Here is a 115,343-nt window from a genome sequence, read left to right as displayed (position 1 = left end):
ATTCAGAAAGCTGCTTCTGCCACACATTCTTCGATTCTGCCGGCATATGTTTGCCCTTTACCATCCCTGAAGACTCGGGGCTCGACCGCAATGGCAGCAGTGCCCCTGAATGCTGTCGTTTTTGAATTCTACAAAAATGCGCTCGGACGGTCTCAAGAAAGGAGATCGAAACGCTGGCTCAATCGCTGCCAGACCGTCAACGCAGTCAGATCCCGCAGGCATGGCACCCCGTCAAAACGACACCCTTCTTCATTGCACGGCTGGCAGGACAGGCCCGAGGCGATATCCTCGTGTTCGGGCGAGGGAAAGGTCCAGGCCGTGCTCGAGGCGCCTAAGACGGCCAACGACGGCGTATCCAGCGCCACAGCCATATGCCGCGGCGCCGAGCAATTGCCGAGGAAAAAGTCAGCCCGGTCCACCAGGGCGGCGATCCGGCGCAGATCAAAGATATCCTCGAACGGGAGCAGGACCGGGGCGTTGTCGGCCGCAGCGCGAACTGCCTCGGCTGTGGCCCGCTCTCCGGGGCCGTAAACGAGCAGCCATTTCCAGTCCGGTCGCTCCTGCCCGGCCAACCGGATAACTTCGCCGTAATTCGCTGCCGGCCACCGCCGATTGGCGGCCTTGTGCGAGGGCGCCGCCACGATCAACCGCTCACCCGCCTTAAGCCCTTTGTCCCGAACAAAATGCTCGGCCCAGGACCGCTCTTCCCTGGTGAGGGCCATCCGGGGCCGCTCATCATTCCAGGTGATCCCGAGTGGTGCCAGGAAGCTCGCCTTGAATCGCGCGGCGTAGCCGTGCTGGGGCTGGGCCCAATGGGTGTACAAGGGGCGGTTGTACCACGGCGGGGGATAAGACAAACGGACCGGAGCCTTGGACAAGGCGACGACATATTTGCACCGCGGCAATTGCTGGAGGTCGACGATCAGATCAAAGCCTTGCCCAGCCACGCGCCGATAATAGGCCAGCGCCTTCCAGAACGGGCGCAGAGCGGCTTTATCGATGGGCCAGATGGTGTGCAGAGCCGGATGGTGTTCCAGGACCGGAGCGCATTTGCTCTCGGTCAGGACGTGGATCTCCGCCTCCGGCCACCGTTTTTTGAGCAGTTGAATCGTCGGCGTGGCCAGGATGACGTCGCCGATCTGCTTGAGCTGACAGACGAGGATGCGCCGAGGTTGCAAATCGGCAAGAGGGGTGTTTTTGGGCATGAGGAAAATTGAGGGATTGAGAAATTGAGAAATTGAGGGATTGAAGAATTGGGGGATTGAAAAACTCCAAAGGCATCAGGCCCCCTCAACACAGCCCCGTAAGCCAAGTGCCACCTAAAAGATACCGATCGGGATCAAGAAAATACAGAACAGAGAACCCTGGGAAACAGGGGCCTGAGAGGCATCAACCCGAACCGCGGCCAACCGATACCGGCTCTCGCCAGCGCTCAAACAATCCTCCATGCAGGGGCGTGTGGTGCACGCCATGCGCCCCTACAATGATGGTCCGAACGCATCATTCCCGATCGAGCACACGGCGAACGGCCCGAATGACATCGTCCGCGTCCGCGTCGCTCAGCCGGGCCGAAAGGGGCAGACTCACGGTCTGCCTCCCAATCCGCATGGCATTGGGCCAATCTTCGGGCGTCCACCCAAGACGCTCCTGGTAATACGGGTGCTCGGGGAGGCTGAGATAATGCACCCCGGTCCCGATATTCTGCGCATGCATGGCCGAGAGAAATCCATCCCGGGAGATGCCGGCCCGGTCGGTGTCAATCAGGAGAGGAAACAAATGCCTGGCATGGCGGGTTTGCGGCTCGGGTGCTGTAGGCAACGTGAGGGGCAAATCGGCGAAGGCCTTCACGTAGCGGTCCCAAATAGCGCAGCGGCGTTGCCAGTTGGCTTCTACCCGGTCCAGTTGGTGGATCCCGATAGCGGCCTGAATATCCATCATATTGTATTTGAAACCAGCCTCAGCAACGAAATAATGCTTGTAGCCCTCGTCAGAGAACCGTTTCCAGGCATCGGCGCTCATGCCGTGCAGGGCGAGCATCTTGATCCGTTTGATGGCCTCCTCGTCACGGGCCGTGACCATTCCGCCTTCACCGGTGACGACATTCTTGGTCACATAAAAACTGAAACAACCGAAGTCGCCGAAGGTTCCGGCCTTTTGCCCGTGGTACTCGGTTTCAATGGCATGGGCGCAGTCTTCGATTAATTGCAGATTGTGTTGCCGGGCCAAGTCCACCAGGCTGTCCATGTCGCAGGGGCGACCGGCAAAATGGACAGGGAGAAGCGCCTTCGTCCGGGGAGTGATCCGTCCAGCAACGCGCACCGGATCAATATTCATAGTCTTCGGATCCACGTCCGCAAGGACAGGGGTCGCTCCGGCATGGAGGATGGCGTTAACTGTCGCGCAGAAGGTCAGCGGCGTGGTGACCACCTCGTCACCCGGCCCCACGCCGGCGGCGATCAGGGCGAGATGCAGCGCCGCCGTGCACGAATTGACCGCGGCGGCATAAGGGGCCCCGACATATTCCCGCAAGGCTTGCTCAAACCGGGCCACCTTGGGACCGGTTCCCAGCCAACCGCTTTTGAGACTGTCCACGACCTCATCGATCTCTGCCTGCTTGATCTGCGGCGCCCCAAAGACGAGGAAACGGTCCTTGGGCCGGACCGGGGGCTTAACGTCTGAAGCCATCTCTATACCCAACTCTTGATGTTCAAATATACGAATCAGGGAATTGCGGCACAAGGCGAGACAGGGGCTTTGCCGCAATTCCCTGATTGCTTATTTACAGCAATACTAAAATCCCCAGGCCGACGGCACGGGGCGCACGTAGCCCTTTTCCTGGGCCAACATATCCATGACCAGCGATTCCAGATCATCCAGGACCGGCACGGAGGTCCGATCGAGTTCTCTGAAATCGACATCCTTGAAATACATCTTGCAACTCTCACAAACATGGACCTGGAAGCCGGGTTCCTCGTCGGCATAGAAATAGCTCAACTTGGTGTGGTCCTGTTCACCGCAAAAGGGACACATGAGCCGCTTGCTGCGATACGCGGTGCGACAAAAAGCGCACGTGAAATGCTGCTGCCCTTCTTTGCCTTCCAAATGGCCAATCAGGGGCAAGGACCCGCAAACAGGGCAATGTCCGTGGATCCAGGTCCCTTTTTCCCGCTGTTCATCAACCCCCATAGCCACAGCCTGGAGGCTGGGGGTGATGGAGGCCTGGATCACAAAACGCAAGGCGTCCGGGGCGTCCGGCGTCTGTTCGGCCCACGTCTGAAAAAAACTGTCATCGGCCATGATGAGCTTATTCACGGCCTCGGCCCAGTCCAGTTCCCCGCTTTCCAGTGCGCGGCGCAGCGTGGCCGCAGCATCGGCATTCCGTTCTCCGGTTTCGGCTAAAAGATCCAGCACCTTTCCCGCCAGTTCCCGGCTTTGTTTCAAATCAACGGCGAACGATTCCCGCGGCCACAGAGGCGCCCCTTGCAGGACCATCTCTGCTGAAGCCATGTCCTGCTTGGACGGGACCTCGGCCTCGGCCGTGCTGATCGCCTCAAGCTGGAGGCGGGCCAACGCAGCCACCAAATCGACCACCGGCTCGGGCAGATCCTCTCTGCCGCGCAACGCCTCTATTTTCCGTTCCAGTCGCCGTTGTTCACGTTCCAGTTGGAAAGCCATACCGTCCCCTTTTGCCGTCGTTTGAATTTCAATCGGTGCAATGTCCAAAGCAAAAGGCCATCAGACTCGCCATCCCAGACACGCTGCGATGGCGCCGAAGGCCCTTGTCGCTTGTCGCGCCGCCTTTTTCAGGAGGTCTCCTCTTCCTCTTTTGCCCGGAGGTACTCCTGCAAGGCATCCTTGCCATGTTGCTCGTAAAACCTGAGCAGCGCCAGATCCGCCGGATAATTGACATTGAAAAATGGCAAGGCATCAACCTGACTATAGGGAATATGGAGCCGTTTTTCAAAAGGAATGGCCCGGCTCAATTTATAAATTCCATTGGCCCGGGCGGCTTCAAGAAGCGGTTCGGCTTCAGGCTCATAGACGGCGACGAGCGCCTCGATAAAGCCGGTCTCCTTCTGCCAAAACGTGGTCATCGCCTGATCGGTCAGCTGCTCGCGGCGGGTCGACAGGAGTTGGTCCAAAGTCGCCGGCCCCAACAACGGCAGGTCACAGGAAATGACCAGAAGCGGCTTTCGGATAGCCCGCAAGGCGGTCAGAATCCCTCCCAACGGCCCAAGGCCCGGCTGTTCATCCTGCAACCACGGCCCGACCCAACCCAGGGGACACCGCCCGGCGATCCAGACCTCGCTGGCCACATTCTGGACCACAGCCACAGCGCGGTCTAACAGGTTCACCCCGCGAAACTGGACTTCCGCTTTATCCAGGCCAAGGCGAGAACTCTTCCCCCCGGCCAACACCACTCCCGCTACAGGGGGCACGGCATCTGCCATCCTCCCTCCTCGTCCCGCTTCGCGCAGGCGTTTTTCCGGGACCTGTGGCCGAACTCAGGCCAGCTCTTCGGCGGGGCCCTTAGCAACAGCCCCCTGCACCTTTGGCTCGTGTTCGGCCATGGAAAACCGGTTCGTGAGATACACTCCCACCCCGACACACAAGGCGCCCACGATCAGGCTCGCCCCAATTGTCTCATCCAAAAAGACAAACCCCGCCAGGATGGCCGTCACCGGCACAAAATTGATGAACACGCTGGCCCGCGCCGGGCCGATGGCTTTGATGCCCTGATAGTACCAGCTGAATCCTAGGCCGGTGCCGCAGATGCCCAGGTAGGCCAAACAGCCCCATTGCAGTCCGGAAAATTGCCAGATATGCCCCCAGAGCCCTTCCCCGCTGGCCGGGATCGCCAGGAAGAGCGTGCCAGCCAGGCAACTGTAGGTTACCGCCGCAAACGGGGACAAACGGTGCATGGCCACCTTGCCCACTAAAGAGTAGGCCACCCAACTGGCCACGCAACCAAGGATAAAGAGTTCGCCGACACCGACTCCACCGCGCCACAGCTGCCAGGGCGCCCCATCGGAAATCACTACCGCGGCCCCGGCCAGGCAGAGTCCCACCCCAACTGCCTGCAAAGCGCGCAACCGCTGTTTGAGGACCAGGGCGCCGACCAGGGCAATGCAGGCGGGATTGCTGGCGATGATCAACGCGGCCCGACCGGCGGGTACGGTCTGCAGCCCCGCGAAAAAACACGCGTTATAGGCAAAGACGCCTGTTGCCCCCAGGATCATGACCACGAAGACATCCCGCCATGGCAAACGGGGCAGACCTTTTTCAACACGCAAGGTCAGGCCGACCAGGAACACAGAAGCGATCAAAAATCGCAGAAAGGCGGCCTCGAACGGCCCCAGGTCCTGGGACAAAACGCGGCCGGCCACAAAGGTGCCGCCCCAAAAGCTCACCGTGGCCAAGAGTTTCACATACACCAAGGGAGTATTCATTGCCGATTCGTCGCACCTTGAAAGAGAGCACATGAAAAACGTCCCGCGCCGGGGCAACGGGAATACAGGCCGGCCAGCACAGCACCGTGCCTCCCTGGACATTGCTCTGGTCGGTCAGACAACCTGGATCAGGAAGCCTCCTCGGGACCGGCAAAGCGGCCACTTTCATAGATGAGCACAGTCGAGCCGTCTTTGAGTCTGGCCGTGACCCGCTTGTCCTCCGTGTTCACCAGATCCCAGTGTAGCGCGGAATCATTGAATCCGAAGGCTTCTTTTTTCGCCTTGTCCAGGGCCCCGGCGCCCAGGGCATAGGTGTCGGCGTACGACGCCCCGACGGCCACATGGCAATTGCCGTAGGGGCCTCCAAAATTTTCGTCAAACAAGGTGTGGGCCATGAACTTGTCGATTCTGGAGAACCGGGTGTCGGTCAGAGAAAACTCGCCAAGGCGTCTGGCTCCGACGTCCATGTCCAGCTGGTCCTTGGTGAAGGCCTCCCCTTCCTCGGCCTGAACGTCGACCACCTCGCCGTCCTTGAATTCCAGGCGTACCCCTTGAACCAGGTTGCCGCTCCGATACGAGGGCTGATCGGCGTAATAGATCCCTTGGGTCCCGCGCCAATCCGGCGAGAGAAAGAGTTCAAAGCTGGGGATATTGTGTCCGGAAATACCAACCCACTGCCGGTCCTGCCCCGGCGTCACTGTCAGATCGCAATGCGCGGACTGCACATGAAATGAATCCACGTCCAGACTGTTCAACCAGGACTTGATCCGTCCGGCCTGCTCGTAAATCCGCTCCCACTCGGCCACCGGGTCCGGACTGTCCAGATAACAGGCTTTGATGATCTGCGCTGTGTATTCCTCAATGGACAATCCAGCGTTGGCGGCCAACTCCTCTGTGGGCAACAGACACAGGGTCCAACCGAATTGGCCCTCGGCCTCCCGCTCGTCAAGGATGTCGCGCAATTGTTTCCGGGCAATGGCTGTCTTCCCGATCCGTTTTGAATCCACATCCTTGAGATGGGTCAGGGATTCCGGGGCCAGCAAAGCGATGTTGGCGTTCAGGCGGCGCATGAACTCTTTGTCGCCCGGGGCAATAAACTCCAGCTGCTGGTCGCCGCCAACCGTAAAAAGAGATTTCTCCATCTGCGGCGACAACCCCATGCGGGGCACCGGATGCCATCCGCGTTCCAGCGATTTATGAAAAAGGAGGTCGGCCAGAGGCCGCGCGTCCAGATCATAGCGCAGCAAAACAACATCACCGGCGGCGTACTCCCCGGCCCGGGCCTTGGTCAGCCCCCAGAGCAGGACATCAGCGTATTTTTCCAATTGGTCCTGGGTCAAATAGTGCATATATTCTCCTTTCATCCCCCGGTCCGGTCCTTGAGCAAGGACGACCGGATATCGTGTCGGCATACCCTTGTCTTCCTACAGCATGAGTCGCTAAAGGCCAAGGGGCGGCCGCTGCCTCGTTGCGCGGGGCACCGCCGGCTTGACAAATCGTTTCACCCAATCAAAAGTCGATCAATATGGATTCCAGGCTGCAGTCGCCGCACTGCGCCTCATGGAAGGAAACTCCGGCACGTATCGCATACGAACTGCTCTCCAAACCTGATCAAGGTCTTTGTTATGCGCAATACCGTTCTCGGCATGGCCGTGGCCGTTGTCGTGTTTGCCGCGCTTGCCTTGTCTCGCGGCGGCTGGCCTCTGCTCATGCACGGCCTCGTCCTCGGCGGCACTATGGCCGTCCAGGTCCTGCCTCTGCTTATTGCCGCTTTTGCCGTAGCCGGACTCATCACCGTTTTGATTTCGCAGGACCAGGTCTCCCGCTGGCTGGGGCGTGAATCCGGGCTCAAAGGCATCCTCCTCGCTGCTCTGGCCGGGGCTTTGGTGCCGGGCGGTCCGTACGTCTATTTTCCCCTGGCCGCCACCTTTTTGCTCGCTGGGGCTGAACTCGGCACGGTCGTTGCCTTCGTGACCGCGAAAAATCTGTGGACTTTGAGCCGCCTGCCCATGGAAATGGCCCTGCTCAACCCGGAAATCACGCTTATCCGGTATGCAGTGACATTTGTCTTTCCGCCCCTGCTCGGGGTGTTGGCCAACGCGCTTTTCGCCAAACGCACCCCGGCCATCCGAGACGGGATCAGGCAACTGCAGCACGCCGGTGACTCGGACTCCCAATCCCCATGAAGGACACGATATGCCTGTAGCTTTTGCCATCCTGGCCCTGATGGCGCTCGCTTTATACCTCCTTGCCCGGCGCCGCCACGACGACTCTCATCGCCGGGGGCTGCGGATAGGATGGCGTATGGGGAAAGGCTTGCTCCCCTTGCTCGTCTGCGCCTTTGCCCTGGCCGGGCTCATCCAGGTCGCCCTGCCGCCGGAACTCATTCGTGCCTGGCTGGGCGAGGAAGCCGGGCTGCGCGGGATCTGCATCGGCACGGTAGCCGGAGCCCTGATTGCCGGAGGGCCTTACGTCTCCTTCCCTATTATAGCCGGTATTTATCAGGCCGGAGCCGGTATCGGGACCATTGTGGCCCTGATCACCGGCTGGGCCATGCTCGGTGTAGGGCAACTCCCGTTCGAGATCACCCTTGTCGGGCCGCGATTTACCCTCGTCCGTCTGGCCACGGTCTTTTTGACCCCGGTGGCGGCGGGGCTACTTGCCCAAGCGATTTTCGGGGCCGGATGAGGCGGGCGAAGGGAACACCACGAGACGAAGAAAAAGCGTGTCTCTGCCCGGGCGGGCACAAGCCCGCCTCTCCGGTGGCTGTGGAGGTTACTAAAAAAGGCCGACTCCTTTTGGAGCCGGCCTTTGCAAACGTATCCTTGCCCAAACGCAGCTAGCTATTGAGCTGTCGTTCCTGAGGGAAAATGGGCAGATAACGGTAGGTCAAGCTGACCACCACAGCCCCGTAGGCCAGAATCATGATCGAAGTCGCCCACTCGGTCCAATTGGGGATGTAGGTGTACCAATTGTCAAAGGGCATGACCGGGATGGCCAGGGCCTGCACAGTGAACACGAAACGGTTGATGACAATGCCGGTGCAGGTCAAAAGCGCGGCGATATACAGCAGCCAAGCCTGATTGCGCAACGAAGGCACGATCAGCAAGACCGCCGGCAGGACGCCGCAGACACCGAGTTCGGCCCACAGCAACCATTTGCCGTACACGGAATTGAACATCTCGTCGAAGGTCAGCCCCATGCCCGGCAGGATGCCGGCAGCCCAGGCCCAGGTGTCCAGGAGTTTGAAGAACAGATAAATGACCAGCATGAACCCGGAGATCTTGCCCATCAACGACTTGACCTTGAAAGACACCAGCTTCTTGCCCCCGAGCTTTTCCATCAGGGTGGCGATGAGCATGGTGAACACCGGTCCCGAGGCAACAGCCGAAAGGATGAACAGGAAGAAGGTCCAGGGCCAGATAAAAAAGCCGTCACGGAAAACAAACGGCCGGCCGAACAAGACACCGTACATGCCGCCCAGAGAGCCCTGGTGGAAGGTGGACAGAAACGTCCCGATCCCGGCGAAAAGGGGCATGTGGATGTGGAAGTTGTGGGCCAGATGGTGCAGAAAAGGCACTTTGTCCAGCTGCCGGTTCTCCAGAATAATCGGGATAAACTCGATGACCAGGACCGTCAGATAACAGGTGATGCAAAAGATCACTTCTGTGAGCATGGAGTGCACGTTGGGGTGCCAATAGCCGAACCAGGCCCGGGTCGGCTGCCCCACATCCAGGGCCAGAATGCACATCGCCCCGGAATAGCATAAGAACCCGACGATGACCGCCAGATTGATAATGTTTTCCAGTTCATCGATACGCAGGATATACTTGAGGAACCCGCTGAAAAAAGCGCCGGCGCCAAGAGCGATTACGGCCAGATCAAAGGTAATCCAGAGTCCGAATCCGAAATAGTTGTCCAGACCGGTGACCCCCAGGCCGTTCCACAGGATCTGAAAGGCGGCGTAGGCGCCCCAGGCCAAGAAGAGTCCGAGAAACGCCAGCCAGATCAGGAAGCGGCCTCCGGAGCACCGCTCGACCCCTTCCGGGATGAATTTCGCGTCACGCATTGCCTACTCCCCCCTCTCCTTTTCGTTTTCCAGGTAATTGTCTCCCTGGCGACGGACCCATTCCCGCCGACTGAGGTAGTACACTTGCGGTTCAGTGCCCAAACGCTCCAAAAGCCGGAAGGCGTGTTTGCTGTGGGCCAATTTGGAGACTTCATGTTCGGGATTGTTCAGGTCGCCGAAAGTGATCGCCCCGGTCGGGCAAGCCTCCAGGCAAGCCGGTTTGTAGTCCCCTTCCTTGAGATGCAGGGGATCGCGCCCCTCAGCCCGGGCCTTGTCCTTGGCCGCCGCAAAACGGTGGTGGCAAAAGGTGCATTTTTCGACCACCCCGCGCGGTCGAACCGAGACATTCTGGGTCAGGGTCTTTTCCATGCCCTCGGGCCAGACCGGATCATACCAGTTGAAGACCCGGGAGTGGTAAGGACAGGCCGCCATGCAGTACCGGCAGCCGATACACCGGGGGTAGATCTGACTGACGATGCCGCCTTCTTCGTCCTTGGTCGTGGCAATGACCGGGCAGACCGTGGAACACGACGGGTTGCCGCATTGCATGCACGGCCGCGGCAGATAGGCGGTATCGTGGTTCGGATAGGATTTGCCGTTGGACAGTTCGTATACAATGAGCCAGTGCAGGGTCCGCAGCCGGTCGAAGGAGTCCTTGGAGGGTGGAATATTATTCTCGGCCTCGCAGGCAACCATACAGGCACCGCATCCGGTGCACTTGTCAATATCTATGACCATGCCCCATCTGACTTCAAAATGGTGGTGTACATCTCGTGACATGACGCAGTCCTCTTATATTTTGGCGATGCCGACTCGGGAATCATTCCACGTGGCCAGCCCCGTCACCGGTTCCCGGCGCACCGTAAATACCTTGAACACATTATCGCCTTTGCCCTTGTTGAAGGCGTCCCAGGCGGTATGGCCCAGCCCCTGGGGCACGGCGACGGTTTTCGGCATAACTCCCTCGAAGATTTTCACCTGGGCTCGGATCGAGCCATAGGCGCCAGTAATTTCCACGGCATCGCCGTCAGCAAGCTTGTACCGTCGTGCGGTCTCGCCATTGAGACGGACGTACATGCCATTGCCGTCCAATTCGTCGGCCCGCAGCGTTTTCAACGCCAGAGGAGCCGCCCCGCTCGACGCGGTTCCGGCCCGCAAATCGTCTTGCGCGGCCAATGCCAGGGGGAAATTCCCGTTGGAATTGCTCTCCTGGTCTGCTGAAGCCGGAAGCAGTTCGTGCCAGATACGCAGCGCTGGCTGACTGCTGCGCTTAGTCGACCGCCATGCCTCTCCGCGGGTCAGGGAGCGCCATTTGGCTCCCAGGGCCTTGGCCTTGGCCTTGAGCGCCTCTTCATAGGAGCCGGCGCCAAGGTCGATATCCAGGGCAGCCGCTGCGGCGAGGACGACGTCCCCGGCTGGTTTGACATCGGCCTGGGGTTCGACCACCGGCGTGCACAGACTGTACAGTCCCTCTGTGGCGCCAAACGGACTGTAACTGTCGTCTTGGCGCTCCAGGTACAGCGGCGCGGGCAAAATGAGATCCGCCATGGCCGCGGTCTCGTCCATAAAGGGCGAAAAGGAAACGACAAAAGGAATTTTCTCCAGCGCCTTGCGCCCTTCTTCAGCCTGCGGCAGGCCGTAGGCCGGATTGGCTTCATGCACCAGCAGGACATCGGGGACAGCACCGCGCCCCTTGGCCAGGTCCTGCAGGGTGCTCACCACATCCTTGCGCCGCAAAGCGGCCATTTTGGGCGCTCCGGGAATCACTTGTGGCGCTTCAGGCACGGCCTGCATGCCGCCCTTGGCATTCAGATTGCCAAGGAGGAGATTGAGGGCCATGCCGGCCATCAATTCGAAGCTCCCAGCGCCTTCGCCAGCCATGGTGCCTGGCACGGCCAGAGGCCGCTTGGCAGCGAGCATCTTCTCAGCCAACAAGGCCAGGACATTGCGCCCGACGCCGCTTTTGAACTCTGCCTTGGCCGGCAGATATTCCCGTTCGACAAAGGCCTTGAAGGCGTTAAACCCTTCGCCTTTAAACGTGGCGCCGGCCTGGATGCAATAATAGGCCAGCCCCAATGCCAAATGGCCCATGGCCTTGGATTCCACCGGGATCCAGCCCTGGGCCACGGATGCGGTCTTCGTCTGCGCCGGTCCGCAATAAAAAAGGAACGCATCTTCTTGACCAAACGCTTTCTGATTTTTGATCACCGCGCCCCAATTGGCCATCAGGTCGGCACCAAGACTGAGCACGAAATCGGCGTTTTCAATATCGTAGCCAACCCGGCCTTCGCCGTTCATGAATCCGGTCCAGGTCCGCTGCGTACTCAGCCCGTCGCTGGGCATGAAGTAAAATTCGTCCGATCCCACTGCCGCGAGCAATCCGGCCAGGATTTCATTGGACGTGCTGGTCTCGTCGCCGCTGATCGCAGCCACCTTGTCACCAGCCCCCTTGAGCTTTTCGGCCAAAAGCGCTTCCGCGTCTTTCCAGCTGATCGCGGACCAGCTGCCGTCCTCGGCCTTGTGCATCGGGCCTTTGACCCGGGCCGGGCTGTAAAGCAGCTGCAGCGAGCCGGCGGCCAGGGGATCGATCCCGCCCTGGCTCAAGGGATGGTCCGGATCGCCCTGAGCGGTTACCGGCCGCCCGTCCACTGTGTTCACAGCGATCCCGTATTCCGGGCCGCCAAGTTTGACCGTTGTCTTGACCGTTCCTTCAGCCCCATACTTGAGCTTGGGGATCCAAGGCCAATTCTGGGTCCATATCGAACTATCGTCGATGAGCTTCCACGGCACGGGCGTAGCCAGCGTACCTACGGCGCCACCGATGACAAATTGCAGGAATCCTCTACGATCCAGTCCCATCTTAGTGCACCCCTTGCTTATTTATGACACACGTAACAGGCGTTGCTGGCACCATTTTCGGCGTGACACCGTTCACACTGCCACATCTTCATCGTATCCTTGCTGTATCCCGTGATACGATTTTCCTTGTAGGTCGGCATGTCATCGCGCCCGGCCATGTCCGGATGGCAACGGCTGCAATCATAGTCGTCGTGCGCGATGTGCGAGAAGTAAACGTTGTCCGGCTGCTTCTGGTAAACCTTCCAGTCGATCTCTTTCTCGGGATAGACGTACTCTTCGATAAACGTCTTTTCCGCTGGATCGCCGGTCATGACGTCAAAGTGGCATTGGGTGCAATCGCTCAAGCTCGGCAAGCCGGCGAATGAACCATCTTCCCGGTAATAGTGGCAGTCGCTGCAGGCCATGCCTTGCATTTCATGCACCTCGTGACTGAACCGAAACGGCTGGTCCTTCTGACTGTAAAGAATCTGGGGGAAGCCCCACCAGCCGAAGATCAGCGCGGCCGCCAATCCAAGTAAAAACGGGAGAGCGCCTCCTCTCTTCCTCTTTGCCATGTCGTCTCCTCCATTCCCCTGATACATCGTTAGAACACCCATAAAGGGCGGGCCCGCCTGCCCAGCGGCCACCCCCTTTGACCCTGTGCACAATTTCACGAGGCCGCCCAAAAAATTTGTGGTAGCCTATGCAACGGAGTTCCAGTGTGTCAAGATCTCATGAAAAATTTCACGATAGCCTGTGACCTTCTCAGCCCTTGCCCCTCAAGGGCTGAACCTTTGAGCCACAATATCCTCCCTTTTTAAGAGGCTTTTCGTGTTTCGGGAAATTTCTGCCCAAAAACCGCTTTGGCAATGGCGTCCACACGCGTTTCCCGCTGCCGGGGCACGCTGCGAAGCGGGCCGCAAGAGTTGACCGAGTCCAGCCCACTCCTTGCTCCCATGACCCGTTACCGGCCGTAGACATCCTCCAGGCGCACGATGTCGTCTTCTTCCAGATAGGGCCCGTTTTGGATTTCAATGATTTCCACCGGGACCTTGCCTGGATTGGCCAAGCGGTGGACTGCTGTCTTGGGGATGTCCACGGATTGATTTTCCGTCAACAGCTTGTCCTCTCCACCGACATGGACCTCGGCCGTGCCCGAGACCACCACCCAGTGCTCGCTGCGGTGGTGGTGCATCTGCAGACTGAGTGTCGCCCCCGGATTCACCGTGATCCGCTTGATTTTGTAGAACGGACTTTCCTCAAGCACCGTATAGCTGCCCCATGGCCGGTAGACGGTCACGTGGGCTTCAACCAGGGAACTGCCTTCCGCCTTGAGATCCTGGACCACATTTTTGACCTTTTGGACCGCGTCCATGGAGCAGACCAGGGTGGCGTCCCGGGTCTGAACCACGATCATGTCCTCCAGGCCGATGGCCGCCAGCTTGCCGCCCTGGGAGTAGAGCATACTGTCCCGGCAATCCAGCGCGGAGACATCCCCCTGGACGACGCACCCGGAACTGTCCTGCTCGCCGAGGCGGTACAGGGCCTCCCAACTGCCGAGATCGTCCCAGTCAAAATCGGCCTGGACCACGGCCTGATTTCCGACCTTCTCCATGATGCCGTAATCCACGGAAACATCCGGCAGGGACGCGTACCCAGCAGTCAGCGAACGCTCATCGCGCCCTGTCCACCACTGCCATAGCGTGGGCTGGTATTCCTGGACCGCTTCGAGAAACGGCTGGACACCGAAAACGAACATGCCGCTATTCCAATAATAGCGGCCGCTGTCCACGAATTCCCGGGCCGTAGCCACGTCCGGTTTTTCCACAAATCGATCCACCGCATAACACCCGTCCGAAAGGGCACGGTCCCGGGCGATATAGCCGTAGCCGGTTTCCGGGGTATTCGGTTCGATGCCAAACGTGACGAACCAACCGTCCCGGGCCAGTCCCTGGGCTCGTCCGAACGCGGCCTCCCAGCCGTCCTGATCTCCGATCATATGATCCGAGGGAAAGACCCCGACAATCGCCCCCGGGGTGTCCCGCACGATGGGCTCCAGCCCCAGCAAAATCGCAGGCAGGGTATTGCGTCCCTGGGGTTCGCTGAGGACCTGGCGATCCAGAAGGGGATCCAGGGTCCGCAATTGATTGCGGACTTCAAAGACATGCTCTTCGTTGGTGACCACCCAGACATGCTCCGGGGGCAGGACCCCGAGGGTGCGCCGGACAGTCTGCTGGAGCAAGGACTCGCCACCGTTGAGGGGAAGCAGTTGCTTGGGCAGGAGGGTCCTGGAAAGCGGCCACAGTCGCGTCCCGGATCCGCCGGCAAGAATAAGGGCCCGGCAATCGGCAAAAGCGGATATGGAATCAGGCGAAGGGGTATCCATGGGGTATCCGAACAAAAAATACATGGTATTGAACCGGGTCAATCCGGGCCGCCAAAGCGCGCCTCAGCCGACCCGAATGGTTCCGGGGCAAGGCCTGCCCGGGACTAGACGACCTGTCCCACCTGGGCCATTTCTCGCAGAATCTGCAAGCTCTCCTGGGCTTCCTGGGGATCCAGGATGCGCAACGCGAATCCGGCGTGGACGATGACATAATCGCCTATCTGCGGTTCCTCCTCCAAAAGCATCAGCGATGCCTTGAGCGTTGTGCCGCTTTCCCCCACGCTACACACAGCCATCTCATTCTCAATGGATTCAATGCGGACCGGCACTGCCAAACACATATCCCTCTCCTTGGCTTATTGGCTCACGGGTTCAGCGGTCGCTCCGGCCTTCCGGATCTCCTCGGCCACCCGCTGCATCATATGCGGCAATGCCGCCTGGGCGGGCTCTGAAAGGCCCACTGCCATCGTTTCATAATCGGCTGGTTCCATACCGATGACCACCGCTTCAGGACAATGCCCGGCCAGATCACAATAGACCAGGGTGTCCACCAGGTCGGTCTGGTGCATGGAATTCTTGAAGGCCAGACTCTGGCGCAGGTCCTCTCCGGTCAAACGGTAGACCGAGCCTGGGTCGCTGTCGCCCAGCACGGCGTCGACAACAATGAGGTAGTCGCTTTCCATAATGTAGTCCATGAGTCGCGTCCCCAGCGTCCCGCCGTCCATAAGGGTCACGTTCTCGGAAAACTGATATCCGGACTGCATTTCCTCGATGGCCCGGACTCCGATACCCTCGTCCGTAAACAAAATATTGCCGACCCCAAGAACCAGGATCCGCTGTGTCTCGATGCTCATAGCTGTTGTTCACCATTCCCGGTTTGTTATGCGTCACTGCGTTTGCAGGAACGCGTTTCGGCGCCGCTCGTGCTCCTGCTTGCAAACAAGGTTCCCCGATTGCGTGGCGCTATGAAGGTCATATCTGGTCCCAGGGGCAGAAAGCAAGGACAACCGGAACCTTAGCCTTGCCCGTTTCAGCTGAACCGGACCATACGCATTGCTGTCGCCGGCGGTAACCCCTTTGAACCAGCAAACAGCGGGCCTGGCCCGTGCCATTGCAGCCCTGATTGCCCCGCTTTGCCCCATTTTCGGCGCAAAAAACGGGAACCCGGACCGCACGGCCCGGATTCCCGTTTTTTTGTCGTGTATCGCAAGCACCTTACAAGACGCGGAACTTGTGCACCTTGTTGGTCTTGGAGTCGATAACGTGGACACCGCAGGCAATGCAGGGGTCGAAGGCGTGAACGGTCCGCAGGATTTCCACCGGCCGCTCAGGATCGACCACCGGCGTGCCCATGAGGGCCTCTTCCACCGGACCGAGCTTGTTCGCGCCGCACCGGGGGCCAAGGTTCCAGGTCGAGGGCACCACCAGCTGGAAGTTCTCGATCTTTTTGTTCTTGATCCGGACCCAGTGGCTCAGACCGCCGCGGGGAGCATTGACAAACCCGACACCTTCCGCCTCGTTGGGCATTTCCCACGGGGTGTAGAGATCGTTGTTGCCCGAGGAGACATTTTCGGCCAATTGATTGATCCAGGTCTCCATTTTCCGGGCGGTGACCAGGGTCTCGATACCACGGGCGGCTGTGCGGCCCAGGGTCGAAAACAGGGCTTCCTTACCCACGCCGAGTTGGCCGCAGACATAGTCAACGGCTTCGACGGTGTCCTTGTGACCGCGGGCATAGGCGACCAGGACATGGGCCAGAGGACCGACTTCCATGGCTTCGCCCTGATAGCGCGGGGCCTTCATCCAGGAATAGCGATCCTTGTCTTCCAGGCTGGTGTATTGCGGCTCGGTCACGCCCTCGTAGGGGTGCTTAGCCGGGCCGTCTTTGTACCAGCTGTGCTTGACGTGTTCGGCGATGGCATTGGGATCGAAATCCGTTACCTGCCCGAGGTTGCGATTCATGATCACGCCCTGCGGGATGTAGTTGTCGGCCATGCTGTAGTCATCGTTGCCGAACTCGCCGAAACTCAGGAAATTGGTGCAGCCGCCAATGCTGCCCCAGTCCTTGTAGTAGCCGGCCACGGCCAGCAGGTCCGGGATATAGCATTCTTCGACGAACTTGCGGGTTTCTTCGTACAACGACTTGAATTCGCTGATCCGTTCCGGGGTCAGGCTGTTGTAGCAGGTCACTCCGCCGACCACGGTGAACTGGGTGTGCGGGTTCTTGGCGCCGAAGACCGCCATGGCCCGGGCTGCCTTGACCTGCAACCGCAAGGCTTCCAGATAGTGGGCGGTGGCGATGAGGTTGACTTCCGGGGGCAGATAGTAGGCTTCGTGCCCGCCGAGAAAGTAGGCGTTGGTGAAGATGCCGAGCTGGCCGCTGTCGACAAAGCTCTGCAATTTCTGTTGCACCGCCTTGAGATCTTCGGCCTTGGTCACCCGCGGAGAGATGTTGTTGGCGATCTTCGCGGCCTTGGCCGGATCGGCCTTCAAAGCGCTGGTGACATCGACCCAGTCCAGGGCGTGCAGATGATAAAAGTGGACGATATGGTCGTGCAGATACTGGGCGGACAGCACCAGATTGCGGACCAGATGGGCATTTTCAGGGATTTTGACGCCCACGGCGTTGTCGACGCAACGGGTGGAGGCCAGGGCGTGGACATAGGTGCACACACCGCAGGAACGTTGAGTAAAGTGCTGGGCATCCCGGGGATCGCGCCCCTTGAGGATGGTTTCCAAGCCACGGAACAACTGGGAGCTGGACCAGACATTGCTGACTTTCCCGTTGTCGACCTCGACCTCCACGCGGAGGTGGCCCTCGATGCGGGTCACCGGGTCAATGACAATGGGACCTGAATAGCTGCTCTGCGGGGTCACCGGCACCGCGGGTGCCTTTTGGGCTTTGCAACCGGCCATATATACGTACCTCCTTGAAACAGTGCTTTCCTAATGCGCAAAATGGCGTTGATGCCTGAGGCCAATCCTAGAAGTATTCATAGAACGGCGACATGCCATCCCAGAAACCGGGTTCGCTGCACCCGATGCAGGGGTGACCGGCATCAACAGGCCAATTTGTTTGGTTGAACAGGACTTTCGGGCAGTTATTGAACGTATACGGCCCTTTGCAGCCCAACTCGTACAGACACCACCCCTTCTTGGCCTCTTCCGAATCAAAGGAGGGCGCGAACTCGCCCATATTGAAATGGCCCAGGCGCGGGCAATTGTCGTGCACGGTTTCCCCGTAAAAGAGCATCGGACGGTTGTTGTCGTCGAGCTCCGGCACCCCTTTGGTCAGATAATGGACCACAGTGCCCACGAAGTTGTAGGGATTGGGCGGACAGCCGGAGACGTTGACCGGATTGACCCCAAGATGGCCCAGGGCCGCTTTGACACCCTTGGCTTCGGTGGGGTTGGGCTTGGCGGCCTGGACACCGCCAAAGCAGGCGCAATTGCCGATGGCGATGACAGCCTTGGCCTTGGGGGCGATATCGCTGGACATATCGAGCATGGTCCGTCCGGCGACCTTGCCGTAGACACCGCCGTCCTTGGTCGGGATCCCCCCTTCGATGACGCAGATATACCCATTGGGATTCTTGACCGCGTGGTGCAGGGCTTCTTCAGCCGCCTCACCAGAGGCCTGCATCAAGGTTTCATGGTAATCCAAGGAGATGGTATCCAGGAGCAACTCGTCTATGTACGGGGACACGGTCCGCAGCACCGACTCAGAACACCCTGTGCATTCAGCGTTGTGCAGCCAGACCACGGAAGGACGTGTTTTGGAAGTCAAGGCCTGCGCGATTTTTGGGCCCATGGACGCCTCCATCCCCATAAAGGCGGCCACACCGGCACAAAATTTCATAAAATCACGACGCGACACACCGCGTTCGGCGAGCCGCTCCTCAACTCCGTCTTTCCCCATTCCAACAAAACATTTCATCAGGTACCTCCATACCGTTTGAGACCCAGCAGGTTCGCCGCATCCGGTCACTGTGACCGGGAAGGGCACACCACCCGCGTCTTTCCACTAGTTTCCCTTTTGCTAGTCCCCCTTTTTCGCAGAATGATCCTGCACCGAATTGAATTTGTTCGCTTTTGAAAAAGCACGAATTTCTTGTGGTGTCAATATATGTTTACAATTCAATTTCATTCGTGAAGAAAATGAATGCTCAATCAGCTCTTATTCGCTCCACTGCAGAAGAGAATGATTACTCATTCAGTATAAATGAACACACAATCAGTACAAAATGACTATTCAATCACCTTTCTGCGCCCCTGGTACAATTCCATTTTCCACCACCGCATTCATCCCTTTCGGGCTTAAAGGACAGGGCCTTCTTCTTGCCCTTGCGTCCAAAAAAACCTAAAATTTTGTTTTTCTCCACCGACCACCACCGCCACAACACGCAGAACAAGCCTGATACCATTTGCCAATGCACGAAATCATCCAGATCACTATTTCCGGCCCCGATCGGCCCGGGCTCTCCGCTGCGCTGATGGAAGTCCTGGCACGCTACAAGACGCCGGTGTTGGACATCAGCCAAGCTGTGCTCCATGAGACCCTGTCCCTGGGACTGCTCATTGAGGTCCCGCCCGAAGCCGAATCCTCGCCGCTGCTCAAAGATTTGCTCTATCAAGCCCACACCCTGGGGGTGCAGCTCGAATTCCAGCCCATCAGCGCCGAGCAGTACGAACATTGGGTCCAGGCCCAGGGCAAACAGCGCCATATCATCACCCTGCTCGGGCGGCAGCTCACGGCAGAACATATCGCGCGCCTGACCCAGATTGTCTTTGCCAACGGGCTCAATATCGATTTCATCACCCGCCTCTCAGGCCGCTTGTCTCTGGAGACGATACGGCACAGTCCGGAAACCGCCTGTGTTGAATTCTCGGTCCGCGGCACCCCGCACGACAAAACAGCCATGCGCGCCGCCTTTTTGGAGATGTCCAAGGATCTCGAGGTGGATATCGGACTGCAGGAAGACAACGCCTACCGCCGCAACCGGCGGCTCGTCGCCTTTGATATGGATTCCACGCTCATTCAGGCCGAGGTCATCGACGAGCTGGCCAAGGAAGCGGGAGCAGGAGAGGAGGTGGCCCGGATCACGGAACGGGCCATGCGCGGGGAAATCGACTTTGAACAGAGCCTCCGCCAGCGGGTCGCCCTTTTGGCTGGCCTACCGGAAGCAGCCTTGGAGGCGGTAAGCCACCGTTTGCCCTTGACAGAGGGGGCCAGCCGTCTGATTGTTAACCTCAAGCGACTGGGGTACAAGATCGCCATCCTGTCCGGTGGCTTCACCTATTTCGGCAACCAGCTCCAGACCCAATTCGGTATCGACTATCTCTGCGCCAACGAGCTGGAAATCCACGATGGTCGGCTCACCGGGGGGCTCAGTGGCCCGGTGGTCGACGGCGAGCACAAGGCCAGACGCCTGCGGGAAATTGCGAACCGGGAACACATCAGCCTCGAACAGGTCATCGCTGTCGGGGACGGGGCCAATGATCTGCCCATGCTGGAAATGGCCGGCCTGGGCATCGCCTTCCACGCCAAGCCAAAGGTCCGTGCCGGTGCGCAACATGCGATCTCCAACCTGGGCCTGGACAGCATCCTGTATTTTATCGGTCTGCGGGACCGGGAAGCCACCTGATTCGCGACAGCGACTCCCGGTACCTGACTGTTGTAAAATTGCTTGTGCCCCAGTTCGTTCAACAGCACCCGACACCACGACAAAGCAACTGGAGCTACGCGTACACCCTATGCCCGCCCTGATCATCATCGATATGCAGGAAGACTTTGTCCTGCCCCACGGCAGCCTCTGCATTCAGGGAGCGAAGGACACCGTACCCCGCATCCGGGAGGTCCTGGACGGTTTCCGCCAGCGGGCCCTGCCGATCTTCCACGTGGTGCGTTCCTATCGCGCTGACGGCGTGGATGTCGAATGGCCCCGGGAGCAGGCCTTTCGCAAGGGACACCATGCGGTTGTTCCCGGGACGCCCGGCGCGCGCATTGTCTCCGAGCTCGCTCCCCGGCCCAATGAATACGTGGTGACCAAAAAACGGTTCAGTGCGTTCATGCATACGGAACTCGACCTGCTTTTGCGGCGGCTGCATATCCGTGAGCTTGCGGTCTGCGGCACCCAACTCCCGGTCTGCGTTCGGTGCTCGGTCTTCGATGCCATCGCCCTGGATTACCGGGTGACGCTTATTGCCGATGGCACCTCGGCACAAACAGAGGCCATTGCCGAGGCCAATCGGTTCGATATGGCCAATATCGGAACCCGCTGCCTGAACGCGGCCGACTATCTGAGCCAGTTGGCTGGTGCCTGACAGGCGAACCTGATGGTGTGGACATTTCTGGCACAAACGGGGCCAGAAACCGCACCAGCGTTTTCCAGACAAACCAAGACAGCGCCCTGGCGCTGCAATGATACAGCCTATGGAACCACACAACGACGACCGTTTCAGCGATTTTCAGGCCAAGCTCGATGCCATCCACGACTGGCCGGACACCTACACCTTCAAGTTCATCGTCCCCAAAAACCAGGTCCAGGCGGTCTGTGATTTATTTGAGGCCCGGGACACAGTCACCACCCGGCCTTCCCGCAAGGGCAACTATATCAGTGTGACAGCGCAGACCCGGGCGACCTGCAGCGAAGAGGTCATCTCCATCTATCAGGCTGCCGCAGGAATAGAAGGGATCATCAGTCTGTAACCCTCTCCGGGACGCAAGGCGAGTCTGTCGCTGACGGTTCCGGCGTGCGGAATCGCCCCCGGACCCCAAAGCCTTTGAGCGAGTTTGTACAGGCCTTGTGGAAACTTCAGCCCTGGCACCCAAGGCCAAATCGTCAAACCAAGAGCCAAACCAAACGAGACCCCCATGCTCCTTCGTCTTTTTCTGGCCTTTACCCTGATTCCGGTCATCGAACTCTACATCCTGGTCAAGATCGGAAGTGTGGTCGGGGCCCTGAACACAATCCTGCTGGTCATACTCACCGGCTTTGCCGGGGCCTGGCTGGCCCGCCTTCAGGGATTCCAGACCATGATGCGCATCCGGACCAATCTCGCCCAAGGGGTTATGCCCGCGGAAGAGATGGTCGACGCGATGATCATTTTCGGCGCCGGTCTGGTTTTGCTGACCCCGGGATTGCTGACCGATATCTTCGGCCTGCTTTTGTTGTTTCCGCCGACCCGGGGACGCTTCAAGGCGTGGTTGCGCCGCAAATTTGAAGACTGGATCCGCCAGGACCGCGTCCACATCACCTACTACCATCATTAGACCGGCACCGCCGTTGCCGGATCGCCGGGACGGTTGGCAGACCACAGAGACGGGGACCTCATGGGCTATACCAATCTGCACGACTGCGTGCACGATCTTGAAGCCGCCGGGCAACTCAGGCGCATCGACACAGAAATCGATCCGCGCCTGGAGATGGGAGTCATCCAGCGCCGCGCCTTTCAGGCTGGAGGCCCAGCTCTGCTGTTCACCCGGGTCAAAGGCAGCGGTTTTCCCATGCTCGGCAATCTCTTCGGGACCCTGTCCAGAACCCGTTTCCTTTTTCGCGACACCCTCAAGCGCGTCGAGACCCTGGTCCAACTCAAGGTCGATCCCGCCGAAACGCTTCGCCGGCCATGGCGGCTCGGCTCCCTGCCCCGCGCCCTGTGGCACACGCGCCCCATGCTGCGCCGCAGCGGCCCGGTGCTGGCGAACACAACAACAATTTCCAATCTGCCCCAGCTTGTCTCCTGGCCGGAAGACGGCGGTGGATATGTCACCCTGCCTCAGGTCCTGAGCCGCTCGCCCCGCCGCGCTGACTGGCAACACACCAATCTCGGCATGTACCGGGTCCAGCTCAGCGGCAACCATTTCGTCCCCGACACCGAAGTCGGGCTGCATTACCAGATCCACCGGGGAATCGGGCCGCACCACACCGAGGCCCTGGAAAAAGGAGAATCCCTGCCGGTGAATATTTTTGTCGGCGGGCCTCCAGCCATGACGCTGGCCGCGGTCATGCCGCTGCCCGAGAATCTCCCGGAACTCTTTTTCGCCGGCCTGCTCGGAGGCCACCGCCCCACGCTGGTCCAAAGCGAACACCATCCCTTGCCTTTGCTCGCTGAGGCCGATTTCTGCATATGTGGTCATGTCCCGCCGGGGGCCCTGAAACCCGAAGGGCCGTTCGGAGACCACCTCGGGTACTACAGCCTGACCCACGACTTTCCCGTGCTCAAGGTCGATGCGGTCTACCATCGCAACGGGGCCATCTGGCCCTTTACCACGGTCGGGCGCCCGCCACAGGAAGACACGGTTTTCGGGACGTTTATCCACGAACTCACCGAACCTCTGGTAGGGAGCGTTTTTCAGGGTGTTCACGAGGTCCACGCGGTGGATGCCGCTGGCGTCCATCCCTTATTGCTGGCCATCGGGAGCGAGCGCTATGTCCCCTTCGCCAGCGAGCGCCAGCCCCAGGAACTTTTGACCAACGCTCTGTCTTTATTAGGGTCGACCCAGACCTCATTGTCGAAATATCTTTTCATCGGGGCCCGCGAAGACGACTCCCGGCTCAGCACCAAGGATATTCCAGCCTTTTTCCGGCATATCCTTGGCCGAGTCGACTGGCGGCGCGATCTGCACCTCATCACCCGAACAACAATGGATACCCTCGACTACTCCGGGATCAGTCTCAATCAGGGGTCCAAAGGGATCATCGCCGCAGCGGGCCCGGACACCAACCGCCTGGACAGCGAACTCCCGACTGACGTCTCTTTGCCCGAGGGATTCAGCGCCCCCCGCTGCTTTGCCCCGGGCATCGCCGTATTGTCCGCCCCCCGGCACACCTTGCCCAGGGACACGCAAGATCCGGCACTTGACCAGCTCTGCCGCCATCTGGAAGAAAGTCCTGCCGACTGGAGCGGCTTCCAACTTGTGGTTGTTGTTGATGCCAGCGAGGAGGCGGCGAACTCATGGGACGATTTCCTGTGGCAGACGTTTACCCGCTCCGATCCGGCGACCGACAGCTACGGTCTCGGGGCCTTTGTCCAATCCAAGCATTGGGGATGCACCGGGGCGCTGGTCATCGACGCCCGGCTCAAATCCTACCACGCCCCGCCCTTGGAGCCTGACCCGGAGGTGGAAAAGCGTGTTGACGAGTTGGCGGCGCCTGGAGGTCCGTTGCACGGGCTGTTCTAAGGATCACAGGGAACCTTGCCGCCGAGGTATCAGACCCGCTCAGCCGGTGGCACTCAAGAGCGCTCAAAAAATCCTTGCTGGGCAGGCCCATCGGAGTTTGGGCCCCAAAGCGTTGGGCGGCCTTGCCGAAACGGTGCCCCCGATTTGGAAAAACGACACCAATCAGCACGAAGGATATTCGTTGTGAACCTCATCCGCGAATGGTTTCGCCGCCACTTTTCCGACCCCCAGGTCGTCATTTTGGCCTTGATTCTGATCAGCTGCATCCTGCTGATCATGACGGTGGGCGATCTCATCGCACCGGTGCTGGCCAGCGTGGTCCTGGCCTACCTTCTGGAGGGACTGGTCCGTTTTCTGGAAAACCGCCGCGTCCCGCGCATGCTCGCCGTGTGCCTCGTTTTTCTCATATTCGTCTTTTTTCTCTTTTTTCTTGTACTTGGATTGTTACCGCTGCTGTCGCAACAGATTGTGCAATTTTTTCAGGAACTGCCGTCCATGCTCGCTGCTGGCCAACGTGAACTCATGCGTCTGCCGGAGCGCTATCCGAAATTTATCACCGAAGACCAGATCCTGGATGTGGTCGCTGCCCTGAAATCCCAGCTCACCGGTCTGGGGCAACGGGTGCTCTCCATTTCCCTGGCCTCCGTCCGGTCGCTGTTTAATCTGCTGATTTATATGATCCTGGTCCCGATCATGGTTTTTTTCTTCCTGAAGGATAAATCCAAGATCATCAATTACATCAAGATGTTCATGCCCAAAGACTATACCCTGACCCGCCGGATCTGGCACGACGTCGACCGCCAGATCGGCAATTTCGTCCGGGGCAAAGTCTGGGAGATCCTCATTGTCTGGGGCGCGGCCTACGGCCTGTTTCTGATCATCGACCTCAACTATGCTATTTTACTTAGCTTTCTTGTTGGGATATCCGTCATCGTGCCCTATGTCGGCGCCACGGTCATGACCCTGCCCGTGGCCCTGGTCGCCTACTTCCAATGGGGTTGGGGGCAGGAATTTATCTACGCTATCATCGGGTACACCATTTTGCAGATTCTGGACGGCAACCTGCTCGTGCCCCTTTTGCTCAGTGAAGTGGTCAATCTCCATCCTGTGGCCATCATTGTGGCCATCCTCTTTTTCGGAGGCATCTGGGGCTTTTGGGGGGTCTTTTTTGCCATTCCCCTGGCCACTTTGGTCCAATCTATCATCAACGCCTGGCCTCGCGCTGGCCAGCCCCAGCCGCCGGCCCCAAAATAATCCGGCCCAATTTGAGTACCTATGCCCTATTCAACAGTCTTTTTTGATCTCGACGGGACCCTGCTCAACACCTTGGACGATCTGGCCGACTCCATGAATTCGGTTTTAGAGCACAACGGCCACCCGCCCCACCCGGTTCAGGCGTACCGCTACTTCGTCGGCAAAGGCATGGAGGCCCTGGTACGCCAGGCCCTGCCCGAGCACGCCCGTTCTCCGGAACACATCCGCCACTGTCTGGCCCAGATGCAGGACAGCTACGCCCGGAACTGGGCGAACAAGACCCATCCCTATCCCGGTGTCCCGGACATGCTGGCCACACTCAAAGCCAGAGGCATGCGGTTGAACATCTTGTCCAACAAACCGCAGGCGAACACCGAGGAGACTGTGGCCCATTTCTTTGACCCCGACTTGTTTGACGCGGTCATTGGGGCCAGAGACAATGTTCCCAAAAAACCGGACCCCACCGCCTTGCTGGAACTGATGTCCTCTTTTGGCCTCGACAAATCGCATTGCCTGTTTGTCGGCGACTCCGCGGTGGACGTGCGTACCGGCCGCGCGGCCGAGGTCCTGACCATCGGTGTCTTGTGGGGATTTCGCGATGCGCCGGAACTCACGGAAAACGGGGCCCAGGAACTCATCAAATCTCCCGATCAATTGGTCCAGCTTCTCTTTCCCGAACACTGAAATACCGCATTGTTCACACCGATCTTCAGTCTTTACCAACATTGAACCCAGAAGGAGCGCATGCATGCAGGATTTCCGAGGGACGTACTATTTTCCGGTCCCGAACAACCGGCAGGTCAAAATGTACGTCCGGGATCACGACGGCGTCATCCAGTTCAGACTGTGCAATGAACAAGAGCCCGATGTCTGGCAGCGCCACGGCTGGCTCTCCTACGAAGACGTCCGACAGGCCTCGCAGATGTATGAAGGCGAGTTGAAGGACCCGCTCCAGTTTTACGATTTCGAGATCGCCAAACACCTTCTCTTTGGCAGCGAGGATCCCCAGAAACATGGATAAAGACCGCACCCGCTGGAACGACAGATACCGCAACAACCCGCCGCCGGAGCGGGTTTGCGCCTTGCTTCCAGACCATGTTCCCGATGGGGAAGGCAAGACCGCTCTCGACCTGGCCGGCGGGACGGGGGCCAATGCTGCCTTCCTGGCCGACAAAGGCTACCAGGTATACAGCGTGGATATTGCCGATGCGGCCATACAGCGCTTGCAGGAGCGAGGCCACCCCCGAATCCATCCGGTCCAGGCCGATCTCGACACCTACCGCCCCCCAGCCGAACGCTTCGACCTCGTGCTCACCGTTCGATTTCTGGATCGACGGCTCTTTCCCTACCTTGCCGAGGCCCTCGTGCCCGGCGGTGTCCTTCTCATTCACACCCTTTTGGACGACCCTCGCCGGGACTGTCCCCAAATGACCTCGAATCGCGACCACCTCCTGCGCCCCAACGAATTAGTGCGCTCTTTCAGCAACTTGCGCATTGTGTTCTATCGGGAACATTTCTCCGACACCGAGTGCCTCGCCTCGCTGGTCGCCTATCGGGACTAAGCAGGCGCCTTGCGTTGTCTTCGAGGGAGCCGATCCAGGACGCGCCCAATTCCACCAACCGAGCCCTCTAACCAAAGAGCCTCTGTCATGGCCGCATCCCGCCTGCCTTTCCATGCCCCGTGCATCCAAATAGCCGGTATCCGGGATGAACAAGAAGTCCGCCTGCTTCTTGAGGCGGAAGTGGATTATCTTGGATTTCCCTTCCGGCTGCCAGTCCACGCCCCAGACCTGAGCGAAGCCTCTGCCGCCGAATTGATCCGGAAAACCGGCATCCACGCCCGGGCTGTGTGCATTACCTACGAAACCACCCCAGAAGCGATCGTCGGCTTGTGTCATACCCTGGGGGTGGCCGCCGTCCAACTCCATGCCCCAATGCCCTTGGGCGCACTCCAAGAGCTTCGCCGCCTGGCCCCTGAGCTGGGTATTCTCCACAGCCTGGTCATCGGACGTGACCCACTGGACCAGCTGGCGCAGCAGCTCCAGAGGCTCGCCCCTTTTGTCGACGGTTTTCTCACCGACACATTCGACCCCACCACCGGTGCAAGTGGTGCGACCGGCTATATCCATGACTGGCAAACCAGCGCGGCCATCGTGCGTGCGGCCCCCAGGCCCGTGATTCTGGCTGGAGGGCTCACAGCGGACAATGTGGCAGCGGCGATTGCCGCAGTTCGCCCGGCCGGTGTGGACGCTCATACAGGTGTCGAGGACCATGCGGGGCGCAAAGACCCCGATCGGGTACAGGCATTTGTTCGGGAAGCACGGAAGGGATTCGCCCTGCTCAAGACGCAGGACTGAAAAGGAAGGGCTTAGTCAGAAAGGGGTTGACACCGGGGGCAAAAGGTCGAGGTCCTGCCGGCCACGGTGGTTCGCTCCAGACAGCGACCGCAACAGGGACATGATGCACCGCATCGCCCGTAGACCTGGAATTCATTCTGGTGGGAGCCCCGCTTGCCCAGGGCGTCGACGTAATCGCGCAGCGAGGAGCCGCCCGAAGCGAATCCCTTATTCAGGGCCGCATGCAGGGCGTAGACCAAACGATTCAGGGCTCCCGGGGAAAGGCGATCCGCCGGTGTAGCGGGGTGGATGCCGGCGCGAAACAACGCTTCATCGGCGTAAATATTGCCGATCCCGGCGATGACCGTCTGGTCGAGCAGCAGACTCTTGATCCGCGCCCGGCGTCCGGACAGGATCCGGGCAAAGCCGGGGCCGTCGAGGTCGAAAGGTTCCGGGCCCAGACTGGCGAAAAACGGCCACTTGGCGAGTTCAGCCCCGTCAAAGAGCCGGATATACCCAAACTTGCGGACATCCTGAAAGACAAAGGATTCGCCGCTTTGCAGCCCGAACCAGGCCTGGACGTGCTTTTCCTGTCCGGCAAGGGGACCGCCGAGCAGGAGCTTGCCGCTCATTTTGAGATGGAAGACCAGGTGCCGATCGGGAACACAATCCACAAGCAGCAATTTCGCCCGCCGCCAGACCCGCTTGATACACCGCCCCGGGACATCCTCGCGTATCCGCTGTGCATCACCGCAGGCGACCGCATCACGGCGCAGATGCACGCTGGCGATATGCTGCCCCGTGAGAGCCGCATCGAGCCCCCGGGCGATGGTTTCCACTTCTGGCAATTCCGGCATGGCCGTCTCGAGTATTCCGCGTTCGCAGGGCGGGAGGATCTCCCCGTTCCAGGTCCCAGGCGCCCAGGCAGAGACAACGCCTCCGGGCAGGACGACTTCCATTTGTGTTCAAGCCGTGACTCCGTGCCCGGTTCTCGGCACTACATCCCGGGCTCCAGTCCAGGAGCAAAGAGGCAGACAGATGCGTCACTCCCGGGGGCAGGCCCGGGATCCGGGGCGTTGTCGACAACGACGTGCCGCTTGCGAATCTGCAAGCGGCCTTCTGCCAGCCACTTGACCGCCTGGGGATAGATCCGGTGTTCGAGATGCAGAATTCGCTGGGCCAAGGTATCACCGTCGTCACCCTCCTGGGTCGGCAGGGCGGCCTGGATAATGATCGGACCGTTGTCCAATTCCTCATCCACAAAATGGACAGTGGCTCCGGCGAGCTTGACCCCATACTCCGCTGCCTGGTGTTGCCCATGCAATCCTTGAAACGCAGGGAGCAACGCCGGGTGGATATTCAAAATCCGCTGGGGAAAGGCCTGGATAAAAAACGGAGACAAGAGCCGCATGTACCCTGCAAGGACAACGGCCTCGGCCCCGGCAGCCCGGATGGCGGCCACCACATCACGGTCATGGCTTTCACGGTCCGGATAGGCAGTGTGGGGCACGACAGCCGTCGGCAGGCCGTGCTTTTCGGCGCGAACGAGGCCATACGCGTCAGGCGTATTGGCGAGCACCAGAACAATACGCGCCGGAACGCGTCCAGCCTCGATACTGTCGATGAGCGATTGGAGGTTGGAGCCCCCCCCGGAGACGAGGACAGCCAACGGCATGGGTTCAGACATGGAAAGTCTCGGTCGGTAACAACGTTCTGGAAAACGGCACAATCCCGTTACTGGCCCCTGAAATGGAGGCAATCCTCTTCCAAGGCCTGGGCCAGGGCCGGGATGGTGTACTCCTCGGGCTCCACCTGCGCCGTAAATCCATACTGCTGCAGGGTGTTCGCCGTAATCGGCCCGATACAGGCCAGACGCAGCGATGTCCCAACATACGGGGCGATGGTCTCGGCCGGGATGCGGCTGAAAAAATTCTCCACCGTCGAAGAACTGGTAAAGGTCACATATTGGACCTTTCCAGCCTGCAAGTCCTCAAGCAATTGGGCCTCTTCCTCGCCTTGCTGGGCCAGCCCGGTGCGGTACACCGGCAGGACGCGAACCTCGGTTCCGGCTTCTCGGAGCTGCCGGGGCAGCACCTCCCGGGCGACTTCAGCCCGGGGCAGCAACACCTTCTTGCCGGCGACACCACGGGCGAGAAGGCCTTCGACCACATGCTCCGCCACATACTTCTCAGGCACAAAATCCGGTTCGATCCCCTTCTCCCGGAGCTTGTCGGCAGTGGCCGGGCCAATGGCGGCCACCTGCCGTCCCCCCAGGGCCCGGCTGTCGAGTCCGGCCCGTTGCAACTCCTTCCAGAACCAGATCACCCCATTGACCGAGGTGAAAATGAGCCAATCGTATTCAGCGAGCGTCCCTATGGCCTCTTGGACTTCCCCGTAATCGGGCAGGGCTTCAATCGCGATCGTCGGAAATTGGAGGCAGCAGGCCCCTTTTTCTTCGAGCAGGGACAAAAAGCTGCTCGCCTGTTCCCGGGCCCGGGTGACCACCACCCGGCATCCGAGCATGGGTTTCTTCTCAAACCAGCCCAGGGTCTCCCGCAAACGCACCACCTGCCCCACCACGAGCAGCGCTGGCGGGCGCATCCCCTGCTTTTGAGCCTCCTCGGCAATAGCGTGCAGAGGAGCAGCCAAAGAGGTCTGTTCGCAGGTCGTTCCCCAGCGTACCAACGCGGCCGGGGTCTCCGGATCCATCCCGTTGGCGATCAAACTCGAACTGATATGGGGCAAATTTTTCACGCCCATGAAAAAGACCAGAGTGCTCGTCCCGGCGGCCAGGGCCTGCCAATTGTGCGCGCTCTCTGGTTTATCCGGATCTTCGTGACCGGTGATAAAGGAAACAGAGGAGGCGTACTTGCGGTGCGTCAACGGGATGCCGGCATAGGCGGGACCGGCCACGGCAGAGGTCACCCCTGGCACGACTTCAAAGTCCATCCCGGCCTCGAGCAACTCTTCGGCTTCTTCGGCGCCGCGCCCGAAAACGTACGGGTCTCCGCCCTTAAGCCGGGCGACGACCTTCCCCGCTTTGGCCTTTTCCACCAAAAGGTCGTTGATTTTGTCCTGGGGCAGGGTGTGGTCCCCACCTTTCTTGCCTACATACAGGATCTCCGCCTCGGGGCGGCAGAAATTGAGAAAGGCTTTGTTGGCCAAATAATCGTAGACGACCACATCAGCCGTCTCCAAAATGCGCTTGGCTTTGAGGGTCAACAGGCCGGGGTCGCCCGGGCCGGCTCCCAAGAGATACACGCACGCCATACACTCCCCTTTATCCGCTCATGACCTGCAAGCGTTGCTGCAGGGTAACCATTTTGGCCTTTTTCTCTTCGAGTTCCGCCGCTTTGGCTTTTTCCTTGTCCACAACAGCGGCCGGCGCCTTGTTCACGAAATTCGCGTTGGCCAACTTGCCTTGAATCCCTTGCAGGGTCTTGTCGAGTTTGGCGAGTTCCTTTTCCAGGCGGGCCAGTTCCGCGTCAAAATCTACGATCCCCTCCAACGGGACAAAAATTTCAGCCCCGCGGACCACCGCTGTCCCAGCCCCCTTGGGAGCCTCCAGTTCTGCATCCACCTGGAGTGAATCGATCCGGGCCAAAAAGCGGATGACCTCCTCCTGCCCGCGCAGGACATCGGCTTGTTCGCCGTTGGTGCGCACCAGCGTGGTCAGGGGTAAGGAGGGATTGATATTCAGTTCGCCGCGTATAGTCCGAACACTGACAACCACTTCCTGGACGAATTCCATGGATTCCTGGACGCTCGAATCTTCCAGGTGCGGGCGGCTGGCGGGTAACGGCTCCACGGCCAGGTCACGCTCGCCCACACCGGGCAGGCTGTTCCAGATTTCCGCGGTGATAAACGGAATGGTCGGATGCAAAAGGACCAGGACTTCTCGCAGCACCGTGTGCAGCACACTTCTGGCCCTGTTTTTGGCCGCTTCGTCTTCGCCGTAGAGTTCCGGCTTGACCATTTCCAGATACCAGTCGCAGACCTCGTGCCAGACAAACTGGTAGAGTTCCTGGGCCGCATCATTGAACCGGTATTCTTCCAGGGCCGCCCCCACCGCCTGCTTGACCTCTTCCAGGCGATGCAGGATCCAGCGGTGGACCAGGGAGTCAGAGGGATCCGGCTCGGGTTCACCCATGTCCCCAGGCAGGTGCATCAACGCGAAGCGGGCCGCGTTCCAGATCTTGTTCATGAAATGGCGATAGCCTTCAATGCGCTTCTCGGAGAGCTTGATATCCCGGCCCATGGCCGCAAACGCGGTCAACGTAAACCGCAAGGCGTCGGTGCCGTATTTGGCAACCATATCCAGGGGATCGATGACATTCCCCGTGGATTTGCTCATCTTCCGGCCGTCCTCATCCCGGACCAGGGCATGGATATACACGTCGTGAAACGGGACCTCGTCCTTGAAGTGCAGTCCCATCATCATCATCCTGGCGACCCAGAAAAAGAGAATATCGAAGCCGGTGACCAAAACCGAAGTCGGATAAAAGGTTGCCAACTCCTGGGTCTCGTCCGGCCAGCCCAGCGTGGAAAACGGCCACAGGGCCGAAGAAAACCAGGTGTCCAGGACATCTTCGTCCTGGTGCAGGCTGGTATGGCCGCAATCGGGACATACCGTGGGGTCCTCGCGGCTGACAATGAGTTTGCCGCACTCCTGGCAAGTCCAGGCCGGGATACGGTGGCCCCACCAGATCTGACGCGAAATGCACCAATCCCGGATATTATCCAGCCATTCAAAATAGGTCTTATCCCAATTGCCGGGCACGATTCGGGTCTTTCCGTCGGCTACGGCGTCGCGGGCCCGCTTGGCCAGGGGGCCAACGGCCACAAACCATTGCTTGGAGACCGTGGGCTCGATCGGAGTGTCGCAGCGGTAGCAATGCCCGACGTTGTGCAGATATTTCTTCTGGCTTGCCAGCGCCCCCTGGGCCTCGAGATCCCGGACCACCTGCTTGCGGGCCGCGAACCGGTCCAAGCCGGCGTAGGCCGATCCGGCCGCTTCAGTCATGATCCCGGCGTCGTCAATGACCCGGACCGAGTCCAGGCTGTGGCTGCGCCCGAGTTCAAAGTCGTTGGGATCGTGGGCCGGCGTGACCTTGAGACAGCCGGTCCCGAATTCGCGATCGACATAGGAATCGCCGATGATCGGGATTTCCCGTTCGACCAGGGGAACAATGGCGGTCTGGCCGATGAGGTGACTGAACCGCTCATCCTCCGGATGCACGGCCAGGGCCGTGTCGCCGAGCATGGTTTCCGGGCGCGTCGTGGCCACGACCAGATGGCCTTCGCCGGAAGCCAGCGGATACCGGATTTCGTAGAGACCGCCTTCTTTTTCCGCGTACTCCACTTCCAGATCGGCCAGAGCGGTGTGGCAGCGGGGACACCAATTGATAATGTAATTGCCCTGGTAGATCAGCCCGTCTTCATACAACTGGACGAAGACTTCGCGCACCGCCCGGGACAAGCCTTCATCCATGGTGAAACGGAGCCGGGACCAGTCCACGGAAGCGCCCATGCGCTGGATCTGGTTCAGGATCTTGCCGCCATACTCCTCTTTCCACTGCCAAACGCGCTCAACAAACGCTTCCCGGCCGAGTTCCTGGCGGGTTGTCCCTTCCTGGGCCAGGGCTTTTTCGACCACATTCTGGGTCGCGATGCCGGCGTGATCAGTGCCCGGCACCCAGAGGACCTTTTTCCCCTTTTGCCGATTATAACGGCACAATATATCCTGGAGCGTCAAATTGAGGGCGTGCCCCATATGCAGCGTGCCGGTGACGTTGGGCGGCGGAATAACGATGCTGTAGGGAGGTTGTCCGTCCTCCAGTTCGGCGTCCGGAGAAAATGTCTGGTTCTCGCGCCAGTGGTCCAACCACCGGTCTTCAACGTCCTTGGGTTCATAGCCCTTGGAGAGATGTGCTTCAGCCATGGTGTGCTCCGCTTCTTCCTCAAAAAGATATCGTCTTGAAAAAAAATGACCTTCACTGTTCAGCGGCAAGCGGGAAGTCTTCGCCGCCGCAGGAGATTGGTGGCAGCCCGGGCAAAATCGCAAAACCGAGCCGAAAAAGTCTGGATCCAGCCTGCTTCCGAGAAGCAGCCCCTGCTGCCGGGACCGGTTCTGGGGTTTTGAACACGGGCTGGAAGCTGTCTGAGCTCACTAGGCAGCGTTGATTCCTGCCAGCTCGAAATTTGGTCGCGGCAATATATTCCGCAAGGCAACCACTGCTCGGCGATCCCTGCCCCGGCGGGCAGGAAACTTAGGCTGCCTTGGCAGCGAGTTCTTCCAGACCGGGGGCAAAATCACAAAACCGGCCCCAACCACCTCTATTCTTGGCCTCCACCTTGCCCCTGTGCCCGGCAGCTGCTAGGGGAGCGGACATGGCCGAAAACCTAGCCGCCAGGAGCGGAAAGTCAACCATCGCCTTGTTCTGGGGCCATTCCCAATTGTGGGGAACGCTTTTATGGCGCGGACTCAACGAACTCGGTGCCGAGGTCCTGGTTCTCAGAGGCCGTGACATCGCCCGGGGAGCACTGCAACACCACGCCCCGGCCGCTCTGATCGTTCCGGGAGGCTGGGCCAAGCAGCGGGCGCTTCATCTTGGTACCGAGGGCAGGGAAGCCATCCGCGAGTATCTTCGCCACGGAGGGATGTATGTCGGCTTCTGTGGCGGAGCCGGCATGGCTCTCAATGCAGAGAATACCGCCGAGAGCCTTCACCTCTGTCCCTGTGGCCGGAAACCGATCGCCGATCGCTTGGTCAATTGCAGCGGACACATGGCGCTGGAGTTGGCAACGGACCATCCATTGTGCCCCCCCGAAGACCAGGCCCCGTTGACGGCTCCAGTCTGGTGGCCATCGCAATTCGACGTCCCTGACCGCGCAGAATTGACGGTCCTGGCTCGCTATCAAGCCCCCCAGGAAGACTTCTGGGTCGCTGACCTTCCCTATCGGGACATCCCTGACGCCCATCTCCCTGCCTGGGAAGACCTTTACGGCATCAACCTCAACGCTGACATCCTGCGCGGTGAACCGGCGGTGTTGACCGGACGAGTGGGCGCGGGCCGGTATATCATCAGTTATCTGCATCTGGAAACGCCCGGCTCCCCGCAGGCCAACCGGTGGCTCGGTCATATTCTTTCTTGGGCCACGGGGCAAGCCTTGGGCTCAGAGATCCCCGAATGGGAGCCCTCCTCCCTTCCACGGCAATGGGACGACGCCACGCTCCACGCCTTTCTACCCCTGCTGGAGGATTGTCTCTCCCTGGGACAGCGCCACTTCCTGCTCAACTGGCGCCGCCCATGGCTTTTAGGCTGGCGCCGCGGTCTGCCGGGGTTCCATCTGTCCACCCTGCACGGTCTGGCCCATCAGATTCAGGCCCTCCCTCCAACGCCTCAAGCGCTTCGATACTGGGCCTTTGCGGCTCCCCGTTTCCACCGCCTCTCCTTGCGCTTTCGAGATCTCATGCGCTCCTACCTCCTGATGGAGCGTTATGCTGCCACGGCCCACGCCGGACGGTCGACTCCCATCCGCAGCGGCTGTGAGGAGGCGCAGGCTGTGCGCGAAAAGCTCATCGGCCCGTTCCCCGGGCAAGGCGGCATTTGCGGTGAACTCACCACTGTTTTGGAAAATCTTTTGTACTATTGCCTGAATCCGTGACCCACAAGCGCTCGGCCCTGGATCAGACCAAAAATTGCACCGTTTCACGGTCCGCAACCACCCGTACACCAAAGGCCGGTAACGTCTCCGTGCAGGGCCGGCCGAAAACGAACCGCAGGGACTGCTCGTCCAATGCCCCTTTTTCACGCAGTGTCTGCCGTGCATTGATGTCCTTGCGCACGATCGCTTCAAGCTCCTGCCGCGCCTTCGGGTCGTTTCCCGCTCGCAACCGGGCGCACACATCAGCTATTTGGCTATAAGCACATACCGTTTCATGCCAGGTCATGAGTTCACCAAGCCCGGAATCAGCAGCAATCAGATCAAATCGGGTCAGTCGCTCATGAGCATACAATGACGCTAATGCCTCCGGGGCCTGACAGTTCAATGTCCGGCATTCAAGGGGGCGGCGTGCATAAATCGCACAGGCGCAGGCCGAGTCCTGAAAAAAAATACAGACCTGGCTGCCCGTTTTACCGGCAACCCGGAGTATTTCCTGTTCCAGCGGTTCTACACGACCCTGCACATTGTCATACACCCACTCGCCCCGGCGCAGGGTCAGCAGGTGTTTTTTTTGCAAAATCTGGTCCCGATACAGGACCGCATCTTCGCTGTGCAAAGCCGGTCCACCGTTACGGCAGCAGGTCCCGCACCGCTGGCAGTGTGGTTCGTCCATTTTCCCTCCAAGAGACAAGAAAAAAGGGCGCTTTCGCCCGGATTTCCCGGACCAACGCCCATTTGGCATATACGCTATTTTGGCCGCCTTGAAAAGGCGGCCATACCCCCTTCGCAGTTGCAGGCGTGTGTCCACCCTCTGGACGATATCTCCCCAAAAAAGCGCTGCGCCTGCCGAAAAAACAAAACGCCGACTTTCGCCGGCGTTTTGTCGTCTGCTAGTGCAAGAGGAGGAAGGGGTTGGAAGGAGATTTATTCAAAAAGCTGCTTTTCAAGCCATTGGCGTATTTCGGTATTCACAGGATACACACCGCGGTGTCCACCGACTTCCTGTTGGAAATGCTCACCCAGTGTGGGCGGCAACGGCAGTTCCGCCAATTCTTCAGCACCATCTGAGTTGCGCCGCACCAGGTAGACCTTGGGTCGATTTTCCCAATTGCTGACCACGAAGTAGTTGGAATGCTCATTCTTGGACCGTACCGGGGGCCGCTCACCGCGGCGATGGTTGTTGCCCCATTCGAGGTACAGAGTCACGGCTTCTTCGGGGGTCATTTCCCAATCTATAAGCAAATCTTTGTAATTACTCAGCTGTCCCATATAATCCTCCCTTTTTGTTTCCGTTGAATATAGAAATAATAATTATTCCTATCCCGGTCAAGTGTTTTTTTGGGGAGACAAAACCGGAATCCAGAATTTCCCCAGGACCTCAAATCCGCCTCTGGACGGCCCCATGGAGCCAGAACCGCAACCGTGACGGCCCGCTTTCGGCAAAGAGATCCGGAAGGGGCCATGGCGACAGTGAACAGGGCCTCATGTGTTGGGTCGTAGTGCCAACCGTTCTGGGAACCTGGCCATCAGAGGTCATCGAACGAAGAGACACACTCTCCCGGTCGCTGAAGGCCGTTGCCGCGGGCAGGGATTGGTCTCAGGCACTGTTTTTCCGGCATGGGGAACTTGAGAGAGGCTGGAAGAGCTTGGGAAATGATCCCGTTTCCGCGATCCTTATGGAGGTGCGCAACCGGAGAAATCAACCATGGAGGGAGGTTTTATAGGCCAGGGCGGCGGACACGAAATTCGGGGCCCAATGGGGGGAACTCAGGGCATGGAGATGGGTATAGCAAGCCAGAGTATTTTGAAAGACGAAACCGTCGAAGCCTTCCTGGATTCCGCATCCCCGTTCCATGAAGAAGGCCAGCGGTGGGGTCTCACCGCGCAAGGTATGGCATTGAGAATAGTGGAACTCGTGACCAGGGATTTCCGCGCCCTGGGGGTGATACGGGTTGGGCAGAACCACCCGGGCCTTGGTGTAACCATGCCCCTGGGGTTTTCGCCCCATTTCGGCACGGACCGGGAAGAGCCCAGCCATGGGATAGACTGTGCCTTCGTACGCCAGTTCCTGACACAAATACATCAAACCGCCGCATTCGGCGTAGATGGGCAGCCCGCTCCGGGCCAGGTCACCAACGCGCTGCCGGATCCCTTCCTGGGCGCTGAGGCGCGGGGCCAGCGTTTCAGGGAAGCCGCCACCGAGATAAAGACCGTGGAGCTCGGGCCAGTCCGCATCATCAAGCAGACTGATGTGGACAATTTCCGCACCGGCATGCTCCAGGGCCTTGATATTTTCCTGGTAATAAAACCACAGCGCTGCATCGCGGACCACGCCGATGCGCACGGTCTCCCGCGTGACCGCTTCGGGCCACAAAACGCCGGTATCCACCGGCAACTCCGGCGTTGAGCTGGCGATATCCCTGATGCGCTCGACATCGACCCAATCAGCAATTGTCCGGCCAAGTTCTTCCAAGGGCCCGTCTGCCTCATATTCCTGGTCAGAGACCAACCCCATGTGCCGCTCAGGGATGGGATTCTCGCGCAGCTTGGGCAACGTTCCCAACACCGGGACATCAGTATAGCGCTCGACGCTCTCGCGAGCAATGCGACGGTGGCGTTGTCCGGCAGTCCTGTTCAGGACCACTCCGGCAAGGAACACCTCTGGGTCGAAATCATGGCACCCCTGCACCAGAGCTGCCGTGGTCCGGGTCATTTTGGTGCAGTCCACAACCAGAATCACTGGGGCACGGAGGGTCTTGGCCAATTCCGCCGTGGAACAGGATCCTTCAATATCTTTGCCGTCAAAAAGCCCCCGGTTGCCCTCGATCACCGCCATATCCGCCCCTTGGGAGGCGTCTGCAAAAAGCGATCGGATCAGGCTGGCGTCCATAAGAAAAGGGTCCAGATTCGACGCACTCCGATTGGCTGCCAAGGCCATCCAAGAGGCGTCAATATAATCCGGACCCTTTTTAAAGGGCTTCACGACAAACCCGTTCTGGGCGAAATGCCGGCACAGGCCGAGAGTCAGAATTGTTTTGCCCGATCCCCCGGACAAACCGGCCAGGATCAGACGTGGCATGTGCAGCGACACGATGTTCGTTCCTAGTCCTCGCCCTCAGCAGCAGACTGCTTGCCCGCGCCGGGCAGGCTATACATGGTGGTCGACCCGCTGGACCAATAAACCAGATCGCCATCGGTCACCATGACATTGATGATCTTTTTGGCTTCACGGGGCTTCATGCCGGTCATTTTCTGCAGGTCACTGAAATAGAATTTGGATTTGTTTTTGGATTTCGCTTTCAACTCATCCAGAATTTTCTGTTTGATTTCTTCGTCGGCCATGGAGTGCCTCCCCTTCTTTGAAGTGAGGGCGCGGCCAAATGGCCGCGCCCAGATATCCGAACTTATTCGGCTTTGATGTCAGGATATTTGACCGATTGTTCCGTGAACTTGAAGTTCGTGGTCTGGCGCCACGTGTAGTACGCCGGATCGCGGAAGTCGTCGATCAGGTGGTGGGAGAAATCCAAGCCACAGACTTCAAAGAAGCGTTCCCAACCAATGCGCTCGGCCCAGTCGCCCACGCGTTCGTACTTGCGGGCGCCTTCCTTGTAGGCATTGAGGATGGTGTGGATGGCTTCACACAGCTTCGGCCAACGCGGCGGTTCATTGGGGATAAAGGCCACGGCGACCTTGGAGAACTTCGGCGCGGAGATCCGGTTGGAGACCTTGCCGCCGACCATGATGACCACACCGTCGCCTTCCTGGTCAGCCAGGGGCAGGGAGGGGCACATGGTGTAGCAGTTCCCGCAGAACATGCAGCGGTCATCGTTGACTTCAACGGTCTTGACCGTCTTGGTGTCGCCCTTCTCACCCACGATTTCCTTCTTTTTCGGCTTGACCGCGCCCACGGGGCAGGCGGCGACAGCCAGAGGAATTTCGCAGAGGTTGTCCAGGTACTCATCGTCAACCAGCGGGGGTTTGCGGTGGTACCCGAGAATGGCGATATCAGAGCAGTGCACGGCACCGCACATGTTCAGGCAACAGGCCAGGGAGATGCGGACCTGGGCGGGCAGCTGCATCTGCTGGAACTCTTCAAAGAGTTCGTCCATGACCGCCTTGACCGGGCCGGAAGCGTCCGTAGCCGGTGTGTGGCAGTGGACCCAGCCCTGGGTGTGGACGATATTGGTGATACCGGCACCGGTACCGCCAATGGGGAACTTGTAGCTGCCGCCGTCGAACTTACGGCTGGCCAGATCCTGCTTCAGCGGCTCGACTTTGTCCTTGCTGTCGACCATGAACTCGACGTTGTTCCGGGTCGTGAAGCGAAGGTAGCCGTCGCAATGCTTGTCGGCGATGTCACAGATCTCGCGGATGGTGTGCACACCCATGAGACGAGCGGCGCCGCAACGCACGGTGTAGACTTCGTCACCGCTGTCGGCCTTGTGCATCAGCACGCCGGGCTCAATGATCTCGTGCCAGGCCCACTTGCCGAAGTTGTTCTTGATAACCGGAGGCAGGAAATCGGTATACTTGCGCGGACCGATATCTGTGATCCGGTTTTCCATCGGTTTGTCTGGATTGTATCCGGAAGAAATGAATGCCATGTTGCACCCCCCCTACTTATCTCTGGTGATGTTTGCGGAATTCGTTGATGTCGCGATCCCAGCCACCGGGCACTTCTTCTTCGTGCCAGTAGATGTACGGGTTGTGGCGGGGTTCCTGGACATGCTGGGCCAGAGCCTTGATGCCGGTGGATTGCAGGAGCTTCTGGAAGCCCTGACGCTTGATCAGCTCACCCAGGCGTTCACGGTTCTTGCCTTCTTCCATCCACCAGTCCCAGATGTTCTCAATGACTTCCTTGATTTCGTCATAGGGCTCTTCGGCCTTGATGAAGGGGACAAGCATGGAACTGAGCTGGGCGCCATCGAGGATGGGAGCCTTGGCGCCGACCAGGATGGACAGGCCGCGGTCATCACCGATGCGCAGGGCGCGGGGCATGACATTGATGCAGTGCATGCAGCGGGTGCATTCACGATCATTGATCTTCAGCTTGCCGTCTTCCATCCACATGCATTCTGTGGGGCAGAGATCGATGACTTCCTTCTGGATGTCGAACTTGCCCCAGTCACGGTCGGCGTGGGCGCCGCCATTAGGAGCGATCTCACCGCCGATGTAGGCCTGGACAGCTTCCTGATCGATCTTGATGTCGTCGGCCCAGGTCCCGATGAAGGACATGTCCGCACGGGCGATGGAAGCCACGCAGCCGTTCGGGCAGCCGTCAAACTTGAACTTGAACTTGTACGGAAAGGCCGGACGGTGCAGCTCGTCCTGGTACTCCTGGGTCAGGTGGTAGCTGAGCTCCTGGGTGTTGTAGCAGGACCATTCGCAGCGGGATTCACCCAGGCAGCAGGCCGGGGTCCGCAGGTTGGACCCGGAACCGCCAAGGTCCTGATCCAGGTTGTGGGTCAATTCATAAAAAATTTCTTCCAACTGTTCGGTCCGGGTACCGAGGAAAACGATATCACCGGTGGACCCATGCATGTTGGTCAGACCGCTGCCGCGGAAATCCCAAAGGTCGCACAGCTGACGGAGGTACTCACTGGTGTAGTACTTGCCGGCAGGCTGGTTGACACGCATGGTGTGGAAGTGGGCCACGCCGGGGAACATTTCCGGCTGATCACAGTACCGGCCGATAACGCCGCCACCATAACCGAAAACACCGACGATGCCGCCGTGCTTCCAGTGGGTTGTCCCGTCCTTAAAAGAGAGTTCCAACACGCCCAGAAGATCGTCGCAGACGTCTTCCGGGATCTGGTACTCCACCCCTTTTTCGTTCGTGTGCCGGGCATCAGACTCCCGTTTGATGTCAGATACAAAGCTCGGCCATGGACCGCTTTCCAGCTGGTCCAGCAATGGGGTTTGGTGTTTTGCCATTGCCAATCCTCCTTTGACGGCTGATTAGTTTAAACCGCTAAGTCCTTCGTGGCTCCCTCTCGACCACGACGGTTCCCAGCTTGGGTAACATTGTGATTTTTCGTACAACGACACAAGTTTGTCAACCCAACCCAGTGAAGACGGACACAATGCCTCCTTGAACCGTCAGATGCGGGGGTACCAAAAAGGCGCATGAACAACAAGTTTTTTTCAGCTTGCCCGGTGTGGACTAGGCGGTGTGTTCCGCCAGATCGTCCTTGACTTTCTGGGCAACCTCAAAACCGTTTTCTTCCGCTTGCTTGCAATAGGCAGACGCCTTTGCAAAATCGCCTTTTTCCATATAAGCCAGCATCATATTGTTGTATGCCGGACCAAACGTAGGCTGAAGATCGATCGCTTTCTGGTTTTCCTCAATGCAGCCATCCACATCGCCATCCATGAGATAGGCGTTACCCAGTGTTGCAATGGCCTGGACAAATTGGGGATCCAGGGAGATCGCCCGTTTGAGATGTTTGACAGCCTGATCGACATTGCCCTGCTGCAGATGGACAAAGCCGAGGTTGCCCTGGGGCACGGCGAAGCGGGGCCGGATTTCCGTGGCCCGCTGGTTAAAGCTCATGCACGCGGCCAGATCGTTGCGGTGCATAGCCAGCCCGCCCAATTGCACATAGGCTTCGGCAAGCTCCGGGTCGGCCTGGATGGCCTGTTTAAGGTGGTCTTCGGCCTCCTGGAGCTGCCCCCGGCCGATGAGCACGGTGGCTAAATTGTAATGCGCCACGCTGTCTTTGGGGTTTTCAGCAATACGCTCCCGCTGGTCCTTCATATAGGCCTCTATATCAAATTGACTTTCGGACATGGATTCTCCTTTCTCTTATTTCTCCAGGAGCCTGGACATTCCAGACTGGTGTATAGGCAACATTCAAAAAATCGCATGAGGACTCGGCACAACTACCGCTCCCACATCTCCTTTTCCAGGCCCATGGCTTTGATCTGCTCATGGTACCACAGGGCGAAATCGTACATCCCACGGCAACGGTCTTCACTGGCCACAATGCCCTTGCACATCTCCCGCACACCGTTGGTGTAGGCGGCATTCTGATCCTCAGCTGTGCAGGCGGCAAAAAAATCCCGGGCCAAATCCTGGGCGCTGCGCCGGGTCACTTCACGGCGAATGTCAATGGGGTCTTTGGGTTCCTGGAACGGATCCCAACGGTCATAGCCGATGCGGTCGACATATTTCCGCCGACGGGTCGACAAACGTTCATAAATCGCCTTTTTCTGGGCCTCCTGGTCCATCAGCTACTCCTTTTCCGCCCCGGTGCCGAGAACCCATTCCTGCGGCCCCCCATCTGCCGACTCTTGAAGACGTTCCGGACGAATGCCCAGATACTCCTCGTCAAACTCGGTCAACAGGGCCATGGAAACAGGCATCAGCACCTCGCCAAGCTGGGTAAACTTGGTGGGGATGCTCTGGCTGAATTCCTGGGCCAAAGCAAGAAGACGATCGGTGATTTTGTCCATATCCACAGTGGGGTATTGACCGCCGGGCTCGAATGCCGACAAACCACAGGTGTGGGTCTGCCCCCCCGAGACCATGGGGATCCCGTACAGGCGGCAGGTGATGGGGCGATTATTATACAACAAACAGGTGTTGTCCTCTTCAAGAAGCGGGCAACGGACCCGCTTGGTGCCGAGTTCCTGGAGGATCTCCTCTGGGGCCACTCCTTTTTGGCGGGCGTGATTGGCTTCTCGTTTGATCTTGACCGTCTGCCGGTCGGCGCTATTGGCCCGTTCCAGCACCTTCTCCCGGGTCGCCTCATCCAGAGTCTCCCGGAACGCTTTATTCAAGGCCATGGCTTCAACCAGGGTCAGATCAAACAGGGCGTAACAACAGTCCGAGCATCCTGTGGCACACCGGACCTCATTGGGAAAATCGGCTTTGACCCGTTCAAAGACCGCATCCGCCCCTGCGGCGATCTGGCTATATTTTCCGAAAAAATAATCTTCATCGTAGAGCATAGTCCCCTCGTGGTTTCATCTGATTGCTTGTCGTCGCCTCCACAGCCCGACTCCAAATATCCCCTCTGTGTGGTCGGCAACGAGCGTACCTCGAAAGGCGTTTTGCCCCAAAGCTCAGCGGGCGTCAATTTGCAGCCAAAATGCTTATTTTACTCAATAAACATGCCCCCAAAATGCCCTCGGAAAATTTCGCATTCATGATACCAACTCCGAGCAGATGCTTGCAAGACGGTGGCCGCCAACGCCCCTTGAGACAAAAAAAGCCCCTGAAGACTGACTCTCCAGGGGCTCGTGTGGAGCGGAAAACGTGCTGCTATTCTTCTTCGACGGTGATAGCGTCGGCTTCACACACCTCGACGCAGGACTCACAGCCGAGGCATTCTTCCATGTTCACAGGCACAGCCTTGTTGTCCTGCATCTCGAAGACTTCCACAGGGCAGACATCCACGCATTCGCTATCGCCGGTGCACTTTTCAGCATCGACAGTCACTACGAAACCCATAATAAACCTCCAATTCTCAAAATGCATTTTGGACTGGTCAGGCCCCGCCAAACGGGGTCAGCCATCAGCAGTGCATTACACATTTCCTTTTCGGCTGTAAACTGCCCAGCACCAATTTCGCTCAACTTCATAATAACCACGAAATTCCAGGTGCTTAAAAAAGAAAGCCACGTCTATTTCCGGCAATCCGAGGCCCCTCTTTCCAGGCAGCAACACTCCCGTGCGGCACCCAGCTGCGTTCCAAGGATCGCGCTCAGCGTCTTTCAGAAGCGCTCTGTGAGCCAAGGCCAAAACGACGACAGCCCATCCCCGGGTGACCAGAGATGGGCTGTCGGGCGTTGGAGAGGCTCGACACGGTCAGACCGCGCCGATCTCCTTTTTGACCCCGATGGCCACCTTCCAGAGCACTGTCAGTACCAGGGCTCCTGTGGCATAAATCATAAGGGCGATCATGAGTTCCGGACCGGTCGGACCGTATTCCGTCACACCATGAAACGGATTGGGAATGAAGCCGCCGACGATCAGGCCCAGCCCTTTATCGATCCAGGTCGCCATGACCAGGAAGACGAGAGCCAGAACCAACAATTCCGGATTGTTCCTAAACCGCGGCGGAATAAGCAGGACCAGGGAGACAACAGCAAAGACGACTGCCGCCCACATCCAACCGACCAGGGCGCTTTGTCCGTGCAGACCGGAAAAGAGATACACCAGCGGCGTATAGTGGCCGGGGATGTTGCTGTAGAACGCGGTAAAGACTTCCAACAGGAAGAAAAAGACGTTCACGCACATGGCGTAGGTGATGATTTTGGCCAGGGTCTGCACCGCTTCCTTGCCCGGATCGTACTTGGCGACCCGCTTGAGGATCAAGGCCAGCAAGAGCAGGATCGCCGGCCCTGAACAAAAGGCCGAGGACAAAAACCGCGCGGCCATGATCGCCGTCAACCAGTAATGCCGGCCCGGCAGCCCCTGGTACAAGAAGGCTGTGACCGTGTGGATACTGAACGCCCAGAAAATGGACAGATAGACCAGCGGCTTGACCCAGCTCGCCGGACTGATCCCCTTGCGTTCAGCCTGCAATGTGGTCCAGCCGATGACGATGTTCAGGATGAGATAGCCGTTCAAGACGATCATATCCCAGAACAGGATCGAATTCGGCGTGGGGTGCAGGATCACGTTCATCAGCCGCTGGGGCTGGCCGAGGTCAACCACGATAAAGCCCAGACACATGATCACCGCGGCAATGGCCAAAAATTCACCGAGGATAATCATGTTTTTGAATTTTTTGTAGCCGTGCAGGTAGTACGGCAAAACCAGCATGACCGCCGAAGCGGCAACCCCGACCAGATAGGTGAATTGGGCGATGTAAAATCCCCAGGACACATCCCGGTTCATTCCGGTGACCTTTAACCCCTGGGACAGCTGCATGAAATAGAAGGTGCTGCCGATCCCGATCAGGGCCAGGAGAAAAATCACCCATGACCAATACCGTTTATCTCCATAAAGCGCTTTTTCCAGCATAAGACGGCCCCTCTATACGATGTAGTAGACACTCGGGTTGGTTCCCAGATCCACCTTGCGCCGGATGGTGTAATTCTCCTTGAGGACCTTGCGGATCTCGGAATCCGGATCGTCGAGGTCGCCAAAGATGATTCCCCCTTCCGAAGCTTCCACGCAGGCCGGGATCTTCCCTTCGGCCAGCCGCTCGGCGCACAGGTTGCATTTTTCCACCACCCCTTTCATCCGGGCGGGAAACTCGGTGTTTTCCTCTTCAATGTGCGGACGGGGGTCGCCGAAATTAAAGCTCCGGGCCCCAAACGGACAGCCGGCCATGCAATAGCGGCACCCGATACAGCGGTGAAAATCCATCATCACGATCCCGTCCTCACGCTGGAAGGTCGCCCTGGTCGGGCAAACCCGGACGCATGGCGGGTTATCGCAGTGGTTGCACAACAACAGGAATTCCTGATTTTCGAGCCGCTCGGCCAGATACGGATTCGGTTGGCCGGGAAAGACGTGCGCGAAGTGGTCCGTCCAGATCCACTTGACTTCCTTGTTGCCCTCTATCTCGGGAACATTGTGGATCTTATGGCAGGCTTCGATGCACCGTTCGAAATCCTTATGGGACTTGAACTTGCGGGTATCGATGACCAGCCCCCACCGTTTGCCTTCCAGGGCCTCTTTGCGCTGTTCATGCTTGGACAGATGCGGCTTGTAGGAGGCCACGGCCGAGCCAGCGACTCCGGAGCCCATGCCGACAGCTGCCGCCATCCCCGCTATTTTTAGGAATTTTCTCCGAGTGTTATCCATGGGACTCCTCCTTAGGCGCACTTTCGGTCCCCTGCTGCTCCTCTTCGGGGGCGATATGGCAATCCCAGCAGTACGGCGAAACCGCCGCCGAATTGTGGCACTTGTCGCAAAATTCCTGTTTGCTGGTGTGACAGTCCATGCAGGTATTTTGCAGGCTCATGGTCACTTCCTTGCCGGTGGTGCTGACATAGATCCGATTTTTTTCACGCACCACGGAATCGCGCCAATCATTAAGCAATTGCATGTGTTCCGTGCGCATGTATTCGGTGGGCTCGATGCACTCCTCCGCGTCCTTGACCTCTTGCAACTCAGGGCGCTCATAAGCGGCGTTGCCAAGATTGAACCAGAAAGGGAAGGTCATCAAACCGACAAAAATGATCAATCCGGTGATAACTTTACCGCCGTCGTACATTTACCTAGCCCTCCTTCTCCGGCAGCTCTTCGCCACGCAGATCGAGCTCACGCTTCTTTTCGCCCTTCATGACCAGGGCGTTGCCCACGAGTTCGTGGACCCCGGTCACGCCCACCTCGGGCACCCAGTACTCCATCAACGGGGGCAGGGTCGCCCGATCGATGGCGCAAACACAGGACAACATGTTCACACCATACTTGTCATGGACGTGCTGGACGGCATTGGCCCGGGGCATACCGCCGCGCATACGCATTTCCATGAATTCGTCGGTGTTCAGGCCGGCGCCGCCGCCGCAGCAATAAGTCTGCTCGCGGATGGTATTGTCCGGCATTTCGTAGAAGTTGTTGCAGACCCCTTTGATCACCTGACGCGGCTCTTCGAGGAGCCCCATGGCTCGGGCCGGGTTGCAGGAGTCGTGGTAGGTCACCTTGAGATGGTCGTTGCGGCTCGGGTCCAGGTTCAGGGCGTTGTGCTGCAACAGGTCGGCCGTAAACTCCGTGATATGGACCATTTTGGTCGAACGGGCATTGTGAAAGACCGTCCCGGTGATCGGGTTACGCGGCACTTCCAGAAAATCAGCCGGACCGTTCATGGTGTCCATGTACTGGTTGATCACCCGCCACATGTGACCGCACTCGCCGCCGAGGATCCATTTGACGCCCAGCCGTTTGGCTTCAGCGTACATCTTGGCGTTGAGGCGCTTTATCATTTCATGGGAGGTGAACAGGCCGAAGTTCCCGCCTTCAGAGGCATAGGTGCTCAAGGTGTAGTTGAGCCCCAGCTCGTGGAAGAGCATCAGATAGCCCATGAAGGTATAGGTCCCCGGATCGGCAAAAACGTCGCCGGACGGGGTGATAAACAGGATGTCCGCGCCCTTTTTATTGATGGGCGGGTCGATCTTCACGCCGGTAATGTCTTCGATGTCCTCGACCATGAAGTCGACGATATCCTTGAACGTATGCGGGGGGATGCCGAGGTGGTTGCCGGTGCGGCTGCAATTGGCAGCCGGTTCCATGATCCAGTTGATGTTGATGCCCACCAGATGCAGCAGTTCGCGGGCCATCATGGTGATCTCGGCGGTATCGATGCCGTAGGGGCAATAGGCGGAACAACGCCGGCATTCCGTGCATTGATAAAAATACAGGAACCACTCTTTAAGCACATCTTCGGTCAAAACGCGCGAGCCGGTCAATTTGCTCATGATCTTGCCGGCCATGGTGAAGTCCTTGCGATATACCGAGCGCAACAGCTCGGCACGCAGGACCGGCATGTTCTTGGGGTCGCCGCCGCCGACAAAAAAGTGGCATTTATCCGCACACGCCCCGCAACGAACGCAGGTGTCCATGAACACCTTGAGCGAGCGGTATTTGTCCAGCCGTTCACGGAATCCCTGATGGACGATTTCCTGCCAGTTTTCGGGCAGTTTCCAGTCGTCATCCAAGGGCGACCATTCCCGGGGATTCGGGAAGCCGAGATATTTCAAATTCTTGGGAGCAGCGGGATAACACCAGGTCCCGGGACGGAACTCAGCCGGTATATCCATCCAATTGCGGCGCGGCGGGGTATGGTTGATATCCGCCAAGTGTTCGGGCTTCGGAAGCTCTGACATTATTTACTCCTTTTCCACTGGGATTCCTGCTTCTTTCATGACGTCACGGAATTCATCCTCGTAAGCCTGGTACGTGTGGACCTTGACCGGGTAGTTCCAAGGATTGGTGTGCCGTTGCATGCGGTTGTTATTGGGCAGATTCCGGGTCGGACTCATGAATACCCCGCCCATGTGCATCAGTTTGGACAGCGGAAAGTAGACAAGGAGTATGCTGACCAGGAAGAGGTGCACATAAAAAATCGCTCCCACCGCTTCAGGCACGACGGGGTTGAAGGTCGCCAGGCCCATGGTCAGTTCCTTGACCGCGATGATGTCCGTCTTGGCGAAGTAGCGCATAAAAATACCGCTCAGAGCGATCCCGAGCAGTAAAAACAGGGGGAAGTAATCGGCCGGCAACGAGATGTACCGGATTTGGGGAACGACCACCCGGCGCACGAACAGATACGTCAGACCGGCAACGATCAACAAATCGGTCAAATACAGGGTCGGGGCCCCGATCTGGAGCATCCCGTCCAGGGCTTCCAGGCCCAGGAAGACACCTGGGACCGGTTCCGTGAAAAAGCGCATGTGGCGCAGGACAATGATCAGAAAAGACCAGTGGAACACCAGGGCGAACAGCCACAGCCATTTGCTGGAGCCGTAGGTCAGCTTGGGTCCTTTTTCCTGGACAAGCTGCAACTTCGTGTTCCGGAACAGGGAGCGGAAAAACAGGACTTCCAGGATCATCCGGCCGATCGTGCCAGCATTTGTCGAGGGATTGTCCAGTTTGTTCTGCTTGATCCACGGCAGTGATTCCTGCTGGCCACAGGTCGTCGTGATCCGGAAGGGAACCGGGGATCGCGCCCAGTCCACCACCTTGTAGACAAACCCGACAACAAAGAGAGCAACCGCCACGTAGGGGATCAGCACTCCAAACAAGAAGTGCCACCCTGCCGCTCCGGCCCCTATCACCGCTACGGCTGTCATGGCCAAAACCAAGACCAGGGAATAAAGAGCATTCATAAACGCCTACCTCACTTCCTCGTACCTGAATACTATTTTAGGGATGTCCCCCACCAGACTCCGGAGTGTCCTCCGGAACCGTCCACACAATATTGGCTTGGCGCAACAAGTTTTTGGTCCGTTGTTGAACCTCATTGGCCTTCATGGACCAGATTTTTTCCCGGCACTGCATGTAGGCGTCAAAGGCCAGCAAGCACAACTGGTCCACCCGCCCCTCAAAGGCGAGCAGGTCAAGGTACAGCCCGTTGTCCAGCGCCTCCTGTCCCACGTTCTCCCGGACCACGTCCTTGAGCAGCAAAAAGAACGAAACCGCTGCCGAGGCGGTGTAGTCCTGGACAGCGCGGACTCTGACAATGGCGTCGACCGCTGACGGCAGAAGATCCGAGCTCTGCTCCAAGAGCAGCTCATCAAAAATGGCGTCGATTTCTTTGTGCAGCGTGTTGCCCACCGGGTTGGCGAACGGGTCCTTTTTGCTGCCGTAAAATTTGGCCGTATCATCGGGATACGTCGCCAAAATACGGTGAAACCACTGCTCGAGCAGTGGCTTTTTATGGGACCGGAGCAGATCGACGAACGGTTGCCCCATATCCTGGGTCGATTGTAACACGGTGTATACCCCTTTGCGTCAGTCAACGGCGGGCCCTGGGAGCCCGTCAATGTGTGCCGAATTTCACATTCGTGTGCTCCGCGTCTTTGTAGACAACCCTTTGCGTCCAGTCAAGACAGGGACACGCTTTGCCCGCTTCAATACGGGAAATTCGCGCCTTTAGGCGAGCGTACCCGGCCCACGACAAAGCCCCTGCCGGACGAGGTGTCCGGCAGGGGCTTTGTGGAAACTGGAGGCATGAAAAAGGGAGTGGTCGCCTTTTTCTGCCCCCCGGAAAATACACCCAGAACGGGGAACTAGCGCATCTGCCGCAGGCGGGCAATACGATCGGCGGTCGCCGGGTGGGTGCTGAAGAGATTGGCCATACTCAGTCCGGCAAACGGATTGACGATAAACATATGGGCTGTGGCCGGGTTGCCGCTTTTCATCCGCGCCTGGTGGCTGTAATTGTCCAGCTTTTGCAAAGCGCTGGCGAGATATTCCGGATTGCCGGACAACCGCGCTCCAGTCTCGTCAGCCAGGTATTCCCGGGAGCGAGAAATCCCCATCTGGACGAGCATGGCCGCAATCGGGGCCACAATGGCCATGGCCAGAGCGATCAACGGACTCCCACCTTCCTCGTCGTCGCCACCGAAACCGCCAAACAGCGCCCCCCACTTGACGATATTGGCCACGAACATGATGACCCCCGCCAAGGTTGCCGCCACGGTCTGAATGAGGATGTCCCGATTCCGGATATGCCCCATTTCGTGGGCCAGCACGCCCTTGAGTTCTTCAGGCGACAACAGGCGCAAGATCCCTTCGGTCACGGCCACGACACCCTGCTTGGGCGTGCGCCCGGTCGCAAAGGCGTTCGGGGCCTGTTCGGGCATCAAAAAAACCCGCGGTTTGGGAATCTCAGCCTTGGCCGCCAACTCCTCGACGATGTTGTGGAGCTGTGGGGCGTCTTCCCGTCGCAGTTCCTTGGCCTTGTACATGGACAGGACAATGCGGTCCGAATACCAGTAACTCCCGACATTCATGGCAATGGCAAAGACAAAAGCGATGGCCAGACCGCCGTTGCCACCGAGCATACTTCCGAAAAGCAGCAGCAGTCCGGTGAGAAGCCCCAGTAAGAGCCCTGTTTTCAGTTGGTTGGTCATCTATGTGTGTCCTCCTGCCCCCAAGCGGGGAAGCTCGATTTCATGAACCAAAGCACTATGCCCAAAGCATGTAAAGCGTCTTGAGCGGAAGTCAATGGCTTGGCCGGAGGTCCGGGTTACTCCGCCTCAACTTCCCGCGATCCCCGCGGTCGGATGGCCACAAAGCGGTCAACGACCCGGTCTGCCAGCGCCCGGACAGCCTCGGCCTCGGCCTCCTGAAAGCTCGCTTCAAGTTCCTGAATATAGCCGGCAAGGAGATCGCGCACATCAGTCGTAGCGGTCTCGTCCATATCGACAATATCCACAAACGCTCCCTTGGAAAGGCGGTGCTGCAAGGCATCGCGGTCAAATCCCCACTCAGGATACAGGCATTGGTAGACGACCCCGCCGGTCATCCCGGCACAGATCCATGGGCCCGGGTCGCCAAGGACGACTACCCGCCCGCCGGTCATGTATTCAAAGGCAAATCCCTTCAGATGGGCATAGGGGGCGATATTGCCCGCCTCCTTTATGGGCCCTTTGATCCGCCCTCCAAAGACGACATCGGCTCCGGAGAGCCTGATACAAGCCCTGGAATCCGCATAATTCTGAACAAAAAACAGCCCGTGAATGGCCCCGTAGGCAAAGCTCTTGCCGGTCGACCCGTCCACGCGGCTGCCCTGCAGGTTGCTTCCCTTGAGTACAGCTACCTTGCCGCCAAAGCTCCCCTTTCCAGTGCCATCCTGCGCCCCTCCGGAGACAATCGTATCAATGGCCGGGATATTGAAGGCGCAGAGGCCGTTTCCTGGAACCGAGGCCTGCAGACGCAATTGCGCCCGCCGGTGTTCCTGCATGCCGTATTCCCGGATCATGGCTCCGGAAAGATAGGTGCCCACCGCCCGGTCGGTGCTGTGTACACCTTCGTCGACGAATTGGACGAGGCCACTGCCGGCAGCGAAACGCTCCAGGCTGAGATCAGCGATGAGCTTGGTCAAAAAATTCAGGGGACGGCGGACCAGATGGGGATAGGTGCAGACCTCCGTGCCCGAAGTGTCAGGCAATTTGAGCAAGGAGGCCGTATCCACCGTCTCCTTGAGGCGGTTTTGGACCAAGAGATCCCGCCGCCCGACGAGGTCCTGCAGCCGATGAGCGCCGAGATCGGCCACCCGCCGCTTGAGATCTTCACCCAGGGCTCGCAGCAGTCGCGCAAGATTTTCCGTCTCTTCCTTGAGATCCAGAGGACTGAACCCTTTGACGCCTTTGGCCTTGGCCTGGGCCGCGTCGCGCAATTGGGTGGAAATCCCCCTGGGACAGCGGTCGAGGTGACACCGCTGGCAACTGATGCATCCGATAGCCATCAGCGCGGCAGTGCCGAGGCCGACCCGATTGGCCCCCAAAAGCACCATGCGCAGGATATCCTTGCCGCTGCGCAGCCCGCCGTCGCACCAGAGCTCGACATGCTCCCGCAGCCCAGCTTCGAGCAGGGCATTGTGCGCTTCGACGACACCGATCTCCACGGGCAGCCCGACATATTTCTTGGCGTGTTCCCGGGCCGCGCCCGTGCCGCCCTCGAATCCGCTCAGATTGATGATGTCGGCGCCAGCCTTGGCCACGCCGACGGCAATGGTCCCCACTCCGCTGGTGACGGGGATTTTGACCGAAACACGCGCGGTGGGCTGGGCTGTTTTGAGTTCGGTTATCAGCTGTGTCAGATCCTCGATGGAATAGATGTCATGGTGGTTGGACGGGGAGATGAGATCTATGCCGGGACGGCAGTGCCGCGCCTGGGCGACCATGTCCGAAACTTTATTGCCGGGCAGGTGCCCTCCTTCACCGGGCTTGGCTCCCTGACCTACCTTTATTTCCAAAAAATCCGAAGAATTGAGTAACTCCATGGACACCCCGAAACGGCCGGAAGCCACCTGCTGACCGCGGTGGGCCCGAAATCGGCCCAACATATCGGGAATCTCCCCCCCCTCGCCGTTGAGGCACACAATATTCGCCTTTTGGGCCGCCCGAGCGTAGGCACGGAAGGAATTTTCGCCCTGGGAGCCGAAAGACATGGCGGCAATGACCACCGGCATGGCGTGCTCCCCGATTCCGATGTCCACCTCGTCCATGGCCAGCCGCTTCCCAGGCTGAGCGGACAGCGGAGCCACGTCCCATATATGGCGCAAAGCCGTGGGATGCTCTTCTTCAAGGGCGTCGAGGCCCTTGGCCAATTCGGCATATCCCAATTGTCCCGTGGCCGCCCCGCGGATCAGACGCCCCACTTTGGGGTTACGCGGAGGATCCTTGTGCAACCGTTCCTGACTGGAGGCATTGAAGGCCTCCACACGCAACCGGGCCAAGCGTTCCAGGGCGGCAAAGTCGAGCCCGCCGGTGATGCCCGCACAAAAATTGGCTGTCGCGAAGTGAGCGGCAACATCCGCGCCCAATCCGACAGAGGCGAAAATCCGCCCGTAGCCGCAGAGTTCATGGATGCCCATGGTGGACATGACCTTTTCCATCCCCACCTGGAGAACGTGCATGGTCCGCTGCACAGCCTCATGGGCCGGGATAGCGGTCCCCCTGGTCTGCAGCGCCACCTGCCACAAAAGGTACGGCGCCACCGCATCAGCGCCGAGGCCGAGCAGGAACATGAGATCGTGGAGGTTGCGCACCGCCCCGGAGCGCACGACCAGTCCGCATCTGCGCCGCCGTCCCTGCCCTTCCAGGGCGGTGCCGATCGTGCTGACCGCCAGTCCCGGATCCACAGGAGCGCAGGCGCGCTCAAAACACCTCTGATCGTCCAGGACCAAAATGGAGGCGCCGCCATCAACCGCCTCGATCGCTTCAGCGGTCAATCCCTCCAGGCGGGCCTGCAGACTTTGCGTCCCGGGGCAAAAACTCGCGTCCAGACTGACAAAGCGCTCTTGTTCGCGCCCCTGGGCGGTGAAAAAGGCCTGAACCTCCTCCAGAGCAACGGTGCCACTGGTCCGGCACAAGTCCTTGTATTCCTCCTGCGTCAGATGATCCTGGACCAAACGGTCCAAAAGCACCGGGGTCTCCAGCATCAACCCCACCGGTGAGCTGTCATTGAGGTGGCGCCAATCCGGCCGGCTGCCCAAGAGGATCCGGGTGGAAAAATGTTCTCCTTCCCGCTCCCGGTCGATGGCCGGGTTGGTCACCACCGCCACTTCCTCTTTGAAAAATTCAGCAAGCGTGGGCAGCGCCTCCTGGCGCAGGCAGGCCAGAGGCGCCTGGTGGCCCATGGAACCGATAACGGGCCGCCCGGTGCGCACAACCTGCTTGCGGATATCCAGGTCATAGTGCTGCCAGCCAAAGGCCCGGAGGGCAGCGAGGGGGACCTCTTCCGGGAGGGCTTCAGATGCTTTGTCACCGCTGTGGTCTTCCGAAAGGGGAATTGGCGCTGTGTACAACGACCTCGTGCTCTCCCAAAGCGTTTGCCGCCGCTTGAGCAGTGCCGCCAACTCACTCTGAATGGCGCTATAATCCTTGACTTCCGCCGGACGGCCCCGTCCCGCGACGATCGCCTTCTTTTCTCCCGGGGCCAGTGGCACAGGGTCGCTCATGGTCAGTTCCAGGTCCACGACCCCTTTTTCCGAGGACAGGTACCAGTCGTAATCGCTTTCACCGAACCACAGCGGTCGCAGGCCAAGGGCGTCGACACTGCCCATACAGACATCCCCGGAGCGGGCCACGACAGCAGCCGGACCCTGGGCCGACGGAGGAAAAAACCAGCGGTACAAGGCATACACATTTTGCAACTCCGGGTCGTATCGCTGGACCAAGGAATCCACGGCAGGAAAGACCATTTCCAGAGCCTCCAGGGGGTCAAATCCCTGGAGATGGATCAACCCCTCGAGGATGCGGTTGAGGTCCTGCGAATCGCTTCCGCCAGGAACTGGAGGGATGCCGAGAACTCGGGCGGCGCTGCGCAATCGTTCTATGGTGTTGATCTCCCCATTGTGCCCCAGAAGCGAAAAGGGCTGGGAACGCTCCACAGTCGGCAGGGTATTCGTGGAATACCGGCTGTGCCCCAGAGTCATGACCGAGCGGGTGCTTTCGTCCTGGAGTTCCGGGTAGACCCGCGGCAAAAGATCGGGAGCCCCCCGGAGCTTATAGACAACCGATTCCACACTGAGCGAGGCCGGGGCCCAGGCCGGGACCTCCCGCTCCAGGGCGAGTTCGAGGTCAAAAAGGGTCCGACGGGCCTGTTGCCGGTCGCCATCAGGCACCAGACCGGCGATCTGCCAGAAAAATGGCGCCTCCGTCTGGCCCCGGGGACCGAGTTCAGCGCTGCGGGCGCCGTCCTCTTTTTCCACAAGGATCTCCAGATCACGTTGGGCAAAGACATCACGGGCCCGGCGCTGGAGGTCACCAACATCACGGGCTTGGTCTTTGGGCAACAGGAGGTGGCCCACAAAAAAACGCCGGCTTTCAGCCAGATGCCTGGACAAGCCCTGACTTTCCAGATGTCGGCCCCAGATCGCTGTCGGGATATCCGTTGTGATCCCGCAACCGTCCCCCTCGCCATTGATGTCCCCTGACCGGTGGGCCATGTGTTTCAAGGCCTGGATGGTCCGAACAATGTTGGCGTGGGTGGCTTGACCCTGTTTGTTGACCAGGGCGATGATCGCACAGGCGTCTCGTTCAGCTATAGACATGAGCGCGTCCTCATTCAGGCGGAGCGTTTTCCGGCTCAGGTGGCGGCACGGGCGGCGCGGTGTTTGCCCGACCAAACAATTTCCAAGGGGCCGTTCGAATTCAAGACTGCCCCTATTGTGTACCCCAAAGCGCGGTTGGATGCAAAAGCTGCCATACCAACCACCTCCCGGCCAGTTGAAAAGCTCACGCTGGCAAGCCAGGGCTCAAAATCCTCACCTGGGCAGGCCCGCCTCACGCGACACCCAGGATCGCCCCCCGCTCCTTAGATAGAAGAACCTGAAACTTCTATCAAAAAAAGCACGCAAATGCCCCTGGGGCCGTCCCCGTTTCCAGGAGGCGAACGCGGCTCTCGGAAACGGAGACGGCCCCAGGTTTGCCACCACACTATGCCTCGGCCAGCACCTCGGCGACCTTTTCCTCAAGCTCGTCCTTGTCGATGGGCTTGACGAGATATTGCTTGGCCCCCAACTGCAGCGATTCCCGAGCGGTTTCCAGGGTCGGATAGCCGGTGAGCATCAAGACCTTGGTCTGCGGGGCGATGCGCAGCAACTCTTCCAACACTTCGACCCCGCTCATTTTCTTGAGCTTCATATCCAAAATGGCCACATCCACCTGCGCCTCGCGCACATGGGCCAAGGCCTCTTCTTCTTCGGTGAAGGCATGCACCGAATGGCCTTTGCGTTCCAGAATACGGCGCACCAATTCCCCGGCATCCGAGACATCATCAAGTACCAAAATCTCCGCCATGATCTCGCTCCTTTATCAGGACCGCCACAAGCGTGTGCCGGTCGCTCTCGATCGCTGTTCCCAATCAAGCTTGCGGGCTGTCAGCTCCTGTGGTTGTAAACTGGGAATTCGCTCCCAGCCGGGAGGCGCCGCCCTTCGTTTTCGGGTTCCACCGGCACGGCTCGCCGGTCATGCAGAGCTCTGTTCGCTGCGCACCACATGACGGGTGGCCTCCTCGCATTCATCTTCGGGCAAGACGTCATCGACCACCGGCAATTCGATAATAAACACCGTGCCAGCGCCGATTTGAATCTGCTCTTCCATTTCCGAGGGCATGTATTCGTTGGGCGCCGGACTCAAGGCATTGATCCGCCCGCCATGGTCCTTGATGATCCCAAAGGTCACCGAGAGCCCCAGACCGGTTCCCTTGCCCACCGGTTTGGTACTGAAAAAGGGATCGAAAATCTTGTCCAGATCATCCTCCCCGATACCGGGACCGGTATCGGCCACGGTGACCACGACCCGGCGCCTGTGGGCGCACAATTTGGTGCGCACAAAGATAAACCCGTCCTCGCCTATGGCGTCAAAGGCGTTGTTGAACAGATTCATCCACACCTGTTTCAAACGCTCCTTATCCGCTTCGATGGGCGGGATATTGGCGTCGAAGTCACTGCGAATCCAGACTTTATTCAGACTGAAGGTGTGTTCGACCAGGGAAATGACTTCCCGAATGGAATCGTTGAGTTCCATCTCCGCCCGGGTAAATCCCGACTGCCGGGAAAAACCGAGCAGATCAGCCACCAGCTTGCGGCAGATCCGGGCCTGCTTCTCAATGGTTTCCAGATCGGTACGACTCTGGGTCCCTTCCTCGAAATCTTCGAGCAAAAGCTGCGTATACCCCAGGATGATGCCCAGAGGGGTATTGATCTCATGAGCGATCCCTCCGGCCAACCGCCCGAGATCCTCCATTTTTTGCGAATGTACGAGTTGTTCCTGGTATTGCTTGACCACGGTGATGTCCCGGGCTGTGAGAAGCAGACCCGTAATCCGATCCCTGTCGTACACCGGTACTTTGAGAATATGGAACCAGCGCCGGTTGCGCTCTCCGGCCACGGCGATCTCTTTGGACAGCGCCTCTCCAGTGACCAGAATCTGCTTGTCTTCATGGTAGTTCTGGTCGGCCTGGGCTTCGGAAAAAATATCAAAATCGGTCCGGCCGACAATGTCTTTTTCTTCGAGATTGAAATACTTGCAAAACGCTTTGTTTGCGGCCTGGTACACCAGATTCACGTCCTGCAGACTGACCAGATCCGGGGTAACGTCGAGGATGGTGCGCAGCAACTGCCGCTGCCGGGCCATATCCTGGCGCGCCGTCTGGATCTGCCCCAAATAATCCTTCAACGTGGCGGCCATGACATCGAAGGCCTCGGCCAATTCCTGGAGTTCGTCCCCGGCACAGCGTCGGTAAACCGGGCAATGGCGGCAAGACGAAAGTTTGTCGGGGTAGCCGCCCGGACCGCATTGGGGGCACAGGGTACCAGCCTGATACCAGCAACGCAGCCGTTTCTCCCCATACGCCGGGCAATTGCCCATCTGGCAATCCATGATTTCCCAACAATTGACCCGATTGTCCTCAGAGCTGACAACGTCCAGATTCCCTTTAACGATTTCTTCGGCACAATCACGAAGCCGGGCCAGGCGGCGGGCAACGGTTCGGGCAAAAAGGGAGACCAGGACCAGTCCGAAGGCAATGGCTGCAAGGGTCAGTCCCAGCCCGACCATCCACAACCGGGTATAGGTCTTGGACACCGCCCCCCGGGAGACCCCCACCCTGACCCACCCGATCCGGTCACCCTCGATAAGCACCGGCGCGGCAAAATCGTCAATCAAACCGGGTTGACTGCGCAACAATTGACGGTGACTGCGGTTGTCCTCAGGCATATTGGCTGCAATAAGCTCAACCGGAAACCCGCGCTCAAAGGAATGGGCCAAAACCTGGTGCGCCGCGTCAACGACAAAGGCATACTCAGCGTTTTCTGTGCGGGCGGTGACTTCATCCACCATATTCTCCAGCCGGAGCAGATCCGTAGCCAGCAGGGGTTCCGCCGCCCGTCGCGCCAGATTGCGAGCCACGGTCTCGCCGAGTTTGTGGTGCTGCTCAAGAAGGGAATGCGCGGCCATGTCCGTGAGCAGGTGCCCCAGGAGCAAGCCAAAGACAAGAACAATCGCGGCCATCCCCCACCCGAGTTTGCTCCGGAAACGCAGGCGGCCAAAGGGCCAGCGCCAGCTAAGCATCACCTTCCACTCCAATAGTGCGCATCAACGCACGCACCGGTTCGTAATCGGCGTCGCTCGAGGGAATAATGGCCTTGAACCCCGCCCTGTCCAAAATTTCCTGGTCCCGCGGGTGGGCCAGGTCCAGATCCAGCAGGGCCTGCCGGATTTTGGCGATGGTCTTGTCCGGTAGCCCCTTGCGCGCCGCATAGACCCAGCCGGGGTACCACGGGGTGTGGGCCAGGATCCGGAGCTGATCGACGTCGATGGTGTCCTTGACAATGTCCAGGGTCCCTTCACGTATCGACCCGATATCGTAGCGGCCCGCAAAGACCGCCAGGGCCACTTTCTCCTGTTTGCCGCCCGGACCGGGGGCGAAGGCGATTTCGGAAAAATCCTCTCGCGTCAGGCCGTGCTCGAGAAAGACGCCGAGATCAAAAAGATACCCGCCAGCCGAATACGGATCCACCGCGATCCAACTCTTGCCCCGGCAATCGGCGAGGGAGGTGATGGCCTTGTTGTCCCTGCGACAGATGATCTGCCCCCGGAACTGGGCCCGGCCGTTGGGCTCCACGATACGCGCGAAGGCCCTCGCCCCGAATTGTTCGGCGATCTTGGCGTAGACCATGGGATTGGAAAACGAGATATCGATCTTGCCCTGAGCGACCATGTGGATGTGTTCGTCAAAGGTGTCGGGATAGACTTGACGAATCGGCAGGCCGGTGGTCCGGCGGAGATACTCCACCAATTTGTTGTGCCGCTGGTAGGACACCGTATGCGAGTATTGGGGCAAATAGGCGTAGGTCAGCGCCTCCCGCTGGGGCTCTAGACGGAGCTCTTCACGTTTGTCCCAATCCACGTGCACAGGGGAATCTTCCGTATCGCACCCGGCGAAAGCTCCCAGACAGAGGACCAAAATAAAAGTCATTATCGACATTGCGTTACGAAACGTGCGCACAGGCAGCTCTCCTCCGTTCACGGAATGCGCTTGGCGGTTCCTGAACAGCCCGGTACCGTCAAACGCCCCTCTCGACTGGGCCGAGAAAATGGATGGGCCCTGGAATACGACGAGAAACCACTCTTGCCGGTCTTCTGGAAGCGGCCGTCAATGCAGAAATGACACTATACGCTTCCGGTTTCAAGTACAGCCCGCAAACACCAAAGGCCCCCGCCGGAGCAGGGGCCTTTGGTGACGATGGAGGTACGTTTCAGGACAATCAACCGAGCATGGTGGTGACCGGTTTGCGCAACCTGGCCAGCAATTCCTTGCGCGTGAACTGCCGCAACGGGGCGGCCGAGGCCACGGCAAATGAATGGTATTGCTCGGGCTTACGGGCGTAGAGGTAGATGACCCGGACCGCTTCGGCGTCGCCGAGAACGGCCTCCGGATACCGTTTCTGCACGGTCTTGAGCCGCTCCTTGGCCAGGTCCATCATTTCCTCGCGGTCGCCGAAGTTCATGGCTCCGGTCGGACAAACCTGGACACAGGCGGGCAACAGGCCGTTTTGGACCCGATCCAGGCACATATCACATTTGCCCATGATCTTGGAATCGGCGTCCTGCCGGGGGATATCATAGGGACACGAACCACGGATCTCCATGATATCCAGTTTTTTCGTCCGTTCGGTGAAGATCACCGCTCCGGTCACGGGATCCTGCAGAATGGCCTTGTCGTCGTACATGTCCGCAGTGAGCTTACACGGCGGATCCACGCAATGACGGCATTGTTCCGGAAAGAACAGCCAATCCTGCATCCGGCCGTTTTGAGTAATCTCCTGAAACCGGACCAGTTTATAGGTGATAAACGAGAGATCCTTCGGGTTCTGGTGCGAACCCCAATTCCGGGTCTCTTCCGCCGGCAGCTTGTGCCATTGCTTACACGCCACTTGGCACCCGCGGCAGGCGGTACAGCGCGTCAAGTCTATAAAGAAACTCTTGCCTTGCATAAGGGACTCCTTCTTGGCTTCTACGGCGCGGGGTTAAATCTTGCGAACATTGACCATGAAGGCCTTGGTTTCGGGAATACCGGTATTCGCATCCCCGACAGACGGTGTGAGCAGATTGGCCGCGTCACCGCTGTCTTTGGGGTAGACCCAACCGTAATGCCAGGGGAGCCCGATCTGGTGGATGACCTGCCCCATAATCGTAAAGGGCTGCATCCGCGGGGTAACCATGGCCACAGCTTTGACCTGACCCCGGGCGGATTCCACGATGACTCGTTCCCCGTTCTCGATGCCGCGCATCTTGGCCAGTTCCGGGCTCATTTCCACGAACAGTTCCGGTTCGGCTTCGATAAGCCACGGCTGCCAACGGGTCATGACTCCGCTTTGCCAGTGTTCGGTGACCCGATAGGTCGTGCCGACAAACGGATAGCGCGGATCGCAGGAACGCCGTTTGTCCATGGCCCCCTCAAAGGTCAGCGCCGTTGGATTGTGCAGTTGCGAGGAGAACGGATGTTCTTCCAGCGGGCACTCCAAGGGTTCGTAGTATTCCGGGAACGGTCCATCAGCCCGGCCGGGGCCGAAAATCTGACCAAAGCCATGCTTGCGCATGATAAAGGCGTGCTTTTCGCCCGGAGGCCAGCCACCGTCGGGAACATCGCCGGCCCAGCTGTCCCCGGTCCATTTGATGACCGGTTTGTCGGGCGCGTACGGTTTGCCTTTGAGATCCACGGAAGCCCGGTTGTAGATGATCCGCCGATTGACCGGCCAACACCAGGACCAATTCGGATACAGACCGATATTGGCCTGCATCTTGGTCTGGGATTTGTCGCGCCGGGCGGCCATATTGCCCTCATTGGTGTACGAATTGCAGTACAGCCAGTTGCCCGAGGTCGTGGTCCCGTCTTCCAGGAGATAGGCGAAACTCGGGACCTGATCCCCGGCCTTGAAGGATTTGCCGCGGACGGTGACGTCCTTGAGGAAGAAACCGTTGATCAGCTTGGCCACCTTGTGTGGATCGTATTTGCCGTTCTTTTCCCACAGTTCGGTGCTCAGATTGACGATCGGCTCACTGTAGGTGCCGCCTTCATTGGCGTAGAGCTTTTGGAGCCGTTTGGTCAGCTCGACGATCATGTCCCCGTCTGTCTTGGTGTTCGGCAGGGGCTTCGGCCCTTCGTACCGCCACTGCATCCAGCGTCCAGAGTTGGTGATCGAACCTTCCTTCTCGATAGACACAGCGCACGGCAGGAAGAAGACCTCGGTGTCCACGGACTTGGGATCCATGTTCGGGCCCTTCCAAAACGAGGCTGTTTCATTGTCGAAGATGTTGGTCACGACCATCCAGTCCAATTTGGACAGCGCTTCACGGGATTTGTTCGAGTTGGCCAGACCGCTGGCGGGGTTTTGTCCCCAGGCGAAAAAGCCTTTGATCTCTTCTCTGTACATGGCGTCAAAGAGTTCCAGGAAGGAATACCCTTTGCCGTCGTCAAGTTTGGGCAGCCATTTGTACCCTTTTTCAATCGGGGCGTCCTTGTACATGGCCTTGATCAAGCTGGCCGAGTACTTCGGATAATGCTGCCACCAATTGGCGGATTTGGGGTCATTGCTGACCGGAGTGTAGGCTTCATTATAGGCCTGGAGCGTCGGTTGCGACGCCTTGGGCGTCTTCAGATACCCCGGCAGAATGTGGTACAGGAGGCAATGGTCCGTGGACCCCTGCACATTGGACTCGCCGCGCAGGGCGTTCACGCCGCCGCCAGCCACGCCAATATTGCCCAGCAGAAGCTGGATCATGGCCATGGCGCGGATGTTCTGGACGCCGACGGTATGCTGGGTCCAGCCCATGGCGTACATGATCGTCGCGGATTTGTCGGCTTTATAGGACGCCGCGTACGCTTTGTACACTTTGAGCAGGTCTTCCTTGGGCGTCCCGGTCGCCTTGGAGACCTTATCCAGGGTGTAGCGTTCGTAGTGTTTGCGCATGAGGTTGTAGACACACCGGGGATCCGCCAGGTTGGTGTCCCGTTTGGGGACGCCGTTTTCGTCGAGGACAAAGCTCCACTTGGATTTATCGTAACTCTTGGTCTTGGGATCAAAGCCGGCAAAAAGGCCGTCTTCGAAGCCGTACTCGTCGCTCAGGATAAATGTCGCGTTGGTATAATTGATGACGTATTCCCAGTTCACCATTTCCTTGTCGGTCAGATATTTGATCAAACCGCCAAGAAACGCGATGTCGGAACCGGAACGCAAGGGGGCGTAGATATCGGCCTTGGCCGAAGTCCGCGTGTACCTGGGGTCGACATGGATCAGTTGGGCCCCTTTTTCCTGGGCCTTGGTCACCCACTTGAAGGAGACAGGGTGGTTTTCGGCAGCGTTACTGCCCATGATCAAAATGCAATCACTGTTTTTGATGTCGATCCAGTGATTGGTCATCGCACCGCGTCCGAACGACTCTGCCAGAGCCGCTACCGTTGCGGAGTGTCAGATACGCGCCTGGTGCTCGATATACACCAGGCCCAGAGAGCGCAGCATGGCCTGATAGACCCAGCACTCTTCGTTGTCGATGGCGGCGGAGCCAACAGAGGCCAAGCCGTTGCACCGATTGACTTCCTGCCCTTGGGCATTAGTCCGGGTAAACGTGGCGTCACGGGTTTCCTTGACCCGTTTGGCGATGGTGTCCAGGGCCCAATCCCAGGATGTTTCCTGCCACTTCTCGCTGCCCGGAGCGCGATAAAGAACCGAAGTGATGCGGTCTTCGTTCTCGCCCAGGTTGAAAATGGCCGCCCCTTTGGCGCACAAGGAGCCTTCACTGACGGGGTGGTCCGGATCGCCTTCGACATTGATGGCCCGGCCCTGTCCTTCCTGGGAGGTATGGACGATCAGTCCACACCCTACCGCGCAATAACAACAGATGGATGTGGTTTCCTTGGCCCAGCGCAATTTCAGCAGCTGAGCCTGTGCCGCGGTCGGCTTCAGGCTGAATCCCAGCCCGCCGAATGCGGTGACTGCCGCAGCCGAAGCGGAGAGCTTCAGAAAATGTCTTCGGGTGAAAGTCATCGTGCCTCCTTCATGTTTGCAGCACCTTTTACTGGCCTCTGATCTCCCGGGACAAATGGAGCATGAGGGTGTAGCCTGCGGGACGCCCCGATTCCGGAGCGCACCAAAGAAACGGCTGGACCTCTGTGCCTTTCCATTGCTTCCAGGCGATCAGCCCCGCCGCCTGTCTGACCGGATTGAGATCAAATCCCAGTCCGGCAAACGGCATGGTGGTCGTGGCCTGATGGTGCCCATAGTTATGCCTCATAAAACATAACCCCCTTTACCTACTGTACTTTCACGTTAAGAACATCTTCGGCAATAAGGTCAAAAAAAAATTTCTTCCTTTCATTTTGACACCCGTCTTTCTCAGCCCTGAGCTGCCGGAAGCGTGGACCTGCCACGAGAGCACGCTTGGGCAAAAGACGCAAAAAAACCGCTTCCTTGGTCAAGAAAGCGGTTTTTTATATCCCTTTATGTCCAGGCCCCGATGCCGGGGGCCGTGCCCCTGGATCTGAAAATCTTGGCTCTTCGTCACAGGGCATGGAATTTCAGACGCAAAAGTTTGCCGTCTCTTCTGTGTGCTTCGAGCGAAAGGCCCGCACATTTTCTTGGTCCCGCCAAAAGGGGGAGACCGGACCGCGAACTGAATGCTCCCAGGCGGATTTTGATGCAACAAGGGCCATCTTCAACACCTGGAGTTCTGCTTTACTTGAGAGTCCGGAGGGGGCAAGGATCCCCCTTGGGCGGGATTGAGAAAATACCGGGCCGAAAGTGGGCACACAGAAGAGACGGCAAACTCCAAAAATCCACAGGATCCGTCAAAGAACCAAAATCTTTCTGGCGCCCCCCTTGCCCCAGGGAGACTGCCAAGCCGGGCCACCATCACGTTTGGGCCTCGCAAATCCAGAGGTTCTGCAGGCAGGTTGCTTCACCATACCGGGTTTCACCCGCCAGGTCAGGGTTCAGGAGGCCGAGGGAGGTTCTCGCGGAGTTTGTGCATATCGATCCGCCGGGTCAGGATGTCCTGGCGGGCCAGATAGCGCATGATACTCTCTTTGCCGGTCAAAACGACCTTTTTGCCCAGCCCTTCCTGGGCCAGGAGCACGGGCACCCCGCGCCACCTCCTGTGCCGGAAGAAAACCTGAGTCTTATGGGTTGCCCGGCGGATTGCTTCCGGCACCGGTCCTTTGGGGACCTCTTTTTGACTCTCCACGCGCAGAATCGAAACAAAGGGGTTGCTTGCGGCATCACCATCCCGCTGAATGGCCGCCAGCCTGCGCAGATCCCGCTCGGCGCTGTCCGTGGCACTCAAGGTCCAATACGCTTTCTGCCAGGCTTGATTGACCGCCAGATTGGCGGCCAATTCACTGCAGTGCCCGCAATGCAGGCTGAAAAACAGGTGCAAACGCAACGGCGCTTTGGAGGCATCACCGGCACTTTCCAGGAAGGCCGTTTCAGCCACCGGGGGGCTGTCCGGATCGATGCGCAGCACGGAATTGGCGGCAAAGCCGCCGGTCCAGACCGCCAGTCCGAGAAAAAGCAACAGCCAGCTGCCACGCACCCGGGCCAGCAAAGCTGTCACGAGTCCCAAACTCAGACCGACGGCGAGACAGAGCAGACACTGCTCCCCGAGGCCCATGAACTGGTAGCCGAGCAGCCCTCCATCAAAGGCCAGGGCGCCGCAGACAAGGAGCGTGGCGCTGCCCCAGAGCCACGGTTGGGGATAGCGACGGGCAAAAAAGACCACCGCCCACACAAGCCAGAAAAAGACCGCCCCGGTAACCACCAAGCCGGCCTCGCCGATGCGGACAAATTCCCCGACCACTTCACAGGCGCTGGTTGAGCACAAACTCCTGCCGGCATACAATTGCATCCAGGCTTCGACGCTCAACCCTGCCGCGGCAAGAAAAATAACGGCCAGCAACACCACGCCCCAGAATGTTTGCCGAGCTCGAGAGGACTGGGGCGTCAGTGTCTCCTCGGTCATACCCGCATCATTTGTCATGCTCATTGTTCAGGTCCACAGACACGCCATGGGTAAGGGTCCCGTCCAGACTCCGGAAAAAAAGACCTGGCCTTGATCTTGCGCTTGTTGAATACACCGTCTCCGCCTGTCACCTACATCTCCTTGTCCATAGCGTCGCCCACGACCCGTTGCGAGAAATCCTGAATGCGGTCAATATATTGAATAACCGCATACCGAAGGCTTTTCTGGGCCCGGGCGAATTCCTCCTCCGCGCGTCTGGCGCAACTGTCGCAGCACTGCCTCCCCAGTTCGATCCCCAGACAAAAGGGGGTCTTGGTCGAGGAGGTCTGGACCTTATACAGCCCGGGGCAATGCGGACAATCCAGGACAAACTCCCGCTGCTGCTCCATGAGCCCGTCGGTATCGTAAAAAATTTCCTTGTCGCGCACGAAGAAATCCCCCTCCTTCTCCCGGTCGATCAGCTTCTCCGGAGGATGGAAATAGAGATCCCGCACCGCCGGGGCCAATTGCTTGAGATACTCGGTGATCTTCGCGTCCTGCGCTACGCTCTCGGGCCGCAGGGCTGGTTCGCGGACATGGGAAAAGTCCAGACCGGCCATGGAGAGAATGATCCCGGTATTGACGTACGGCAGGGCGCCTTCGATGGCGTAGCCCCCCTCGAGCACGGCGATATCGGCCTGCAATTTCTGGCTCAGGCGGGCGTAGCCCTGGGCCGAAAGATTCATGGAGGTAATGGGATCGGAAAAATGGTTGTCCTGCCCGGCGGAATGGACAATCAGCTCCGGCTGAAAGTCCCGCAGCACTGGCAAGACCAATTCGTCCATCAGCAACAAAAATCCCGCATCGCTTGTCCCGGGCGGCAGCGGCACATTGAGGTTCCGCCCGGCCGCTTTGGGCCCGCCGATCTCGCCGGGGAAGCCGGAGCCCGGAAAAATGGTCCGTCCGTCCTGGTGCAGGGAGATGAACAGCGTCTCCGGATCGTGCCAATAGATGTCCTGGGTGCCATCGCCGTGATGGCAATCGGTATCCACCACCGCCACCCGGTTCACCCCGTACTGCCGGCGCAACCGCTCGATCATGATCGCTTCCATATTCACATTGCAAAAGCCGCGGCCGCCGTGCACGGACTTCATGGCGTGGTGCCCCGGCGGGCGCACCAGGGCGAACGACTTGTCACGCTCCTTGTCCAGGACCATCTGACCGGCGCGGATGGCGCCCCCGGCCGAAATAAGATGGGAGTCGGTGAGGACGTCCTCGGTGCGCGGAAACGCGAAGTGGACCCGCTCCACGTCCTCCAGACTGGCAATATCCGGCTTATATTCGGCGATCCCCGGGATATCGAAGACCCCCTCCTCCTGCAGTTGATCCATGGTGTACAGGAGCCGCTCCTGCCGCTCGGGGTGCGTTGGGGAGATAGCCCAGTCAAAAGCCGGGAAAAAAACAACGCCGAGACTGTTGGCGACTTTCAGCATACGGACCTCACCGTGGTTTCATAGCCGGAGGCAATGCCGGGGCGGACCTGACAGCGGACCCGGATATCCCGTCCAACCATGCTCATACCCCGGACCATGTTCATGCTTGAGGACTCGAGAATTTCCGCCGCCCCGGATTCCAACGTGCTGTCCTCCAGCGTCTCCTGGAGCGCCACCAGGGCGTCCTGCTTGGCCGCCTCCAAATCGTATCCGGCCCCGATGGACCGTTCAACGCCCAGGGCCGGGATGCGCATGACCCGCTGCTGGGTATCGGCGAACAATTCAATACAGACAGTGGGACGGGCCAGGGCGGCGCCAATGGCATTGGCCACCGCGGCATGCTCCGGGACACTGGCCTGCATATCCAGAGCCTTTTCAAGACAGGGGGCCAAAGCGGCAGCCGGCCCCCCCATCAACAACAAATGCTGCGGATGAAGGCCCTTGCCCCATAAAACTTCGTGGACCGTGTACACAGGACGCTGATTGACCTCCGCGAGAAGGTCCTGCACGGCGTCGCGGATCCCCGCACAAGCCGCCTCCACAACGCTTTCAGCCGCCCGGGCCGGGGAACACTCTAGGTGGTGCGCGACCGTCTCCAACCCGCGGAAGGAGGCCGCCGTATCACCATAGGCGATGCGCCTGGTGACATTGAGCGCGTCGACCAAGGTAGCCCTGGGCCCTCCTTGGGCCAAGCAGGGACCGAATCGTTGCGGTCCCACGGTGATGGAACCGTTGTGCACCTCAATAGCCGAGTCCCCCCCGATGCCCACGGAGCGGGTCTTGAGCCCCTTAACCAGAGTGGGCCGTCCTTCCAGGGAGATCCCGTGGCGTTCGATAACCGGAACGCCGCCGGCAAAGAGGGCGACATCCGTTGTCGTCCCGCCAATATCGAGCAGGACAGCCTCGTCTTGGACCGGGCACAGGGCGGAGATGCCCATGACACTGGCCGCCGGCCCGGAAAAAATGGTTTCCACCGGCACACGCCGCGCCTGTTGGAGCGGCAGGGTCCCGGCATCGGCTTTGAGCAGATTTACCGGACAGTTGAAACCATACTCGTCCAGAATCGCGGCCACTGCATCGGCAAACCCATTAAAGGTAGTCCAGACGGCGCTGTTGAAGTAGGCGGTATTGATCCGCCGGGGGAAATTCAGTTCCCCGGAAAGGTGGTGGCCTTGCGTCACCCATCCGCCCAGGGACGCCAGATGGTGGGCTGCCTGCTGTTCAAATTCCGGATTGCGGGGGGAGAACTTCCCCACACAGGCAAACGCCGAAAGTCCCTGGGCGGCAAATTGCTCGACAACCTGCTCCAGGCTCTCGGCCTCGAACTCCTCCAGGACACTTCCCCGGTGGTCGACCACCCCGGGAACAACGGTGCAATGCGGCGTGGGCGCATGCAGGGAAGGATCTATACCCGGCCCGCCGAAAAGGACCATCCCCACAGCTTCTGTCGTTCCCTGCACCAGAGCGTTTGTGCAAAGCGTCGTGCTCAGGGCAAAGCGGGTCGGCACCTGCCCCCCCAAAACAGAGCGCACCTCCTCCAGGGCCTGCCGCACGGATGCCAGGAGGTTTTCAGGGTCGGTATTGACCTTTGCCGCCCCCACAACCCCGGAAGGAGCAATGACCACCACATCCGTGTGGGTTCCGCCGACATCTATTCCAAGCAGCATAGAGAACTATCTCCCTGGCTTTGCTTCATTTGTCTCCCCGGTGCCCGGAAGGCGGGGACGGATTGCCATCGCCTGTTCTCTTCGGTATATAAGGCGGCTCGCAACGCCGTAAACACCGCGGAGTTCCCCGCATGAGCAATGCCGCAGATTTCGCTGCAGGTCAAATACACCCCCTTTGGAATCTGCCTTGCGCACTCTCCGCCGCAACCACCAAGGCGCACAGACATGGAGGCCCCCCTTGCGTATCCTGCTCATCGGCTCAGGAGGGCGTGAACACGCCCTGGCCTGGAAACTGACCCAAAGTCCTTCGGTATCCGCTCTTTTCACCGCCCCGGGCAACGGCGGCACCGCCGCCCTGGGAGAGAATATTCCCGTTGGCGCCGACGATCTGCCGGCCCTGGTCCAGACCGCCAAAGACAAGGCCGTGGACCTGGTGGTTATCGGCCCCGAATCCCCGCTGGTCCTGGGGCTGCGCAACGCCATGGAACGAACCGGCATCCCGTGCTTCGGCCCAGGCAGCTACGCCGCCCAGTTGGAAGGGAGCAAGGCTTTTGCCAAGTCCTTGATGCGCGAAGCGGAAGTGCCCACAGCTGATTTTGAAGTCTTCGACGATTTCGATACCGCCTGGGATTACGTCCGGCAACAGGAATTCCCTGTGGTCATCAAGGCGGACGGATTAGCCGCAGGCAAAGGAGTTGTCCTGGCCCATACAGCCGAGGAGGCCAAGCAGACCCTGCAGGAAATGATGGAAGAACGCGTCTTCGGAACCGCTGGCAACAGAGTGGTCATCGAAGAAGCCCTGGAAGGGGAAGAGGCCTCTTTCATGGCCTTTTGCGACGGCCTGACCGTGCGCCCCCTGCCGTCGTGCCAGGACCATAAGGCCATCGGTGAAGGCGATACCGGGGCCAACACCGGCGGTATGGGCGCCTATTCCCCGGCCCCGCTTCTGCCGGCCTCCCGGGCCCAGGAAATGAGCGACCTGGCCATCACCCCCATCATCCAGCACCTCCATGAAATGGGGCGCCCCTTTCGTGGCGTCCTCTACGCTGGTTTGATGCTGACCAAGGACGGCCCCAAGGTGCTCGAATACAATGTTCGCTTCGGCGATCCGGAGTGTCAGCCCCTCATGGTCCGCCTGGAAAGTGACTTGGCTGAGATCATGCTCGCCTGTGCCCAGGGCCGACTCAAGGAACTCGAGATCACCTGGTCTGAAAAGACCAGCCTCTGCGTGGTCCTGGCTGCCGCCGGCTACCCTGGCCCGTACCCCAAAGACATGCCCATCACCGGGCTGAAGGAGGCCGAAGCACTTGAAAACGTTCATGTCTTTCATGCCGGCACACGCCTGCAGGATGGCGAGGTCCTGGCCAGTGGCGGACGCGTCCTCGGAGTGACCGCCCTGGGCGACGACCTTGCCCAAGCGCAACAGCAGGCCTACAAGGCGGCCGACTGTATCCATTTCGACAACAAATACCTGCGCCGGGATATCGGCGACAAAGGCTTACGGAGGCTTGGACTCAAATGACACAAGTAGCCATTCTCATCGGCAGTATTTCCGATAAGGACGTCTTAGAACCTTGCACCAAGGTCCTTGAAGACATGGGGATCACCTACCGGTTTACGGTCAGTTCCGCCCACCGGACCCCGGAACGCACGGAAAACATGATCCAGGAACTCGAACAGGCCGGCTGCCAGGTCTTTATCTGCGCCGCCGGAATGGCCGCTCACCTGGCCGGGGCCGTTGCGGCACGGACCATCCGCCCCGTGCTCGGCGTGCCCATCAACGCCTCGGCCTTGAACGGCTGGGATGCCCTGTTGTCCACCGTGCAGATGCCTCCTGGCTATCCTGTGGGCACTCTGGCCCTGGACAAGGCGGGTGCCAAAAATGCCGCATGGCAGGCTGCCCAGATCCTTGCCCTCAACGACCCGGACCTGGCCCGCCGCATCTTAGAGGCGCGGGAAACCATGGCCGCGGACGTGGCCAAAGCCGGGCAAGAACTGGAAAGTCGCGCGGGTCGGTCCTAGATGAAGGGCGGCGTCCTTTTTCAGGCCCTCGTGCTGCTCTTGCTGTGCACTCCAGCCCTTGCTCAACGCCAATGCCCCTCCGAACCCGTCATGGCGGCGGTGGAAGCGTTTGTTCAGGCCGCTGAGGGCACACAGGACCCCACGCCGGCCCAGCGCGACGTGTTGACCAGCTTGGCCTCCCGGCGCGACGCGGCCTGCAGCGGTGATCCGGTCCAATTTCAGGGGATGCCCGGGGCCTTTCACGCCTTTGATGTCGACGTCGACCTGCAGACCATTTTGGAGACCCTCTACCACCCGGATATCCCCTCAAACATGATCATCCCCTCCTCGGTGCGCTGCACCAAATGGCTCGAAGTGGCGGGAGAGAACGCCACAGAGGTGCCCCCTTTGGCGCCGGCGCTCTCCCGACCAAACGCGACCCGGATCATCCGGGGCGTGGAGCAGGAGACCAATACGCCGGATCTGTTTACGGGATCCTATTACACCTACCAACAGCATCGGCTGCTTGTGCTTTCCAACGCGGCGCAGGGTCAACCAGTGCTCATCTCCGTGGCCGCCCAGCAGGATATTTCCGAAGTTGGCCACAAAGGCCGGGTCATTGGAGACGACACCTTGTGGACCTATTATTATTCCGGAGAAAAAGGGGTGAACAAGATAGGGCTGGGATGGGTGGACAGCCATATCTTTGACGGGGTTTCAATCACCCTCTACAGCCAGGTTCCCGACTCCAGGCAAACACGGGTGACGACCATGAAATGGTTGAATGCGGGCTGGATGGGCATGAATATGGTCAAACCGAAGCATATCCAGGCCGGATTGGAACGGTTCGCCGCAGGGTTGACCCGGGTCCTGGAATCGCCACAGTTCCCTGCTCCGGACCATTTAGCTCAGGTGGGGCGCTGGCTTGAACGCCAACCGCGGCAGCAATTGGCACAATGGCGGGCCGCCTTGGCCCAAAGCCGCCCGGAGGCACCATTTCCCACGGATTGTGAGGAACTCACCATGGCCTGCGACGTAAAGTACGCCCGGTCCATGAGCCACAACTCGCTTGTCTGCGCCGTGGGGCTGGAATTCATGAAGTGGCGGCTCGGCCTGTCCTCCGCCCCCGCTGATGAGATCTGCCGGCAGATCTTCGCTCCAGTTTTGCAAAACCCAAAAGGATAGACGCATGCTACTGCTCAACGGCAAAGAGACCGCAGCCACGATTCGCGCCCGATTGAAAACTGAAATTGCCGGATTGGTCGAGGCCCACGGACGGCCCCCAGGACTGGCCGTCATCCTGGTTGGAGAAGACGCCCCCTCCCAGGTCTACGTTCGCAATAAAGAACGGGCCTGCGCAGACGCGGGCATCGCTTCCCAGACCTTCAGGCTGCCCGCCGACACGCCCCAGGCGGAATTGGAGGGACACATCCAGGACCTCAATGCCAGAGAGGATATTGACGGCATTCTGCTCCAACTCCCCCTGCCGACCGGGCTGGACAGCCAGCGCTGCCTCGATCTCATCGACCCCGCCAAAGATGTCGACGGGTTCCACCCGGTCAATATGGGCCGGCTGCTGCTCAATCTCCCCGGCCCCAAACCGTGCACCCCCGCAGGCATCCTGACCTTGCTCGACCATTACGGCATTGATCCTGCCGGAAAACATTGCGTGATCGTCGGCCGCAGCAATATCGTCGGCAAGCCCCTGGCCCAACTCCTGTTGGCCCGCCACGGCACGGTCACCGTCTGCCACTCCCGCACACGGGACCTGCCTGCCATCACCCGCCAGGGAGACATCGTTTGCGTGGCTATCGGCAGAACAGGCTTTTTGACTCCGGAAATGGTCAAGGAAGGAGCGGTTGTCGTGGATGTTGGGATCAATCGCACCGATGATGGACTCAAAGGCGACGCCGACTTTGACGGACTCCAGGACAAAGTCGCAGCCATCACCCCAGTGCCCGGCGGGGTCGGACCGATGACCATCGCCCAATTGCTGCTCAACACGTTGGAGTCTTACACCGCCCGGGTTCAGCGCTGACGCCCCCTGCCCAGACCTCTTCGCTTTCCCTCCCGCGTCCCTGGCCCTGGCATGCTGGTCAGGGACGCGGCATGCCTCAGGACCTGCGCCCCGCCTCGAGCCTGATCCGGGCCAGGGTCTCCACCTCCTCCGCCAAAGCCAGGGCCTGATCCATCTCCTCTGACCAGCAGACGACGCCGTGGCGGGTCAAAAAGATCGCCCCCGCCCCTTGGGCGGCCTCTCCGGCTGCTGTGGCCAGCGCCGTGCTCCCGGGATCGAAGGCGGGCACAACGGCGAGCTGATCCAGCACCACCTGACTCTCATATAAGGGCAGCGCCGCAAAAGCTCGCCGGATGTCTTCGCCCAAGGACAAAGCCAACACGCACGGCGGGTGGACGTGGACTATGGCCCTGGCACGCGGTTGCGCACGATAGATGGCGTGGTGGACCCGCCATTCCGAGGAAGGACGCCCCTGTCCCCAAAAACTGTCCCCCTGCTCGTCAAGCCCGACAATATCCCTGGTCGACAAGTGTCCTTTTCCGCATCCGGACCGGGTGATATACATCCCGTTTTCGCAACGCAGACTCAGATTGCCGCTCAACCCGTTGCTCAGCCCTCGCTGCCAACACCGGTGCCCGGCCTGTTTCAAGATCCCCACCGCACTATCGGCAGCTGCGCCCGGGACGGACTTGATGTCCACAACGGCGGTCCCGTCGACCACCTCCATGCCGGAAACGGTCAGCACCCCGTTCTCCCAGCCCAAAACGCGTACTTCGTGGAGCCCGATGGGGTTGGGGCGGTCCGGTGAACGGGTGGTAAAAACCCCGCGCTGGGGACGGTTGACATCCCCCCGGGGGTGACACCGCAGGCAGGCCCTGTCGCCCTGCTCCAGCCAGGTCAACACCAGCAGGTGCTGCCCGGGGCGAACACCATCCAGGGCTGGCTGAAATTCCGATGCCACTTCGATCCGGGCCGGCTCGGCATCACTTCCGGCTTGACGGGGACATGCCTCCCGGGACGGGTATACCGTACGGACGACGGCGACCGGTTCCAAAGAATACGCGGCCATGATCACTCCTTTTGTGTCCTGCCTGGCAAACCAGACTGTGTTGCGCCTGCATACTGCCGCCCTGCAATGATCGCAACCGGCACGGGAGCCCCACTCTTGCCAATAGGCACGGCCTGGGGTAGAAAGTGTGCTTTTCGTACCCAAGTGCCAAGAGGAGAGGACCCATGCGACAAATCAGCATTCTTTGCGCCCTGATGGCCGCCTTTTTGCTCTGTCTGCCCGGCGCCGCGTCGGCTGAGGATCTCAAGGTCGGTTTTATCTATGTTTCCCCCGTGGGGGACGCTGGCTATTCCTACGCCCACGACCTCGGACGCCAGGCTGTGGAACAAATGGACGGAGTGACCACCTCCTATGTGGAAGCCGTTCCGGAAGGACCGGACGCCGAACGGGTCCTGCTGAATATGAGCCGGAAAGATTTCGATCTCATTTTCGCCACCAGCTACGGCTACATGGACTCGGTGATCAAGGTCGCCAAACGCTTTCCAGAGATAACCTACATGCACTGCTCCGGATTCAAGCGCGCTGAGAATGTCGGCACCTACTTCGGGCGCATGTACCAGGCCCGCTACCTCACAGGGATGGTCGCCGGCGAAATGACCGACAGTAATGTTCTCGGCTACGTGGCCGCCTACCCCATTCCGGAACTGATCCGGGGCATCAATGCCTTCACGCTTGGGGCCCAGGCCGTCAATCCCGACGTCAAGGTCCGCGTCGTCTGGACCAAAAGCTGGTACGATCCGGCCACGGAAAAAGAAGCCGCGCTGAGTCTGCTCGATGTCGGCGCCGATGTCATCGCCCAGCACGTGGATTCCCCTGCTCCACAGGAAGCGGCCGCTGAAAAAGGGGCGTATTCCGTGGGCTACAATTCCAACATGGCCCAATTCGCTCCCGAAGCGCATCTGACCTCCGCTGTCTGGAACTGGGACAATCTCTATCCAGAAATTGCCGAGCAGGTTGTGCAGGACACGTGGGAAAGCCAGGATATCTGGGCTGGTTTGAACGAAGGCATCATCGGTCTGGCCCCCTACGGCCCCATGGTTCCCGAATCTGTGCAGGCCGAGGTGGAAGAGGCCAAGGCAGCGATCCAGAACGATGAGCTGACTGTTTTCGCCGGTCCGCTTAAGGACCAGGACGGTACCGTCAAAGTGCCCGAGGGCGACTCCATGACCGATGAGGAAATGCTGGGGATGACCTGGTTTGTCCAAGGGGTCATCGGGACGACCGAATAGATTGAGTCCCCCGTAAAAACAACGGGATATGACAACTCCGGCCACTGCTCACCACGGCGGTGGCCGTTGTTCTTTTACGTTGCTGACGCACCGGAACCAGGTATGCTGCTGTACAGAATTCGAAAGCGCACCACTCCCCTGACCTGGCAATCGTGGGCCATTTTCCTCGGGGCCGTCCTGTTTTCCCTGGTCGCCAGCGGCATCCTGCTCGCCTTGCAGGGCAAGCCGCCGCTGGAAGGCATGCGCCTGTTTTTCCAGGGAGGATTCGGGACATCCTGGGCCCTGGAAGACGCCCTGGTCAAAGCGGTACCCATCTACCTCTGCTCCTTGGGAGTGGGGATCGCCTTCCGTCTCCAGATCTGGAATATCGGGGCCGAGGGGCAATACGCCCTGGGCGCCATCGGGGCGACCTGGGCGGCTTTGCATTTTTCCCATCTCCCCGGGCTGTTGCTGCTCCCGCTCATGCTGGTCTGCGCCACGGTGGCTGGAGGATTCTGGGGCTTTATTCCCGCGATCCTCAAGCTACGGATGCGGGCGAATGAGATCATCGTCTCATTAATGCTCAACTACATCGGCATCCGCCTTTTGGAATACCTGGTCTACGGAGCCTGGAAGGACAGCCGCAGCTTCGGTTTTCCCATGACCCCGGAATTCGACCCCGCCGCGATCATCCCCTCCTTTGGCACCTCGCGGCTGCATTGGGGGCTCGTCCTTTGTGTGGTCATCGGAGTGGTCATGACCCTTTTCCTGCGTTTCAGCCGTACCGGGTTTGAACTCAAAGTCAGCGGCGAAAGCGTGCGGGCGGCGCGGTACGCCAGAATGCCTTACGGGAAACTGGTGGTCCTGGTCATGGTTATCAGCGGCGCCCTCGCCGGATGGGCCGGCTTCGTGGAAACCTCGGCCACCCTCGGCCGGCTCCAGCCGAGTGTTATGGCCGGATACGGCTACACCGCCATTGTCGTGGCCTGGCTGGCCAAATTGAGTCCGTTGCGCATCGGCATCGCCTCTTTTCTTCTGGCCGGTGTGCGGGTCGGTGTGGAGACCTTACAGCTTGATCTCCAGGTTCCGGCCGCCTTCGGGTCTATCATGGAAGGTCTGATTTTGTTGAGCGTCCTTTCCGGTCAATTCTTCAAACACTACCGGTTCGAACGGTTGACCCGGAACCGCTAACCACCGTCTGGACCCGAGCAGCAGATTGTGGGACTCGCTGACCGGACAAATACGAGTGTGAAGGACGGGCCAAGGGGAGCCGAGTACATACCATGAACGAATCGATTCTTTTGCCCTTGTTGGCGGCCACGGTCCAGTCCGGCACCCCCATCCTCTACGCGACGCTGGGGGAAATCCTGACCGAACGGGCCGGGGTGTTGAACCTCGGCGTGGAAGGCATGATGCTCTTGGGCGCCCTGGCCGCGTTCTGGGCCAGCCTGTCCACCGGCTCGCCGTGGATCGGCCTGCTGGCCGGAGGCACAGCCGCAGCCTTGCTCAGCGGCCTGCACGCCCTGGTCTGTCTCGTCTTCCAGGGCAACCAGGTCGTTTCAGGACTCGCCCTGACCATTCTCGGCACTGGGCTGGCCGATTTCTGGGGCACCCCGTTTATCGGGCGCAAGGCCCCCGGCTTCGGGACCCTTGAACTTCCTGTCCTGGCCGACCTCCCCGTCCTGGGCCCTATCTTTTTCCAGCAAGACATCCTGGTATACCTCTCCTTGCTGCTGCCTGTGGCCATGTGGCTTTTTCTGGGACGGACCCGCTGGGGACTCGGTCTGCGCAGTGTAGGCGAATATCCCCGGGCCGCTGCCGCGGCCGGACTGCCTGTTTTGTGCTACCGGGCGGCCGGGATCATGGGCGGCGGTTTTCTGGTCGGTCTGGGCGGAGCGTACCTCTCACTGGCCTATACCCATCTCTGGACCAACGGCTTGACCGCCGGACGGGGCTGGATTGCTGTGGCCCTGGTCATTTTCGCGTTCTGGCGGCCCGGACGGGCGATTGTCGGCGCCTACCTCTTCGGTGGCGTCATGGCCTTCCAACTCCGCCTCCAGGCCATGGGCACCAATCTGCCGTCTTCACTTCTGCTGATGCTGCCCTACGCCCTGACCATCCTCGTTCTGGCATTGACCTCCTGGCGAGGCCGTTTCACTGACGCCCCTGGATGGCTGGGGGTGAATATCGAACCCGAAGAATAGATTCCGTACACCCCATCCGAGTGGACCGGTTATGCACGATTCCGAACGCTACACGAAAATGTTCCCCGTGACCTGGGAGCAACTCCACCGCGATGCCCGGGCCCTGGCCTGGCGTCTTGTGGGCTCGGGCCCCTGGAAAGGGATTATCGCCATAGCCAGGGGCGGCCTGGTGCCAGCGGCCATCATCGCTCGCGAACTGGAAATCCGCCTAATCGAGACGATCTGCATCTCGAGCTATGATTTCCAGGCCCAGGGACAAAGCCGCATCCTCAAAGAACTGCACCTGGACAGTTCCGGGTGGCTTTTGATCGACGACCTGGTCGATACCGGCAATACGGCCCGGATGGTCCGGGAAATGCTCCCCGAGGCCCATTTCGCCACCGTGTACGCCAAACCGGCGGGGCGGCCCAACGTGGACACCTTTATCACCGAAGTCAGCCAGGACACCTGGATCCTTTTTCCCTGGGACAGCGAACACCAATTCTGCCGTCCCATTGTGGACCGGACAGGACAGCACCCATGACCGATCACCCGCTTGTCAGTCTGCACCAGATCAGCAAATCCTTTGGTTCGGTTCAGGCCAACAAGGACATCACTCTGGATATCCGCTCCGGGACCATCAAGACCCTTTTGGGGGAAAACGGCGCCGGCAAGTCCACCCTCATGTCCATCCTGGCCGGCCGTTTCAGCCCAGACGCGGGCACAATCCGGATCCGCGGTGTTCAGCGCCGCTTCACGACCACTGCCGAGGCCCTCGATTCCGGTATCGGCATGGTCTACCAGCATTTCATGCTCGTCGAGGCCATGACTGTGGCCGAAAATGTCTTTCTGGGCCATAAAAACGGCTTTTGGCTCCACCCCAAACAGATGGAAACCCAGGTCCGCTCCCTCGCCGACCAATACGGCCTGGACGTCGATCCGGCGGCCAAGGTCCACACGCTGTCCATGGGCGAAAAGCAGCGCGTGGAGATCCTCAAACTCCTGTTTCGCGACAATGATGTGCTCATCCTGGACGAACCGACCACGGTCCTGACCCCCCGGGAGGTCAACCAACTTTTCAGAGCCATGCGGACCATTGCCAGCCAGGGCAAGGCCATTGTCTTCATCAGCCATAAATTGGCCGAGGTCATGGACGTCGCTGACGAAATCGCCATCCTGCGCCGGGGAGCCATTGTCGATGAACTGCCAGCCGCCACCGTCCATTCCAAGGCCGACCTGGCCCGGCGGATGGTCGGCCGGGAGGTGGTCCTCTCCCTGGACAAGGCCCATGTGGCGCCGGGGCGTCCGGTCCTCGAGGTCGACCAGTTGGATGCCGGACCGGTCCGTGAGGTCTCGTTCTCCCTGTGCCGTGGCGAGATCCTGGCCGTGGTTGGCGTGGCGGGCAACGGGCAACGCCCCCTGGTCGAAACCATCTGCGGCCTGCGCTCCCCCGAATGCGGACAGGTGAACATCCTCGGGCTGCCCTGGAGCGAATTTTACAGCCGCCTGGAATGGCAAGGGGCCTTGAGCTACATCCCTGAGGACCGACTCGGTCTGGCCACCTGCCCGGAACTCGATCTTGTCGATAATTTTCTGCTCACCACCCGGCAAGGCTTCTGTCGCGGTTCGATCCTCGACAGGGGGAAAGCCGAACGGACGGCCAGAGAATTGACCGGGGCCTTCAATGTCCATCCTCCCGACGTCAACAACCGGGCCCGGCAACTTTCCGGCGGCAATCTCCAGAAAATGGTTCTGGCTCGGGAATTCTACCGCCGACCGCGACTGATCATTGCCGAACAGCCTTCCCAGGGGCTGGACATCTCGGCCACAGAAGAGGTCTGGCACCACCTGCTCCAGGCCCGGGAGCGGGCCGGGATCCTCCTGGTCACCGGCGACCTGAACGAGGCGTTCAATCTGGCCGACCGCATCGCAGTCATCTTCCAAGGCCGGTTCATGGATATTTTCCCGGCCACGGACAAAACCAAACTGGACAATATCGGCCCCTTAATGGCCGGAATGCCAACCTCCTGATGCCGTCGTCTGAGTTGCACATCCGCGAAGGCGGCCGGGAATGGATTCTGCACCGCCCCGGCGATCTCGAATCCTATTGGCAGGAAATGACCGACCGCCATTTTGATGCCGATGAACGGTTGCCGTACTGGGTGGAGGTCTGGCCGGCCGGACTCCGTCTGGCGACGTGGCTTGGGGACAACAGCGACCGGCTTGCCGGCCGGGCCTGCCTTGATTTGGGCTGTGGGCTGGGTCTGAGCACCTGTGCGGCGCGCGCCGCCGGAGCCAAGGCAGTGGGGGTGGATTACGAGCCGGACGCCCTGCGCTACGCCCGGATCAACGAACAGGCTAATGGACTGGAGGGCATCGCCTGGGCGGTCATGGACTGGCGCCGTCCGGCCTTTGCACCAGGGCAATTCCCGTTTATCTGCGGCGCGGATATCCTCTACGAACGTCGTTTTACTGAACCGCTGGCCGGTCTTTTCGCCGCCCTGCTCGCCCCGGGCGGACGCATCTGGATCACCGAGCCCATACGCGACGTCTCTGCCCCGGCATGGGCCTTTTTCCGCTCCCGCGGCTGGAAGACCCGGCTTCTCAATTGCGAAAAAACGAGCTTTCAGGACATGACCATGCGGGTCAATCTCTGGGAGATGCGCCGGCGTTGAGGTCTCCCAGTCTTGACGCATTGCCATGACTCCGACAAGCCGATAGCATGATTTGAACCAGTTCCACTGCAAGCCGTAATGGTGCATACCGATTGTACGGCAGTTGCGAAGACCCCTTCCGGGAGGGCGGATATGAACAAAGCTGTCCGGGTCGCCATCACCCTCGATCCGACCCTGCTCAACAAATTCGACGAACTGTGCGCCAAGCAGAGCTATCAAAACCGCTCCGAAGCCATTCGGGACCTCATTCGCAACAGCCTGGTCCAGCAGGAGTGGCGTGAAGAGGAGACCGGTGAAAGCGTCGGGACCCTGACGCTGGTCTACGACCACCACCACAGCGATCTCGCCCAACGGATGACTGAAATCCAGCACGAAGCCCTGGACATCATCGTCACCTCCCTGCACTTGCATATCGACGCCCACAACTGCATGGAAGTCCTGATTCTGCGAGGGCCCAACACCCTGATCCGTGATACGGCCCAGCGCATCATTTCCACCAGGGGCGTCAAACACGGCAAACTCACCCTCTCGACCACCGGAAAGGATCTCGTCTAGTGCAGGATGTCCAGAATACTCCGGCCGGCATCCCGCTGGCCATAGACCGTGTCGGGGTCAAAGATTTACGTTTTCCTCTGCTTGTCCAGGATCGGGAACGCGGCCACCAACATACCGTGTCCCGGGTCGATATGTTTGTCGACCTCCCGGCCCATTTCAAGGGCACGCATATGAGCCGTTTTGTGGAGGTCTTGCAGGACTTCTCCGGGATTCTTGACTATCCGAACTTCAAAAACCTCCTGCGTGAGGTCCGGCAACGACTGCAGGCACACCGAGCCCATTTGAGCTTCAGCTTTCCCTATTTCCTGCACCAAAACGCCCCGGTCAGCGCCAGCGCATCGCTCATGGACTACCAATGCACGCTGCATGGCGAACTCGACGATGCAGACCAACTGCGGATGTTCCTCCAGGTCCAGGTTCCGGTGATGACCGTCTGTCCCTGTTCCCTGGCCATCGCCGACGAGGGGGCCCACAGCCAGCGGGCCATGGTGACCATGAACTGCCGCTTTGCCGGCATGCTCTGGCTGGAGGATCTCATCCACATCGGCCAGCACGCGGCCTCGTGCCAGGTCCACTCCCTGCTCAAGCGCGAAGACGAGAAATTCGTGACCGAAAAAGCCTTCGCCACTCCGACCTTTGTCGAGGACGTCGTCCGTAACGCCGCGCACCAACTCCAGTCCCACGAGCTCATAAGCTGGTTCCGCGTGGAAGTGGAAAGCTTCGAATCCATCCACAACCACAGCGCCTACGCCTGTATTGAAGCCCCCGGCTCCCAGACTGGCGCGGGTCAATAACTCTCTTCCCGGCGGGCAGGTGCCCTATGGAGCGTGCGAATACCTTTGTGCGCCCTTTGCTGCCTCCCCGGCCTCCGCCCTCACCCGCCTTGTCACCAATCGCTGCTTGTGCCAATTTCATAGAGCCAACAGCTCTGCAGTGCGACCAATGCTGTCTCCTTCGTGATGCCCGTCCTCCGGCAAACCTGTGCAGGACGGTACACAGCACAACACGCAGCCACTCCCAAGGAGGCCTTATGCGCAGATCACCGATAGTCGCCGGCCAATTTTATCCAGGAACCAAGACCGCCTGGGAGCAACAGGTGCGCACCTACCTCGCCCAGGCCACTGCTCCACAATCGCCCAGTCTCATGGCCATGGTCCCCCATGCTGGCTATCCCTTTTCCGGGCCTGTCGCCGGGAAAACCTTGGGGGCGGCCTCCCTGCCAGAGACCCTTTTGCTGCTTGGCCCCAACCACACCGGTCTTGGCAAAGCGTTGGCCTTATGGTCCCGGGGAGCCTGGGATATCCCCGGTGCCTCCCTCGCCATTGAAGAAAAGCTGGCTGGAGCAATCGTCCATGGTTGCCCGCATATCGCAAGCGACGAAGCCGCCCACTTGCGGGAACATTCCCTGGAGGTCATCTTGCCTTTTCTGTGGGCATTGAATCCCCGCACCCGTATCGTCCCTCTCGCCGTAGCCGAACACCATCTCCCGACGCTTTTGGAAACCGCCGAGCACCTCCATACGGTTCTTGGAAGACAGCAACAGCAGGTCGGTATTGTTGTCTCCTCGGACATGAGTCACTTCATATCCGAGCAGGAAGCCAAACATCTGGACGATATGGCCCTGCAAAGGATCCTGGACCTGGACCCCGAAGGGCTTTACAATACGGTACGCAACAACAGGATCTCTATGTGTGGGGTGCTGCCCATGACCCTCGGACTGCAATTGGTGAAACGAATGGGGGCTGTGTCAGCCAAACTTGTGGACTACGCAACCTCCGCAGACGCCACCGGGGACAGATCGCAGGTGGTCGGCTACGCTGGAGTGCTCCTCAGCTGACACTCCAGGATACCGCCTCGGAAGACCAAGGCCAGCAGGCGTCCTGCACTAACTGCCCGGGCTCGTAAAAGCGGCTGTCGCACCCGCTCAAATGGAACAGGCCCGAAACACGCATCCACCACCGCCTTTGCCCCGGGCCTTGCCTGAAGTATCGGTATCTGCGCTGGACATGGGCCCAGACGCAGTTTCCAGCCTGTGGGCAGGATTGCCACAGCGGTTCAAGGATCCAAGCCGAGGCTTTTTCTCCAAACCATGCGGGAAGCTCCTCCCGGGTCATAACGGCCCGGCTGGCTTCTTCCCGCCATTTTTTGCCGAGTCGTTACCGATGTCACATCCGCTGCCCAGGCCTCGCTTTTTTTCCCCGGGGCTCGATCCTGGAACCTGTTTGGAACACAGTTCCACGCCCCCGAAAGCCATTGTGGGGAAACACTTTCTCCCCCTGATCGCAGCTGTGCTGGGCTGTGCCATCCTCCTGCAGGCATGCACGAGGCCGGCTGCCATGCCGCCGGAAACGGCCGCCTCGCCACCGCAGCGCGTGCAGCAGTTCGCTGTCCCCCCCGCACCGGCCCCGAACGCCACGACACCTTCCCTCGCCTCCCCTCTCTCCCTGGACGCGGCCTTGCAGCGGGCCATAGCCGACAACCCCCAGCGCAGAATCGTTGCTGCGCGTTTGGCACGGGCCGAGGCCGTTATCGCCGAGCGACAGGCCGCTTTCTGGCCCCAAGTAAGCCTGTATACCGAACACCTTCAGGGAGAATCTCCGTCGGCTTCCCTTTTTAAAAGTATCGACCAGCGCCGCCTCGACCAGCGGAATGTTGACTTCAACCGCCCCGGGCGATTTCAAAATTTTGAAACCGGCATCAAGGCCAACCTCCAGGTGTTCAACGGACGACGCGACACGTTGCGGTTGCAAATAGCCAAACACCGCCGAGCCGCTCTGACCCACACTCGGGCCGAAGTGATCAACGATCTCTGCACCGCCGTCACCGAGACCTTCTGCACCATCCTGGCAGCTGAGGAGACCGTGGCCACCTCCAAGCACCGCGTCACACTCCTGCGGGAGGAGGTCCGGATGGCCAAAATCCGCTTCGAAGCCGGTGGCACCCTGAAAGCCGATGTCCTTTCCTTGCAGAGCCGCCTCTCCCAGGCCAAATCGGCCCACACCCGGGCCCGTGCCAGGGCCTCGTCCGCTCGGGCCGCTCTGGCGGTTTTATTGGACCTGCCACCGGACCAATGCCCGGACATCACCGGATCACCCCGACTCCCGGTCCAACTCCCCGCCACCTACCACAAGGCCAGGACCTATGCCCTCAACCACCATCCCGCCTTGACCCGAGCCCGAGAACAGACCGAACAGGCCCGTCTTGGACTGGACCTGGCCTGGGCCGCGTACCTGCCGCGTCTCCTCGCCCAGGGAAAATATTATCACGACGATCCGCATATGGCCTATTCCCGCGAGCGGGAGAACTGGACTCTGGGTCTTGTGCTGGACTGGCAGCTTTTTTCAGGCCTGAGCCGGCAGGCCAAAGTCGAACAAGCCAGAGGCCGCATGGCCGAGGTCCGGGCCCGAAACCGGCAGACCCGGCAACGCATCCTGCAAAATCTCAAACAGGATCTGGCCGAACGCGAAGCGGCCAGGGACCGGTTGCAGGCGAGTCGCCACCGGGTAGAACAGGCCAGTGAAGCTCTGCGCCTGGTCCGAATTCGCTATCAGGGCGGCTCTGCCACATTGACCCGATTTTTATCCGCCGAACTCGCCCGCTACGCCGCCCAAGAAGCCGAGACAGCCAGCCGGTTCGATCTCCTTCGGATTCAAGCCGCCATAGCCCGGGATATCGGCGCGTGGCACCGCCGCTTCGGCTCATTTGCACCATCGACCGCTCAGAGCGCCCCCTGATGTGGAGAACCGCCCCATGAACCTGAGAAACCTCCTGTCCACAGCGCTTGGTATCGCGATTCTGGCCGGACTGGTGCTGTATACCGGCGGCTTTTTCGAGTCCGGCGGCATCAGCCCCGACTCCGTCTCCCGGCCGCAACCAACGCAAGGGCCAACGCCATCCCGGACGGCGACCGCCCATCTGAAAACCATCAGCCAGACCACCACAGCCCCGGGAACCGTGGCCCCCCGCACCACGATGCGGGTTGAAGCCCAGGTCGCGGCCCAGATCACCTCTATTGCCGTCACTGCCGGCGATCGGGTCAGCACAGGCGAGACCCTGATACAGCTGGAGCACAACCGGTTGGACACGGCGGTAGAACAGGCCCGGCAGCACCTGGTCAAGCGCCAGTCCCAACTCGATCAGGCCCGAGAGAATCTTCCGGCGGCCCAGGCGGAGTTCAACGCCACACAGGCCCAATGGCGACGGATCAAAACCTATTTCAAGGCCGAAGCCGCCACAAAACAGGAATTGGAGCAGGCCCGAGCCGCTTTCCACCGCGCCCGGTCCCGCCTGACCACGGCCCGCAAGCGGATCGGCCAAGCCGCAGCAGGAGTGGAAGTTGCACGCCAAAAACTGCGGGCCGCACGTATCAAGCGCGGCTACGCCCGACTCACTGCTCCGGCCGACGGCCAAGTCGCCAAACGGTTGGCAGACCCGGGCGACCAGGCCCGGCCAGGCACCCCATTGCTGGTCTTGCATACGGACCGCACCCTGCGGCTTGAGGCCCGCGTTCCGGAGAGCCGTTTGGCCCATGTGCGCCAGGGGCACAACGCCACTGTCCATATTCCCGCCCTGCCCGCTGCACTCTCAGGAACCATAGAAGAAATCATCCCTTCGGCTGACCCGCGGACCCGCACCTTCACCGTCAAAGTTGCCCTGCCCGACTACTCCGGCCTCCAGCCTGGGATGTTCGGGCGCCTCGAAGTGGCCTCCGGAACCCGGCAGGCGGTCTTCGTGCCCGAGGGCGCCGTGCGCCCAATGGGCCAGTTGGATATAGTCCGGGTCAGACAGCAACAGGGGTGGCAGGACATCCTGGTCACCACAGGCGTCCACCGCGATGAGATGATCGAGATCCTCTCCGGAGTCGCTCCCGGTGACGAGATCGCCCTCGCAGGAGGCGGCCATGGCACATGAGGGGCGGTCCGTTCGCGGCGTCATCCCGAGTATCGTCAACACCTTCCTCAACCCTCAACTCCCGATTCTGCTGATCATTCTCGCCCTCGGGGTAGGACTGACGGCCATTTTGCTGACCCCCAAGGAAGAGGAGCCGCAAATCGTGGTCCCTCTGGCCGACATCGTTGTCCAGGCCCCGGGAGCCAGCGCGGCTGAAGTGGAAAACCAGGTCGCCACCCCCCTGGAAAATCTGCTCTGGCAAATCGAGGGCGTGGAATATGTCTACTCCATTTCGCGCAAGGACAGCGCTGTGGTCACCGTCCGCTTCCACGTCGGCCAGGACCACGAACGGGCCATGGTCCGGCTGCAGAACAAGGTCGGCCGGAATCTGGAACGGGCGCCGGCGCTGGTCAAAAACTGGGTCATCAAACCGATTTCCATCGACGATGTGCCCATTTTGAACCTGACCCTGTATTCCGAGACCTACGATGACCACGAACTCTACCGCATAGGGCAGGAAACACTCCACCATTTGAGCGAAGTGGAAAACATTTCCCGGACCGAGATTGTGGGCGGTCGGCCGCGGGAAATCCGTGTCGAACTCGCGCCGGACCGTCTGGCCGGATACAATGTTACTGCCAATCAGATCCACCAGGCCCTGGCTGCAGCCGACCACTCCGTACACGCCGGGAGCTTCAACCAGGCCAACCGGCGCTACATCCTCAGCGCCAACAATTTTTTGACCAGCACCCGCGAGGTTGAACGTCTCGTGGTGGGCGTGCATGAGGACAAACCTGTCCTGCTCAGGGATGTCGCCCGGATAATGGACGGTCCCCAAGAAGCGTCTGTCTATAGCCGCATCAGTTTTTCCCGACTGTACCGGCAGCGCCAGGTTAATACTGGCGCACACCCGCAAGGCTCGAACGGGAGTTTTCCGGCCGTCACCCTCGCCGTGGGCAAGAAAAAAGGGACCAACGCCGTGTGGGTGGCCCGGAACGTCCTGGACAGGCTGGAGGAACTCAAGGATTCAGTCATTCCCGACGGGGTGCATGTCGAAGTCACCCGCAATTACGGCCAAACAGCCCAGACCAAGGTCAACAACCTCCTCAGTTCCCTGGGCTTCGCCGTTCTGACCGTCGTGGTCTTGCTGGCTTTCACCCTGGGGCGTCGCGAAGCACTCATCGTGGCCCTGGCCGTGCCCATCAGCTTTGCTCTGGCCTTGTTCGTCAATTATCTCCTGGGTTACACCATCAATCGGGTCACCCTGTTTGCCCTGATCCTCTCCCTGGGCTTGGTCGTCGACGACCCAATAACCAATGTGGACAACATCCAGCGCCACATCCGCATGGGGAAACTGCCTCCCCGCTCAGCAACCCTGGCCGCCGTGCAGGAGGTATTGCCACCGGTATTGATTTCCACCCTGGCTATTATCGTCTCGTTTACTCCAATGTTTTTCATCACCGGGATGATGGGCCCATACATGGCCCCCATGGCCGCCAATGTCCCATTGACGGTCATCTTTTCCACTGTCTGCGCTCTAACCATTGTCCCCTGGCTCGCCTTGACCCTGTTGCGCCGCGAGCGGTTGACCCCGGACGAATCCGGGGCAGGGCAGCAGTCGAGTCCGAGCAGTGGGACCCCGGCCTGGATCCACAGCCTGTATCGGAAAATCTGTTCTCCGTTTCTGGATTCACGTCTCAAACGGTGGCTCTTGACTGGTGCGATCGGCCTCGGCCTTGCCGCGGCAGTGAGTCTGCCCCTTTTGCGCCTGGTACCATTGAAGATGCTCCCCTTTGACAATAAAAACGAATTCCAGCTGGTTTTCGACATGCCCGAGGGGACGCCGCTCGAGGCCACGAACAAGGCGGTCCTTGCCTTCGAAGACTATTTGCGCCAGGTCCCCGAAGTCACCTCTGTGGTCGCCACAGTCGGTGACGCCTCCCCCATCGATTTCAACGGCATGGTCCGCCACTATTATTTACGCCAAGCACCACACCAGGCCGACATCCGGGTCAATCTCGTGGACAAACCGGACAGGGAGATGCAGAGCCACGGCATCACCCTGCGGCTGCGAAACGATTTGACGAAACTGGCCCGCCGCCACGGCGTGGACCTGAAAATCGTGGAAATCCCCCCCGGTCCTCCGGTATTGGCTACAGTGGTCGCCGAAATCTATGGCAGTCCCGGCACCCCCTACGCAAAGATGCTCCAGGGCGCTGCAAACATGACCTCAATCATGCGCAAGGAGCCGGGAGTGGTGGACATCGACACCAGTGCCAGCGCTGCGAGACCACGGCGGAATTTTGTCGTGGACAAGGAAAAAGCCGCCTTGCACGCCATCCCCACCTCTCGCATCACCCAGACCCTGCGCCTGGCCATGAGCGGAACCACACCGGCGACACTCCATGCCCCGCGAGAACGCGCCCCTTTGCTGATTCGCCCCATCTTGCCACGAGCCCACCGCTCCGAACAGACCGCCCTTCTCGACCTGCGCCTGCGCGGCAAGGGCGGTGCCCTTGTGCCTTTGGGGGAACTCGGCCATTTCGAACAGGTGGCCGAAGACCAGCCGATCTATCACAAAAATCTGAAGCGTGTCGTCTACGCCCAGGCCGAAACCGCGGGACGTTCGCCGGCCACCGCCATTTTGGATATGCAGTCGCGGCTGGAGCACAATCCGCTCTCTGCGGATCTCCAGGCCGAATGGGCAGGTGAGGGAGAATGGAAAATCACACTGCGCGTTTTTCGGGACCTTGGCCTGGCGAATATCGCCGCCCTGGCCGGGATCTACATCCTGTTGAGCATTCAGACCGGCTCCTTTGCCTTGCCGCTGCTTATCCTGCTGGCAGTGCCTCTGACCCTGCTGGGCATCATGCCCGGGTTCTGGCTGCTGAACATCTTCACTGCTTCACCGGTGAACGGGTATGCCAACCCGGTTTTTTTCACCGCCACAGCCATGATCGGCATGATCACCCTGGGGGGAATCGTCATTCGCAACGCCGTGGTCCTGATCGAATTCGTCCACGAATCCCTGCAGCAAGGGCACGACTTCCGGGAAGCCATCCTCCAGAGCGGGGCCATCCGGCTGCGGCCAATTGTCTTGACCGCCATGACCACGGCCCTGGGCGCCTGGCCGATCACCCGGGACCCTATCTTTTCCGGCCTGGCCTGGGCCCTGATTTTCGGACTTGTGGCCTCCACCGTCTTTACGCTGCTTATTGTCCCGGTGACCTATTACGCCCTGTATACATCCCGTTATTCCCAGGAGAGTGGCCATGAGTGAAGCCCACCAAGCGCTGTGCATCGCCATGGTCGGACTGCCGGCCCGAGGGAAGTCCACGTTGGCCCAGAAAATCCAGGATGGGCTCGCTGCAGACGGGGTCCGGGCCGCCATTTTCAATAACGGCGAAATGCGCCGCGCCCTTGACCGCAACGACACCACCGCCCCGGATTTCTACCACCCCGCAAACACCGAGGCGGCCGGAGTGAGAGAAAAAATCGCCGCCTTGAACATCCAGCGGGCCCGTGAGTTCCTGCGCGATGGCGGCCAGGTCGCGATCCTGGACGCCACCAACGTCAGCCGCAAACGGCGGGAATTCGTCGAACGCCAAATGCACGACATCCCGCTGCTATTCCTGGAATGCTTCAACGAAGATGAGGAAATCCTGGAGGAAAACATCCTTCAAAAAGCTCGGCTCTCCGAGTTCGCTCATCTCGAGACCAGGCAGGCCACGGCTTCGTTTAAAAAACGGATTGAATACTACCGGCGCCTTTTTTGCCCCCTGGGAGAGGAACGGAATTTCATCCGCCAGGATTCGTTTCTGAACACCATCCACGCCATCCAGATCCTGGACCGCATCCCGTATTTCGAACAATTGCGGGACCTGCTGGTCACGGACTTCGTGCCCAATCTCTATGTCGCTCGCCACGGTACATCGGTCTTCAATCTCGAAAACCGCGTCGGCGGGGATTCCCCACTGGCCCAGGCGGGCCACCAACAGGCAAAACGCCTTGCGGCCACTTTCAGGGACACACCACTGTCCATGGTCTTCACCAGCACCAGGCGTCGCACCCGGCAGACCGCCGCCTATGTACTGGAGGCACAGCAAACAGCACCACCGCTGTACAGTATGGAGCTCTTCGATGAGATCGATTGCGGGATATGTGAAGAAATGGACTATGAGGAGGTCAAGCGGCGGCGACCTGACGTGCACCGGGGGCGGGTGGAAGACAAATACAACTTCGTCTACCCCGGCGGAGAGGGGTACCGGAACATGCGCGCCCGCATTGAGCGCGGGGTACGCAAAGCGCTGTATCTTTCCGGCGGCAGCCGGCATATCTTGATTATCGGCCACCGGGCGGTCAACCGCTTGATTCTGAGCTATTTTCTCTACCGCCGCCCTGCAGATGTGCCTTATCTCTACATCCCCCAGGACCGGTATTTCCATATTTCCTGTGCCCAAAACGAACGTCGCATCCGCCTGCGCCCCCTGCTGAGCTAGCCTTTGCCCGGAGACAGAAAAGGAGCAGACCATGTCCGAAAGCCCCGTCCAGGAACACATCGACCCGGCTCTGGTGCCTCTTATGCCCCGTTTCTGGAGCAATGCCCGCCAAGAATTCCAGGCCATGAACGAGGCCCTGAATCACCGGGAGTGGACGACCCTACGCCGCCTCGCCCATGGCAGTAAGGGCGCTGCCGCCGGATTCGGGCTCCAGGGTCTGGCCGGAATCGCCAAAAATCTGGAGGGGGCCGCCTCCACAGGGGACCAGGAGCAGGCTGCGTTCCAGCTTGCCCGCCTCCAGACCTATCTGGACAGTGTTCAGGTCCTGCCCAGGGAGTAAAGCCCCCTCTGCCGCGTCTTCTGTGAACCAGGCGCCTTGACCGGCGCCGACAATACAGGGACAATCCTTTTCGCGCATTGTGCTGAATGGCAAGACTACGGGATCAAACAGCGCGCTCGTTTCCGCACGAGTTGGGGCAGATCGGGGGACATACCGATCGCACGGGATCCGGCCTCATACGCAACGCCAACGACCCGGCGTACAGGGGGGACACTCCCCTGTTCCAAGGGGGTTAGCCTATGGAAATCACCAAATTTGCCATCCCGGAGATCATCTTCGGTAACAACGGCCTGGAATACCTCGCCTCCTGTGCCCGACGCCACGGAGCCCAAAAGGTCTTTTTCGTCAGTGACAGCGGACTGGAGCGCTCCGGTTGGGTCCAACGGGCCTGCGATATTCTGGATCGGGACCGCTTGCCCTGGACCTATTTCAACATGGTCGAATCCAATCCCCGGGACTATCAGATTGAAAAGGGCGCGGCCCAATACGCCCAGGAAGGAGCCGATGTCATCATCGCCCTGGGAGGCGGGAGCCCGCTGGACACGGCCAAAGGGATTGCCCTTCTGGCCAGCAACGGTGGACGGGTCCGGGATTATGAGGGAGCCAACCGGATCGAGCACCCGTTGCCGCCAATGATCTTTCTGCCCTCCACCGCCGGCAGCGGCTCCGACATCTCCCAATTCGCCATCATCACCGACGTGGAACGCCAGGTCAAAATGGCCATCATCAGCCGAACCCTGGTCCCGAACATCTCCATTATCGATCCGGTCATCCTGCAGACCAAACCGCCGGAACTCATCATCACCTCGGCCATCGACGCCCTGGCCCACGCCATTGAATCCTACGTCTCGCCGATCGCTTCCCCGTTCAGCGAGACCCAGTCCCTGCAGAGCATCAAACTCATCGTCACCAATCTCCAACACGCCCAGGCCACCGGCGACCCTGAGGCCCTCAAACAACTGAGCATCGCCAGCACCGCTGCCGGCATGGCCTTCAGCAACGCCGGCCTGGGCATCGACCATGCCCTGGCCCATTCCCTCGGCGGGGTCTTCGACGTCATGCACGGCATTGTCCACCCGATTTTGCTGCCCCCGATCATGCGTTTTAATCTCCCCTCCTGCCCGGAAAAAATGCACCGCATCGGGGCCACGGTTCTGGGACGCCGGCACACGGACAGCAACGGACTCGCCCTGGCTGGAATCGAATGGCTGGAGGACTTCTTCCAGTCCTTCCAGATCCCGACCCGTTTGGGCGAAATCCTTCCCTCGGGCACTGATCTGATGCCCATCTGCCACATGGCCACCCTGGATGCCTGTATGCTCAGCAACCCCAGGCCGGCATCGCCTGACGATCTGTTCACCCTCTGTCAGGAGGTCTGGTGATGGCACCACAAACAACCCTTGAAGACATCATCGGCATCGAGCATTCCAAACTCGGTTTTTTCCAGGAAGTCCAGCGCAAGGTCGCTGAACTCAGACACTCCAACGAAGAGCTTGAACACAAGCAACGCGAAATCCAGGCCATTTTGGACGGCATCTCGGATATCATGCTCGTGCTCTCGGCAGATATGCGCATTTTGTCCGTCAATCAGGTCTTTTTCGACCATTTTGAAGAGCCCAACCCGGTCGGAAAATATTGTTTTGAGGTTTTCCGCGGCCAGGCCAAGGCGTGCCGGGGGTGTCCGGCCCGCGAATCCATGCGCTCCGGGGAAGTCTGCAAGGAAACCGCCATCTTCAAAGTCAATGGACGCAACCGGCAATACGATATGTTGGCCTCTCCCTTGCAGGACACCCCAGGACAAGAAGGCCGGGTCCTGTTGTTCAAGCGGGACGTGACCCTGGAAAAGGAGTATCAGGCCCAATTCTATCAAGCCGAGAAAATGGCCACCATTGGCATGCTCGCCGCAGGTGTGGCCCATGAAGTCAACAATCCCCTGGCCGGCATCCAGGGCTTCGCTCAGGGGATCTTGCGGCGTCTGCCCCGGGTTCAAGAGGCTGTGGACGAGGAATTGGCCAACGACTTTCAGGAGTACACCGAGACCATCCTCCAGGAATGCAACCGGTGCCAGGAAATCGTGCGCACCCTGTTGACCTTCAGCCGCCCCAGGGAATCCGCCTTTTGCTCCTTGAGCATGAACAACCTCATCCGGGACACCTTGAAAGTTCTCCAGCACCGGATTAAACGCCATCAGGGTCTGTTGCTCCAGGAAGACCTGGAACCGGAATTGCCCTTGGTTTGCGGCGACGAGCCCCATCTGAAGCAGGTCATTCTCAATCTGTTGACCAATGCCCTGGACGCCATCGGCGAAGAGGGGGTGATCACCATCCGTACCTCGAGTACGGAGAGTCAGGTCGCATTGTGCGTCGAGGATACCGGCGAGGGGATCCCGGAAGAACATCTGGACAAACTCTTCGAGCCCTTTTTCACGACGAAGCCGGTCGGGCGTGGCACGGGCATCGGCCTGTCAACCTGCTACACCATCGTCCATAACCACGGCGGTGAGATTTCCGTCAAAAGCGCCCCTGAAAAGGGGAGCCGCTTTTGTGTTGTCCTCCCTAAACGGCAAGGAAACGCTTGTGAACAGCCAATCACTTGTACTTATCGTTGACGACGAAGCCTCCATCCGGAGGCTGCTGCATAAAGAGCTTTCTTCTGCGAACCGGGCTGTCCACACTGCCGAAAACGCCCAGCAGGCGCGTGAGGCCGTGGGGCAGCACCCCTATGATGTCCTGGTACTGGACATCCGGTTGCCGGATGGTGACGGGCTCGATCTCCTGGCCGAGTTCAAGGAAGTCCTGCCGGATGCAGAAACGATTCTCATTACCGGGCACGGCGATATTGATTCCGCTGTGGAGGCCATGAAAATCGGGGCCTACGACTATATTACCAAACCATTCAATCTCGACCGTCTGGAATTCGTCATCGACAAGGCCTACCAGCGGGCCTGTCTCCAGCGCGACAATCGGATCTTCCGCCGCCACCAGCAGAAATTGCAGGATTCGCACAATCTCATTGGGAATTCCGCGGCAATGAAGCATATCCGCTTTCTGATCGAAAAAGTAGCGCCGACCAATGTGCCGGTGCTCGTCACCGGTGAAAGTGGTGCTGGCAAAGAGGTGGTCTCCCGGGCCGTACACTACAACAGCCCCCGGGCCCAAAAGCCGTTGGTGACCAAAAATTGCGCCACGCTCCAGCGTGAGCTCGCTCGAAGCGAACTATTCGGACATATCAAGGGTTCCTTCACCGGAGCCACGGAAAACCAGGAAGGCCTTCTGTCCTTCGCCCACAAGGGCTCGCTTTTTCTGGATGAAATCGGTGAACTCCCGCTTGAGGTCCAAGCCTCGTTTCTGCGGGTTCTGGAAAACAAGACCTACCGCCGCGTGGGGGAAAAAAAGGAACGCGAGGTCGACGCCCGCCTCATTTTGGCCACCAACCGGGACTTGGCCCAGGAGGTCGAAGCCGGGCGCTTCCACGAGGCCTTGTTCCACCGGATCAACGTCTTTCACATCACCATCCCCCCCTTGCGGGAACGCAAGGAGGACATCCCCCTGCTGGTCGAGTTCTTTTTGAACAAACTCGCCGGAGGCCAGGGCGTGTGTACCCTGTCCCCCCGGGCCGCCCAATGTCTGTACGACTACCAATGGCCGGGAAATATCCGCGAACTGCGCAATGTCCTGGAGCGTAGCATCATTTTGTCCGAAGCCGGGGTAATCACTGAAGGGGACCTGCCAAGCGAAATCAGCGGCCAGCACCACAATGAGGAACCGGCTCAGAATCCCTTGCGTCTCGAGGCTGTGGAACAGGCCCACATCCAACGTATTCTGCGCTTTTTCGACTACAACCGTTCCCAAGCCGCCGAAGCCCTCGGGGTTTCCCGCAAAACCCTGTACCGCAAACTCCAAAAGTACGGCCTCGACTCCTCCTGATTCTCTGCGGCGAACCACCGTCGCCGGTCACTCCGGCAAGAGCCAAAGAGACGACAAAGCCCTTACGGCCACATCGTTCGCTTCCCTCCGCCCGCATGGAATGTGTGCCCAGCCCAGTGTATCATTTTTTCCCAAACCCCTGTTACGGCCGTGTCATTTTGCTACACAGCATAACGCACTGTTTTTTCTATTTATTCTTTCACACCCCCCTCGCCACCCCCCGCTCAGCCTTGCTCGGACCGCCCACTTCAGGGGCCCTTTGAACCTGTCTCTCGACCTGACTCAACGATAACCCCCTTCCATAAATAGTTTTTTATATTTGGCCCGATATTTGCTCACTCATAACCGAAATTGCTGCCTGTATTTCGCACAATGACTGTTTTTTTCCACTCTAACCCCCAAAGGAGTCAGTCATGGCAGTTCAGGAAATGGTTTACGGTTTTTTTATCCCCAGTGTGACCCTGATCGGAATCGGCGCCCACAAGGAGATCCCGGAACGGATCAAGGCCTTGGGCGGGAGCAAGCCTTTGCTTGTTACGGATAAAGGTATCACGAAGGCCGGGATCTCCCAACAGATTGCCGATCTGTTGAAAGAAAATGGCATGGAATGCGTCATTTACGACGAAACCATCCCCAACCCCACAGACAACAACGTCCACGCCGGCGTGGATATCTATCAGAAAAATGGTTGCGACTCCCTGATCTCCCTCGGTGGCGGGTCCTCCCACGACTGCGGCAAAGGCATCGGACTGGTCGTCTCCAACGGCGGCAAGATCCATGATTTTGAAGGCATCGATAAATCAGAAAAACCCATGCCTCCGTATCTGGCTGTTAACACCACCGCCGGCACCGCCTCGGAAATGACCCGGTTTTGCATCATTACCGATACCTCCAGAAAAGTGAAAATGGCGATTGTGGACTGGCGCGTCACCCCCGGTATCGCCATCGACGATCCCCTGTTGATGGTTGGCATGCCTCCGGCCCTGACGGCGGCCACAGGCATGGACGCGCTGACCCACGCTGTCGAGGCCTATGTCTCCCTCGCTGCGAACCCCATCACTGACGCTTGCGCCTTGCAGGCCATTCAGCTTATTGCTAAGTATCTGCGTCCGGCAGTGGCCAATGGGCAAGACATGGAAGCCCGCGAAAAAATGGCCTTCGCCCAGTACCTGGCCGGCATGGCCTTCAATAACGCCAGCCTTGGCCACGTCCACGCCATGGCCCACCAACTCGGTGGCTTCTACGACCTGCCTCACGGTGAATGTAACGCCGTCTTGCTGCCCCACGTTGAAAAATTCAACCTCATCGCCAAAGTGGACCGCTTCATTGACATGGCCAAGGCCATGGGCGAAAATGTGGAAGGTCTCGCCCCCCGCGCCGCGGCCGAAAAGGCTATCGACGCCATCAAGACCCTTTCCACCGATGTCGGCATCCCCGATGGCCTGGTCGAGCTTGGCAAGCGCTACGGCGTCGATGTCAAAGAAAAAGACATCCAGACCATGACCGAAAACGCCCAGAAAGACGCCTGTGGGTTCACCAATCCGCGCTGCCCCACAGACGCCGACGTGGCCGCCATTTACAAGGCCGCTCTGTAAATACCGTTCAGTCCCGGGAGAGGCGGGGCTCCGTCTCTCCCGTTCACTGAAAGATACGCTGTCCGACGGGGGCAGCGTTTTTTCATCACCACGAGCCAACAGACCAGACGAAGTGCGAGGAAAAGACGCCCTATGCAGACCATCAATCTTTCCACCCACACCGACCCTGCCTTTACCCAACAGGTCAACGAGGAAAGTCACCAGGATGTCGCCCTGTGCTACCAATGCGGGAACTGCACGGCGGGCTGTCCTTACACCTTCGTCTATGACATCCCGGTGCACCAGATCATGCGCCTCGTTCAGGCGGGACAAAAAGACACGGTTCTGCGCAGCCGGTCGCTTTGGCTCTGCGCCACCTGTCAATCCTGCACCACCCGCTGTCCCAACAATATCGATGTGGCCCAGATCATGGATGTTTTGCGGCATATGGCCCGCCGGGAAGGCTACGTCACCGAACGCAACGTCAAACTCTTTTATGACGCCTTCCTGGAATCGGTCCACAAACACGGCCGGGTCTATGAACTCGGGGCCATGTCTTCGTACATCGCCCACAGCAAACGGGTCATGACCGATGCCGAATTGGGCCCCACGGTCATGGCCAAGGGCAAGCTCAGCTTCACCCCCCACAACATTGAGGGCAAGGAGCACGTCGCCGCAATTTTTGATCGCTATATGGAAAAACAGGAACAAGGACGGGAAGCCTACCGTCCTTTTCAGGCCGAACGTATGAGTCCAGTGGCCGCGTGGCTGCGCCGACTGAGGAGGGAAGAGTAAGCATGCGCTCCGAGACCATCTATGCGTATTATCCTGGGTGCTCCCAGATAGGAACCGCCACGGATTACGACAAATCCACCCGGGCGTGTTGTGACAAACTCGGCATCCAACTCCGGGATATCCCGGACTGGAGCTGCTGCGGTTCGACACCGGCTCACACCGTTGACCACACGCTCTCCGGAGCCTTGTCCCTGCGCAATCTCCAGTTGGCTCAGCAACTCGAGCCGACCTGTGTAACCACGCCGTGTCCGAGTTGCCTGACCAATCTGAAGGTGGCCGCCCGCAAAGCCGAGGATCCCGACAGCCTCACGGCGATGAACGAACTTTTGGAAACGCCGTATGCAGGAAACCTCGAAGTCAAATCCACGCTGCAGATCCTTGTCGAGGACATCGGGGTGGACGCCCTGGCCTCCAAGGTCCAAAAACCACTGACCGGTCTGCTCGTGGCCCCGTATTACGGCTGCATCATGAATCGTCCCCCTGATGTCATGCAGTTCGACGACCCCGAGAACCCCACGGCTATGGACCGCGTCCTGGAGGCCTGCGGGGCTACGGTACTGCCCTACCCGCTCAAGGTCGAATGCTGCGGGGCCTCCTACGGGATCCCGCGCAAGGACGTTGTCACCCATCTTTCCCATAAATTGTTGTCGTTGGCCGAAGATGTCGGCGCCATGGCCATGGTCACGGCCTGCCCGCTGTGCCAGATGAACCTTGATCTGCGGCAGAAACAGATCAACAAGGCCCAAAACGCCAACCACAACATACCGGTCTTTTACTTCACCCAGCTGCTGGGGCTGGCGCTGGGCCTGCCGGGACGAGAACTCGGATTGGAAAAACTCGCGGTGAGTCCCAAGGATGTCCTGAACAAGGCCAAGGCCAGGGCCATCGCCGAGGCCGCCTCCTGACCGGGGTCAGGTATCCGCTCACCTAACGGCAACCGTCGCGACCGAGCCCCGTTTATCGGGGCAGCCTAAGCAAGGAGTCAACGCAATGCGAATCGGCGTTTTTGTCTGCCACTGCGGCAGCAATATCGCGGGAACAGTCAACGTCCAGGAAGTGGCTGAAACCGCCCGGGACTTTCCGGAAGTGGCCTTTGCCACAGACACCATGTACGCCTGTTCCGAACCGGGCCAGGAGGGGATCGTCCAGGCCGTCCAGGAAAAGGGGTTGGATGGCGTGGTGGTGGCCTCGTGCACCCCGCGCATGCACGAGCCAACCTTTCGCCGGGCGGTGCAACGCGCCGGCCTCAATGCGTACATGTTTGAGATGGCCAACATCCGCGAGCACGTCTCCTGGGTCTCCAAGGACGTCGCCGCCAATACGGACAAGGCCTCTGAACTCATCCGCATGGCCGTGGAAAAACTGCGCCGCGACCGGCCTTTGATCTCGGAAAAATTCGACGTCACCAAACGGGTCATGGTCATCGGCGGAGGCGTGGCCGGCATTCAGGCCGCCCTCGATTGCGCTGACGGCGGCCTCGAGGTCGTGCTGGTCGAAAAGTCCTCCACGATCGGCGGGAAAATGGCCAAGCTCGACAAGACCTTCCCTACGGTGGACTGTTCCTCGTGTGTCCTTGGGCCCAAAATGGTCGACGTCGCCATGCATCCGAACATCACCCTGTACGCCTATTCGGAGATCGAGTCCCTGGGCGGTTATGTCGGCAATTTCGAGGCCACGGTCCGGCGCAAGGCCACCTATGTCGACTGGGAGAAGTGCACCGGCTGCGGCCTGTGCATGGAAAAATGCCCCAGCAAAAAGGCCTACGACTATTTCAACGAAGGCATCTCGACGACCACGGCCATCAATATTCCCTTCCCGCAGGCCACACCCAAGAAAGCGACCATTGACGCGGACTATTGCCGTCGCTTCACCAAAGGCAAATGCGGCGTCTGCGCCAAGGTCTGCCCGACCGAGGCCATCAACTTCGAGATGCAAGACGAGATCGTCACCGAAAAGATCGGCGCGGTCATCACCGCCACCGGCTACGATCTCTTTGACCATTCCAAATACGGTGAGTACGGCGGCGGGCGGTTTGCCGACGTCATCACCTCCATGCAGTACGAACGAATCCTGAACGCCTCCGGCCCCACGGGGGGGCATATCAAACGCCCCTCTGACGGCAAGGAACCGGAAAACGTCGTTTTCATCCAATGCGTCGGCAGTCGGGACAAGTCCGTAAACCGGCCCTATTGTTCCGGCTTTTGCTGCATGTACACGGCCAAGCAAACGATCCTGACCAAGGACCACCTCCCCGAATCCCAGTCCTATGTCTTCTACATGGACATCCGGGCCCCTGGGAAAATGTACGACGAATTCACCCGGCGGGCCATGGAGGAATATGGAGCCAACTATATCCGCGGCCGGGTCTCGATGATCTACCCCAAGGGCGAGCGCTATGTTGTGCGGGGTGTGGACACCCTGCTCGGCACCCAGGTGGAGATCGACGCCGACCTGGTCGTTCTCGCGGTCGGAGCGGAATGTGCTGACGGCGCGGAAAAATTGGCCGAAACCCTGCGCATCTCCTACGACACCTATGGCTTCTACATGGAAAGCCACCCCAAGCTGCGCCCGGTGGAGACCAACACCGCCGGTGTCTATCTCGCCGGAGCCTGCCAGGGAGCCAAGGACATTCCAGCCTCTGTCGGACAGGGGTCCGCGGCGGCCTCCAAGGTCCTGGCCCTGTTTTCCAAGGATCAACTCGAAGCCGATCCGCAAGTGGCCCAGGTCCAACTGGCGCGCTGTGTGGGCTGTTTCAAGTGTGTGAACACCTGTCCTTTCGGCGCCATTCAGGAAAGCCAGGACCGCGGCGGCAACCCCAAGGCCGAAGTCATCGCCTCGGTCTGCCAGGGCTGCGGCATATGTAACGTGACCTGCCCCCAGGGCGCCATCCAGCTCCAACACTTCACCGACAATCAAATCCTCGCGGAGGTCAGTGCCTTATGTCAGCCCAAGATGGAAACAAGCTCCGCATAGTGGGCTTTCTGTGTAATTGGTGTTCGTACGGCGGGGCGGACACCGCCGGTGTCTCGCGCTTCGAACAGCCGATGGATTTGCGCATTGTGCGGCTGCCCTGCACCGGGCGCGCCAACCCGCTTTTTATCATGAAGGCCTTTTTTGGCGGGGCGGACGGTGTGCTCGTTTCAGGCTGCCACCCTCGGGACTGCCACTATTCTGAGGGCAATTACTACGCCCGCCGGAGGCTGGAGCTGCTCAAACGGACCTTGCCGGTGCTGGGCATCGATCCGGAACGATTTGAGTACACCTGGGTCTCCGCCTCTGAGGGCAAACGGTGGCAGACCGTCGTTACCCGCTTTACCGAGCGCATCCACACCCTGGGACCGGCCCCGGCCATTGAAAAGCAATGCGCTCCGGCCCTTCAAGCCTAGCATCCATCGAACCCAGAGGAGGACAGGGTGTCGCAACTGGAACAATTACAAGACGCAATCCGGCACAAACTGCCGGAGTTAGACATGGTGATCGCCTGGGGCACGGGGTTCGATCCCTTGCATGCCACCCCGCTTTTCATTCGTGAACAGGGCGATCTGGACAAGATGACCTGGGGGCCGCTGTGCGTGCACAATCTGGCCACCTATCTGCCGGGACTCAAGGGCAAAAAGGTCGGGGTCGTGGTCAAGGGCTGCGACAGCCGCTCCATTGTCCAATTGCTCGAGGAATCCTTGATCGAGCGGGAGAACCTGACTGTTTTCGGACTGCCCTGCGAGGGCATCGTCGATCTGGCCAAGGTCGAAGAAGCCCTCGGGCCAGAGGCTGGCTTTGTTCGCGAGGTCCGCGAGGAAGGTGACGCTCTGGTGGTGCAGACCGACTCCGGGGACCACCGGCTCTCTATTGCGGAGCTGCGGCCCCAAAAATGCCTCTCCTGCCGCTACCCCAACCCGATCATTGCCGACCAGGTCCTTGGCGAGCCGCGGGAGCCGGTAAAGGATCCGACGGACCCGGATCTCGAAGCCCTCGAGGCCATGAGCTACGACGAACGCATGCAGTACTGGACAGCCCAGCTCGATCGCTGCATCCGCTGTTACGCCTGCCGCAACGCCTGCCCCATGTGCGTCTGCCGTGACCATTGCATCGCCCAGACCCGGGACCCGCAATGGATCAGTCAGGAGACCGGAGTAGCTGAAAAATGGCTTTTCCAGATCATCCACGCCCAGCACTTGGCCGGCCGGTGCACCGAGTGCGGGGAATGTGAGCGGGCATGCCCCATGGATATCCCCATTTTGACGCTCAAGCGCAAAATGAACAGGGAGATCAAAGAGATGTTCGATTTCGAGGCAGGCACAGACCCCGAAGCCACACCGCCGCTGTTCACGTTCCAAGTGGAAGAGGCGAAGATCAACGAGAGAGGATGGTAATGGGTGCGACCAAATTCATAGCCGCTCAGGATCTCCCGCGTTGGCTGACCGAATTGCAACAGACGCGACAGGTCTATGTACCGGTTCAGGACAAACAGAGCGTGGTCTTCGCCCCCTTTTCGGAGCAGGCCGAGCTCGTGCTGGACCGCCAGCCGACAACCCCTCCTAAAGAGGTCGTTTTCCCGCAGACCGAGGAGCTGGTGCATTACAAATACACCAAACGCGAGGACGATCCGGGCCGCAACGACATCGAGATCGAATCCCGCCCCGAGGCTCCGGCCGCAGTGGTAGTCGGCTGCCGGCCTTGCGGTGCCCGCGGCTTTGCCACGTACGACCGGGTCTACACCTCGGACGCCGTGTGTGACCCGTTTTACAAGTCTCGTCGGGAGCAGACCGCGTTTGTCAGTATTGCCTGCAAACGTCCTGAGAACTCCTGCTTTTGTCATTGGACGGGAGGCGGCCCTGCAGACACCACTGGTTCAGACGTCCTGCTCACGGAAGTTGAGGGCGGCTACGTCGCCGAAGCGTGCACCGACACCGGAGAGGCCCTGCTCTCCTCCACCCTCTTTGGCGAGGCCGGAGGCAAAGAAGCGGCGGCAAAGACCCAACACGAAGAAGCCCTTGCGGCCATGGGCACTGCCCCCGATCTTTCCGACGTCCCGGCCAAGCTCCTCAAGCTCTTTGAAGACATGGACTTCTGGGAAGCTATGTCCGCGAAATGTATCGCCTGCGGGGCGTGTACCTATCTGTGCCCGACCTGCTACTGCTTCAATATCACCGATGAAGGCAGCGGGTATGAAGGGCGCCGAGTGCGGACCTGGGATACCTGCATGTCCTTTTTGTTCACCCTGGAAGCCAGCATGCACAACCCCCGACCGACCAAGGCCCACCGCTTGCGCAACCGGGTGGGGCACAAATTCTGCTATTACCCGGATCTGCATGAGGGGGCGATCGCCTGCTGTGGATGTGGGCGCTGCATCAAACACTGCCCGGTCGCGGTCGATATCCGGGAAATAGTCCTGCGCGCCAAGGAGGAGGCCAATGGTTAACTATTGTACCAACGACAACCCCTACCTCCCGGAACTGGCGACTATCCAGGAGGTCATAGAGGAAACCCAGAATATCAAAACCTTCCGGGTCACCCTGGACGACGAGGAAAAGATGCGTTCCTTTTCCTTTGAGCCGGGCCAGGTCGGCCAACTTTCCGTCTTCGGTACTGGCGAGTCGACCTTTGTCATCAATTCTCCGCCAAGCCGCATGGAATATCTCCAGTTCAGCGTCATGCGAGCCGGAGAAGTGACCACCAAGCTCCACGACCTCAGAGCCGGGGACAAGGTGGGTGTCCGGGCGCCGCTGGGCAATTGGTTTCCCTACCAGCAGATGCAGGGCAAAAATATCCTTTTTATCGGCGGCGGCATTGGCATGGCCCCTTTGCGGACCCTGCTTTTGTACATGCTCGACAACCGCGACGACTACGGCCAGATCAAGCTCATCTACGGCGCACGCGGACCGTATGACCTGACCTACCGCGGGGAGATCCCTGAATGGGAGGCCCGCGACGATCTGGACCTCGTTTTGACCGTAGACCGCGAACACCCGGACTGGGACAAACGCGTCGGGCTCATCCCCCACGTTCTTCTTGAGGAGGAACCTTCTCCGGAAAATACGGTGGCCGTGACCTGCGGCCCGCCGATCATGATCAAGTTTACCATCGAAGCCTTGAAGAAACTCGGCTTCGAGGACGAGCAGATCATCACCACGTTGGAAAAACGGATGAAGTGCGGCATCGGCCTATGTGGCCGTTGCAACATCGGCACCCACTATGTCTGTGTCGATGGGCCGGTGTTCTCCTACGCCCAACTCAAACAGCTCCCTTCGGAGCTCTAGTCTGCGGAGGTTGTCATGGCGGGAATTTTTACAGCCGGCGATATCGTTGAGGCCGCGATTCAGGTCGAGACCAAAGGCGAGAGCTTTTACAAGCGGGTAGCCGGCAAGGCGGCCAATGAGCAGGTCCGTGATCTGTTTCTCTATCTCGGCGGAGAGGAGATCAAACACCGGGAGACCTTCCAGGGCCTGCTGCAGCGGGTTGGTCAGTTTGAACTCCCGGCCTGGTCCACGGACCAGGAATATCAGGAATATCTCGAATCCCTCGTTGAATCACACATCCTGTTCGGCGACGGGCTTGGGGACACCATTTTGACCCATATGCAAAGCGAGGCCGAGGCCTTGCGCTTCGCCATGGGTTTTGAGAAGGACACCATCTTGTTTTTTATGGAAATGCGTGAACTCGTGCCCGAAAGTGAAAAACGCTTCGTGCAGGAGTGCATAGAAGAAGAACGCGACCATCTGCGCAAGTTGCGGACCATGCTCAAATCACTCTAGCTTGCGGCGCAAAAAGCACCCTGAATTCGTATCTGGTGGATGAATCATCACCGCCCCATGGACGCGGGTCCATGGCCAACAAAGCCGGCTGTCGCGAAAGCGCGACAGCCGGCTTTGTAAGTAACCGTCCCAGATACCGGACCGGATTACAGGGAATCCAGATTGTTGAGAAAATCCTGCACAGCCTGACGTCCGGCCTCGATAGTCGAGGCGGCGTGATGGAAATCCATGAGCCGAACGCCATTTATCTGCGGCTGGAGCAAAAATTCCGGACGTGTCGTCTGCAGATGGGCTTGCTGGACCGCTCGCTGCATAATCGTGATCGAATGCAGCATGGTGTCGACAATGCCTTTTTCAAAGGCCGTTTTTTTCCGCTGAGAGTTGGTGTTGCCCAACCAGTTCTGCACCAACTGAAACAGATACGTCTGACTTGACCCCAGGACCTTATGCCAGGTTGAAGGGATTTCCGGCACGGCCTCCTCATGTTCGGCTGTTTCATTTTCCCTGGTCTCCAAGGGCAGGACCATTTGTGAATTGACATCCACGGCAATAATGATTTCAGCCCCGAGATCACGGCAGACATTGACGGGTAACGGATTGACCAGCCCACCGTCCAAAAGGAAGGTCCCCTCCCAGGGAGCCGGTGTGAACAGGCCTGGGATAGAAATACTGCCCCGAATGGCGGAGCGCAAATCTCCCTGCTGCAAGACCAACTCCTTGCCCGTCAGAGCTTCGGTGGCCACGACTGCTAAAGCAGGAGCGCACGCCTCAATCTTCTCGACGGTAAAAAAGGAACTGTTGAATTCCAGAATCCGGTCGCCATTGATCAGACCTGACCGCGGCACTACCGGATCCATCATGGCCAGCGTATCCTTTCGGGTCCAATGCTGAATACGCTCGATATAATCCTGAAAACGTCCGCCGCTATATAACGCCCCCACCAAAGCTCCGGCGCTGCTACCGGCAATGCAGCAGGGGTGGATACCGGCCCTATCCAACTCGTCCAAAACGCCCAGATGGGCGAACCCTCGTGCGGCTCCGCAACTCAGGGCTATGCCGATCTTTTTTTGGCGCAAGGCCTCGATATGCATATATTTTTCTCCATTTTTCAGCACGCCTGGCACCACGAAGAGGGCGATGCACCTCTCCTCGGGCAGGAAGGCACGCCGTAATATCTGCGCTTGGGGCAGATACCGCCGCCCAAGCGGAAAATTTCGAGCGAACCCAAATTACCTCTTGCCATGGAGGCTGACAAATGTTTATATAAAGCAACAGAAGAACACATCACCACCATCTGTTTTTCCTTTGCCGCGCCTGCAAAGATAAACCCAACCAACGCCCGGTCGGATATGCATATAGAATTTGATCTCTTTTTCAAGCGTCTCCAAGAGGCGCTGGGCATCACGACCCAGTCAGAGCTGGCCAATCTCCTCCAGGTCAACCGCTCTGCCGTGACCCAGGCCAAACGCACCGGAGAAGTCCCGCAACGGTGGGTCTGGCAACTCTCACGCCACCTGGGGCTCAATCGGACCTGGCTGGAAACCGGACAAGGTCCAATGCGCCCCGGGCCGGATACCTTTGCAACCATCCCCAAAGTCAAAGCCCGTCTGAGCGCCGGTGGCGGCTCCTTTGAAACGGAACAGGCCGTGGAGGGCTATTATTCCTTCCGCCGTGACTGGCTCCGGGGGAAGGGACAACCCGGTTGCATGGTCCTTATGGACATCATGGGCGACAGCATGGAACCCGAACTCAAGGAAGGGGACACCGTCCTGGTGGATCAAAACCAGCAGGAGATCTATGCCGGGGGAATGTATGCCATGGGCGTGGAAGACACCGTCATGGTCAAGCGTGTGGAAAAGCATCCGAACAAACTGGTGCTTTTGAGTACCAACCAGCGGTACACCCCCATTGTGCTGCAAGGAGACGAAATCGAGGCCGTGACCTGTATCGGTCGCATTCTCTGGGTGGGACGCGAACTCCTCTGATCCAGGCTGGGCCAATGCATGGGCGCACCTGACCTCCCGGCGCGACTTTCTGGCATGCGGCCTTCAGGCCGTTTTTTTCGACCACCGCTGTTAAGTAAAATAAACACTTACGCAACAACCAAGGAGACGGTCATGCAAAAACGGTATTGCACGTGTGGACGAACCATCTGGGTCAATTATTACCACACGAACCAGGGCTGGATTCCTCAACTCAATCGGCACGCGCATCCTCAGGAAACCCTGCGCATCTGTCCCAACTGCGGCCGCATTCTCGATATCAATCGCTTGCCGTAACTGGGAAGTCACTCCTTTTGCAAAACGGCCATTCTGTTTCCTTGTGGAACGGACAGGAATCCTCTGCTGCCTTGGAGCGAGTTTTTTCAGGCCCTGAAGCACAATCTCAGAGCCGGGCCCAGAACGCTGACAACTATCCGGTTGACCTGCTCACAGCGATCCCGGCTGCTTCGCCGGCGACCACGCCGGTGGAAAAAGCTGCCTGAAGATTGTACCCGCCGGTGTCAGCGGCCAGATCAAGGATTTCTCCGGCCAGGTACAATCCAGGAACCAGCTTGGACTGCATCGTGCGCGGATCAACTTCTTGAAGAGCCACCCCACCGGCGGTGACAATCGCTTCCTCAAAGCCGCGATACCCGGTCAGGGGCAAAGGAAAATACTTGAGCCACATTTTCAGATTCCGCCGCTGACGAGCGGTCATCTGCCCGGCCTGGAGACTGCCATCCAGGCCAGTGGCTTCAAGACAGATGGGGATCAGGCTGGTCGGCAACAGATCGCGCAACCAATTGGCAATCTGCTTTTTTCCTTTGTGCTGGATATCGCGGAGCAAACGGGCGTCCAATTTTGTCTCGTCGAGTGCCGGTTTGAGGTCAATGCAAAGTTCCGGGCACTCTCCGTTTCGCAACAGATCCACGGCCTGCTGGCTCAGTTCCAGCACCACCGGACCCGAGACCCCGAAATGGGTGAAGACCATCTCCCCGAAAGCCTGGGCCGTTTTCTTGCCCCTTAACCACAGACTGACCTCGACATTGCGCAGGCTCAATCCCTGCAATCGGGCGGCCGTGTCCCCCGCGGTCTCCAACGGCACCAAGGCGGGACGACACGGCACCACCGTGTGGCCCAAGGCGGTCATCCAGGAGGCCCCCTCCCCCGTCGATCCGGTCTGCGGATAGGAGGCTCCTCCGGTGGCCACGATAAGGGCATGACACGGCCACACGGATTCCCCCTGCTCCCCGCGAATCCGGACACCCGTCACCCGGTCACGAGTCGCCGTTACACCGAGCACCTCAGTGTGTGTCTGCACCCTCACCCCCCCTTTCTTAACCCACTCCGTAAGCCGCGAAGCTACAGCAGGTGCCCGCAGGTGTTCGGGGAAGACCCGGCCGCCACGCTCGACCACCGTGGCGATGCCGATAGAGGCAAACAGCTCTTGCAAATCCTGAGGCGAAAACCGGTTCAGGGCTTGGCGCAAAAACCGCCCCTGGGTGCCGAAATGCGCCAGAAATTCACGCAACGGGGCGGCATTGGTCACATTGCATCGGCCTTTGCCGGTTATTCCCAATTTGAGTCCCGGCTTGTGCATCTTTTCCAGGAGGACAACCTCTGCTCCCTGCCGCGCGGCATATCCGGCGGCAAGTAAGCCGGCTGGGCCGCCCCCGATCACTATAACCCGGGGATTCGCTCTCCGGTCACCGGGTTCACGTTTTCCCTTCATTCCGGCACAACCCTCATAGCTGTGAAAAACTTCTTGACTGATTGTTGAAAACTTCCTTCTACCACTGATCGTTCAAAAATCCCAAGGACAAGGCAGCGAATAGTCTCAGGTCGCAGCGCACATATTCGTCCGTGAGAGCTTGGACGCTTTGCAGCTGTCTGCCATGGGGAAATGAGAAACGATTTGCCAACACAAGCCCCTGGTTCAAGGAGGAGACTGTGGATTGAGCTCAAGGCTGATGCAGGATCTGGGACGTGCCGGTGTGGATGTGCTGAAGCAGTTCGAGCAGATAGGCCCTGCACACTGGTTTGGGTAAATACTGTGAGCACCCGGCCGCGTAAAGCTTTGAAACCTCTTCGGCGTTCGTGTGCGCGGTCATAGCCACCACAGGGATAGCGTTGCCCCCTGTGGCCTGTTCCCGGGCCCTGATCCGGCGCGTAGCCGTGATTCCGTCCATGACCGGCATCTGGATATCCATCAACACGACATCATACCTGTCGCGTTCGAGTGCCTCCAGAGCTGCGGCCCCATTCTCCACCGCAGAAACGCGACAGCCGGTTCCTTCAAGAAAAAAACGGATCAACATGCTGTTATTCGGAGTGTCCTCTGCCAGAAGCACCTGGAGTCCGGTCAGATCCGGCACCTCCTCCGCGGGCTGGGGGACGACGGTGGCTGGCGCAGCAGAATCTGTCCGCTCAAGCGGCACAAGAAAAAAGAAATCGCTACCGCGACCGAGACGACTCTCGACCCAGATCCGCCCCCCCATGGCCTCAAGCAGTTGGCGGCTGATCGCCAACCCCAGTCCGCTGCCCGAATTGGGCAGCCCTGAGGAGGAATCCAGTTGAGAGAACGGTTCGAAAATAGTCTCCAGGGACTCCTGAGGAATACCTTCTCCGGTATCCGAAACGCGGAAAAGGACCCCTGTCTGCTCGGCGGGAGTCACTTCGACCAACACTCGTCCTTGAGGGGTGAATTTCATGGCGTTATTGAGGAGATTGACCAGGATTTGCCGCAGCCGCACCGGATCGCCGAGATACGTGCCCCGAACCGCCAAGGCGATTTTCTTATTGAGGATAAGCCCTTTCTCCTGCGCGGCGAGTTCAACCACGTCGATCGCCTCCTGAACCATCTGCTCAAGGGAAAAGACCTCTCTGGCCAACTGGAGCCGCCCCCGCTCCAGACGGGCCACATCAAGCAGGTTGGTAATCAGGGACAGCAGGGTCTTTCCCGAGGACTTGCCCATGCGCAGATATTTCCGCTGCCGGGCATCGAGTTCAGTTTTTTCCAAAAGATCTGAGGCGCCAAGCAAGGCGTTCATCGGGGTCCGGATTTCATGACTCAGTCCGGACAAAAAGTCGCTTTTAGCCCTGTTGGCGCGTTCGGCTTCTTCTTTGGCTTTGGACAAGGCCGCTGTTCTGTCGCGGACCTGCTTGTCCAAAGTGGCGATCTGCGACTGCAAGGCCTTGCGCATGCGCTCGAAACTCGCCGCCAGATCGCCGATCTCATCGCGAGGATAAACACCAGGATTTTCTTGGAGGTTCCCTTTGGAAATCCGCTCCGCAGCCGAAGTCAACCTGGAGAGCGGGCGTCCGATTCCCCGGGAAATCACAAGTGCGAGCACAAGAGAAAGCACCAGGGTCACGGCCAGGGTTATAAAAAGCACACTTTGGAGTCGCAGGCTTTCGTGTTGGGCCGCACTCGACAAATGGGCGACCTCTTTGACCCGGGTATCCAGTGACGTCGATAATTGTCGCGCCGCCTGGACATGACTGTACACCGAGGCTTCAGGGAGCAGAAAATCGACCACCAATTTGCCGGGCACGGCCTCGGCCTCGAAATGGCGCATGGGCCCCAGCTGTGCCTCGACCTCGGCCATGGATCGGCCAGCCGCATTTGCCGAACGTCCCGCGACCACCGTTCCGTCCGGGGTCTTCCAGACCAGATCCCCTCCGTGTCCGGATTTGCTTCCCAGATACGCCATGAGAGCCGGAAGGCTGACCTCAAAACTCAAATAGCCTTTTACCTTGCCCGCTTTCTGGTTGTAGCGGTTCCACAAGTACCGCAAGGGCATGATCACGGCCAGGCGGTAGACAGGCGCCCCCTTGTTCTGGCCCTGGTAGAGAGTAGAGATATGCTGGGCATCGGCGTGCAATTCCCGTTGAATCTGACTCCACCACGGTGGCTTCCGCTTTTGTCTCCCGGCTTTTTGCAAAGGAGGCACCCCTTGATGGAGCAGGCTTACGCCATTGTCGTCCACAAGGCGGATCGCAGAAAGGTGGAAATTCTTGAGCGCCTGCTCCAGTTCGGGATACAGCTGCATAGCCAGATATTCCCGCCCGGAGGGATGCGAATGCATGTACAGGGTCAGCGTTGTACTGCTGCCCAGGAGTTGCTGCACCTGAGTCAGAAATTGGTGGTAATTCTGAAGACTCCGGGCCGCCTCCCGAGCCACAAGACGGTAATCGGACTCGGCTTGACGCTCGATCAATCGGGCCAGCGTGTGCACTCGTTCAGCCTTGTCGGCTAAAACTTCCGAACCGGAGACAAGTTGCGTCGTATCGCTGGCCAAATGGTCGAAAAGCCCCTCGGCCCAGAGTCCGAAGACAAGGACAGGAAGCACCAGGGGCAAAACGGCCAAGAGGAGTTTGGTGTGAAGACGCATACGAGCCTACTGCTGAGAGCACCTGCTGTTCCCGTGCAACAGGCCTCCGGTGTTATAAAACGGCTTCATTGGCCGGGGGGATGGGAATGGTGCTTGGAGACGATATCGCGCCACATCCCTTCCATGTGTGACGAGGTGATATCCGCGCGGCTCAAGACAGGGTACATCCCCAGGGGGATGTGCAGCAGGGGATCGCCTGAAGGCAGCAGCCCCCCACCGCTGATTTTTTCGGCCGCCCGGGCATTTGCGGGGATGTAGAGCAGATTCCGCGCCGCCTCATACTGGACCTCGGGGCTGATCATGTAATCAATAAACGCATACGCCAATTGGGGGTGGCGCACACCGCGCGGAATAATAAATCCATCTCCCCAAATCTCCGCCCCCTCGGTCGGAAGGGCGTAGCCGATGCGCTCAGCTCCCCATTTGCGCTGCATACGGGCCGCGGCCCCGGAATACCCGATCGTCATCCAGATCTGCCCCTGGCCAAGTAGCTTTTCCAGATAGACATGGTCCGAGGTGATAACCTCCCACATCTGCCGGCGTTCCATCCCGCGCAGCAGATCAGCAGCCTGCTGCAGCAACGACGGATCCTCCCGCAATTTTCCAAACCCCAAGTGCTCAAAAGCACATAAAAACATGGAGTAGGCCGAATCCAGAGCCCCGATCCGCCCCTGCAAGGAAGCCTTTGGTTTGAAATAGTCCTCCCAGGAAACCGGCGGTTGATCAAGCAGATCACGCCTGTAGATAATCCCTGTGGTCCCGGAGAGATACGGCACGAAATACAGCCCGTTTAAAGCTGAATTCACCTTGAGATAGGCCTTTGCCACCTGCGGTAAGTGAGCAAGTTGCTCCCGAGGAATCGAACGCAACAGGCCGGCTTTATGCAGGTATTGTACATCACAGGCCGAATAGACAACGACATCGTAATACCCTTGCATGGTCAGCAAGCGGTCCCGCAACTCTATCTCGTTGACCACTTCATCGACCTCAATACGGCACCCGTGGCGTGCGGCAAACTCTTGCAAGACCTTTGAGCGGGCGTAAATCCCTTTTTCTTCAGGAATATCTGGATCAAAGGGAAAATAATTCTTCCAGTTCAAGACATGCAGCGTCGGCTGGTCCTGCTTTTCGGCACACGCCGGCGCTTCCGGAAATCCGAGACAGGACACAACGACGAGCCCCGCCAATACAAGACGCCAAACCATCATCGCTCTCCAAATACGGGGATCGTTGACTCATACACAAGACGCGCCTCTCCCCCACCGCCGGCCGCATTGCGCAATTCAATCCAGCACCGATTCTGATGGGCCAACCGCTGGGCAATAGACAGTCCCAGACCGGAGCCCTGCTCTTTGGTGGTCACAAAGGGGTCAAAAATTTTCCGCTCCTGCCCTGGCAGGATCCCGGAGCCGGAATCCACGACGGCGAGCCCCCTGCCCTCTTCATCAGCTAGCTGCTCGACCCGGACCAGGCCGTGCCCCTGGCTGGCCACAGACTCGGCTGCGTTGCGCACCAGATTCAAAAGGACCTGGTGCAGATGGTGCCGATCCGCCCACCACGTCTCCCGGCCCACCCCCCGTGCAACCGCAAAATCAACGCCAGGGAATTCATACCGGCACACGCTCAAAACATCCTCGACGACGTCCTCGATTTCCACGCTTTCTGGCTGAGGCGGATTGGGACGCGCGTAATTCAAAAAATCCCGAAGCAACACATCAAGTCGGCCGATATCGCGCTGCACAACACCATGGAGGCGGTGCAACTGCTCGGGCGGGACATCCCCTTGTTCGGCGAGTTGCAGTCCGGCTTTGATTCCCGCCAAGGGATTTTTCATTTCATGGGCCAAACCAGCAGCCAATTCGCCTATGGTGGCCATTTTTTCCATCTCCCGGACCCGTTGCTCCAGGCGGCGGATCTCGGTGATATCCGCGAACAATACCAGCGTGCTCTGCTGATCCGGGGCTAAAAGCATCCGCACCCCGTAAACACGCTGGTCGGGGTCCTGCACTTCGTCACGTTCCCGGCGGCCGTCATGGCGCCATTTTTGCCAATAAGGATCAAAGGCCGGAAACACATCGCGAAGGGGACGGCCAAGAACGCTATCCAATCGGTGTTCGCCGGCCATAAGCAGAGCCTGTCTGTTGGCCGAGGTGACCTCGCCACGCGTATTGAGAACCATGAGCCCGCTATCCATCCAGTCCAGAACTTTGGCTTTCAGGGCTTCGGCCTCTTCCAGGGCCTGTTCCTGCCGCCGCAAACGGGCAAAAAGTTTCTCCGTTTCGCTCCGGCTTGAACGCACCAGGAGAATGACAAGCCCCAATCCGACCCATTGCAGCGACAGATAATACCCCAACTGTCCCGGGGCCCCTTGCAGATGCCAAATCTCCGGCCAGACGACCTGAACCGCACCGAGTCCTCCCATGAGCACGGCCACGCCGACGCCTATGGCCAGTGAAGGCCGTCGCCCGAGCACACGCCCATGAAAAAAAACGATGCCCCAGAAGAGGAAGGTAAACGGACTCGAAACGCCACCGGTTAAGACGACAAGGACAAGGGCCAGAACAATATCCGTTCCCAATTGCGTGCCGACCAGCCAACTCGTGGAAACGAACCGTTTCCACGAGAGCAAAAACACAATATTGAGCAGAAAACCGGCAACCAGCGCCACCGTATAGAGCACCTCGCCGCCGTAGCGGAACATGAACTCCGGCGTGGTGTCTCCGCCCCAGATAAGGGCCTGGGGAATGAGCAAAAGTCCGAGGCAGACAAGACGAACGATGCCGGCGGCCAGAACAAGTCGGTGCCGGTCGTCGCTGCCCAGAGCTGATGCAGTTGTCTCAGTTGATGCGGGCGCAGTCGGCGGGGTCGCCATGGATCTTGTCCAAGGTATGTTGCAGGGCGGGCAGGATGGACTCCAGATTCTCACGCACCCCTTTGGGACTTCCCGGAAGATTGCAGATCAGGGTCTGTCCGGCCACTCCGGCCACGGCCCGGGAAATCATGCCATGCGGGGTTTTGGCCAGAGAACTGGCGGTCATGACCTGTTCGAATCCGGGCAAGCGCTTATCCAGAACCGCGAGCGTCGCCTCAGGTGTGATATCCCGAGGGGCGACCCCAGTGCCTCCGGTGGTGCAGATAAGGTCGAAACGATCGATGAAACTCAGGCGGTGCAGCACCCCACGCAGAATATCGCGGTCATCGGGTAGGACAAACCCCTGGATATAGGACAACGACAAGGTCTGGCCCAAGATCGAGGCAATGGACGGCCCGCTGGTGTCCTCGCGCTCTTGCCGCGCGCCTTTGTCGCTCATGGTCACCCAGGCCAGGGAAATACCCTGACGCACTGCATCGACCTGGATCGGGCTTTGTTCCGGTGGCAACTCACGCAAACTGCGAATCCACACCGCCGGGCAACTCGCTCCCTGACTTTGCGGAAGCCAGGTCGGAGCCTCTACCTGGGCCAGTGCCTGCCCGTCGGGCCCGTTGAGGTACATTCCGGCGGCAAGAGAGGCATACTGAGGAGACCTCATGGCGGACCCGGGAAACGTGCTTTCGCTTTGCAAAGCCACAAGAGCGCGGCCGGAGGCGGGGATGGTCTCCTCCCAATACAGGGTCAATGGCATACGTTTTCTTCCTTGTTTCAGTCCCGGTTCAGCGCACAGCGCGCCACTGCGAAATTTCCAGGAGCAATATTCTTTGTGCCAATTTTCGAACCATCAAACAAGCCTTTCCCGCCATTGCGGCCTCGGCGAAAACAGGAGGGCCGCCACCAATGGGGCGTGTCGGAATCGTTCGAGCCCTGCTGACTAGAACATGGATTCAACAAAAAGCCGGACACCGTCCTCGAGCATCTGGACCGCCACCAAGATCAGGATCAACCCCATCAATCGCTCGGCGGCCTTGATGCCGCGCTTTCCCAGGATGCGTTGCAACGAAGGGGCGGAGAGCATAATGCCCAATGAACCCAACCAGGCTACGAAAACAGCAAGAAACAAGACCGCCTGACGCTCTTCACGGTGGGCGTAGAGCATGACCGCAGCCAAGAGCGATGGCCCAGCGATAAACGGCGTGGCGATGGGGACAATAAACGGGTCCTTGTCGTCGCCGCCCACAGGCCCTTGGTCCTCTGGAAAGATCAATTTCAAAGAGATGATAAACAGGATCAAGCCCCCGGCAACCCTGAGCGTAGACTGGTGGATGGCCAGCAACTCCAGAAGCCATTTCCCGAGCACTTGAAAGAGGACAATGAGCACTAAAGCGATGACGAGTTCGCGAAAGATAATGCGCCGCTGTTTGGGCGGGGAATAGCCTTTGAGGATAGCCAGGCAGGTAGCGGAGTTGGCGATGGGGTCCATGATCAAAAATAAGGGAAAGGCGAGTTCAAAAACCAGACGCAGCGTTTCCATGCAAAACTCCCCTTGTCAGCAAGGGCCATTTCGTGTGTATAAAAGATAAAGCCTGACCCCGTGGCGGGTCCTGCACAAACCGATTCCGGGGTGTTGCCCGCGCCTGGCCTGTCCCAATGGATTGAGCAGGCAGCAGGCTCTTTTTCCCACTATGCTTGGAGGGTCTCGGCACTAGGCCCCTCCCCTCTTTTTCCTGACTGCAAGCAGCAGTTCAAACGCGGTTCACGGATTCATGAAAAATGAAAGATATGCGCACACCTTTTGGAGCGAATACGTCCGATGCCCGCAACACCGGTATACGGGCACCGGGCGTATGGATAAAAAGCGCCTGCCTTGCTTTTTTGCGCTTGTCAAACCTGTGTAACCCTATTATCTTCCGGGGAAAGTGGACAAATCTCTCAAACAGTCGATCCTGTCCCCAAAAGGAGGCCTCTTATGCATTGTAAACGTTTACTCCACATTCTCATTTTCACTCTGGCTCTCGCCTGCCTGCCCATGACGGCTCTGGGCGAGAATCTGCAACAGCCCAAGGTGGACAATTTCCTCTTTGTTGCGGACATCTCCGGTTCCATGGGACAAAGTTACCTTGACTCCGGCAACAGCAAAGCAATGACCGCCAAAGAATTGATGGGCCGCCTCAATCAGGCCATCCCCAATCTGGACTACCAGTCCGGCCTGTACACGGCAGCCCCCTCCAAACAGGTGGCGCCCTGGGCCCTGTACCGGACAACACGCTACGCCCAAGCTATCGCCAACGTGCCGGACACGGTTCGTAAACTCGGTTTTATCGGCTACCCCACCCCACTGGCGGACGGGCTCAACAATCTTGCCCCAGCGCTGGACACAGCTGAAGGCTCCACAGCCATCATCCTGTTTTCCGATGGCCAGGCCAACACAGGCGGCAATCCGGTCCAGGCCGCCCAGGCCTTGTATGAGGCCTATCCCCAGATCTGCATCCACACCGTAAGTCTGGCGAACTCGGGCTCCGGGCAGGCCACTCTGGATGCCATTGCCAATCTGCGGGACTGCTCCGTGTCCACGACCGCAGCCGCTCTCGACGCCCCGGCGGCCTTGAACGCTTTTGTCCAGCGGGTTTTCTATACCCAGCTCAAGGACAGTGACGGCGACGGCGTTCTCGACAGCAAGGATCAATGCCCGGGGACCCCGCAGGGCGTCAGTGTTGATGAACGCGGCTGTGCTATCGACAGCGATGGCGACGGGGTCATCGATGCCAAAGATGAATGCCCCGGCACCCCCCAGGGCGTAGCGGTCGACTCCAAAGGCTGCCCTCTGGACAGTGACGGCGACGGGGTCATTGATGCCAAGGATGAGTGCCCCGGCACACCGCAAGGGGTGCAGGTGGACGAAAAAGGGTGTCCGGTGCCCATGGACGTCTCTATCAGCATCCTGTTTGATATCGACAAGAGCGTTGTCCGCGGCGACTACCACGACGAACTGGCCGATGCCACCGCCATGCTGAACAAGAACCCCGAAGCCAATGCGGTTATTGAAGGCCACACCGACAGCACTGCTTCGGCGGCTTACAACATGGAACTCTCCAAGAAACGGGCTCAGAGCGTCCGGGATTACCTGGTCGACACATTCG

101 protein-coding genes (2 of these 101 only partly in view) are annotated in these 115,343 nt (G+C 59.3%); 46 read left to right on the top strand and 55 right to left on the bottom strand.

Translation table 11 applies throughout. From position 1 onward, the window contains the following. From DRET_RS01410 to DRET_RS01380, 7 genes are all read right to left on the bottom strand, one after another. Nucleotides 1-46: the start of a DEAD/DEAH box helicase gene (locus DRET_RS01410; protein ID WP_052293249.1), read on the bottom strand. 3,125 nt of this gene lie to the left of the window's left edge; 46 of the gene's 3,171 nt are visible here — the first part of the coding sequence; the start codon lies at nucleotides 44-46; its stop codon lies off the left edge, out of view. Nucleotides 47-152: 106 nt separating this feature from the next. Then, nucleotides 153-1,205, bottom strand: a complete 1,053-nt coding sequence (locus tag DRET_RS01405; protein WP_015750743.1) for a glycosyltransferase family 9 protein — start codon at nucleotides 1,203-1,205, stop codon at nucleotides 153-155. 295 nt (nucleotides 1,206-1,500) lie between these two features. Beyond that, nucleotides 1,501-2,685: a DegT/DnrJ/EryC1/StrS family aminotransferase gene (locus tag DRET_RS01400; protein ID WP_015750741.1), complete on the bottom strand. Its 1,185-nt coding sequence runs from the start codon at nucleotides 2,683-2,685 to the stop codon at nucleotides 1,501-1,503. 105 nt (nucleotides 2,686-2,790) lie between these two features. Beyond that, entirely contained in the window at nucleotides 2,791-3,675 is an 885-nt protein-coding gene (locus DRET_RS01395; protein ID WP_015750740.1) for a formate dehydrogenase accessory protein FdhE, read from the bottom strand. A 128-nt stretch (nucleotides 3,676-3,803) separates the two neighbouring features. Next, nucleotides 3,804-4,451: a molybdenum cofactor guanylyltransferase gene (gene mobA / locus DRET_RS01390; RefSeq protein WP_015750739.1), complete on the bottom strand. Its 648-nt coding sequence runs from the start codon at nucleotides 4,449-4,451 to the stop codon at nucleotides 3,804-3,806. A gap of 54 nt (nucleotides 4,452-4,505) precedes the next feature. After that, on the bottom strand, nucleotides 4,506-5,450 hold the full coding sequence (locus tag DRET_RS01385) for a DMT family transporter (RefSeq protein WP_148213989.1): 945 nt from the start codon (nucleotides 5,448-5,450) through the stop codon (nucleotides 4,506-4,508). Nucleotides 5,451-5,578: 128 nt separating this feature from the next. Further along, the gene (locus DRET_RS01380; protein ID WP_015750737.1) at nucleotides 5,579-6,799 is read right to left on the bottom strand and encodes an aminopeptidase; all 1,221 of its coding nucleotides are present in this window, start codon (nucleotides 6,797-6,799) and stop codon (nucleotides 5,579-5,581) included. 276 nt (nucleotides 6,800-7,075) lie between these two features. On the opposite strand from DRET_RS01380, the gene DRET_RS01375 reads away from it, so the two are divergent. Continuing rightward, a complete protein-coding gene (locus tag DRET_RS01375; RefSeq protein ID WP_015750736.1) occupies nucleotides 7,076-7,636 on the top strand; it encodes a permease in 561 nt (186 codons plus the stop codon). Nucleotides 7,637-7,646: 10 nt separating this feature from the next. After that, a complete protein-coding gene (locus DRET_RS01370; protein ID WP_015750735.1) occupies nucleotides 7,647-8,138 on the top strand; it encodes a permease in 492 nt (163 codons plus the stop codon). A gap of 151 nt (nucleotides 8,139-8,289) precedes the next feature. Here the strand turns inward: DRET_RS01370 and qrcD are convergent, their stop codons facing one another. From qrcD to DRET_RS01320, 9 genes are all read right to left on the bottom strand, one after another. After that, entirely contained in the window at nucleotides 8,290-9,519 is a 1,230-nt protein-coding gene (gene qrcD / locus DRET_RS01365; RefSeq protein WP_015750734.1) for a menaquinone reductase integral membrane subunit QrcD, read from the bottom strand. A gap of 3 nt (nucleotides 9,520-9,522) precedes the next feature. Further along, nucleotides 9,523-10,299, bottom strand: coding sequence for a menaquinone reductase iron-sulfur cluster-binding subunit QrcC (gene qrcC / locus DRET_RS01360; protein ID WP_015750733.1), 777 nt, complete (start codon nucleotides 10,297-10,299; stop codon nucleotides 9,523-9,525). A 12-nt stretch (nucleotides 10,300-10,311) separates the two neighbouring features. Continuing rightward, nucleotides 10,312-12,378: a menaquinone reductase molybdopterin-binding-like subunit QrcB gene (qrcB, locus tag DRET_RS01355; RefSeq protein ID WP_015750732.1), complete on the bottom strand. Its 2,067-nt coding sequence runs from the start codon at nucleotides 12,376-12,378 to the stop codon at nucleotides 10,312-10,314. Nucleotides 12,379-12,395: 17 nt separating this feature from the next. Then, nucleotides 12,396-12,932, bottom strand: a complete 537-nt coding sequence (gene qrcA / locus DRET_RS01350; RefSeq protein ID WP_015750731.1) for a menaquinone reductase multiheme cytochrome c subunit QrcA — start codon at nucleotides 12,930-12,932, stop codon at nucleotides 12,396-12,398. A gap of 389 nt (nucleotides 12,933-13,321) precedes the next feature. Then, nucleotides 13,322-14,743, bottom strand: a complete 1,422-nt coding sequence (locus DRET_RS01345) for a mannose-1-phosphate guanylyltransferase/mannose-6-phosphate isomerase (RefSeq protein ID WP_015750730.1) — start codon at nucleotides 14,741-14,743, stop codon at nucleotides 13,322-13,324. A 104-nt stretch (nucleotides 14,744-14,847) separates the two neighbouring features. After that, nucleotides 14,848-15,084, bottom strand: a complete 237-nt coding sequence (locus DRET_RS01340) for a HypC/HybG/HupF family hydrogenase formation chaperone (protein WP_015750729.1) — start codon at nucleotides 15,082-15,084, stop codon at nucleotides 14,848-14,850. Nucleotides 15,085-15,099: 15 nt separating this feature from the next. Continuing rightward, nucleotides 15,100-15,597 carry a HyaD/HybD family hydrogenase maturation endopeptidase gene (locus tag DRET_RS01335; protein ID WP_015750728.1) on the bottom strand — a complete coding sequence of 166 codons (498 nt, stop codon included), beginning with the start codon at nucleotides 15,595-15,597 and terminating at the stop codon, nucleotides 15,100-15,102. A 361-nt stretch (nucleotides 15,598-15,958) separates the two neighbouring features. Further along, entirely contained in the window at nucleotides 15,959-17,659 is a 1,701-nt protein-coding gene (locus DRET_RS01325; RefSeq protein ID WP_015750727.1) for a nickel-dependent hydrogenase large subunit, read from the bottom strand. Between the two features lie 67 nt (nucleotides 17,660-17,726). Further along, entirely contained in the window at nucleotides 17,727-18,680 is a 954-nt protein-coding gene (locus tag DRET_RS01320; protein WP_015750726.1) for a hydrogenase small subunit, read from the bottom strand. A 493-nt stretch (nucleotides 18,681-19,173) separates the two neighbouring features. Between DRET_RS01320 and serB the strand changes: the two genes are divergently transcribed. From serB to DRET_RS01270, 10 genes are all read left to right on the top strand, one after another. Beyond that, nucleotides 19,174-20,388, top strand: coding sequence for a phosphoserine phosphatase SerB (gene serB / locus DRET_RS01315; RefSeq protein WP_015750725.1), 1,215 nt, complete (start codon nucleotides 19,174-19,176; stop codon nucleotides 20,386-20,388). Between the two features lie 109 nt (nucleotides 20,389-20,497). Next, a complete protein-coding gene (locus DRET_RS01310) occupies nucleotides 20,498-21,067 on the top strand; it encodes a cysteine hydrolase family protein (RefSeq protein WP_015750724.1) in 570 nt (189 codons plus the stop codon). A 109-nt stretch (nucleotides 21,068-21,176) separates the two neighbouring features. Next, nucleotides 21,177-21,452, top strand: coding sequence for a DUF493 domain-containing protein (locus DRET_RS01305; protein ID WP_015750723.1), 276 nt, complete (start codon nucleotides 21,177-21,179; stop codon nucleotides 21,450-21,452). Between the two features lie 165 nt (nucleotides 21,453-21,617). Beyond that, nucleotides 21,618-22,016: an FxsA family protein gene (locus DRET_RS01300; RefSeq protein ID WP_015750722.1), complete on the top strand. Its 399-nt coding sequence runs from the start codon at nucleotides 21,618-21,620 to the stop codon at nucleotides 22,014-22,016. 60 nt (nucleotides 22,017-22,076) lie between these two features. Then, nucleotides 22,077-23,924 carry a UbiD family decarboxylase gene (locus DRET_RS01295; protein ID WP_015750721.1) on the top strand — a complete coding sequence of 616 codons (1,848 nt, stop codon included), beginning with the start codon at nucleotides 22,077-22,079 and terminating at the stop codon, nucleotides 23,922-23,924. Nucleotides 23,925-24,107: 183 nt separating this feature from the next. After that, nucleotides 24,108-25,178, top strand: coding sequence for an AI-2E family transporter (locus DRET_RS01290; protein WP_015750720.1), 1,071 nt, complete (start codon nucleotides 24,108-24,110; stop codon nucleotides 25,176-25,178). 21 nt (nucleotides 25,179-25,199) lie between these two features. After that, on the top strand, nucleotides 25,200-25,862 hold the full coding sequence (locus DRET_RS01285) for an HAD family hydrolase (protein WP_015750719.1): 663 nt from the start codon (nucleotides 25,200-25,202) through the stop codon (nucleotides 25,860-25,862). 64 nt (nucleotides 25,863-25,926) lie between these two features. Next, entirely contained in the window at nucleotides 25,927-26,199 is a 273-nt protein-coding gene (locus DRET_RS01280) for a hypothetical protein (protein ID WP_015750718.1), read from the top strand. Continuing rightward, the gene (locus DRET_RS01275) at nucleotides 26,192-26,740 is read left to right on the top strand and encodes a class I SAM-dependent methyltransferase (protein WP_015750717.1); all 549 of its coding nucleotides are present in this window, start codon (nucleotides 26,192-26,194) and stop codon (nucleotides 26,738-26,740) included. Before DRET_RS01280 ends, DRET_RS01275 begins: the two co-directional genes overlap by 8 nt. 87 nt (nucleotides 26,741-26,827) lie before the next feature. Then, nucleotides 26,828-27,535 carry a phosphoribosylanthranilate isomerase gene (locus DRET_RS01270; protein WP_015750716.1) on the top strand — a complete coding sequence of 236 codons (708 nt, stop codon included), beginning with the start codon at nucleotides 26,828-26,830 and terminating at the stop codon, nucleotides 27,533-27,535. An 11-nt stretch (nucleotides 27,536-27,546) separates the two neighbouring features. Here DRET_RS01270 and mutM read toward each other — a convergent pair whose 3' ends face one another. The 4 genes from mutM to DRET_RS01250 are packed head-to-tail and all read right to left on the bottom strand — an operon-like array spanning nucleotide 27,547 to nucleotide 33,455. After that, the gene (mutM, locus tag DRET_RS01265; RefSeq protein WP_244147917.1) at nucleotides 27,547-28,473 is read right to left on the bottom strand and encodes a bifunctional DNA-formamidopyrimidine glycosylase/DNA-(apurinic or apyrimidinic site) lyase; all 927 of its coding nucleotides are present in this window, start codon (nucleotides 28,471-28,473) and stop codon (nucleotides 27,547-27,549) included. Nucleotides 28,474-28,511: 38 nt separating this feature from the next. Beyond that, nucleotides 28,512-29,201, bottom strand: coding sequence for a phosphoribosylglycinamide formyltransferase (gene purN, locus DRET_RS01260; protein ID WP_015750714.1), 690 nt, complete (start codon nucleotides 29,199-29,201; stop codon nucleotides 28,512-28,514). 47 nt (nucleotides 29,202-29,248) lie between these two features. Continuing rightward, nucleotides 29,249-30,784, bottom strand: coding sequence for a uroporphyrinogen-III C-methyltransferase (cobA, locus tag DRET_RS01255; protein ID WP_015750713.1), 1,536 nt, complete (start codon nucleotides 30,782-30,784; stop codon nucleotides 29,249-29,251). Between the two features lie 10 nt (nucleotides 30,785-30,794). Next, nucleotides 30,795-33,455, bottom strand: coding sequence for a valine--tRNA ligase (locus DRET_RS01250; RefSeq protein ID WP_015750712.1), 2,661 nt, complete (start codon nucleotides 33,453-33,455; stop codon nucleotides 30,795-30,797). Nucleotides 33,456-33,904: 449 nt separating this feature from the next. Here DRET_RS01250 and DRET_RS01245 point away from each other — a divergent pair, with 449 nt between their 5' ends. Further along, entirely contained in the window at nucleotides 33,905-35,182 is a 1,278-nt protein-coding gene (locus tag DRET_RS01245; protein WP_015750711.1) for a BPL-N domain-containing protein, read from the top strand. Nucleotides 35,183-35,204: 22 nt separating this feature from the next. Here DRET_RS01245 and DRET_RS01240 read toward each other — a convergent pair whose 3' ends face one another. From DRET_RS01240 to DRET_RS01105, 27 genes are all read right to left on the bottom strand, one after another. Continuing rightward, nucleotides 35,205-35,855, bottom strand: coding sequence for a YkgJ family cysteine cluster protein (locus DRET_RS01240; protein ID WP_015750710.1), 651 nt, complete (start codon nucleotides 35,853-35,855; stop codon nucleotides 35,205-35,207). A 251-nt stretch (nucleotides 35,856-36,106) separates the two neighbouring features. Further along, a complete protein-coding gene (locus tag DRET_RS01235) occupies nucleotides 36,107-36,451 on the bottom strand; it encodes a DVU0772 family protein (protein ID WP_015750709.1) in 345 nt (114 codons plus the stop codon). A gap of 430 nt (nucleotides 36,452-36,881) precedes the next feature. Then, complete coding sequence (locus DRET_RS01230) at nucleotides 36,882-38,273, bottom strand: cobyrinic acid a,c-diamide synthase CobB (RefSeq protein ID WP_015750708.1); 1,392 nt, start codon at nucleotides 38,271-38,273, stop codon at nucleotides 36,882-36,884. 11 nt (nucleotides 38,274-38,284) lie between these two features. Next, a complete protein-coding gene (locus DRET_RS01225) occupies nucleotides 38,285-38,524 on the bottom strand; it encodes a dissimilatory sulfite reductase D family protein (RefSeq protein ID WP_015750707.1) in 240 nt (79 codons plus the stop codon). A gap of 62 nt (nucleotides 38,525-38,586) precedes the next feature. Beyond that, complete coding sequence (gene dsrB / locus DRET_RS01220) at nucleotides 38,587-39,786, bottom strand: dissimilatory-type sulfite reductase subunit beta (RefSeq protein WP_015750706.1); 1,200 nt, start codon at nucleotides 39,784-39,786, stop codon at nucleotides 38,587-38,589. A gap of 16 nt (nucleotides 39,787-39,802) precedes the next feature. After that, nucleotides 39,803-41,116: a dissimilatory-type sulfite reductase subunit alpha gene (gene dsrA, locus DRET_RS01215; RefSeq protein WP_015750705.1), complete on the bottom strand. Its 1,314-nt coding sequence runs from the start codon at nucleotides 41,114-41,116 to the stop codon at nucleotides 39,803-39,805. A gap of 229 nt (nucleotides 41,117-41,345) precedes the next feature. Continuing rightward, the gene (locus tag DRET_RS01210) at nucleotides 41,346-41,972 is read right to left on the bottom strand and encodes a tetratricopeptide repeat protein (RefSeq protein ID WP_015750704.1); all 627 of its coding nucleotides are present in this window, start codon (nucleotides 41,970-41,972) and stop codon (nucleotides 41,346-41,348) included. Between the two features lie 92 nt (nucleotides 41,973-42,064). Further along, entirely contained in the window at nucleotides 42,065-42,412 is a 348-nt protein-coding gene (locus DRET_RS01205) for a hypothetical protein (protein ID WP_015750703.1), read from the bottom strand. Between the two features lie 3 nt (nucleotides 42,413-42,415). Beyond that, nucleotides 42,416-43,135 carry a YkgJ family cysteine cluster protein gene (locus DRET_RS01200; protein WP_015750702.1) on the bottom strand — a complete coding sequence of 240 codons (720 nt, stop codon included), beginning with the start codon at nucleotides 43,133-43,135 and terminating at the stop codon, nucleotides 42,416-42,418. A gap of 313 nt (nucleotides 43,136-43,448) precedes the next feature. Beyond that, the gene (locus tag DRET_RS01195) at nucleotides 43,449-43,637 is read right to left on the bottom strand and encodes a ferredoxin (RefSeq protein ID WP_015750701.1); all 189 of its coding nucleotides are present in this window, start codon (nucleotides 43,635-43,637) and stop codon (nucleotides 43,449-43,451) included. 357 nt (nucleotides 43,638-43,994) lie between these two features. After that, nucleotides 43,995-45,155: a sulfate reduction electron transfer complex DsrMKJOP subunit DsrP gene (gene dsrP, locus DRET_RS01190; RefSeq protein WP_015750700.1), complete on the bottom strand. Its 1,161-nt coding sequence runs from the start codon at nucleotides 45,153-45,155 to the stop codon at nucleotides 43,995-43,997. Nucleotides 45,156-45,167: 12 nt separating this feature from the next. Further along, nucleotides 45,168-45,944, bottom strand: coding sequence for a sulfate reduction electron transfer complex DsrMKJOP subunit DsrO (dsrO, locus tag DRET_RS01185; RefSeq protein WP_015750699.1), 777 nt, complete (start codon nucleotides 45,942-45,944; stop codon nucleotides 45,168-45,170). After that, entirely contained in the window at nucleotides 45,937-46,356 is a 420-nt protein-coding gene (gene dsrJ, locus DRET_RS01180; protein WP_015750698.1) for a sulfate reduction electron transfer complex DsrMKJOP subunit DsrJ, read from the bottom strand. Before dsrJ ends, dsrO begins: the two co-directional genes overlap by 8 nt. Nucleotides 46,357-46,360: 4 nt before the next feature. After that, a complete protein-coding gene (dsrK, locus tag DRET_RS01175; RefSeq protein ID WP_015750697.1) occupies nucleotides 46,361-47,965 on the bottom strand; it encodes a sulfate reduction electron transfer complex DsrMKJOP subunit DsrK in 1,605 nt (534 codons plus the stop codon). A gap of 3 nt (nucleotides 47,966-47,968) precedes the next feature. After that, nucleotides 47,969-48,967: a sulfate reduction electron transfer complex DsrMKJOP subunit DsrM gene (dsrM, locus tag DRET_RS01170; RefSeq protein ID WP_015750696.1), complete on the bottom strand. Its 999-nt coding sequence runs from the start codon at nucleotides 48,965-48,967 to the stop codon at nucleotides 47,969-47,971. A gap of 37 nt (nucleotides 48,968-49,004) precedes the next feature. Then, nucleotides 49,005-49,574: an RsbRD N-terminal domain-containing protein gene (locus DRET_RS01165; RefSeq protein WP_015750695.1), complete on the bottom strand. Its 570-nt coding sequence runs from the start codon at nucleotides 49,572-49,574 to the stop codon at nucleotides 49,005-49,007. A 296-nt stretch (nucleotides 49,575-49,870) separates the two neighbouring features. Beyond that, the gene (gene htpX / locus DRET_RS01160; protein ID WP_015750694.1) at nucleotides 49,871-50,716 is read right to left on the bottom strand and encodes a zinc metalloprotease HtpX; all 846 of its coding nucleotides are present in this window, start codon (nucleotides 50,714-50,716) and stop codon (nucleotides 49,871-49,873) included. A gap of 116 nt (nucleotides 50,717-50,832) precedes the next feature. Then, on the bottom strand, nucleotides 50,833-55,365 hold the full coding sequence (locus tag DRET_RS01155) for a glutamate synthase-related protein (protein WP_015750693.1): 4,533 nt from the start codon (nucleotides 55,363-55,365) through the stop codon (nucleotides 50,833-50,835). Nucleotides 55,366-55,750: 385 nt separating this feature from the next. Then, a complete protein-coding gene (locus DRET_RS01150) occupies nucleotides 55,751-56,113 on the bottom strand; it encodes a response regulator (protein ID WP_015750692.1) in 363 nt (120 codons plus the stop codon). Between the two features lie 168 nt (nucleotides 56,114-56,281). Continuing rightward, the gene (locus DRET_RS01145) at nucleotides 56,282-58,387 is read right to left on the bottom strand and encodes an ATP-binding protein (protein ID WP_015750690.1); all 2,106 of its coding nucleotides are present in this window, start codon (nucleotides 58,385-58,387) and stop codon (nucleotides 56,282-56,284) included. Next, nucleotides 58,380-59,294 carry a phosphate/phosphite/phosphonate ABC transporter substrate-binding protein gene (locus DRET_RS01140; protein WP_244147916.1) on the bottom strand — a complete coding sequence of 305 codons (915 nt, stop codon included), beginning with the start codon at nucleotides 59,292-59,294 and terminating at the stop codon, nucleotides 58,380-58,382. Before DRET_RS01140 ends, DRET_RS01145 begins: the two co-directional genes overlap by 8 nt. 289 nt (nucleotides 59,295-59,583) lie before the next feature. Continuing rightward, complete coding sequence (locus DRET_RS01135; RefSeq protein ID WP_015750688.1) at nucleotides 59,584-60,312, bottom strand: 4Fe-4S dicluster domain-containing protein; 729 nt, start codon at nucleotides 60,310-60,312, stop codon at nucleotides 59,584-59,586. Nucleotides 60,313-60,345: 33 nt separating this feature from the next. Beyond that, nucleotides 60,346-63,363 (bottom strand): formate dehydrogenase-N subunit alpha, encoded by a 3,018-nt coding sequence (gene fdnG, locus DRET_RS01130; protein WP_015750687.1) that lies wholly within the window; start codon nucleotides 63,361-63,363, stop codon nucleotides 60,346-60,348. A gap of 28 nt (nucleotides 63,364-63,391) precedes the next feature. Next, a complete protein-coding gene (locus DRET_RS01120) occupies nucleotides 63,392-63,610 on the bottom strand; it encodes a hypothetical protein (protein ID WP_015750686.1) in 219 nt (72 codons plus the stop codon). Nucleotides 63,611-64,300: 690 nt separating this feature from the next. Next, nucleotides 64,301-65,332, bottom strand: a complete 1,032-nt coding sequence (locus tag DRET_RS01115; protein ID WP_041281799.1) for a hypothetical protein — start codon at nucleotides 65,330-65,332, stop codon at nucleotides 64,301-64,303. Nucleotides 65,333-65,463: 131 nt separating this feature from the next. Continuing rightward, nucleotides 65,464-66,804 carry a histone deacetylase family protein gene (locus tag DRET_RS01110; RefSeq protein WP_015750684.1) on the bottom strand — a complete coding sequence of 447 codons (1,341 nt, stop codon included), beginning with the start codon at nucleotides 66,802-66,804 and terminating at the stop codon, nucleotides 65,464-65,466. After that, entirely contained in the window at nucleotides 66,798-68,471 is a 1,674-nt protein-coding gene (locus DRET_RS01105) for a hydantoinase/oxoprolinase family protein (protein ID WP_015750683.1), read from the bottom strand. The genes DRET_RS01110 and DRET_RS01105 overlap by 7 nt, the downstream gene beginning before the upstream one ends. Before the next feature lie 238 nt (nucleotides 68,472-68,709). Here DRET_RS01105 and purD point away from each other — a divergent pair, with 238 nt between their 5' ends. Genes purD through folD form a run of 4 tightly spaced genes read left to right on the top strand, consistent with a single transcriptional unit; the run spans nucleotide 68,710 to nucleotide 72,510 of the window. Then, nucleotides 68,710-69,993 carry a phosphoribosylamine--glycine ligase gene (gene purD / locus DRET_RS01100; protein WP_015750682.1) on the top strand — a complete coding sequence of 428 codons (1,284 nt, stop codon included), beginning with the start codon at nucleotides 68,710-68,712 and terminating at the stop codon, nucleotides 69,991-69,993. Next, nucleotides 69,990-70,493 (top strand): 5-(carboxyamino)imidazole ribonucleotide mutase, encoded by a 504-nt coding sequence (gene purE, locus DRET_RS01095; RefSeq protein WP_015750681.1) that lies wholly within the window; start codon nucleotides 69,990-69,992, stop codon nucleotides 70,491-70,493. The genes purD and purE overlap by 4 nt, the downstream gene beginning before the upstream one ends. Then, entirely contained in the window at nucleotides 70,494-71,657 is a 1,164-nt protein-coding gene (locus DRET_RS12815; protein ID WP_015750680.1) for a hypothetical protein, read from the top strand. It begins immediately after the preceding gene. A gap of 4 nt (nucleotides 71,658-71,661) precedes the next feature. Then, the gene (folD, locus tag DRET_RS01085) at nucleotides 71,662-72,510 is read left to right on the top strand and encodes a bifunctional methylenetetrahydrofolate dehydrogenase/methenyltetrahydrofolate cyclohydrolase FolD (protein WP_015750679.1); all 849 of its coding nucleotides are present in this window, start codon (nucleotides 71,662-71,664) and stop codon (nucleotides 72,508-72,510) included. Nucleotides 72,511-72,586: 76 nt separating this feature from the next. Here folD and tsaA read toward each other — a convergent pair whose 3' ends face one another. Further along, nucleotides 72,587-73,558 (bottom strand): tRNA (N6-threonylcarbamoyladenosine(37)-N6)-methyltransferase TrmO, encoded by a 972-nt coding sequence (gene tsaA / locus DRET_RS13785; RefSeq protein WP_015750678.1) that lies wholly within the window; start codon nucleotides 73,556-73,558, stop codon nucleotides 72,587-72,589. Nucleotides 73,559-73,722: 164 nt separating this feature from the next. Between tsaA and DRET_RS01075 the strand changes: the two genes are divergently transcribed. The 26 genes from DRET_RS01075 to DRET_RS00950 all read left to right on the top strand — a co-directional run bounded on the left by DRET_RS01075 (nucleotide 73,723) and on the right by DRET_RS00950 (nucleotide 102,955). Continuing rightward, nucleotides 73,723-74,787: a BMP family ABC transporter substrate-binding protein gene (locus tag DRET_RS01075; protein WP_015750677.1), complete on the top strand. Its 1,065-nt coding sequence runs from the start codon at nucleotides 73,723-73,725 to the stop codon at nucleotides 74,785-74,787. Between the two features lie 102 nt (nucleotides 74,788-74,889). Further along, complete coding sequence (locus DRET_RS01070) at nucleotides 74,890-75,957, top strand: ABC transporter permease (protein ID WP_015750676.1); 1,068 nt, start codon at nucleotides 74,890-74,892, stop codon at nucleotides 75,955-75,957. Between the two features lie 92 nt (nucleotides 75,958-76,049). Then, nucleotides 76,050-76,970, top strand: a complete 921-nt coding sequence (locus DRET_RS01065) for an ABC transporter permease (protein ID WP_015750675.1) — start codon at nucleotides 76,050-76,052, stop codon at nucleotides 76,968-76,970. Between the two features lie 31 nt (nucleotides 76,971-77,001). Then, the gene (gpt, locus tag DRET_RS01060; protein ID WP_015750674.1) at nucleotides 77,002-77,493 is read left to right on the top strand and encodes a xanthine phosphoribosyltransferase; all 492 of its coding nucleotides are present in this window, start codon (nucleotides 77,002-77,004) and stop codon (nucleotides 77,491-77,493) included. After that, nucleotides 77,490-78,980: an ABC transporter ATP-binding protein gene (locus DRET_RS01055; RefSeq protein WP_015750673.1), complete on the top strand. Its 1,491-nt coding sequence runs from the start codon at nucleotides 77,490-77,492 to the stop codon at nucleotides 78,978-78,980. Before gpt ends, DRET_RS01055 begins: the two co-directional genes overlap by 4 nt. Beyond that, nucleotides 78,980-79,624: a class I SAM-dependent methyltransferase gene (locus DRET_RS01050; RefSeq protein WP_015750672.1), complete on the top strand. Its 645-nt coding sequence runs from the start codon at nucleotides 78,980-78,982 to the stop codon at nucleotides 79,622-79,624. Before DRET_RS01055 ends, DRET_RS01050 begins: the two co-directional genes overlap by 1 nt. A gap of 132 nt (nucleotides 79,625-79,756) precedes the next feature. Then, a complete protein-coding gene (gene nikR / locus DRET_RS01045) occupies nucleotides 79,757-80,179 on the top strand; it encodes a nickel-responsive transcriptional regulator NikR (RefSeq protein WP_015750671.1) in 423 nt (140 codons plus the stop codon). Then, nucleotides 80,179-80,973 (top strand): GTP cyclohydrolase FolE2, encoded by a 795-nt coding sequence (gene folE2 / locus DRET_RS01040; RefSeq protein ID WP_015750670.1) that lies wholly within the window; start codon nucleotides 80,179-80,181, stop codon nucleotides 80,971-80,973. The genes nikR and folE2 overlap by 1 nt, the downstream gene beginning before the upstream one ends. A gap of 236 nt (nucleotides 80,974-81,209) precedes the next feature. Then, nucleotides 81,210-82,016, top strand: coding sequence for an AmmeMemoRadiSam system protein B (gene amrB / locus DRET_RS01035; protein WP_015750669.1), 807 nt, complete (start codon nucleotides 81,210-81,212; stop codon nucleotides 82,014-82,016). Nucleotides 82,017-82,515: 499 nt separating this feature from the next. Then, on the top strand, nucleotides 82,516-83,913 hold the full coding sequence (locus DRET_RS01030) for a TolC family protein (RefSeq protein ID WP_167317777.1): 1,398 nt from the start codon (nucleotides 82,516-82,518) through the stop codon (nucleotides 83,911-83,913). 16 nt (nucleotides 83,914-83,929) lie between these two features. After that, nucleotides 83,930-85,090 (top strand): efflux RND transporter periplasmic adaptor subunit, encoded by a 1,161-nt coding sequence (locus DRET_RS01025; RefSeq protein ID WP_015750667.1) that lies wholly within the window; start codon nucleotides 83,930-83,932, stop codon nucleotides 85,088-85,090. Further along, nucleotides 85,080-88,349, top strand: coding sequence for an efflux RND transporter permease subunit (locus DRET_RS01020; RefSeq protein ID WP_015750666.1), 3,270 nt, complete (start codon nucleotides 85,080-85,082; stop codon nucleotides 88,347-88,349). Before DRET_RS01025 ends, DRET_RS01020 begins: the two co-directional genes overlap by 11 nt. Beyond that, nucleotides 88,342-89,568: a histidine phosphatase family protein gene (locus tag DRET_RS01015; protein ID WP_015750665.1), complete on the top strand. Its 1,227-nt coding sequence runs from the start codon at nucleotides 88,342-88,344 to the stop codon at nucleotides 89,566-89,568. Before DRET_RS01020 ends, DRET_RS01015 begins: the two co-directional genes overlap by 8 nt. Nucleotides 89,569-89,599: 31 nt before the next feature. Beyond that, on the top strand, nucleotides 89,600-89,908 hold the full coding sequence (locus tag DRET_RS01010) for an Hpt domain-containing protein (protein WP_015750664.1): 309 nt from the start codon (nucleotides 89,600-89,602) through the stop codon (nucleotides 89,906-89,908). Between the two features lie 239 nt (nucleotides 89,909-90,147). Further along, entirely contained in the window at nucleotides 90,148-91,290 is a 1,143-nt protein-coding gene (locus tag DRET_RS01005; protein WP_015750663.1) for an iron-containing alcohol dehydrogenase, read from the top strand. Beyond that, nucleotides 91,290-92,516, top strand: coding sequence for a two-component system sensor histidine kinase NtrB (locus DRET_RS01000; RefSeq protein WP_015750662.1), 1,227 nt, complete (start codon nucleotides 91,290-91,292; stop codon nucleotides 92,514-92,516). The genes DRET_RS01005 and DRET_RS01000 overlap by 1 nt, the downstream gene beginning before the upstream one ends. Continuing rightward, nucleotides 92,485-93,834, top strand: coding sequence for a sigma-54-dependent transcriptional regulator (locus tag DRET_RS00995; RefSeq protein WP_015750661.1), 1,350 nt, complete (start codon nucleotides 92,485-92,487; stop codon nucleotides 93,832-93,834). The genes DRET_RS01000 and DRET_RS00995 overlap by 32 nt, the downstream gene beginning before the upstream one ends. A 413-nt stretch (nucleotides 93,835-94,247) precedes the next feature. Continuing rightward, entirely contained in the window at nucleotides 94,248-95,429 is a 1,182-nt protein-coding gene (locus DRET_RS00990) for an iron-containing alcohol dehydrogenase (protein ID WP_015750660.1), read from the top strand. Nucleotides 95,430-95,561: 132 nt separating this feature from the next. Then, nucleotides 95,562-96,203 carry a 4Fe-4S dicluster domain-containing protein gene (locus tag DRET_RS00985; protein ID WP_015750659.1) on the top strand — a complete coding sequence of 214 codons (642 nt, stop codon included), beginning with the start codon at nucleotides 95,562-95,564 and terminating at the stop codon, nucleotides 96,201-96,203. A 2-nt stretch (nucleotides 96,204-96,205) separates the two neighbouring features. Continuing rightward, entirely contained in the window at nucleotides 96,206-97,108 is a 903-nt protein-coding gene (locus DRET_RS00980) for a CoB--CoM heterodisulfide reductase iron-sulfur subunit B family protein (protein ID WP_015750658.1), read from the top strand. Nucleotides 97,109-97,193: 85 nt separating this feature from the next. Beyond that, the gene (locus DRET_RS00975; protein WP_015750657.1) at nucleotides 97,194-99,176 is read left to right on the top strand and encodes a CoB--CoM heterodisulfide reductase iron-sulfur subunit A family protein; all 1,983 of its coding nucleotides are present in this window, start codon (nucleotides 97,194-97,196) and stop codon (nucleotides 99,174-99,176) included. Next, nucleotides 99,143-99,589 carry a hydrogenase iron-sulfur subunit gene (locus tag DRET_RS13855; RefSeq protein ID WP_015750656.1) on the top strand — a complete coding sequence of 149 codons (447 nt, stop codon included), beginning with the start codon at nucleotides 99,143-99,145 and terminating at the stop codon, nucleotides 99,587-99,589. Before DRET_RS00975 ends, DRET_RS13855 begins: the two co-directional genes overlap by 34 nt. 27 nt (nucleotides 99,590-99,616) lie before the next feature. Continuing rightward, nucleotides 99,617-100,573 carry a 4Fe-4S dicluster domain-containing protein gene (locus DRET_RS00965; protein WP_015750655.1) on the top strand — a complete coding sequence of 319 codons (957 nt, stop codon included), beginning with the start codon at nucleotides 99,617-99,619 and terminating at the stop codon, nucleotides 100,571-100,573. After that, entirely contained in the window at nucleotides 100,573-101,622 is a 1,050-nt protein-coding gene (locus DRET_RS00960; RefSeq protein WP_015750654.1) for a 4Fe-4S dicluster domain-containing protein, read from the top strand. Before DRET_RS00965 ends, DRET_RS00960 begins: the two co-directional genes overlap by 1 nt. Continuing rightward, a complete protein-coding gene (locus DRET_RS00955; protein WP_015750653.1) occupies nucleotides 101,615-102,460 on the top strand; it encodes an FAD/NAD(P)-binding protein in 846 nt (281 codons plus the stop codon). The genes DRET_RS00960 and DRET_RS00955 overlap by 8 nt, the downstream gene beginning before the upstream one ends. 15 nt (nucleotides 102,461-102,475) lie before the next feature. Continuing rightward, nucleotides 102,476-102,955 (top strand): ferritin-like domain-containing protein, encoded by a 480-nt coding sequence (locus DRET_RS00950; protein WP_015750652.1) that lies wholly within the window; start codon nucleotides 102,476-102,478, stop codon nucleotides 102,953-102,955. A gap of 146 nt (nucleotides 102,956-103,101) precedes the next feature. On the opposite strand, the gene DRET_RS00945 is transcribed toward DRET_RS00950, so the two are convergent. Beyond that, nucleotides 103,102-104,046, bottom strand: a complete 945-nt coding sequence (locus DRET_RS00945) for a patatin-like phospholipase family protein (protein ID WP_015750651.1) — start codon at nucleotides 104,044-104,046, stop codon at nucleotides 103,102-103,104. A 258-nt stretch (nucleotides 104,047-104,304) separates the two neighbouring features. Here DRET_RS00945 and DRET_RS00940 point away from each other — a divergent pair, with 258 nt between their 5' ends. Both DRET_RS00940 and DRET_RS13725 read left to right on the top strand, forming a co-directional pair. Next, entirely contained in the window at nucleotides 104,305-104,940 is a 636-nt protein-coding gene (locus DRET_RS00940) for a LexA family transcriptional regulator (protein ID WP_015750650.1), read from the top strand. A 132-nt stretch (nucleotides 104,941-105,072) separates the two neighbouring features. Beyond that, nucleotides 105,073-105,234, top strand: a complete 162-nt coding sequence (locus tag DRET_RS13725; protein WP_015750649.1) for a hypothetical protein — start codon at nucleotides 105,073-105,075, stop codon at nucleotides 105,232-105,234. 133 nt (nucleotides 105,235-105,367) lie between these two features. On the opposite strand, the gene DRET_RS00935 is transcribed toward DRET_RS13725, so the two are convergent. From DRET_RS00935 to DRET_RS00910, 6 genes are all read right to left on the bottom strand, one after another. Further along, the gene (locus tag DRET_RS00935) at nucleotides 105,368-106,669 is read right to left on the bottom strand and encodes a BaiN/RdsA family NAD(P)/FAD-dependent oxidoreductase (protein ID WP_015750648.1); all 1,302 of its coding nucleotides are present in this window, start codon (nucleotides 106,667-106,669) and stop codon (nucleotides 105,368-105,370) included. A gap of 229 nt (nucleotides 106,670-106,898) precedes the next feature. After that, nucleotides 106,899-109,331 carry an ATP-binding protein gene (locus DRET_RS12805; protein ID WP_015750647.1) on the bottom strand — a complete coding sequence of 811 codons (2,433 nt, stop codon included), beginning with the start codon at nucleotides 109,329-109,331 and terminating at the stop codon, nucleotides 106,899-106,901. A 65-nt stretch (nucleotides 109,332-109,396) separates the two neighbouring features. Continuing rightward, nucleotides 109,397-110,539, bottom strand: coding sequence for a polyamine ABC transporter substrate-binding protein (locus tag DRET_RS00925; RefSeq protein WP_083777051.1), 1,143 nt, complete (start codon nucleotides 110,537-110,539; stop codon nucleotides 109,397-109,399). Then, nucleotides 110,536-112,203, bottom strand: a complete 1,668-nt coding sequence (locus DRET_RS00920; protein WP_015750645.1) for a two-component system sensor histidine kinase NtrB — start codon at nucleotides 112,201-112,203, stop codon at nucleotides 110,536-110,538. Before DRET_RS00920 ends, DRET_RS00925 begins: the two co-directional genes overlap by 4 nt. Next, entirely contained in the window at nucleotides 112,169-112,954 is a 786-nt protein-coding gene (locus tag DRET_RS00915) for a MogA/MoaB family molybdenum cofactor biosynthesis protein (RefSeq protein WP_015750644.1), read from the bottom strand. Before DRET_RS00915 ends, DRET_RS00920 begins: the two co-directional genes overlap by 35 nt. 183 nt (nucleotides 112,955-113,137) lie before the next feature. Further along, nucleotides 113,138-113,737 (bottom strand): MarC family protein, encoded by a 600-nt coding sequence (locus DRET_RS00910; protein ID WP_015750643.1) that lies wholly within the window; start codon nucleotides 113,735-113,737, stop codon nucleotides 113,138-113,140. Nucleotides 113,738-114,172: 435 nt separating this feature from the next. On the opposite strand from DRET_RS00910, the gene DRET_RS12800 reads away from it, so the two are divergent. Continuing rightward, nucleotides 114,173-115,343: the 5' portion of an OmpA family protein gene (locus DRET_RS12800; protein WP_015750642.1), read on the top strand. It continues 116 nt past the right edge of the window; 1,171 of the gene's 1,287 nt are visible here — the first part of the coding sequence; it begins with the start codon at nucleotides 114,173-114,175; its stop codon lies off the right edge, out of view.

The sequence above is a fragment of the Desulfohalobium retbaense DSM 5692 genome (genome assembly GCF_000024325.1).
In the GTDB taxonomy this organism is placed as follows: Bacteria; Desulfobacterota; Desulfovibrionia; order Desulfovibrionales; family Desulfohalobiaceae; genus Desulfohalobium; species Desulfohalobium retbaense.
The sequence above is the reverse complement of the archived record's forward strand: the minus strand, read 5'-3'. Positions and strand labels throughout refer to the sequence as shown.

What these genes read in the sequence shown, in the direction of transcription:
- DRET_RS01405 (WP_015750743.1), bottom strand. Translation starts at nt 1,205, where the DNA reads ATGCCCAAAAACACCCCTCTTGCCGATTTGCAACCTCGGCGCATCCTC.
- DRET_RS01400 (WP_015750741.1), bottom strand. Translation starts at nt 2,685, where the DNA reads ATGGCTTCAGACGTTAAGCCCCCGGTCCGGCCCAAGGACCGTTTCCTC.
- DRET_RS01395 (WP_015750740.1), bottom strand. Translation starts at nt 3,675, where the DNA reads ATGGCTTTCCAACTGGAACGTGAACAACGGCGACTGGAACGGAAAATA.
- mobA (WP_015750739.1), bottom strand. Translation starts at nt 4,451, where the DNA reads ATGGCAGATGCCGTGCCCCCTGTAGCGGGAGTGGTGTTGGCCGGGGGG.
- DRET_RS01385 (WP_148213989.1), bottom strand. Translation starts at nt 5,450, where the DNA reads ATGAATACTCCCTTGGTGTATGTGAAACTCTTGGCCACGGTGAGCTTT.
- DRET_RS01380 (WP_015750737.1), bottom strand. Translation starts at nt 6,799, where the DNA reads ATGCACTATTTGACCCAGGACCAATTGGAAAAATACGCTGATGTCCTG.
- DRET_RS01375 (WP_015750736.1), top strand. Translation starts at nt 7,076, where the DNA reads ATGCGCAATACCGTTCTCGGCATGGCCGTGGCCGTTGTCGTGTTTGCC.
- DRET_RS01370 (WP_015750735.1), top strand. Translation starts at nt 7,647, where the DNA reads ATGCCTGTAGCTTTTGCCATCCTGGCCCTGATGGCGCTCGCTTTATAC.
- qrcD (WP_015750734.1), bottom strand. Translation starts at nt 9,519, where the DNA reads ATGCGTGACGCGAAATTCATCCCGGAAGGGGTCGAGCGGTGCTCCGGA.
- qrcC (WP_015750733.1), bottom strand. Translation starts at nt 10,299, where the DNA reads ATGTCACGAGATGTACACCACCATTTTGAAGTCAGATGGGGCATGGTC.
- qrcB (WP_015750732.1), bottom strand. Translation starts at nt 12,378, where the DNA reads ATGGGACTGGATCGTAGAGGATTCCTGCAATTTGTCATCGGTGGCGCC.
- qrcA (WP_015750731.1), bottom strand. Translation starts at nt 12,932, where the DNA reads ATGGCAAAGAGGAAGAGAGGAGGCGCTCTCCCGTTTTTACTTGGATTG.
- DRET_RS01345 (WP_015750730.1), bottom strand. Translation starts at nt 14,743, where the DNA reads ATGGATACCCCTTCGCCTGATTCCATATCCGCTTTTGCCGATTGCCGG.
- DRET_RS01340 (WP_015750729.1), bottom strand. Translation starts at nt 15,084, where the DNA reads ATGTGTTTGGCAGTGCCGGTCCGCATTGAATCCATTGAGAATGAGATG.
- DRET_RS01335 (WP_015750728.1), bottom strand. Translation starts at nt 15,597, where the DNA reads ATGAGCATCGAGACACAGCGGATCCTGGTTCTTGGGGTCGGCAATATT.
- DRET_RS01325 (WP_015750727.1), bottom strand. Translation starts at nt 17,659, where the DNA reads ATGGCCGGTTGCAAAGCCCAAAAGGCACCCGCGGTGCCGGTGACCCCG.
- DRET_RS01320 (WP_015750726.1), bottom strand. Translation starts at nt 18,680, where the DNA reads ATGAAATGTTTTGTTGGAATGGGGAAAGACGGAGTTGAGGAGCGGCTC.
- serB (WP_015750725.1), top strand. Translation starts at nt 19,174, where the DNA reads ATGCACGAAATCATCCAGATCACTATTTCCGGCCCCGATCGGCCCGGG.
- DRET_RS01310 (WP_015750724.1), top strand. Translation starts at nt 20,498, where the DNA reads ATGCCCGCCCTGATCATCATCGATATGCAGGAAGACTTTGTCCTGCCC.
- DRET_RS01305 (WP_015750723.1), top strand. Translation starts at nt 21,177, where the DNA reads ATGGAACCACACAACGACGACCGTTTCAGCGATTTTCAGGCCAAGCTC.
- DRET_RS01300 (WP_015750722.1), top strand. Translation starts at nt 21,618, where the DNA reads ATGCTCCTTCGTCTTTTTCTGGCCTTTACCCTGATTCCGGTCATCGAA.
- DRET_RS01295 (WP_015750721.1), top strand. Translation starts at nt 22,077, where the DNA reads ATGGGCTATACCAATCTGCACGACTGCGTGCACGATCTTGAAGCCGCC.
- DRET_RS01285 (WP_015750719.1), top strand. Translation starts at nt 25,200, where the DNA reads ATGCCCTATTCAACAGTCTTTTTTGATCTCGACGGGACCCTGCTCAAC.
- DRET_RS01280 (WP_015750718.1), top strand. Translation starts at nt 25,927, where the DNA reads ATGCAGGATTTCCGAGGGACGTACTATTTTCCGGTCCCGAACAACCGG.
- DRET_RS01275 (WP_015750717.1), top strand. Translation starts at nt 26,192, where the DNA reads ATGGATAAAGACCGCACCCGCTGGAACGACAGATACCGCAACAACCCG.
- DRET_RS01270 (WP_015750716.1), top strand. Translation starts at nt 26,828, where the DNA reads ATGGCCGCATCCCGCCTGCCTTTCCATGCCCCGTGCATCCAAATAGCC.
- mutM (WP_244147917.1), bottom strand. Translation starts at nt 28,473, where the DNA reads ATGGAAGTCGTCCTGCCCGGAGGCGTTGTCTCTGCCTGGGCGCCTGGG.
- purN (WP_015750714.1), bottom strand. Translation starts at nt 29,201, where the DNA reads ATGTCTGAACCCATGCCGTTGGCTGTCCTCGTCTCCGGGGGGGGCTCC.
- cobA (WP_015750713.1), bottom strand. Translation starts at nt 30,784, where the DNA reads ATGGCGTGCGTGTATCTCTTGGGAGCCGGCCCGGGCGACCCCGGCCTG.
- DRET_RS01250 (WP_015750712.1), bottom strand. Translation starts at nt 33,455, where the DNA reads ATGGCTGAAGCACATCTCTCCAAGGGCTATGAACCCAAGGACGTTGAA.
- DRET_RS01245 (WP_015750711.1), top strand. Translation starts at nt 33,905, where the DNA reads ATGGCCGAAAACCTAGCCGCCAGGAGCGGAAAGTCAACCATCGCCTTG.
- DRET_RS01240 (WP_015750710.1), bottom strand. Translation starts at nt 35,855, where the DNA reads ATGGACGAACCACACTGCCAGCGGTGCGGGACCTGCTGCCGTAACGGT.
- DRET_RS01235 (WP_015750709.1), bottom strand. Translation starts at nt 36,451, where the DNA reads ATGGGACAGCTGAGTAATTACAAAGATTTGCTTATAGATTGGGAAATG.
- DRET_RS01225 (WP_015750707.1), bottom strand. Translation starts at nt 38,524, where the DNA reads ATGGCCGACGAAGAAATCAAACAGAAAATTCTGGATGAGTTGAAAGCG.
- dsrB (WP_015750706.1), bottom strand. Translation starts at nt 39,786, where the DNA reads ATGGCATTCATTTCTTCCGGATACAATCCAGACAAACCGATGGAAAAC.
- dsrA (WP_015750705.1), bottom strand. Translation starts at nt 41,116, where the DNA reads ATGGCAAAACACCAAACCCCATTGCTGGACCAGCTGGAAAGCGGTCCA.
- DRET_RS01210 (WP_015750704.1), bottom strand. Translation starts at nt 41,972, where the DNA reads ATGTCCGAAAGTCAATTTGATATAGAGGCCTATATGAAGGACCAGCGG.
- DRET_RS01205 (WP_015750703.1), bottom strand. Translation starts at nt 42,412, where the DNA reads ATGGACCAGGAGGCCCAGAAAAAGGCGATTTATGAACGTTTGTCGACC.
- DRET_RS01200 (WP_015750702.1), bottom strand. Translation starts at nt 43,135, where the DNA reads ATGCTCTACGATGAAGATTATTTTTTCGGAAAATATAGCCAGATCGCC.
- DRET_RS01195 (WP_015750701.1), bottom strand. Translation starts at nt 43,637, where the DNA reads ATGGGTTTCGTAGTGACTGTCGATGCTGAAAAGTGCACCGGCGATAGC.
- dsrP (WP_015750700.1), bottom strand. Translation starts at nt 45,155, where the DNA reads ATGCTGGAAAAAGCGCTTTATGGAGATAAACGGTATTGGTCATGGGTG.
- dsrO (WP_015750699.1), bottom strand. Translation starts at nt 45,944, where the DNA reads ATGGATAACACTCGGAGAAAATTCCTAAAAATAGCGGGGATGGCGGCA.
- dsrJ (WP_015750698.1), bottom strand. Translation starts at nt 46,356, where the DNA reads ATGTACGACGGCGGTAAAGTTATCACCGGATTGATCATTTTTGTCGGT.
- dsrK (WP_015750697.1), bottom strand. Translation starts at nt 47,965, where the DNA reads ATGTCAGAGCTTCCGAAGCCCGAACACTTGGCGGATATCAACCATACC.
- dsrM (WP_015750696.1), bottom strand. Translation starts at nt 48,967, where the DNA reads ATGAATGCTCTTTATTCCCTGGTCTTGGTTTTGGCCATGACAGCCGTA.
- htpX (WP_015750694.1), bottom strand. Translation starts at nt 50,716, where the DNA reads ATGACCAACCAACTGAAAACAGGGCTCTTACTGGGGCTTCTCACCGGA.
- DRET_RS01155 (WP_015750693.1), bottom strand. Translation starts at nt 55,365, where the DNA reads ATGTCTATAGCTGAACGAGACGCCTGTGCGATCATCGCCCTGGTCAAC.
- DRET_RS01150 (WP_015750692.1), bottom strand. Translation starts at nt 56,113, where the DNA reads ATGGCGGAGATTTTGGTACTTGATGATGTCTCGGATGCCGGGGAATTG.
- DRET_RS01145 (WP_015750690.1), bottom strand. Translation starts at nt 58,387, where the DNA reads ATGCTTAGCTGGCGCTGGCCCTTTGGCCGCCTGCGTTTCCGGAGCAAA.
- DRET_RS01140 (WP_244147916.1), bottom strand. Translation starts at nt 59,294, where the DNA reads ATGACTTTTATTTTGGTCCTCTGTCTGGGAGCTTTCGCCGGGTGCGAT.
- DRET_RS01135 (WP_015750688.1), bottom strand. Translation starts at nt 60,312, where the DNA reads ATGCAAGGCAAGAGTTTCTTTATAGACTTGACGCGCTGTACCGCCTGC.
- DRET_RS01120 (WP_015750686.1), bottom strand. Translation starts at nt 63,610, where the DNA reads ATGAGGCATAACTATGGGCACCATCAGGCCACGACCACCATGCCGTTT.
- DRET_RS01115 (WP_041281799.1), bottom strand. Translation starts at nt 65,332, where the DNA reads ATGACCGAGGAGACACTGACGCCCCAGTCCTCTCGAGCTCGGCAAACA.
- DRET_RS01110 (WP_015750684.1), bottom strand. Translation starts at nt 66,804, where the DNA reads ATGCTGAAAGTCGCCAACAGTCTCGGCGTTGTTTTTTTCCCGGCTTTT.
- DRET_RS01105 (WP_015750683.1), bottom strand. Translation starts at nt 68,471, where the DNA reads ATGCTGCTTGGAATAGATGTCGGCGGAACCCACACGGATGTGGTGGTC.
- purE (WP_015750681.1), top strand. Translation starts at nt 69,990, where the DNA reads ATGACACAAGTAGCCATTCTCATCGGCAGTATTTCCGATAAGGACGTC.
- DRET_RS12815 (WP_015750680.1), top strand. Translation starts at nt 70,494, where the DNA reads ATGAAGGGCGGCGTCCTTTTTCAGGCCCTCGTGCTGCTCTTGCTGTGC.
- folD (WP_015750679.1), top strand. Translation starts at nt 71,662, where the DNA reads ATGCTACTGCTCAACGGCAAAGAGACCGCAGCCACGATTCGCGCCCGA.
- tsaA (WP_015750678.1), bottom strand. Translation starts at nt 73,558, where the DNA reads ATGGCCGCGTATTCTTTGGAACCGGTCGCCGTCGTCCGTACGGTATAC.
- DRET_RS01075 (WP_015750677.1), top strand. Translation starts at nt 73,723, where the DNA reads ATGCGACAAATCAGCATTCTTTGCGCCCTGATGGCCGCCTTTTTGCTC.
- DRET_RS01070 (WP_015750676.1), top strand. Translation starts at nt 74,890, where the DNA reads ATGCTGCTGTACAGAATTCGAAAGCGCACCACTCCCCTGACCTGGCAA.
- DRET_RS01065 (WP_015750675.1), top strand. Translation starts at nt 76,050, where the DNA reads ATGAACGAATCGATTCTTTTGCCCTTGTTGGCGGCCACGGTCCAGTCC.
- gpt (WP_015750674.1), top strand. Translation starts at nt 77,002, where the DNA reads ATGCACGATTCCGAACGCTACACGAAAATGTTCCCCGTGACCTGGGAG.
- DRET_RS01055 (WP_015750673.1), top strand. Translation starts at nt 77,490, where the DNA reads ATGACCGATCACCCGCTTGTCAGTCTGCACCAGATCAGCAAATCCTTT.
- DRET_RS01050 (WP_015750672.1), top strand. Translation starts at nt 78,980, where the DNA reads ATGCCGTCGTCTGAGTTGCACATCCGCGAAGGCGGCCGGGAATGGATT.
- nikR (WP_015750671.1), top strand. Translation starts at nt 79,757, where the DNA reads ATGAACAAAGCTGTCCGGGTCGCCATCACCCTCGATCCGACCCTGCTC.
- amrB (WP_015750669.1), top strand. Translation starts at nt 81,210, where the DNA reads ATGCGCAGATCACCGATAGTCGCCGGCCAATTTTATCCAGGAACCAAG.
- DRET_RS01030 (WP_167317777.1), top strand. Translation starts at nt 82,516, where the DNA reads ATGCCGCCGGAAACGGCCGCCTCGCCACCGCAGCGCGTGCAGCAGTTC.
- DRET_RS01025 (WP_015750667.1), top strand. Translation starts at nt 83,930, where the DNA reads ATGAACCTGAGAAACCTCCTGTCCACAGCGCTTGGTATCGCGATTCTG.
- DRET_RS01020 (WP_015750666.1), top strand. Translation starts at nt 85,080, where the DNA reads ATGGCACATGAGGGGCGGTCCGTTCGCGGCGTCATCCCGAGTATCGTC.
- DRET_RS01015 (WP_015750665.1), top strand. Translation starts at nt 88,342, where the DNA reads ATGAGTGAAGCCCACCAAGCGCTGTGCATCGCCATGGTCGGACTGCCG.
- DRET_RS01010 (WP_015750664.1), top strand. Translation starts at nt 89,600, where the DNA reads ATGTCCGAAAGCCCCGTCCAGGAACACATCGACCCGGCTCTGGTGCCT.
- DRET_RS01005 (WP_015750663.1), top strand. Translation starts at nt 90,148, where the DNA reads ATGGAAATCACCAAATTTGCCATCCCGGAGATCATCTTCGGTAACAAC.
- DRET_RS01000 (WP_015750662.1), top strand. Translation starts at nt 91,290, where the DNA reads ATGGCACCACAAACAACCCTTGAAGACATCATCGGCATCGAGCATTCC.
- DRET_RS00990 (WP_015750660.1), top strand. Translation starts at nt 94,248, where the DNA reads ATGGCAGTTCAGGAAATGGTTTACGGTTTTTTTATCCCCAGTGTGACC.
- DRET_RS00985 (WP_015750659.1), top strand. Translation starts at nt 95,562, where the DNA reads ATGCAGACCATCAATCTTTCCACCCACACCGACCCTGCCTTTACCCAA.
- DRET_RS00980 (WP_015750658.1), top strand. Translation starts at nt 96,206, where the DNA reads ATGCGCTCCGAGACCATCTATGCGTATTATCCTGGGTGCTCCCAGATA.
- DRET_RS00975 (WP_015750657.1), top strand. Translation starts at nt 97,194, where the DNA reads ATGCGAATCGGCGTTTTTGTCTGCCACTGCGGCAGCAATATCGCGGGA.
- DRET_RS13855 (WP_015750656.1), top strand. Translation starts at nt 99,143, where the DNA reads ATGTCAGCCCAAGATGGAAACAAGCTCCGCATAGTGGGCTTTCTGTGT.
- DRET_RS00960 (WP_015750654.1), top strand. Translation starts at nt 100,573, where the DNA reads ATGGGTGCGACCAAATTCATAGCCGCTCAGGATCTCCCGCGTTGGCTG.
- DRET_RS00955 (WP_015750653.1), top strand. Translation starts at nt 101,615, where the DNA reads ATGGTTAACTATTGTACCAACGACAACCCCTACCTCCCGGAACTGGCG.
- DRET_RS00950 (WP_015750652.1), top strand. Translation starts at nt 102,476, where the DNA reads ATGGCGGGAATTTTTACAGCCGGCGATATCGTTGAGGCCGCGATTCAG.
- DRET_RS00945 (WP_015750651.1), bottom strand. Translation starts at nt 104,046, where the DNA reads ATGCATATCGAGGCCTTGCGCCAAAAAAAGATCGGCATAGCCCTGAGT.
- DRET_RS00940 (WP_015750650.1), top strand. Translation starts at nt 104,305, where the DNA reads ATGCATATAGAATTTGATCTCTTTTTCAAGCGTCTCCAAGAGGCGCTG.
- DRET_RS13725 (WP_015750649.1), top strand. Translation starts at nt 105,073, where the DNA reads ATGCAAAAACGGTATTGCACGTGTGGACGAACCATCTGGGTCAATTAT.
- DRET_RS00935 (WP_015750648.1), bottom strand. Translation starts at nt 106,669, where the DNA reads ATGAAGGGAAAACGTGAACCCGGTGACCGGAGAGCGAATCCCCGGGTT.
- DRET_RS12805 (WP_015750647.1), bottom strand. Translation starts at nt 109,331, where the DNA reads ATGCGTCTTCACACCAAACTCCTCTTGGCCGTTTTGCCCCTGGTGCTT.
- DRET_RS00925 (WP_083777051.1), bottom strand. Translation starts at nt 110,539, where the DNA reads ATGATGGTTTGGCGTCTTGTATTGGCGGGGCTCGTCGTTGTGTCCTGT.
- DRET_RS00920 (WP_015750645.1), bottom strand. Translation starts at nt 112,203, where the DNA reads ATGGCGACCCCGCCGACTGCGCCCGCATCAACTGAGACAACTGCATCA.
- DRET_RS00915 (WP_015750644.1), bottom strand. Translation starts at nt 112,954, where the DNA reads ATGCCATTGACCCTGTATTGGGAGGAGACCATCCCCGCCTCCGGCCGC.
- DRET_RS00910 (WP_015750643.1), bottom strand. Translation starts at nt 113,737, where the DNA reads ATGGAAACGCTGCGTCTGGTTTTTGAACTCGCCTTTCCCTTATTTTTG.